Origin of the sequence: Polynucleobacter sp. UK-FUSCHL-C3 (genome assembly GCF_040409815.1) — a bacterium.
Taxonomy (GTDB): Bacteria; Pseudomonadota; Gammaproteobacteria; order Burkholderiales; family Burkholderiaceae; genus Polynucleobacter.
Genome location: NZ_CP099959.1, coordinates 1088802 through 1203533, shown reverse-complemented (window position 1 = coordinate 1203533; position 114732 = coordinate 1088802). Strand labels below are relative to the sequence as shown.

Genomic DNA, 114732 nt, shown 5'->3' with positions numbered 1-114732 from the left:
CATGGGGCGATCCCATTAATGGTAAGTTTCCAGTTATTTCCTATGATGTGATTAATACGCCTGAGCAACAAGCCAAGCAGTTTGGCATGCACCATGATGGCTGTGCATTTTTCCCAGAGCAGGGTTCATCCACAAAGGGTCTTTGGGTTGTTAATCACGAATACACCGATGACGGTCTTCTTCATCCTGATGGTATGAAAACCTGGAACGCTGATAAGGTCCGCAAGAGTCAGGCAGCACACGGAGTCACAGTTGCCCATATTCAGCGCGAGAGTAGTGGTGCTTGGCAAGTAGTATCTGGCCCAAATACAAGACGCATTACAGCCTATACTCCCTGCGCTATTTCAGGACCAGCGGCCGGAAGTATTTATATGCAAACAGTCGCAGACCCCAAAGGAAAGCTAGCGCTTGGCACTCTTAATAATTGTGCTAATGGAGTTACCCCATGGGGCACTTACTTGACCTGTGAAGAAAATATAAATGGTTATTTTGTAAAGAAGGGTAAAGCGAGCAAGGAAGAGCAGCGGATTGGTATTAATGCAAAGGGGTTTGGTTATCGCTGGGAGGAGTTTGATGAGCGCTTTAATGCTGACCTTACACCCAATGAGCCGAATCGCTTTGGTTGGGTCGTTGAAATCGATCCACGCGATCCTGATCAGGCCCCCATTAAACGAACCGCATTAGGACGGTTTAAGCATGAGGGTGCTCAAGTCACCTTGGCAAAAGATGGACGTGTAGTGGTCTACATGGGCGATGATCAACGCGGTGAATATGTTTATCGATATGTGAGTAAATTTCCTTACAAACCAAATCAGCCAGAACACAATAGGACGCTCTTAGATGAGGGCACACTTTTCGTTGCTCAATTTTCGGATAGTGGCGAAGGTCGGTGGATCCCCTTGGTCCATGGTCAAAATGGCTTGAGTAAAGAAAATGGCTTTCCAGATCAAGCGTATGTGCTCATCGAAGCGCGCTTAGCGGCTGATTACCTGAAGGCAACTCCTCTCGATCGCCCTGAATGGGTAGCTGTTCACCCTAAAACCAATGACGTCTATCTGGCGCTGACCAACAATAATCAACGCGGTAAAGAGTTCCCCGTAAATGCTGCCAACCCGCGTATCAATAATTTGATGGGGCATATTGTTCGCTGGAAACCGCGAGGCCAAGATGCCGCAAGCGATCGCTTTGATTGGGAGATTTTTGTCTTGGCGGGAGACCCAGACAATACCGATCCAAATCAGAAAGGGAATATTCAGGGGGATGTCTATGGATCACCTGACGGGTTGTGGTTTGACCAGCGCGGAATTTTATGGACTCAAACTGATATTTCTTCAGGAGCTTTGGGCAAAGGCGCGTATTCACGCATTACGAACAATATGATGTTTGCTGCAGATCCAGTTAGTAGAGAATTTAGACGCTTTTTAATTGGACCTAATGGTTGCGAAGTGACCGGTGTTGACTTAACACCTGATTACAAAACCATGTTTGTCAACATTCAGCATCCTGGTGAGAGTCCGAGCGAGCGTAGTAATCCGGACAAGCCAAAAGCCTTCAGTGATTGGCCTGATCGCAAACTGTTTTCCAGACCCCGATCTGCAACCATTGCGATTTGGCGGGAGGATGGCAAACCGGTTGGTAGCTAATTAGGGTTGAATGAGGAAGGGTCGAAATGAAAAGGGGCTTTGTTTTGTTTTATCTACAGTAATTTCGACCGCTTCAATTTGTTGATCCCCCATGACTTGCAAACGGTAAGCTCGATCAAGAGTACGCTTACTAATTGGATCACTAAAGGGTTGATCAATGATTAAGCGATGACTATCGCCATGAATAATAAGAGCAGGTTTGGCAAAGTCCGCCAGTTTTTGATTCAGTAGAGCAATCGTATCGCGTAAGCCACTTGTGAGGGATGTCGCTTGCTCAGGGGAATAAAAAAGATCTGCTTGAAGAGCAATGACGAGGTGATCGATGCCTTGGGATTTAGTAATTGTAAATACATGTTCAAGCCAGGCTAAATTGGCTTGATTACGTCGGGTATATTCTGTGAACTGACTAAAGTTATTGTTTGAACCAACAACGTGGACCGTAACAAATAGCGTGGACTCGTGGAGCCAGTAGGCATTCTCGACAAACTCTTTAAACCTTGGATGAATGTCCGCCTGACGATTTAAGCGAATCGGGTTTTTGCCAAGACTCTTGGTATCGGAAAAATAGAGTTGACGAATAAATTGCAGTCGCTCGCTTGGTTCAAATGCTCCGGCGCTTGGGCGATGACAATCAGTCCATTCATTATCACCGGGTGTATAAACCAGCGGCTGATTAAAAGTATTAAATAGCCGATGAATTTTCTGTAAATATTCATTGGAGCAGGGCGAACTACCGTTTTTGGTGTCACCCACAAAAATGCTCAATGTCGGCTGTGACCGATTAATTGATTGGATTAATTGCTCAAACCGGATCTCGTCCCCATCGCGATAGGGCATATCACCCAGAGCGATAAACCGAAATGCCTGCGCCCAGAGTGGAATCATGCAGCACAGAGAAGCGACTACTATCTGCTGGAGGAGAGTCTTAATGGGATTCATCACAGTGAAATATTATCCATTCAGAATGGGAATATGTTTATTCAACAATCAACCTTAACCTGCCCTCATTGTTTTGTTCGTGAATGTGTTGAAATTCATTCGGCGTATCCAAACCAATTTCATCAATGCCCATCGTGCCTTCGACCCTATCAAGCCAATAAAAACGATTGTTGTATTTTCTGTAGTTACGGAGATACGCCATGCAATCAAATCGATCGAAACTTAGCTCTATAAAAAAACCGCCCTAGCAGGGCGGAAAATTCAACACGAAGGGAGTTTCTTTAATTTTATACAATCCTAACGTGACAGCTTGATGGCAGTTTTGTGTCAGCATCTAATTGATGCAATGCAACAATTCTTTGTCATATTCCTTTGCTAGACTGATTTTTCATTAATTGACATGAGGTGTGTGTAATGAAAAAGCCGTCAGAAGCAGCAAAGAAAGCGAAGGCAAAAGAGCTCTTTACTCTGTCTCATAAATTGCTTGATGCAGCGAAGCAGCTAAGCGAGCACCATGCAGCAGAACTTCGCTACAACATGCAGCAGGCGCTGGATGCCGCTAAAACAGCGGCTCAAAAAGATATGAAGCAACTCAATGCAATGCAAAAGAAGGCAGCCGATGAGGCTGCTAAGCGCATGAGTGTTTATCAGAAGAAGGTCAAAGTGATCTTGAAAGATATTGGTAGTGAGGCTGCAGATGGTGCCGAGAAGCACTTTGATCGGGCTCGAGACGCCATTAGTGATTGGATTAAAGAGGCTGATAAGAAAATCCCCATGGGCGGAGAAAAACTCGCAAAAGTCGTGCGTGAGGTTTCCGATGCTGGTGCCAAAGTATTTAAAGAAGGCCGCAAGGCAGTTAATGATGCCATTGAGTTAGCCGAGAAGAATATTCAGACGGTTGCTAAAAAGGTGAGCAAAGCCACGGCTAGCAAAAAGGCCAGGAAGCCCGCTCAAAAGAAACTGGTACCCCGCAAATCGACGGCTGTGAAGAAGAAGACCGCCCCCAGGAAAAAGCCCACAACAGCCCCAAGCCAGGCTTCACAAAGCTCTGTTTTAGGAAATGGCAGCGCCGCAGTACCTAACTGAGTTGCTAAATTAGGGAATTCACCCTAAATATTTAGGGTGAATCATAAATTTTGGCTACAGAGCAGCGGCACTAATTAATTAACCTATTGATTTATATAATTTATTTAGATCAACTCCTACGTCATTTCAGCTGTCACTAAAGCGTCATATTCCCCCCGTATTGTTCTTCTATCGCGTTGTGCGAGACCTTATTGAGGATTAAAAATGACGATTACTTTGAAAAAAGCCCTAACTGTTGCGGCTCTTTCCATTGCTACTGCAAGTTTTGCTCCTGCCGCCCTTGCTGCAGACATAACCGGCGCTGGCGCTACATTCCCATACCCAATCTACGCTAAGTGGGCTGAAGCCTATAAAGCCAAAACAGGTAATGGTTTGAACTATCAATCCATTGGCTCATCCGGTGGTATTAAGCAAATCAAAGCCAAGACTGTTGACTTTGGTGCAACCGATAACCCTGTGAAATTTGATGATTTACAAGCTGACGGCTTGGTTCAGTTTCCTGCCATTATTGGCGGTGTAGTACCTATTATTAACGTTGATGGTATCAAGCCTGGTCAAATCCGTTTGGATGGTCAAACTCTGGCAGATATTTTTCAAGGTAAGATTTCTAACTGGAATGACAAGCGTATTACTGATCTCAATCCAGGCGTGAAGATCCCTTCTGGTGATATCACGATCGTTCACCGCGCGGATGGCTCGGGAACGACCGCGATTTTCACCGACTATTTAGCTAAAGTTAGCGCCGATTGGAAGTCCGTAGTTGGTGCTGGTGCCGCTGTTAAATGGCCAGCTGCTTCCTCAGTAGGCGGTAAGGGTAACGAGGGTGTTGCAGCAAACGTAGGTCGTGTTAAGAATTCGATTGGCTATGTTGAGTATGCATACGCCAAGAAAAACAACATGACCCATGTGCAATTAAGAAACCCAGCCGGTCAATTCGTCCAACCTGATGACGAGACCTTTGCGGCCGCAGCGGCAGGTACTGATTGGGCAAAGGTTCCAGGAATGGGAACATTTATTACCAATGCTGCAGGTGCTAAATCTTGGCCAATTACTGGTGCATCCTTTATCTTGATGTACAAGACCCCAGTTAATAAAGCAAATTCTGCTGAAGTATTGAAGTTTCTTGACTTCGCCTTCAAAGAGGGTAAGAAAATGGCTTCTGACCTTGATTATGTGCCAATGCCAGATGTCACCACGGACTTTATTCGTAAAAATGTTTGGAATCAAATTAATACTAAGTAATCTTTTAGCTTAATTTAGTATCAAATCAGCTCTAGGTTACTAGGGCTGATTTTGTCTACAAAGGTAGGTATTCGAATGGATGCTGTATTTCAAGGTGGCGCCCTTAGTTCTCAAGCAGTTGGTATTGCTAAACGTCAGCGCTTAATGGATGTTGGCTTTAAATTCCTTACCCAATTCTTTGCCTTAAGCGTTCTCTTTGCTCTCTTGGGAATTATTGCTTCCCTTATCTTTAATGCAGCACCTGCCCTTAGTAAATTTGGTTTTGGTTTCTTCACTACCGTAGAGTGGGACATCATTAATGGCGAGTTTGGCGGCTTAATTGCGATCTACGGCACGGTGATTACTTCGGTCATTGCTCTTTTAATTGCTGTACCACTTAGCTTTGGTATTGCAGTTTTTCTCACTGAGATTTGTCCGGCAAGCTTAAGAAGACCCTTGGGAACTGCAATTGAGATCTTAGCTGCAGTACCTTCCATCATTTATGGAATGTTTGGCTTATTTATTTTTGCCCCGCTATTTGCGCAGTACATACAACCAGCGCTTGCAGGGACATTGGGTCAAATCCCTGGTCTTGGCATTCTGTTCTCAGGCGCCTTTAATGGTATTGGTATCTTGTGCGCCGGACTAATTTTGGCCATGATGATTCTGCCATTTATTGCATCGGTTATGCGCGATGTGTTTGAAATTGTCCCGCCTGTTTTAAAAGAATCTGCCTATGGCATTGGTTGCACCACTTGGGAAGTAGTCAGAAATGTTGTTTTACCCTATACCAAGACTGGCGTGATTGGCGGAATCATGTTGGGACTAGGCCGCGCTTTGGGTGAGACCATGGCCGTGACCTTTGTGATTGGTAATGCACACAAATTAACTGCCTCTTTATTTGCACCAGGCAATTCGATAGCATCTACCTTAGCGAATGAGTTTGGCGAAGCTGAAGTAGGCGCACATTACTCCTCATTATTTGCGCTGGGACTTGCTCTTTTTGCAATCACATTTATAGTGCTTGCCATTGCTAAGATCATGTTGATGCGTATGGAGAAAAATCAGGGAGTAAAAACATAATGTCACGCGACGCATCTTTATTTAGTAAGCGCAAAAGGTCTAACGCGATCGGCCTCACCTTTTCAATGCTTGCAATGGCTATTGGTATGTTGTTTTTATTCTGGATCTTATCAATCCTGTTGTACAAAGGATTTTCAGCGATTAGCCCAGCCTTATTTTTGGCAAACACGCCCGCTCCGGGAACAGAGGGTGGTGGATTAGCCAACCCGATCGTTGGTAGCTTAATGATCGTATCTTTTTGTACGCTGATTAGCACCCCGATTGGAATCTTGGCTGGTATTTATCTCTCCGAGTATGGTCAAAACAGCAAGATTGCCGAGGTAACTCGTTTTGTGACCGATATCATGTTGTCAGCCCCATCGATTGTGATCGGCCTTTTTGTCTATGCCATTATTGTTTATCAGGTAAAGCACTTCTCCGGGTGGGCTGGTACCGTAGCGCTTTCCTTGATTGCGATCCCAGTGGTTGTTAGAACAACCGAGAATATGTTAAAGCTCGTACCGACCACCTTACGCGAAGCTGCGTTTGCACTCGGTGCGCCTAAGTGGAAGGTCTCGTTAACGGTTGTCTTGCGCGCGGCAAAGAGTGGAGTTATCACTGGGGTTTTATTAGCCCTTGCGCGCGTGAGCGGAGAGACAGCGCCATTATTGTTTACCGCACTTAATAACCAGTTCTTCTCCACTAATATGAACGCGCCTATGGCTAATTTGCCAGTAGTTATTTTCCAGTTTGCGATGAGCCCCTATGACAATTGGGTTAACCTTGCATGGGGCGGCGCTCTAATCATTACATTTGCAGTATTGGGTCTCAATATTTTGGCCCGCGTAGTACTTCGTGAAAAGGTAAGCGTATGACAACCACCATGAAACCGATGTTTCATTCTGATATTAATCAAGGCAATGCCGAGTCAGAGCAGGGTGCCAATGTTAGTTCAAACGCCCAGGCTATAAATGCGATTGAAATTAAAAATCTTAATTTCTTCTATGGTAGCTTTCAGGGTTTAAAGAATATCAATCTAAACATTCTTGAGCGTAAGGTCACTGCGTTTATTGGACCCTCGGGTTGCGGTAAATCCACCTTATTGCGTACCCTCAATCGCATGTATGACCTCTACCCAGGTCAACGTGCTGAGGGTGAGATTAACTTCTACAATGAGAACATTTTGGAGCCTGGCAATGATGTGAATTTGCTCCGCTCGCGTATTGGTATGGTGTTCCAGAAACCAACCCCATTCCCAATGTCGATTTATGAGAACATTGCCTTTGGTGTCAGACTCTATGAGCGCCTCTCTAAAGCCGAAATGGACGAAAGGGTCGAGTGGGCCTTAAATAAGGCTGCATTGTGGAACGAATCAAAAGATAAGCTAAATCAGAGTGGTCTTTCGCTCTCCGGAGGTCAGCAACAGCGTTTGTGTATCGCCCGTGGGGTTGCTGTTAAACCATCGGTTCTTCTTCTTGATGAGCCTACTTCTGCGTTAGATCCTATTTCAACCGCCAAGATCGAAGAGTTGATCAACGAGCTCAAGAAAGATTACACCATTGCAATTGTGACCCATAATATGCAACAAGCTGCCCGTGTTTCTGACTTTACCGCCTACATGTACCTCGGTGAGTTAGTCGAATACGGCAAAACCGATCAAATATTTATTAAGCCAGCCAAGAAAGAGACCGAAGACTATATTACCGGTCGCTTTGGTTAACAGGAGACAGCATGAACGATCGCCACTTATCGTCACAATTTGATGAAGACCTGAATTCTCTCTGTAGCAAATTGCTACAAATGGGTGGAATGGTGGAGTCGCAAATTGAAATTGCCATGCGTGGATTCTCAGAGGCCAACATTGATCTGTGCGAGCAAGTCATTGAGCGAGAAAAGTCAGTGAACTCATTAGAGGTAGAAATTGACTCCGCTTGTGCCGAAATCATCGCTCGTCGCCAACCGACTGCGCGCGATTTGCGCTTAGTGATGGCGATTTCAAAAGCGATTACTAATTTAGAGCGCGCGGGTGACGAGGCTGAGCGGGTCGCTAAGCGTTCTAAGCGAATCATCGAGCAAGCCCCAAATTACAAAATTAACGCAGCAGAAATCAAGTTATCTGGACAAATGGCAATCGATCTACTACGCCAGTCCTTGGATTGCTTCGCCCGCCTTGATGCAGTAGCAGCTGCCAAGGTTGTGGAGGATGATAAGCAAATTGATGAAGAGTTTAGAGGTTTTGTACGTAAGTTAATTACCTATATGGCCGAAGATCCTAAGATGATTTCAACGGGTCTTGATCTACTATTTATCGCTAAAGCGATCGAGCGCGTTGGAGATCATGCTAAGAATATTGCTGAGTTCGTTATTTATATTGTTAAGGGCGCGGATGTTCGTCATATATCCCACGATGATTTAGTACGAGAAGCTACAAAATAAGAATATGCCGCGCATTCTGGTTGTTGAAGATGAACCATCGATTGCAGAACTAATTGCTGTTAACTTGACCCATTCTGGGTTCACTGTGGAACGCGCTCTGCAGGCGGATGAGGCAATGCGGATGATTCGGGTAAATAAACCCGATCTCTTGATTTTGGATTGGATGATGCCTGGAAAGTCGGGTGTGCAGTTCACCAAAGAGTTAAGAGCTAGCGCAGAGTTACAGCATTTACCTATTTTGATGCTTACCGCCAAGGGCGCTGAAGCAGATAAAATTCAGGGGCTAGATTCTGGAGCGGATGACTATGTCACCAAGCCATTCTCGCCAAAGGAGCTTATTTCAAGGGTTAAAGCATTATTAAGACGTAACTCTTCATTGGGCTTGGGGGATGAGGTTCTAAGAATTGGCCCTATGCAATTGGATCCAATCACCCATCGAGTTACCGTATCTCGCCAAAATCAAAGCGATCAGTTTGTTAATTTGGGGCCAACCGAATTTCGCTTATTGCAATTCTTCATGAGTAATCCTGAGCGTGTCCATTCGCGCTCTCATCTCTTAGATCGAGTGTGGGGCGATCAAGTGTATATCGAAGAGCGTACGGTGGATGTGCACATCAAGCGCTTAAGAGCGGCATTGGCTGAAGCGGAATGCGATCCCTATATTGAGACTGTTCGTGGCAGTGGGTATCGGATTACTAAGACTCCTAGTTAAGTAAGCTGCCTAAATTTTGAGCATCGTTCTCCGATGCTCTAAGATGTCGCCATGTTCTATGCTATTTTTCGTCTCATCACCATGTTTTTGGTTGCCGGCATTGCTGGTGTTATTGGGCGATCTTTGCTGGGTGAGATAGCAGGGTGGTTGATTGCCTTTTCCATCTTGGCTTATAGCCTTTTATCGGCATACATCAACCAAGAGCGTCTTGATGTGTTTGCCAAAGGGGCGGGGGTTTCAAGCTTGTCTGGCTTTGGACCTGCCTGGTCAGAAATTTTCTTTCGTTTACAACGCATCATTACAGGTCTGCGCAAGGATATTGAACAGATAGAGCGCCAACATAAACGATTTATTGAGGCATTTCAGGCATCCCCCAATGGCATTGTGATGCTGGATGATCAAGATCAAATCGAGTGGTGTAATGCGATTGCTGAACAGTTTTTGGGGCTTCAGTTCAAGCGCGATGCTCTCCAACGAATTCATTACATCGTGCGTAAGCCCGAATTTGTCCAGTATATGATGAGCCGTCAGTACGAGGAACCCGTTGTTCTTGAAAAAATGGGCAGTGCCTCAAGCCTCATTTTGCGACTGCAAGTGTTCCCATTCTCTGAAAATCGACGCCTAATTCTTATTCAGGATATTACCGATCTCAGTAAGGCAGAAGCCATGCGCCGTGATTTCGTAGCGAATGTGTCGCATGAGATGCGCACGCCATTAACAGTCATGATGGGTTTTCTAGAAACAGTTCAAACCCTAGAGTTACCTCCTGAGCAGAAAGCTCAATACCTTGAGATGATGATGGATCAGGGTAAAAGGATGAAAAACTTAGTGGAGGATTTATTGACCCTAGCTAATTTAGAGGCCAATACACAACCTGCGCCCATAAATAGCATTTCAATGAGTTACTTGATGTCGTTGATCAAAAACGATGCCTATGCGCTATCTCAAGGAAAGCACTCCCTTAACTTTGATCTTAAGACTCCCTGTAATTTATTAGGAGAGGAACGCGAGGTCTTGTCGGCTTTTAGTAATTTGGTCTCCAATGCCATTCGTTACACACCGAATGTTGGTTCTGTGAGTGCGACGTGGTCGGTCAATGCTGCTGGCGAAGGTGAATTTTCTGTCACGGATACTGGCCCTGGCATATCACCTGAGCATATTCCGCGCTTAACTGAGCGCTTTTATCGAATCGATCGCAGTCGGTCGCGAGAAACTGGCGGCACTGGTTTGGGACTGGCCATTGTGAAGCATGTCGCCAATCGCCATCAAGCCAATTTGGTGATTGAGAGTACCCCCGGTCGGGGTAGCACTTTTACCTTGCGCTTTCCACCCGCGAGAACTTCTTAAGTAATTCAATCTGTCCGATAAGCGGTTCTTGATTGAGTCGGGTTTTGCTCATGACATAACTGCCATCGGCTTTCATCAGCCAAGCAGAGGCATTGTCTTTGAGCAAAATCATTAAACCTTCTTGGATAACCCGTTGTTTGAGTTTGATATCTTTTACCGGAAAGGCAACTTCAACTCGGCGCAATAGATTGCGCTCCATCCAATCGGCGCTGGAGAGGTATAAGACCTCGTCGCCACCGGCATAGAAATAATAAATACGATGGTGCTCTAAAAAGCGACCCACAATGGAGCGCACTTTAATATTCTCAGAAAGACCTTTGACTCCAGGGCGCAAGGCGCAGACGCCACGCACAATGAGATCAATTTGCACGCCTGCCCGGGAGGCTTTATATAACTCTTCTATGATGGTGGGCTCAAGGAGGGCATTCATTTTTCCAATGATGCGCGCCTTTTTACCTTGTTTTGCAGCCTTGGTCTCAATACGAATATGATGAATAAGTTGCTCAAGCATCGTAAAGGGCGCCTCCCAAATCTCTCGGGTTTCCAGTTGCATCCCAGTGCCTGTTAGCTGCTGAAAGACGTGATGGATATCTTTTGTGAGGTGGGGATCGCAGGTCATTAAGCCAAAGTCCGTATAGAGCTTGGCAGTACGGGGGTGGTAGTTACCGGTACCCAAATGAGCATAACGCACCAAACTGGTCTTACCCGATTTATTGATTTTCTCTTTACGAACAATTAACAGCATCTTGGCGTGGCATTTATGACCCACCACACCATAGACAACGTGCGCACCAACTTCCTCTAGCTTGGCTGCCCAGTTAATATTGGTTTGCTCATCAAAGCGGGCTAAAAGTTCAAGAACAACAGTAACCTCTTTACCATTTTGTGCAGCCTCGATGAGCGCCTCCATGACGGGGGATTTATCTCCCGTGCGATAGACTGTTTGTTTAATCGCTAAGACATCCGGATCTTTGGCTGCTTCACGCAAGAGCTCTAGAACGGGCTCAAAACTCTCATACGGGTGATGCAACAAGATATCAGCGCGCTTAATTCGCTCAAAATAAGAATTTGCAGACGTATTGTGATGGTGTTTGAAGGGGAACGCGGGCACATAGGGTGTAAAGATTAATTTGGGCTTATCGACTAGATCGGGTAACTGGGCTAAGCGCACCAAGTTCACCGGACCATTGACCCGGTAGCAGTCTCGCAAATCAAGATTGTTTTCTTTGCATAGCCGTTGCAATAGATCATCCGGAATATTTATATTGGCTTCCAAACGAACAGCATCGCCCAAATGACGCGAAGGTAGCTCACCTTGTAAAGCCTTACGGAGGTCGGTAACCTCATCATCTGACACAAACAAATCTGAGTTTCGGGTGACCCGGAACTGATAACAACCAAGCACTTCCATTCCCGGAAATAATTGATAAACGAAGGCCTGAATGAATGAGGATAAAAATACGAATGCCTCGGTATCGCCACATAAGCGTTTGGGCATTTTTACAAGACGAGGTAGGGCGCGCGGAGCTTGGACTACCGCTAGGTTTGCCTTGCGTCCAAAGGCATCATTTCCATGCAGCTGCACCACAAAGTTCAAACTCTTATTGATTACTCGGGGGAACGGGTGAACTGGGTCTAGAGCAATCGGGGTTAGTAGGGGTAATAATTCTTCTTTGAAGAAATCTTCCGCCCACGATCGTTGGGCACTAGACCAATGTTCCGTTAACAAAAATTCAATACCAGCCTTCTTCAGATTCGGTAGCAGTACCTGTTGGTAGAGTTTGTATTGCCGGTCTACTAGTGCATGGGCTTGTTGCGATACAAGATCGTAACTCTGCGCAATGGTTCTGCCATCGGAACCTACTTTAACGGGGTTATCGATCAGTTGCTCTTTAATACCTGCCATGCGGATTTCAAAGAACTCATCGAGATTACTCGAGACAATACTGAGAAAGCGGATACGCTCTAGAAGCGGAATCTTTAGATCCTCGGCTTGCGATAAAACCCGAGAGTTGAACTCCAAGATACCGATTTCGCGGTTTAGTAATAAAAGTGACATAAGACTTTATATTTCATAAATATGTCACTTTTATTTCATACAATAATAGGGTTATTAAGATGCTAACACTCTCCTACCTTGTCTAAACCTATATCCCCCAACAAACCTGGCCTAGACCTTGTTGCTGCAGTCGATTTGGGGTCGAACAGCTTTCGCTTATTGATTTCACAGGCCTATATCACCCCCTCAGGGATGCAACTGCGGACCATTGATACGCTGAGAGAGCCAGTTCGACTAGCGGCTGGCCTAACCCCCGGGAAGGTCTTGGATGATGAGGCGATCAAACGGGGTTTAGAGGCCATCTTGCGCTTTGGTGAACGCTTGCGGGGATTTCGTCCTGAGCAGGTAAGAGCGGTTGCTACAAATACGCTGCGGGTCGCCAGAAATGCCCAAAAGTTTGTGCAAGAAGCGCAAATTGCGCTGGGATTTCCAATCGAGGTAATCGCTGGCGTTGAAGAGGCTCGCCTCATTTATATTGGCACCTCGCATGAGGCACCTGCAGTCTCCGGTAATCGTTTAGTGATTGATGTGGGTGGTGGATCAAGTGAGTTCATCATCGGCAAAGGATATGAACCGAAGCTCCTGGAAAGTCTTTATATTGGCTGTGTATCGCACAGCATTCGCTTCTTTCCGAATGGTGCGATTGATTCGCATGCCTTTAAGGAAGCCGAGCTGGCTGCCCGCCGCGAGGTGCAAGTCATTAAAGGACGCTTTCATAAATCGGGCTGGAATCAAGTGATTGGCTCTTCTGGAACGGCCAGAGCCTTAGCTGATTTGATTGCCGATAACAAGCTAAATGGCCCCGAGGAAAAGAATGGTCAAGATTCGACTAGTTCTGGATTAGACGGGGTCATTACCCTGCAGGGTCTAAAGGGTCTCAAGCACCGCCTGCTCGATTTTGATCATATTGACCGGGTCACCCTGATTAATTTAAAAGAGGATCGACGTCCCGTATTACCAGGGGGGCTTTCGATTATGTTGGCCATCTTTGATGAGCTGGGGATTGAACGTATGGAGGTCAGTGATGCGGCATTGCGCGTCGGGGTCTTATACGATTTACTAGGCAGAACCCAGCATCACGATATGCGCTTTGTGACTGTAGAGCAGTTTATGACGCGCTATGCGGTTGATCGTGAGCAGGCTCACCGCCTTGGTACCTTAGCCGCAGAATTTCTTTCTCAATTACCAAAACCTAGCCATGAGAGCAGAAGCGATAATCTTGCCTTACTGGCTTGGTCTGCTAATTTGCATGAGATTGGCCTATCGATTTCCCACAATGGTTATCACAAACACTCCGCATATATTTCGGCCAATGCGGACATGCCCGGATTTTCGAAGAACGACCAGGCTCGACTGGCGGCTCTGCTATTGGGGCACACCGGTAAGTTGGGCAAGCTCTCGAACAATGCCAACTTTAGTGACTGGCGTATGTTGTTTTGTATTCGTCTTGCACATGTTTTATGCCGTTCACGTACAGACGAGCACTTGCCTAAAGTGAAAGTGAGAAGCCCTGATTCAGAAAGCTTTGAGGTGCAGTTGGATCATGATTGGGCGCAAGCCCACCCCCTTACAGAGTTTAGCTTGCGTAAAGAAGCTGCTGAGTGGGAGCGGATTGGTTACCGCTACACACTGAAGCTAACGAACTAATCAGCTTTGTCTAAGAAGTGTTTCGCGTATCGAGGGTTCATTTCCGATAGACGCAACATGGTTAGCAAATCAGCGGTATTAAAGTCTGGATCCCAAGCTGGAGCACTACAGATCTTTGCCCCTAACTTCAGGTAGCCCTTAATCAGGGGGGGTGCATCGACCTGTAGACCACCATTTAAGCGATCGAGCGGTAGAGGTAGTTTGGGGAAGGCATGGTTCTCAACCGGAGCCATTTGCTCGGGGCCTAGCGAGTTATAAAGACTGGCTGCGTAGTGACCACCATCTGCCATCGGAATACTTGCACAACCAAGCATGATTTCATATTGATGTTGCTTCATGTATTGACCCAAGCCACTCCATAGCGCCATGATGACCGCACCCGAGCGATAGTCTTGGTGAACACAGGAACGACCGACCTCCACCATTTTGGGGCGTAAGTGATTGAGGCGAGAGAGATCAAATTCAGAATCCGAGTAAAGGCGACCAATCTCCGCAGCTTTGTGAGGCGCTAAAACGCGATACGTACCAATTACTCTGAGAGTCTCTGGGTCGCGCACTAGGAGGTGATCGCAGTAGGCATCAAATTCGTCGATATCAAGACCATCTTCATTGACGGGGAGACGAGCACCCATCTCCTCAGCGAAAACTTTATAGCGCAGACGTTGCGCTTCTTTGATCTCATCAGCATGCATTGCCCACGAGACCTTAAAAGGGACGCGCTTGGCCTTGCCGAGGAGCTCAGGCACATGCTTGTGCTCCTGCTTTTTATCAACCGCTTGCTCATCCACAGACTTTGTAGTCTCTTTATCCGCTTTTGTAGAGAAAAACTTCTTTAACGGATTCAATTTATCCGTCCAAGGTTTGAGGGGTTCAAACGACTTCGCATCGCGTTTATTAATAAATAAATGATCCAGAGCAGAGAAGGGATTTGGGATATCAGGCATTGTGTTTCCTATCGTGATAACCGTATCCTATAGCCCATATATTACAGGCATAAGACAAGTAAGGTTATTTCGTAAGTCATTGTATTTATTAAGTTAATTCTTGATAAATCACGGCAAACCAGATAATTAAGGCAATTAATAAGGCAAGCATCACTGCGGCCGAGCCAAAGTCTTTAGCCCTCTTGGAGAGGTCGTGATGCTCAAAAGAGATGCGGTCAATAGCAGCCTCCACGCTAGAGTTGAGTAACTCAATCACCAGTACCATGAACAATGACCCAATCATCAAGGCTTTCTCCACCAAGCTAACGGGCAATATGATGGCAATTGGGGTCAGCAGGACCAAGAGCACTAGCTCTTGCCGAAAGGCGCTTTCTTCCTTAAAAGCAAAGATTAGGCCATGCCATGAGTTCTTGGCTGCATGGATAGCTCGTGTGAATCCGCGGTTGCCCTTATGCGGATTTTGTTTGATGTCGTAGGGTTGAGACATTAGGCAGGCACAGTCTGTGCTGAAACCTTGACCTGAACAGGCTTTAAGTGATTAGCAAATTGCTCACTTGCTGCTCTCCATGAGAACTTCTCAGCATGGGCGCGCGCTACCTCGCGTGGGATCTTGAGCGCTTGAAGACAGGCCGTGCGTAGATCTTCATTCATGACACCAGCACTTGAATCGCCCAATACATCAATGGGACCGGTTACAGGATAGGCCGCCACTGGCAAGCCACAAGCCATCGCCTCGAGTAAGACCAAGCCAAAGGTATCGGTTTTGCTGGGGAACACAAACACATCGGCAGCCGCATAGACCTCGGCGAGTTGATATTGATTGAGTACGCCTAGATAGTTCACCAAAGGATATTTTTCTTTGATTTCTTTCATGGCTGGGCCGTCACCGACTACCCATTTGGATCCTGGTAAATCAATTTCAAGGAAGGCATTGATATTTTTCTCGACCGCGACACGACCCACATATAAAAAGATGGGGTGAGCGCTATTTAATACTTTAGAGTCCTGAGGCTTGAAGATTTCTAGATCAACACCGCGCGACCAGATCACCACATTATCAAAGCCATATTTTTCCAAATCATCTTTCACGACTTGAGTAGGTGCCATCACCGCTAAGGATGGGCCATGAAACCATTTGAGGAAACGATAGGTCCAGGCTAAGGGAATACGAGTCCGGGCATAAACATATTCTGGAAAGCGGGTGTGGTAAGCGGTAGAGAAGGGTAGATCATGGCGCAGGGCATATGAGCGTGCTGCCATACCCAATGGGCCCTCGGTCGCAATATGAATCGCATCGGGGGCAAAGTCTTTAATGCGCTTTGCCACTCCTTTACCAGGAAATAAAGACAGCGAGATATCCGGATAGGTAGGGCACGGAATCGTCTTAAATCCCGAAGGCGTAATCATCTCAATCTGATGACCCATCTTATGAAGTTCATAGGTGGTTTGCTTTAGGGTGCGGACTACGCCATTGACCTGGGGCTCCCAAGCGTCGGTCACAATCATTATTCTCATCATGCTTTCTCCACAGAAGGTATTAGTGAGGTTCGTGCCATAAACGCAGGTGATGGGGCACGCGTCGGAAATGAAATTGGTAGGGTGATTGGTTCAAAGCTAATGTCTTCTACCGAATGCTGATCACCGAGGATGTGAGGCCAATGCACAATTTTGAGCTCACCCTCGTGAGTCTCGACAAGGGCGGTGAGGCTCTCAACCCAATCCCCATCATTACAATAGAGAAGGTTATCAATCATGCGGATCTCCGCTTTATGGATATGCCCGCAGACAACGCCTTGGCAATCGCGTAAGCGCGCTTCTCTAGCCATAATCATTTCAAAGTCGGCGATATAGCTCACAGCATTTTTGACCTGATGCTTTAGGTATTGCGAGAGAGACCAGTATTGCAAGCCCATTCGTACCCGCAACATATTGAGGTAGCGATTGAAATACAGAATGAGGGAGTAGAGGTTGTCGCCAACATAGGCTAACCACTTGGCGTATTGCATGACTCCATCAAATAGATCGCCATGGGTAATCCAGAGCTTGCGACCATCGGCAGTAGTATGAATCGCCTCTGGAACAACTCGGATATCGCCAAAGGAGAGACCCAAAAACTGACGGATTGACTCATCGTGATTGCCTGGGACGTAGACCACTTCCGTACCCTTGCGTGCTTTACGCAAAATCTTTTGCACCACATCGTTATGGGATTGTGGCCAATAAATACTTTTCTTAAGGCGCCAGCCATCAATGATGTCGCCGACTAAATATAAGGTATCGGATTCGTTATGCTTTAAGAAATCGAGGAGGTATTTAGCCTGGCATCCAGGTGTCCCGAGATGCACGTCTGAGATCCAAATGGCTCTATAGTGCTCCATGGAACACCACTGTGCCACCGCATTATGAAAACATCGTGACGCTTTGGTGTCAGTTTCATGACAGCGAGATGGTTCATCCCTTTATCATCACAAGGATGCGTGCCAAATCGACATTTTTATTCATACCATTCCTAAAGATCATTGCCCATACGATCAAAGGCATATCTATCCTAATCTGTATCTTTCCATTTGCTAAAGATCAGACAAAAAAGAGACACATTCGGCATTGGTCAATACATCTACTCACTATCTTTAACTTAAAGCATCGAGTCATTAATGCCGAGCTATTGCCCAAGAGTGGGGGATATCTAATTGCCGCCAATCACATCTCCTGGATTGATATCGCTAGCATTCAATCGTTTTTGCCGTGTCGCTTTGTGGCAAAGTCAGAAGTAGCGGACTGGCCAGTATTTGGTTGGATGGCAGAACAAATTGGTACTGTATTCATTCGTAGAGAAAGTAAGAGACACGGCAAGGAGATTGCTAACCAACTTGAGACCCTCTTACCGAATGAGCCGATTTGCATATTCCCTGAGGGAACCTCAACGGCAGGAGACCGGGTCCTAGCATTCAGACCCAATTTATTTGAGTCAGCCGCCCAGACCCAAGTGCAAACCTTCCCCATGACCATTCGTTATGTGGACCAAGATAATCAATACAGCGATGCCACTGCGTTTATTGGTGAGATGACCTTAATTGACTCGATCATAAAAATGCTCAGGACTAAATCGATCACCGTCGAGCTGATATTTGGTCCTAGCCCAGCTACAGACCTAGATCGGAAAGCACTTGCTCAGTACTGTGAAGAGCAAGTGCGATCCCAGATCAAGTAACTCAGAAGTTTGCCCGCACACCGACCATGAGGCTACGTCCTGGTTGGGGAGCATATAAGCGGACTGCCATCGGAGTGGTTGCATAGCGAATGTCATCATTCAAGATGTTCTTTAGCATCATGTAGCTGGTCCAGCTAATCTTATTAACCTTCTCGGTGTAGGAGAGACCTGCATTCAAAAGGTTATAGCTGGGTGTTGGGCCTACCTCCCATGTTGCCAAACGATTTTGTTGGAAGCTATAGGTATAGCTCGCATTAGCTAACCAACCATTCTTCTGATGCGCTACTTGCAGGCCAATACGAGGTGCAGGCTGCAAGGGCAAATTACCACCCGCATCAAAGCTACCTTGTGAGGCATCGGCAAATAAGCGCGCACCGCTACCCACATTGCCCCAGTTATGCGTTATCTCTCCCTCAGCCCCCTTGATGGTGGCAGCAGCTTGTTGAGCTTGGACGACAGAAAAACCAGCACCTTCCTCGGCGCCAGCAGCAATAAACTGCCCAGTGTAGCGACCATAAATATAGTTATTAAATCTATTGATATAAATATTTACTTTACTGCGTACCTCACCCATCGTCTTTTGAACATTGAGCTCTAAATTATGCGAGGTCTCTTTGCTTAAATTAGAGTTACCGACTGCAAAGGTGGCTGTGGACTCATGAATTCCATATGAGTAGAGCTCTTGAGCGCTTGGAGCGCGTTGCGACACAGTGTATGAAAGACCAGTGCCATATCCATTTGCAAAGTTCCAAAGACCGCCTGCTGAATAGGAAAGTAAATTAAAGTTTTTATTTTGAACTTGTGGTTTTGCTGGGTTTGTAGTTGGGCTAGAAAATGGGCCTTCAGCACTCAACACCGTGGATGAATTTGGATTCTGTTTTACATTGTCGTACCGCAAACCTAGGTTACCTTGTAAAGCTCCCCAGCTGCCTTCTTCAATCCAAAATAAGGCATCGGAGTTTGTTTTGGTAGATGGCAAGATGGCATAACTTCTAGTTTTAATTTCTGTCGCCTCGACCGAGGATCGCGTTACTTGGGCTCCAAAAGTCCCTTTCCAACCCATCCATTGTTTATGGGCTAGCTCAAGTCGCATCTCATTAGCAATATTTTTCCAAAGAGCAGCTGGGGTGTATGCGCTTGTTCCAAATTCTGTATGGTTGTAATTACTGTTCGCAGCACTGAACTTAACCGATGAGAACCCCGCAAATGGATCACGGGTTTGATGTTGAAAGTCGTAGCGGTTCTGTGACTGCTTAATCATTCCGCCCTCGGGGGTCGGTATTCCGTAGTTATTGTTTAACCGCTCTACCGAGATACCCGTATAACTTGACTTACCTATATAAGATGCTCCAACACCTAAATTATTTTGATTGTTAAACGAATTTGGCAGCTTTCCTGAATACGGGATATTTTGAGCCTGTCCATTAGGATTAATCTTCCAGTTTGCATTTGGCCCGCCTTGCTCGGCGTATCCCGGAATACGGTAGTTCTGATTGTTATTAATGGCTGTATCCACATGAACAGCCACTGATCCCACGGAGCCTTCAATCACACCCGATGCGGCACGACCATTACTGACCGTGTCATAACTAGTGTTAAGAGCGCCTGTTGGTTTATCAGGTAGGTTCGTAAGGATGCGATCATTGATCACATTCACTAAGCCTCCGCTAGAGCCTGAGCCATAGAGTAGGGCTGCAGCACCTCGTAAGATCTCAATTTGTCTGGCATTAGCAACAGGACTTGCTACTGCATGGTCGGCAGAGATGGCAGAGACATCACCCACTGATAAACCATTTTGTAAGATCTGCACTCGCGCGCCTTCCAGACCGCGCATCACGGGGCGGGATGCTCCAGTACCATAGCCAGTTTGGGACACTCCAAGTTCATTGCCAATGGTGGCACCTAAGGTGGTGCCTAACTTATCTTGCAGTTCATTACCTTGCAAAATCTTGGTCGGGGTCAGGATACTGGTTGTTGATTCTCTCGCACCCGTCACATCAATTTGCATTGGGTTTTGTTGAGCAAAAACAGCGCTTGTAAATGCGGCAGAGGCCACAAGCCACAGGGCCGACCGCTTTGTCGGCAAATAGTTTGTATTGATATTCATGATGACTCATCCAATAAATAACTTTATCTAGTAAAACTAGATAAAAGAATTAATAAACACCACCTAGTGCACACGCACTAGGACACCGAGGGTTTAAAGGATGAGGAAGGGAGGGGCACGAGATTGATAGGGCCGATACGATACCGATTGAATCGGTGTAGAGGTAATGCTAAAAAGACTTTGATGAAAAAGATTGGGAACTGAGTAAGTAACAAGACCGCCTGTAATGATTCCGGCGAGGGTCAGGGCATCAAAGAGCTGGCAGTCAATGGAGCTCTCATCATGACCCAAAAGCGCAAAGAATGAATGCGATTGATCGTTACACCGATCGTGTGTATTTTCTGCTTTTAATTGAACAGCATGCCCACTCGCGGGGTGATCAACGCTATGTTGTAGCCCAAGCCATTGGGTGGTAACCAGGCTTAGTAGCAAAAAGCCAAGCCAGACCCAGAGCCTTAGTGGGCGAAGGGTTGCGCGGGAGTTAGCAATGAACGACATAAGCCTTATGGTACAGGAGCTGTCAAGCCCCCTATTGTGGAGGGAGCTTCTATACGCTATTCAGGCTATAATAAGGGTCCGTCGGAGTGTAGCGCAGCCTGGTAGCGCACCTGCTTTGGGAGCAGGGGGTCCAAGGTTCGAATCCTTGTACTCCGACCACTTTTGATATACCAAGGTCTTGATCAATCAGAATCTAGATCTATTTAGATCTTCTCACCCGGTTTAGTAGTAGCAGTCCCAAAATGGGCCCGGGTAACAGCACCCAACTAATATAGTGATTGAGATACGGCATTAATACCGTACACAGCTGTATTGAGATCATGGTGATACCAAAGCCAATCGCATTCTGAATGGTTAGGGCAGTACCCACGAACTCAGGTGGACAGGACTTTGCAGAGATCGCAGATAGTTGTGGGGAGTCAGCAGCTGCACTCATACCCCAGATTGCCCAGAACATGAGTTGCAACAAAAGAGGCACATCCTTGACCCATGGATAGAGTAAGCAGCACAAACCAGATAGCCCTAGTGCATAACTAGCTACACGCGAGCTGCTAATGGACTTACTCAGTTGCCCGCCGATTAGACAGCCAACTGTGCCCATTGCGATCACCAAGAATGCAAAACCTGATAACTCTATTGGATTACTAATGTGATGGGTGGTTGCGACTAAGACTGGTACCAAGGCCCAAAATGCATAGACCTCCCACATGTGACCAAAATAGCCTAGGGCTGAACTCCGATAGGCCGGGATTGCAAAAATTGTACGAATGCTAATGGGTTTGATCTTGGATTGAGCACTTATTTTTAAATGAGGACCATCGCCTAGCCAAAAGATAAGGACCATGGCAAGCACCGCCAGTAAGGATGAAAACAAAATGACAGATTGCCAAGGCCAATCAACCCCGAAGTAACGCGTTGCATGAGGAAGGGCAGTACCCAATATGAGCATGCCCACAAGTTGGGCTAAGCGCTGAGAGGCTTTCTCGGGGTCCCAGGTAATGATGAGTTTCATGCCAACGGGATAAATACCTGCTAAACATACTCCCACTAAAAACCGGAGCAGCGAACCCATCAGAATGCTATCGGCATATAGCGCAAAGAGAGCGTTAAATAAGGCACCCAATAGGGCGCACAAGGAAAATATACGACTGGGCCTAAAGCGATCTGCAATACCGCTAAATGCAAATAGCAAAGTGCCTGCCACAAAGCCGAGTTGCACTGCATTGGTTAATAATCCAATGCCGGCTAAGTTAATTTCCCAGGCCGCCATCAGATCATCGGCAACGCTATTCATCGAGAACCACAGGGATGTACCCAGGAGTTCGGCAAAGACGATTAAGAGAGAAGCACTACCAGGACTTACTGAGCTACGAGATGGATGGGGAGAATCGTATGAGGTGTTCATCAATAACAATGGCGGCATTTAATAACCACCTCCGAGATTAACAGATCGTGGTGTTGAGGCTTAAATGCTGACCTTACTCAAAATCTCCAGGTAACACCAATTTCGCTGCGATCAGACGTGATACCTTTGCCACTCACTGCATTGCTTGGGGTTGTGCCACTCTGTAAATACGATAGACCGATATCGATATTCTTGTTAATGGAGAATATTGCCGCCACCATCCCGTAGTCATTGACAGCCCCTGAATTTGGCGAAGTATCAATCGAGCTACCAATATCCAAGGCTAATTTGAGCCAGGTGCTCACAATCCACACTGGTGCAATCGAGCCAGAGACTAGATTAGTTTGATAGGGTGCGTAGCTACCACTGATGGATAGTTTTTGTTGTAAGGATTACGGGCATAACTAATATTGGTATGCACCTGAAATGAGTCCCAGTAATAGGAGAGGATGTAATTCAGTTCATAGTTTGTTTTGGCTAAGCCCAAACCTTGCACTTGCTGTGAGGTACTGGCTGGTAATGTAATCATAGGCTTGATGGCCATTCCAAGACCTGAGCCACCATCTCCCATGAATCGCCATTTGAGGCCCAGGATGTTATTTGCAAAGGGGGCGTAAGAGCCACGCGGAGTAGAGTAATACGTTGTGGCGAGAGACATCTCAGTACTCTCACTCAAGCCATAGGTATAAGTAAGCGGAAATGCCTTTGCATTCCCAATACCTCTAAATTCTTCACCAGGGGTTGCTGCCCCGCCTGGATTTCCTGCCACATTGTTATGCAAGAAATAAAAGTATTGCTCGATCTGATTAACGTTCTTCCCAATTGTGCCGGCATCATCGGTATTGAGAGGCTCAAATGCCATAGTCGGCAGTGATACGCAGCTAAGCGCCACGAGTATCACCAATAGCTTCAAGGGACGAATAAGATAAACCATAGACATCGAGTAAAGCCCTAGTGTACTGAGCAAGATGTCAGTTTAATGACCTAGGACACTTTACGAAGTCGAAGAATAAGAAGAGCAATAAGGCCGGCGATCATCACATAGAGGGAGATCGCAGCTGCACCTTTGCTATGGGCGTAGGTAATGCTCGAGTAAGCAAGATAAGCGCAGGATGCACAAAAGATGAGAGGGGTAATGGGGTAGAGTGGTACGCTGAATGGGCGTAAAGTACGATCTTTGAACCGTAGGATAAATAAGCCGACCCCAACCAAGAACAAAAAGATCCAGAACACGGGAGCAGTAAATTCCACCATGGCTTCAAACCCATCGCTCTGCAAAGCTCCAAAACCAACTAATGCAAGACTAATCACACCTTGGACTAAAAACGCAAAGCTTGGTGAACCGCGCGAGGATTCCCAACGACCCATTTTGCTCAGACCCTTCCAATCTTCACCCATAGCGAAATTGGTTCTAGCCCCCACAATCATCGTGGCGTTAATGCTAGTAAGAGCAGCTACTGCCACAAAGAGGCCGAGTAATTTCTCGCCCAGCGGACCAAAGGCAAGACCCAATAAATCGGCAGGCGCTGCTTTGCTACTCGCTAAAGCTTTTAATCCTAAGCCATTAATCAGTGCTAGATTGACCAGAAGGTAGATGACGGTAATTACAAGGAGACTAATCACAATCACACTCACGATGGTCTTGCTAGTACCTTTGAGCTCCGCCGAGATATAGGCAGACTCATTCCAACCCCCAAAGGTGAGTAAGACAAATACCATTCCCAATCCCAACATACCAAGTTGCGGGTTGCTAGAGAACAGAGGCGGGTTATTAACTGCAGGAAGTGGATTACCAAAAATACCAAAGCCTGCAATGATGATGGCAAGAAGACCGCATACCTCCAGAATGGTTAAGATTGTTTGTATCCCTGCCGATGCATGTATCCCAATCAGATTGATGAGAGTGAGCGTAATGACAATAAGAAATGCCCAATAAATGGTGGAGTTGGCACCTAGTGGCAAGACCTTACTCATGTAGTCGCCAAACACGAATGCCAAGAGAGCAATCGAGCCAGTATTAATCACCATTGCCTTAGCCCAACCATATAAGAACGACACATTCTTGCCATAGGCTCGAGTTAAGAAATGGTAATCACCGCCTGCATGAGGGTAGAGAGTTGCAAGCTCGGCATAGCAAAGCGCACCCATTAATGAGATGAGTGCACCAGCAACCCAAATCGTGATGGCCCAACCAACGTCACCGGTAATGCCGGCCACCATGGCAGGGGTCTTGAAGATACCAGCACCAATAACGATGCCAACAATAATGGCAACAGCCCCTAAGGGGCTGAGCAAACGAAGAGGAGAGGCGCTAGAGCTAGCGCCCTGAGAACTCGACATCCAATATTAGCGACGGTTACCGGTGATGCTATTGGTGAGGTAGCCGCCTTTGCCTTCCCCTTTTAATTGGGAACCATTGACAGTCAATTTGACATTATGCAAATTGTTATTGCGATCAATGTAGCCAAAACTGAGTTTGTCACCCTCAAGACTTGGATTGAGAATAGGTTGAGCCTTGCCACCTACCGTTAGGCTGCCACCAATGCGTTGATAGCGCTGCACTAAGTTAAGGACAACCTTGTTTTGGGTCTCAATACCGTCGATAACCCAGTCACCCGCAACATTGGCAGGAACAATCCAGAAATAACCTCTCTGACCAGCCTCAATTTCTTGATCGGCTTCCCAGTCACCCATAGTGAACGCATGAGAAACCACGCGAGTACCTGGTTTCATCTTTAAAAGAATAGGGCGTAATTTCAGATTAAGGTCGGGGAGAAGATAAAGAGTAACAACGGTTGCCTTACTAAAATCTTCTTTAAAGATATCGCCATTAATAATCTTGACACGATCGCCTACGCCAGCACGAACCGCATTGCGCTGAGCAAACGCCGCCATATCGGGGTTGAACTCAATACCAATCGAACGGGCACCAAATTCTTTAGCAGCCGCGATGGCAATCTTGCCATCGCCAGCACCAAGGTCGTAGACCAGATCATTAGGAGCAACCTTGGCGGTCTTGAGCATTAGGGTGACCAACTCACCACCTGTAGGCATCCAGATCACATCCTTACCTTCTTGGCCCAATCTGGGCTGGTATTTATCATCACCCCCAGCAGCAGGGTATTGGGCAAAGGCATTAAGGGAAAAGGCTAACCCAAGGACAGCTAACCAGGCTTTGAGCATCTTCATACGGTCTCCAGAAAATCATTAAACGTTATAAACAGTGTATTTATAACAGGAGTTTAAAGACCTATCCCAAACTCCCAAGGCTCTAGCATTCCGTTAAAATCCAAGAAGTCCATCTGCCCATAGCTCAGCTGGATAGAGCAACGCCCTTCTAAGGCGTAGGTCGCACGTTCGAATCGTGCTGGGCAGGCCAAATTCAGTAGTTCATTTAAAAGTAGGCTGGAGGATTGTGATCGATTGATCTGATCATGGCTCAAGCTTAAGTAACGTGAGGGTGGCCTTGGTCTAGCGTAGGGTGATCCTGGTTGACTATGGGCAACTGGGTGGTAAGTAGTTTTGTCGGGTAAACCGACATTATTGGGTGAGCTAGATAGAATTTTGAACCTGAAGATCTAGTGTCGGTTTGACCCGACTATTGAATGTTAGGGCTGAGGGTAAACTAAGATTTAGCTACATTTATTTGACGAGGCATGCAAATCCTTTACATCAATCGAATACCTACGTGTTGCATCAGTAGCGCAAATAGCCAGAACAGGACTGCCGTCATCATTGCACACACGCCAAGCGTTACCCAAAAACCTAATTTAGGAAGTAAGTATGGAAATAACAGGAACATCGGTAGCGTTGGAATCACATACCAAAATGTGTAATAGGCATGATTTGCAATCTTCTCATCAGACTGTTTTTCAACATAAAGCCATATCAAAGTCAGCAAAGTAATGAGGGGTAGGGCTGCAATAAAGCCGCCCAACTTATCGCTACGTTTAGCCATTTCCGTGATAAAGACCACTAAACCCGCAGTAATTAAGTACTTTGTAATGATCCAGGCCATCTTATTAATTCTCCTATATTAGGTACACAACAGCAATTCCAAGAAAAAAGTAATATAGTTAGATTATGTTGAAAAAACTGATCCTTATGGCCCTAATCGTATTTGTTCCAGTTCAGTCTTGGGCAATTACGAGTATGGGTTTACAGTTAGAGCAATCTGCAAATCAGCATTCGCAATCGTTAGTTAGTGTGCCTATGCATGCTTGTCACCAAAATGTCGAACAGCATTCCGAGCATGAGCAGGCACAGAACTCAAAAGATGACTCGGGTTGCAGTTCTTGTACCCTGTGCATGGCAATTGGCCTTATTCAAATACCAACTGAATTGGATTTGAGTGACCACCTGCACCAAGTTCCGTCATCCGCTGATAAAACCTGGATCAGCGCTAATTTTTCTAGCTTAATTAAGCCACCCATTCTTTAGTTCCCCTAGCATAAGTCCGCCCACATTTTGGGTTTGATTTTGATTGGAGAATTAAATGAAACATATTTTTCTTGTACTACTTGCTGTGGCAGCGTTTCAAGCCAATGCGGATCCCGTTTGGATTGAGCAAAATAAACTGGTTGGCGATATTGGAGGATGGCGTAAATACGCCAAAGAGAAGGCCGTCCCTGGCTCGCCTGCGCCAAAGGTAAATTTGACCTTAAAACAGGCAGTGGATCGTGCATGGCGTAATCAGCTGGATTGGACCAATTACCTGCCTGGATCAGAGTCCATATCTAATTTCTCGATTTTGAGTTCAGCCCAACGATCGGCTCTGCAACAACGCTACACCATTGCATACGAAATAACGAAAGCCTATTACGAGCTTGTATTGCTTAAAGAGAAGCTGGCCTACATGGAAAATGTATTGGATGCTGTGGCTGCAGCCTCAGAATTAACAAACCGAATGTTTAAGGTTGGCAATACCAATCAATTAAATCAACTGAAACAGCAAAATGAGCTGTATAAGAAACAGCTTGAATTCAAAGCCCTGCAGACAAAATACGACGAGACTCGGGAGCGCTTCTTACAACGCATGAATTTTGATGTGAGTGAAAGCCAGTTTGAAGTTGAGGAGCGATTGTCAAATCCACCCAATGTTTCTAGGCAATTGACGGACAGAGAGCGTAAAGCGATCGATTTAGGCACCATCAATAATCCTGCTTCGGTGCAGGTTCGCTCAAACGCCCGTATTGCATACCAAGCCTATCTCAATCGTCACCAAGCAGCTTTGAAATATAAGAACGAGATATTACCCAATCAAAAGAAAATTTCTGAAGAAAAACTGTTGCGATACAACGCCATGCTGATTGATGTGTTTCATTTATTAGAAGACGCAGAAGATCAAAGCAAAGCAGTCATGCACTACATCGATGCCAATGCAGCCTTATTGATTCAATCGGCACGCCTCGAAAAAGCGCTGATTGATGCGCAGATGGACTTTTCAAATATTAATGCGAGATAAATCATGAATACACGTAGAGCTTTTTTAGCTGGAGCGGCAGTGACAATGGCATCTGCCAGCGTAAGCCGTCACGCACTAGCTGGCCTGCCTGAGCCAGTCATTCAGGCAAGCCCCAATACCCAAGATCCACTTTTTCCAAAAAATGGTCGCAATTACAACCCTGTTGTCACGCTCAATGGCTGGACATTGCCTTGGCGTATGAATAACGGAGTGAAAGAGTTTCATCTAATTGCTGAGCCGGTGGTCCGAGAAATGGCCCCGGGGTTCAAGGCCCACCTCTGGGGGTATAACGGACAGTCGCCTGGACCTACAATCGAGGTCGTTGAGGGTGATAAGGTACGCATTTTTGTGACCAATAAATTACCAGAGCACACCTCCATTCATTGGCATGGGCAGCGATTACCGAATGGCATGGATGGGGTAGCAGGGCTTAATCAACCTGCTATTCCGGCAGGCAAAACCTTTGTTTACGAATTTACGGCCCGCCGACCAGGCACCTTTATGTACCATCCGCATGCCGATGAAATGACACAAATGGCAATGGGTATGATGGGTTTTTGGGTAACGCATCCCAAGGAGAAAAATCCCAATATTGATGTGGCGAATCGGGATTTTTGCTTTTTACTGAGCTCATACGATATTGATCCGGGTAGTTTCACGCCAAACCCCATGACCATGCTGGACTTTAATATTTGGTCTTGGAATAGCCGTGTATTTCCTGGAATTGATACCTTGAATGTACGTTACAACGATAAAGTACGCATCCGGGTTGGTAATCTGACCATGACTAACCACCCGATTCATTTGCATGGCCATGAATTTCAGATTACTGGAACCGATGGTGGGCCAACACCAAAGGCTAACCGGTGGTACGAAGTGACAGCTGATGTTGCCGTAGGCCAAATGCGCCAGATTGAATTTTTGGCAGACGAAGAAGGGGATTGGGCCTTTCATTGCCATAAAAGCCATCACACCATGAATGCCATGGGTCACGATATGGCTAATTTGATTGGGGTAGATCACCGCGGCATGGCTGGGAAGATAAAAAAACTGATACCTGATTACATGGTGATGGGGGAGCGCGGTATGGCGGACATGACTGAGATGGAAATGCCACTTCCAGACAACACAATTCCAATGATGACGGGTGACGGCCCTTATGGATCAGTTGAAATGGGTGGAATGTTCAGTGTCGTAAAAGTGCGTAAAAATCAGCCGCACAACGACTACAAAAATAGCGGGTGGTTTAAGCAGCCACCTGGAACCCAGGCATTCGAATGGAAGGGTAATAAGCCAGCAGAAAACCGAAGTAATTCAGCAGGTAATTCTTCCATGAATCGGGTACATCCGCAGCCTGAAATAGAGGTTCAAGTAAAAAAACCAGCCTCAAATTCACAACATAAACACTAGAGGAAATCCCATATGAAAACCAAAATAATACTAGCTGCTATAGGCCTAACATTAGCCCAATTCAGCTTTGCTCATAGTGAGCAGCATGCTAAAAAGCCGAACCAACCAGCCAACTTTATTCAGGAAGAGTGGGGCATCGGCGCCAATAAAAAAGAAGTAAGCAGAACCATTGTTATCAAGATGACAGATAAGATGCGGTTTTCGCCCGAAAAACTCGATGTACGCCTGGGAGAGACCATTCGCTTCGAGGTAAAGAACGATGGAAAAGTGATGCATGAGATGGTTATCGGGACGAAGCCCATACTGGATAAACATGCTGAGCTCATGTTAAAAAACCCCAATATGGAGCATGATGAACCCTATATGGCACACGTATCCCCAGGTAAAACAGGAGAAATTATTTGGAAATTTAATCGCAAAGGCAATTTTGATTTTGCGTGCCTTATGGCAGGACACTACCAGGCAGGGATGATCGGAAAAATTGAGGTGAAATAATGAAGAACCTTTTATTAAGTCTTATTTTGGGATTGAGCTTTTCAGCAGGTGCTGCGGAATGGACAAAGGGCGAGATTCGCCGTATTGATATCAATGCCAAAAAAGTAACCATCCGCCATCAAGAGATTAAAAGCTTGGATATGCCTGAAATGTCGATGGTATTTCAGGTAGATAATCCAGCTCAATTACAAGATTTCAGCGTGAATGAAAAAATCGAGTTTATTGCTGAGATACGCGATAAAAAGTATTTTGCAAAAGAGATACGCAAGAGTAATTAATGGCGACCTTAATGAGGACTTTAAAAGTGAAAAATAGGCAGTCGATAAGTATCCCTCGCAGGTTATTGCTGCTTGGATTGGCCTTGCTTCCGGTCGCCGGATATGCATCTAGTGAAAAGCTTCAAATTACGATGTGGCGCGGCCCCAAATGCGGTTGTTGTAAAGATTGGGCGGCTTATTTAGAAAAAAATGGTTTTGTTGTAAAGGTTGTTGAAAGTGGCAATACTGAAATGCGCCAAAAGTTGGGGATGCCAGTTCAGTTTGGCTCATGCCATACCGCTCAAATCAATGGTTACGTAATTGAGGGACATGTTCCTGCCCGTGAAATTAAGCGTTTACTGGCAGAAAAACCAAAAGTATTAGGGTTAACTGTTCCAGCAATGCCTTTGGGATCTCCTGGCATGGATGGACCAGAATACAAAGGGAAGAAAGATCCGTATGATGTTTTGGTAATTAGCCTAAACGGCGCGTCATCTGTTTATCAGGCCTACAGGTAATCGCATTGATTTTTAATGCTTTGTGGTTCGTTCAAAAAAAGGACGCAGAGAAATACGATTGCTGCCACTATGATGTGTTGCTGATAAAGCAAAGTATGGATATCCCAACAAAACCCATTGCACAGTTCGTTACACAGTCGATGTTTTTTGACCTAAGCTATTGAAATTGTTAGCCTTTTGAGCAGCCACGAATTCTTCTAAGGCGTAGGTCGCACGTTCGAATCGTGCTGGGCAGGCCAAAATTCTCAAGTATTACAAGCGGATGCAGTGGCAGTGGGGCTGCTTTAGTCCATTGCACAATTATGCTAGTAGGCTGTACGAAGATTAGAAGTAAGTTTGCTCATAGTTTGATCATTTCCTATGACGACTATTCCTGATCTCAAACTCCACTGCCTCTTCAAACTGCTTACGCAACTTTTCCTTGTCGTTGATGCGTTGAACCACGTCCCGACCTGTGACGACTGACTTGTCATTGAGTAGCTCGGTCAGAGTCTTTTTAGGAGGTCTGACTTTATTCTGCAGTCTCTCAGTCATATATCGTCACACCACCACCAGTCTTTCTCGTCCCGTTCGTATTCAAGGTCAGGGTCTGTTGGTCTTTTCTTTGATTCTTTACGAGTAGCTTGATTCTGTTCCTTCTCTTCTTGGAGCTTACGTGAACGGTATTGGGGTCTACCGAGGATTTCTATATTTGTCATAAATATTCCTATAAGGCTAGGTTAGCACTTTTTATATGGATTCAGAATGTCACGTCATTGTCATAGATTACCAGCATGATGTTTTATTTAAGCGAGTAAGTATCATGAAATTAAAAATCTGGCTATTAAAGCTGGTATCAGCAATAAGAAATATTCCTGTTTGCCCAAGTTTGCAAACTTACTTAAGCATGAGTCATCCGCTGTCCTCGATGAGATTTGTTTCTAATGTCTAACTTTGAATAGAAAATGTAATTTGGCTTGCGAGAGTTTCTATATCTGAATTCAATGAAATTGCATAAAGAAGAGTTTTAATTCCTATGATGAAGAGTATCAAAAATGCTCTCTTCTGGGGTGGTACTAAAAATCAGGTAAGTTCAAAATATCATCCACGATCTCAGAATTATGCTCACCCAAACGCGGCGGTCTGCGCTTGATCGGCGCGGTTGCACCATTAAATTTAATTGGATTAATTACAGTTTTAGTCGTTTGTCCATTGGCCATCACCATGGGCTGAACCCATCCCATCGCAATAGTTTGCGGATCATTTAAAACTACGGAGTATTGATTAATAGGGCAACATGGCACACCGGCTTGACTAAACCGGATAATCCAATATGCGGCTGGATCGGTTTGTAAAATGGCTTCAATCAAATCTTTTAGAACGAGTTGATTTTTTGCACGCAACGCCGTACTCGCAAAACGTATGTCATTAAGAAGTTCAGGACTTTTTAGGATTTGACAAACGCTTTCCCATAAGGCTTGCGTACCGGCTGCCATCACCAAATAATCGTCTTTTGCTTTAAAGGCTTGATATGGCGCATTACGAGGGTGGGCAGAACCCAGCTTGACAGGATCTTTACCAATGCCAAAGTATTCAGAAGTTTGCAAGGCGGCAATTGCTAATGAGGTGCCCATCATGGGTACGTCAATATGAACACCTTTACCAGTCTGAGCAACAGTGCGCAATTGTGCACAAATGCTCATCGCACCATATAATCCTGCTGTAAAGTCTGCAACAGGCACACCACATTTCACGGGAGCCCCGTCAGGTACCCCGGTCACACTCATAATGCCACTCATGGCCTGAATTGTGACGTCAAATCCACCTTCATTGGCGCGTGGGCCGCTTTGTCCATACGCAGAGATAGAGCAATAAATTAATCTTGGGTTAAGAAGGTTCGTAGATTCAAAGTCTAGACCGAGTCGTTTCATGACCCCAGGTCGATTGTTTTCGATTAAGACATCAGCACTCTTAATTAATGCTTTTGCCTTTGCGTTATCGACTGGGTTTTTTAAATCCAAAGTAATAGAGCGTTTATTACGATTTAAGGAAGCAAAGTTTTCGCTTAAGCGATCATCTTCAGGTCCTGTGTGGGGCGGCCAAGCTCGCAAGGTATCGCCAGAACCTGGATTTTCTATTTTGATGACATCCGCACCAAGATCGGCTAATAGTAATGAGCAATAAGGTCCTGCTGCGACGTTGCAGATCTCAATCACACGAATTCCGTCTAGAGGGATAAATTCATACTGATGACTAGTCATAATTTGCACACTTATAATTCAGACTCAATCTGTAAACTATCATTAAATCTATTGAAAAACCCACACAAACATATCCTTAAGGTCAGTTCGACAATTTGAGATTCAGTAAAGTGTATTTTTAATTCATTAAAAAGTGTATCTTTTATTTTTTGAGGGGCATTAGTAACGCCAATAGAGTATTCAATAACAAGTTTATCCACATCTGTGAGTTCAGGATGATTCTTGTAGTCAAGAATACTATCGATACCTGAGGATGATAGACCTTCAACAGACAGGAGAGGCTTATGATGGCCTATACAATATTGACATTCATTTAATTTTGAAACGGTAACAATTGCTAATTCAACGTAGCGAAAGGGTATATTTTGAGTTTCTCTAAGTTCCAGCAGCATAGAAGGAATATGATTTAAAGCCGATGGAACGTGCGCCAAAACCCCAATTTGATTTCTAAACGAGCTGTAACCATCAGAAAATTTACTATAAATTTCCTGCAGGTCGAGTGGAACCTCATTTTTAGTGATTGTCCTAACTCTACTCATGTGACTCTCCCAATATTTATAAAGTTATCAATAAAAAGTGAACTGCTTTCAATTTAGGTCTACGACCAAAGAATTACTTCGAGAGTGCAACAGCATGATGTAGGAAATGCCTCCCAATAAAACTGGCTATAAAGTAATAGCTATGGTCATAAGCAGAGTGAATCTTTAACTCAATCGGAAAATCTATCGCATTGCAGACTGCGGTCAATAGCTCTGGCCTTAACTGCTCAGCCAGAAACTCATCAGCTCCTCCCTGATCAATCAATAAAGGCAATCTCTCAGCGGCTTTTCCGACTAATTCAACAGCATCCCACTCTTTCCAGGACTCAGAGTCCATGCCAAGATAAGCATAAAAGGCTTTTTTACCCCAAGGCACTTGAGTGGGCGCCACTATTGGCGAGAATGCAGAGACACTTTTATATCTTCCTGGATTACGTAACGCCGTTATAAGCGCCCCATGTCCGCCCATGGAGTGTCCAAATACACTTCTTCTGTTACTTGCTGGAAAAAAACTCTCAATTAATGCTGGCAACTCCACTGAGACATAATCTTGCATTTGAAAATGCTCAGCCCACGGAGAGGCAGTTGAGTTTATATAAAAACTTGCACCCTGCCCAAGACAGTAGATATCCTCGTCAGGAACAGTGTCTCCCCTAGGGCTAGTATCAAGGGATACAACTATTAATTGATGTTTAGCTGCAAATTTCTGAGCTCCAGCCTTTGTAATAAAGTTTTGCTCTGTGCAAGTTAAGCCGGAAAGCCAATACAGCACAGGACGACGCTCTCCACGAAGCACATACTCAGGAAGGTAGATCCCGAATCGCATTTCGCATTTGAGCGTTTCCGCATAATGTTTCCATACCTCTTGTCTTCCTCCACATGAGGCATGTGACTCTATAATTTGCATTTAAGAATCTTTGTAAGTACCTTTTGCTTTTGCTGCATGCGTTGCCAAGAGATCCATTAGTACTGGGCTTAAGCAATCATAAACCTCAAGACCTTTATCCTTCAGCGATTTACGAACATCATCCATTTTAGATGGGGGAGTGCCGCTTTCAATGATAGAAGATACAAATGCAGCAAATAGCGGGCTATGCCAACCCTCTTCCTTGGATAACTCCGTATGAATAAAGTCTAAGCCATAGAATGCATGCTCTTTATTCTCAATGCGTCCGTATAAATGGGTTCCGCACGTGCTGCAAGCATGGCGCTGTATTAAGGCTCTATCATCTATTACTTGTAGCTTCTCAGGGTGGGCAGTAATACTAACCTTTTCTTTTGGTACAACACCAACTACAGAAAATAAGGCACCGGATGGCTTCCAGCATTTAGTACATCCACAGGCATGATTAAATGCAACCTGACTTTCAATTTTGACCTCAACAGGACTTGAAGAACATTTGCATCGTAATGTTCCGCCTGAAAAACTATCAGGTCCTTTTTTTTCCCCAGCATCAACTACTGGATGGATATTGATATTCATATATATCTCCTTTAATTAGTTTAGAAATTAACAGCGGAACGAATTGATTTACTAATACCAATGCCTTTGGCATTAAACGAAAGCTTAGGGGGCGGTAGTCTTAGTATTAAGCTAAGATCGCTCAACGAGATATACTAAATACATTCTATACATCTTTAATCACACTGGGTGATTAATTAATGGTGCAAAGCAGGTAGCGTTTCCCTTGGTGACTAAAATAAATCCTTAAAATAGCCCATTAGCAATTTGTACAAACTCTAAAATCTATAAATTTTTTTTTAATTGCTAATGAGGCGTCATTTCAGGATTTTTTACTTTTCAGATTAAGCCGCTTTAATTGATGATTGCTTTTCTTCCCTGATCATTTGGGAAATAATTTGCCGAGCCCTTCTCAATCCAGTATCTGAGTGTAGGAAAAGTTCTGTATATCCTTCATCTGGGAGATCAATCATTTTCTGCTGACGCTCTAAGGCCCATTTGTCTTCATCCACTACACTAGGAAACATTTCGGCGATTCGGTCAACGGTTCGCTTAGTCGGATCTCCTAATGATTTATGGTCGGCAGGGCAGCAAACATACCACCGCCAATCACTTTGTACGTTGTCAATTGGAGTGTGAGTGTGGAATAGAATATAACCACGGTCCTTGCCGCCACCTCCAAGCCCCGAACCAAACTGACCAGTTGGACCAATTTTAAGCTCTACTCGAGTAAGTGCTGGAGTGACCATACAATGCGTATGGCTTCTATCTACATTATCAAAATGAAACCAATCGATAAAGAAAGGAGGTTGCTTGTAGTTTTTAGCATTTCTAACGGTTCTTACATATTGGTATCCACCTTCCTCACCTTCTTCAATATCAATCGGCAGTAGGCTGTTGGCATAATCACCAATATTGCCTTCATGCAGTGGGTAGAAATGTGTGATGTCTAATAAGTTTTCAATGATTAGCAGGAAATTTGCAGGCACCCTTATTACTTCTGAATGGACAGTAGCCCACTCTTTATCAGCAATTTCTGGTGTCCTAGGGGGCATAAATAAGTGCGCTCTTTCAGGATTTCCCACCCAAACCCAAACCAAATTATCTTGTTCAATTACTTTAACGGGGCGAAGTTTTGCTCTTTCAGGAATGGGCTTATCTGGTACCGATGGAATCTTTACGCACTTACCAGAATCATCATAGCAAAGTCCATGATATGCGCATTCAAGAAAGCCATTATCTAATAGCCTACCTTCAGAGAGTGGGAAACGTTTATGACAGCAGCGATTATCAAAGGCAACTACCTTACCGTCCTTTGTTCGCCAAACTACAATACTGCTACCTGCAATAACACGATTTTTAAGCTCCTCTTTTTCAAATTCATCGGACATTCCAGCTACATACCAACAATCTTTTGGATATTTTTGTGTTTCAATTGTTATTATTTTTGTTTCCATTGTTATAGCCTTTCAGAAAATAAAATTACTAAAGATCTAGAACTAATTCTGGTGAATTAGATCGGGAGCAACAAATTAAGATAAAGTCTTTTTTATCCTTCTCATTTAATACAGTGTCTCTATGGTCTGGTTCGCCACCTAGATAGCGAGTTAAACATGTTCCGCAATAACCTTCTTCGCACGAGGACTCAATGAAAAAATTATTTTTTCTTAATGAATCAATAATTGACTCATTTGCCTCAACTTTAAATTTTAATTTACTGCGATTAAGACTTATAAGAAATTCTGTGTTTAAATTTTTTCCTAAATTTTGTTCTTGAGATACTGCAGAAAAATGTTCGTAATGAATATGGTCTAGAGGCCAATCTTTTATTTCATTTTTAATAGCCGCCATAAATCCAGTCGGCCCACAAAAATATAAATGCCTACCTTCCTCATAATTTCTTATAGTTTTTTTTAGGTCAATACCATTTGATGGGTCGCCATTGTCATGATAGATAGTTGCCTTTCCATAGTTTATGAGTTCCATTAATTCATTGGATTGAATAGTTTTATTTTGATTTCTGGCGCAATAATGTAGATGAAAATCTGCCCCTCTCATTTTTAATTCCGAGGCCATTGCAAGAAGTGGGGTAATGCCAATTCCGCCAGCAATTAACAAATGTTTTTTCGCGTCTAGATTTAAGGGAAAATGGTTACGCGGAGCGCTAATTTCATAGATTTGATTAATCTTCGCGTCCTGATAAAGTGTTTTTGACCCCCCTTTGCCATTTGCTTCAATTTGAACGGTGATTTGATAAAACTCAGTTTCGAGAGAATTATTACACAGTGAATATTGCCTAATTAGTTCAGCATTTATGTGGAGATCAATATGGGAGCCACTTGTAAAGGTGGGTAGCTTAACATTGCCTAGAGGATGAAACGTGAAGCTATATATATCATCACCAACCTTGGTGATGGCCGTTAGTTTGACCTTAAGCTTATGGCTTCTCTCTTCCGTGTTAATACTGCCCCCTCTTTTTCAATGTATGGTTTTAAGAATTTGGGTGGTATGGATGGCTAGATACCGTAATTTGAATTTTATCTCTTACAACCGCTAAATAAAAACGAATTTAATTGACTCTATTACTTAAGAAAACTTGATTTGAATCCAAATAAACTTTTATATGATGGCAACCAATTTCTTGATGTAAGGATAAAAAGTCAAATCATGTTGCAATGCAGCAGGTAAATTAATTTACTTAAGATCAAAAAAACCGATATATTGAGTTCCATAGGGGCAGAAATGAATATTAAGCAGCTAGAAACTTTCTATTGGATTGAACGGCTTGGGAGCTTTAGCGCTGCAGCCGATAAGGTTTTTGCTACCCAATCTACTGTATCGATGCGTATTCATGAATTAGAAGAGTCCTTAGGGGTTAAACTTTTTGATCGAACTCAAAGAACTGCAAAACTAACTTCAAAAGGTAAGGAATTAGTACCTTATGTTAGGCAATTAATTGAATTAACCTCTGAAATGCAAGAAATATTGATGCCAAAGGCGGCCCTAAGTGGACTAATTCGCGTAGGCGTCATCGAAGTAGTTGCCTTAACTTGGCTGCCTGAATTTATTAAGCATTTACGGGTTAAATTCCCCTTGATTCGGTTGGAGCTATCAGTTGGATTGGCAAATGAGTTAAATCAAAAAATGGCAAATGGTGAACTAGATTTAATCTTCACCATAGGTCGTGCCCCAAGTTCAGTGTATGAGATGGAGAGTCTTGGTAACGTGACTTTTGATTGGGTAATAGGGCCTCAATTGAATAATAAAAAACTGACTTTAGAAATATTTAAAGATCAGCCCTTGATTATTTTGAATAAAAATTCATTTCATTTTACTTTTATGCAAAAGTGGATGCGTGAGAATAAAATACATTCAAAGTCAATTATTGAATGCAATTCAATGACCGCAATAGCAATTTTGGTTAAAGCTGGGGTTGGTATTTCATTAATTCCTATGTCATGCTATCCAGATGAATTCGCAGATGGATCCTTAGTGATAATTAAGTTAGAAAAGGAACCGCAACCTATTGAAGCATGTGCTGTATATATCGGAAATTCACCAAATCCAATAGCAAAAGCAGTTGCAGCAGTAGGAACTGAAGTAAGTAAAATTTTTAATGATAAAAAAAAGAATGTAAACAAAAAATTTGGTACTTCAAAAATTGCTTTAACCCTTTAATAATAAAACATATTAAATAAAATTTAGGATATTTCTTATGAAAACGAGAGCAGCTGTTGCCTTTGAGGCTGGCAAACCCCTAGTAATAGAAACAGTTGACTTAGAGAGTCCAAGAGCAGGAGAGGTTTTAGTTGAAATCAAAGCATCTGGTATTTGCCATACCGATCAGTACACTTTATCAGGAGCGGATTCAGAGGGAATTTTCCCTGCTATTTTAGGTCATGAAGGAGCTGGAATCGTTGTTGAGGTAGGGATTGGCGTAACTTCAGTTAAAAAAGGTGACCATGTTATTCCCTTGTACACACCTGAATGTCGTCAGTGTAAATTTTGTCTTTCTCGTAAAACAAATCTATGCCAGGCTATTAGATCAACGCAGGGCAAAGGATTGATGCCAGATAAATCCAGTCGTTTTAGCATTAATGGAAAACCTATATTTCATTACATGGGCACTTCAACTTTTAGTAATTTCACTGTAGTACCAGAAATTGCGTTAGCTAAAATCCGAGATGATGCCCCATTTGATAAGGCCTGTTACATCGGCTGCGGGGTAACCACCGGAATTGGGGCTGTGCTATTTACAGCCAAGGTTGAACCAGGGGCTAATGTAGTAGTTTTTGGTCTCGGAGGGATTGGTTTAAATGTGATTCAAGGTGCAAAAATGGTCGGCGCTAATAAGATCATTGGCGTGGATATAAATCCATTAAGAGAAAAAATGGCACGTAAATTTGGGATGACCGACTTTATTAATCCAAAAACAGTTGAGAATACTGTTGATAGCATAGTGCAATTAACAGATGGGGGCGTTGATTATAGTTTTGAGTGCATTGGGAATATTAAAGTGATGCGTGAGGCTCTCGAGTGCACCCATAAAGGCTGGGGCCGTTGCATCATTATTGGAGTAGCTGAGGCAGGTGCGGAAATTAGCACAAGACCATTTCAGTTGGTAACAGGGCGAAAGTGGGAGGGCTCAGCTTTTGGGGGGGCAAGAGGGAGAACAGATGTTCCAAAAATTGTAGATTGGTATATGGAGGGCAAGCTTAATATTGATGACTTAATAACCCATACAATGCCTCTGGAAAAAATTAATGAAGGATTTGATTTAATGCTTGCTGGGCAATCTATTCGCTCAGTAATAATTTTCTAGTAAACTCAGAATGAATTAATTAAGCATTAGTAAAGGCTTGACTTTTGTAAGTCCCCTAAGAAATTTTAAGTTACGGGCTAGAGCAAAAATTGCTAATTACAGAGGGTAGTACTAGGGTTAATCCTAATAAAACAATAATTCTTCTCTAAATAAAAAAATAGATGAATAAATTTGATAGCTAATCATTGAAAAAATCCATTTTCTTTTCTGATCAATGATAGATACTGATTAAATTAAATAATCAGAAATAATTGGAAAAAAATTGCTTGAGATTAAAGGAATCACAAAAAAATTTGGAGAGTTTTATGCTCTTAGTAATTGCAATCTTTCAATCTTAGCCAATCAAATTACAGGGATCATTGGACCAAATGGGGCAGGAAAATCAACACTATTTAATATTCTTGGAGGACTAATTAAACCAGATGGTGGTCATGTTAATTTTAACAATACTAAAATAACGGGACTTAGACCAGACCAGCTTGTTATGAACGGAGTCATTCGCACCTTCCAAATCTCAAGAGAGCTAGGGGAGTTAACTGTTTTAGAAAATATGTTATTAGCAGACTTAAATAATCCTGGAGATACATTATGGAAAAATTTTCTTAAACCTGCTGAAGTAAAAATATTTCAGAATAAATCAATATCCAAGGCCAAAGAACTAATAAATAGTATTGGCTTATCCGATCACATAAACTTGAGTGCAAAAAACTTATCAGGAGGGCAAAAAAAATTATTAGAAATTGCTAGAGCTTTAATGACTAATCCAAAGTTGATTTTGCTTGATGAGCCCACTGCCGGCGTAAGCCCTCCAATGTGTAGCATTCTTATAGAGGTTATTGAAAATTTAAGACAAAATGGTATTACTTTTGTGATTATTGAACATGACATGGAAATGATCGCAAAACTATGTCAAAGAATTTATGTTCTTGCAGAGGGAAAAAACCTAACCTCAGGAACATATAAAGAGGTTATTGCCAATGAAGAGGTAATGAAGGCATACCTTGGAAAGGCTTCGATTCATTGAATTCTTTCTTTTCATCTAATAATCTAAAAGCAGGATATGGCTCAGGTGATATCTTGAAGGGTATAAGTTTTGATCTAGAAAAAGGGAAGGTTATGACTGTAATCGGCCCAAATGGTTCTGGTAAATCGACACTGATAAAAACACTTGCTGGACTTTTGAAGCCATCATCTGGTGAAATATACATAAACGGGAAATCAATTGCAAGCTACACAAGTCCTCAAAGGATTAAATTAGGTGTGTCATATGTACCTCAGGAATATAACGTTTTTAGAAATATGACAGTCAAAGAAAACCTCCAGTTAGCAAATGAATTCATGGGGCGTACAAAAAAAAAGAAAAAACAGATTATTGATAATGAATTATTGCAATTATTTCCAGAATTGACTTCTAAATTTGATGTCTTGGCTGGAAATCTATCTGGAGGTCAAAGACAGATGGTTGCGTTCGCTTGTGCTCTTGCATATAAACCAGAAATTTTACTTCTAGATGAGCCCTCCGCAGGTCTATCTCCAAAATATATGGGCGATATTTTTTTAGCCGTAAAGAAAGTTAATGAGTTAGGAGTAACCATCTTCATGGTTGAACAAAATGCAATTGAGGCTTTGCAAATATCTGATAAATGCATCGTAATGACTAATGGTAATGTTAAATTTATTTCTGATCCAAAAAGCCTGCTGCAATCAGGTGATCTCAATTCACTTTATTTAGGAAATGTGTAACTTGTTACAAATAATTTTCAATGGTTTTATAACTGGTATTGTTATTACTCTTCCAGCACTAGCAATTACATTGTTATTTGGGGTATTAAGATTTCCTAATTTTGCAGTAGGCTCAATGCTGACTCTTGCAGCCTATATTGTTTTTACATTCAATGTTTTATTTGGCATTCCTCTTGTCATTTCATCAATTATTACAGCAATAATTTTTGGTTTTCTTTTAATTTTAATTGATCAATTGACATTTGCAAAACTCAGAGGAAGTAGCTCAATTACTTTAATGGTTTGTTCTTTAGGATTGAGTTTTGTTTTAGAAAACATTGCACGTTTGATGTATGGTAATAATGCAAAAAGTTTTGCAATTGAACTCGCTAGGCCATTCTTTTTTATGGATATTAGAATGAACCGCGAGCAAATTATTACAATAATTGTTTCCACGATTGCCATGATTTTTATGTATATTTTATTGAAACATATGCCAATAGGTAGGGCAATGCGGGCAGTTTCAGATAATCAATCATTATCATTGGTAAGAGGAATTGATACCCCAATGATTATTAAATGGACCTGGTTTATATCTGGCATCCTTCTTACTACTGGTGGTGTGTTGATTGGTATGGATAGGGCAATAGAACCACCAATGGGTTCGAGTTACTTGATTGCAATTTTTGCTGCAGCTATTTTGGGTGGTCTTGGAAGTCCATTAGGTGCTTTTTTTGGTTCGATAATTATTGGAGTTGTTGGCGAATTATCAACTTTAGTCATACCGCCAAATTATCGTACTGGAATTCCTTTAGCGGTAATAGCATTAATCCTGATATTTAGACCACAAGGCATTTTTGGTAAACCTAATATAAAAAAATGAAATAGAAACAATGCTATCTTTTATAATATTAATGAGTTCAGTAATTTGTTTTTCTGCAATCTTAGCCCTTGCACTTAATTTTCAGTGGGGATTGGGTGGGATGATTAATTTTGGATTAGCAGGGCTTTATGCCTTAGGTGCCTACGCATGCGCAATATTCATTTTAAGATTAAATTTTAACTTTTTTGAAAGTACTATCCTCTCGATGTTGATAGTCTCCCTAGTATGTGCATGCATATCGATAGTCACATTAAAAGTTTCAGAAGAGGATTATTTTGCAATTGTGACACTTGGCGTTGGGGAAATGTTTCGTCTTATTGCGTTAAATGAAGACTGGTTGACTGGAGGGGCGCTTGGATTAAGTGGCATTCCAAGACCACTTGCAAATATCATTCCTTCCGATATTTATATTTATGTATTTTTGGCAGCATATATTCTAATTTTATTCACATGTATTTTTCTCTTAAATATTCTTGCAAAGTCAGCATTTGGAAGAACAATGCGCGCCATTCGTGAGGATGACGTTGTTGCAGTTACATTGGGTAAAAATTTATTATGGAATAGAGCAAGAATTTTTGCTATCGGTGGTCTTCTGATAGGTCTAGCAGGTTCAATGCATTCCTTTTACTATCAATATATTGACCCAACTCAATTTTCAAATATTGTTATCGCATATGCAATTATGGCCGTAATAGCTGGCGGCAAGGGATCGCATTTTGGCGTTGTTTTTGGTTCAATCCTTATTATGATTTTGTTAGAAGGTTCTCGCTTCCTTAAAGAAATTATTCCTGGTTTGGGTTCTGATCAATTATCAGCAGTAAGAATAATCATAATTGGCGTGGGGCTTATCTTAGTTTTGATTTATAGACCAAATGGATTCATGAAGGAGTATCAATTGAAGGTGTAGAAATTTAACTGCTTAAAGGAGATAGGTATGATCAATTTAAAAAACCGTAGAAAAACTATTAAAACAATTGGGGCTGTTGCAGCCACTCCAATATTTATGCCTTACTTAAATTTAGTGCATGCTCAAAGCGCTGCTGTTCCTATAGGTGTGGCTTTACCTATGACTGGAAATGCAGGTGCTTATGGTCCAGATATGGCTGAAGCTGCAAAACGGACAGCAGAACTAATTAATCGATCTGGTGGAATTTTAGGTGGTAGGAAGTTGCAACTCTTTATAGAAGATTCTGAATCTAGCGCCTCTGTTGCTGCAAATCTTACTCAGAAATTTATTAATGTTCACAAGTGTCAATCCTTGGTAGGTTATTGGGGTACTCCTGAAGGACTTTCTTCGAGGCCAATCGCTATTCAAAATAAAGTAGTTTTAATGGTATCAAGCGCTGCAAATTCAATTACCGAGGGTGATACCCAGGGGTACGTTTGGAGATTTCAAATGAAAGCTACTGACTGGGGTACTGTAATAGGGCGCTCAATCCAGAAAATGGGATACAAAAGTGTTGGGGTTATGGGTCTTCAGAATGCTTTTATATTGCCCATTATGAGAAGTGTTGAAGATCAAATGAAAGGCTCTGGAAGAACTGTTACGGATTCCTTGATTTATAACCCAGAACAGCCCTCTTATAGGGCGGAAGTAGAGAGAATATTTGGAAAAAAACCTGAAGTAGTATGTTGTTTTAGTCTCTTGCCAGATTTTGTATCCATTATGAAAGAAGTTTACAGAGGTGGATTTACTAGCAAAGTTGTTTCTTTGTCGATTGCTGCTGACAGTGAAGGCAAGTTTTTACAGGCAGTCGGCGCTCAAGTAGCTGATGGCATTCGACACTTTCAACCGATGCCAGATACCAATGCCCCAGGATATAAAAGGTTTGTTAAATTAATGGGTGCTCCAGAAAGTAAATTATTTTTATTTCCTCCTAATACTCATGATCAAATTGCGGTTACTGCATTAGCTATGGAAAAAGCTAAAAGTGTCCAAGCTGCCGATTGGTCAAAGGAAATAATAAATGTATGTAACGGCCCTGGTGAAAAAGTTGATGATATTGTTGAGGCATTAAAACTTGTAAGAGCAGGAAAGCCCGTAAATTTTGAGGGTGCTGGATCTACATGTGATTTTACAAAGAGCGGGGACCAGTTGGGACGGGGAATGGGTCAGTGGATTGTGGAAAATGGAAAAAATAACTTTATCAGTTATGAAAAACCATAACAAATAAAGCTTTTTATTATGAATTAAGGCCTCTGATGAGGCCTTTTTTTCATTGAAGTACTCAATTAATCGACAAGGGAAACTTCTACCGGCAGTAGCATCAGGGAATTTCACAGCGGCTGTAAGCTAATTTGATTTTTAATACCATTTCAAAAGAGAGGATTTTTGATAATCGTCTTCTTTAGGGAACTCCAATGATGGCCAAAGGGCAATGTCTTAAATCTAAACAGTTTGCTACTTTACCTTGTTCAATTGATGCTTAAGTTTCCAGTAACAAAACATCTTCCCAACCTGCCAAATCAAGGCCTCAGTAATCTGATACCCATTGCACAGTTTATTGCACAGTTGAAGTTTTTTGACTTAAGCCATTGAAATACATAGACTTTTGAGCAGCCACGAATTCTTCTAAGGCGTAGGTCGCACGTTCGAATCGTGCTGGGCAGGCCAGTCAATGGCGATATATTGTTTCAAAAAGAAGGGTGGAAGTCACCCTCTTAATTTAAGGACATGCCAAGCTTAATTAAATAAGACTTACACGTCCGCTTGGTAAATCATAAATCGCTCCCACAATCTTCAGATTTCCTTTCTTTACTCGCTCACTCAAGATAGGATTTGACTCCTTCAGCTTTTCAACATTTAATCGAACATTCTCAACCGTAGCTGCGTTAAGTAGATCCTTGCCTTTCGCTTTTTTGCTAGCCTCTCTAACGGCAGGAGCAAGAGCTGTAGTCAGGGCTTGAATATGCCCCGGAAAAGAAGCATTTTGGGTATATGCCTTAATCGACGCATCAATTGCGCCGCAACTGGTGTGCCCCAAAACCATAATTAATGGAGCACCGAGAACAGCGGTCCCATATTCAAGACTTGCCAGAATATCCGTGTTAACAAAATTACCCGCTACTCGAGCTACAAAGAGGTCACCACGTTCTTCATTAAATGCCAGCTCAGGGCTGATGCGGGAGTCAGCACAACTGAGGATACAAGCATAAGGATTTTGACCGCGTGCAAGAGCCCCTCTTGTTTCATCCACATTGATTTGCAATGTTTTACTTTTGATATACGTAGCATTTCCAGCCATTAGGCGAGTAAGGGCTTGTTCTGGATTGAGAATATTTTCAGATTTAGGAGGATTTGCAGACTGGGCAATTACAGTACCTGCCGATGATATGAATCCGCCAACCGAAAGAAGTCCAACTGACTTTAGCAGTGTTCGCCGAAGAGAATTATTAGGCAACTGGGATACTGAATTAATTTTTTTATCGATGCATAGAATGCACATAAGAGACCTTTGTGATGATAATTTTTTATTTCATTAGAGATAAGTGCACTTGTATATATGAATCGTAAAAAAACTTTCACTTGATCACATCAAAAATGATGATTACTAAAGATCTTATGCTAATCGCTTGAGATAGCAACTTTTTTTACCTAGCTATTTAATTGACAGATTAATCAAGGGGTTACGATTTCTTTCAAGGCCCAGGTCGCACGTTCGAATCGTGCTGGGCAGGCCAGATATCAATAAATGATTGGAACCACCCGGCACGATTGTGATCCTATGGGCTAGATCATGACTCGAGCTTGAGCAGCGAAGGGCTGACCCTTTAAGCCAGTGTAGAGGGTTCTCAGGCGCTATGGGCAAGTGGGTTGTGAGTAAATTTGTCGGGTAAACCGACAAACTATGTATGGCTTGTAAATTGATATTTGCATACAAGCCTTCAGCACTCCAAATCCAAGTACCCAACTCATTTAGAATCAACCCATGTCGCCGCAATGATTTACTAGAGAAAACTCTTTTTAGACGTGGACCTAAATTGACGGCTGTTTAGAGGCTATAGTAAATTGACCAAACATAACAAGGTGGAGCTTAAATGCCATTTATAAGTACTAATAATGAAATTGCACTGATCCTACTCATTATTTTTGTATTTACTATTATTGCGGTGATCATTACTCGCATTTTTCTCTCCCAAAAAACCCGGCCATTGATGCTGCAATATGAAGGGGTTGTAGCCCCCTATTTTGGCTTGCCAGCAGTATTGTTTTCATTATCTGCTGCCTTGATGGCTACCTCAATTTGGGAAAACTATAACATCGCAGCAAAAGCAATAAAGGCTGAAAGTCAGGGACTCATTGAGATCATTAGTCTTGCCAGTACGATTCCGGAGCTAAAAAATAGTAATCTGGCCAATACGACTCGAACGTACGCAAAATCTATTCTTGATGAAGAATGGCAAACACTATCATCAGCCAGCAATGATTCCCCAAAGACGATAGAAAAATTTATAGCTATGCGTTCTGATTTTTTTAAGGCCGCTAATCAACTAAATAATAATGCTGAATCAAAGATACTAATTCATGCTTTTCAGACTGTTGATAACGCACGTGGTACCCGTTTGGCCTATGTATCATTTGACGTTCACCCATTGCGGATGACTGGAATTTTATTATTAGCAATACTTGTTCAAATCACAGTTGCATTTGTTCATGTAGCAAAACCAAAAGCTTTGATAGTGGCGATATCAATCGCAACAGCTACAGTCCTTATTCCAATTTGTGTGATTGCTTTAACATTTAGTAGCCCATACCATGGAATAATTTCTATATCTAATGAGCCATATCTACAGATTAGGTAATTTGAGCAGCTATGAGATATTAATTTGAGCACTTATTTTTGTCAGCCATTCTAAGGCCCAGGTCGCACGTTCGAATCGTGCTGGGCAGGCCAAAGGCCTGACTGGCCGAACTAATCTAGTCAAAAAACCCAATTCTATAGTGTTCAGTAGACCAAATATTGACCAAGCTTGGCTATCTTATGGAACGCCGAAGTAGGGCGTAGGTTGATTCTGGATGACTGCTTTCGGCCAATAGCAGTCTTAACAGGGCGCAGATGATTGGGAGCGCTTTCAAGGTGTAAGAAGCCTTATTGCCTTAAAATCGAAAGCAATTATGAATTCCCGCAAAAACCGCATCGTTCACTGGATTGCTGCTTTAGCAGTTGCAATGAGCTCGCTTGCGCCAGCAGTTTCTCAAGCGGTATCGCTAGCGAAGCATGGCCAAGGTTTTGCAATGGAAATTTGTGCGGCAGATGGCACTAAATCGCAGATCAATATTCAAAGTGAAGATCAAGCTGAGTTGACAGAGTCTATTCAGCCATGTCCATATTGCATCGCAAATACAGCCATCACACCAGCATTAAATACCAATCTCACATTTCAAGCGCCGCAAACACTGGCTTTGCTGCCACAGCTTTTCTATCAATCACCCAAGCCACTTGCTGTTTGGGTTACGCCTCCCTCAGCAGCACCTCCTACACAAGCCTAAATCTTTTTAGGGCATAGCAAAGCTATGCGATAGGCAACAGCAAGTTGCCGCAATCTTGTGTGGAGTAGTAATGGCTTCAATTCAGAAATATAGATCCTCTTTTGGGCATTTTGCGCTGGCATTTGTGGCCGCTACATGCCTATTCTCGAACGCAATAGCTCATCCCCAAACGGAGGAAGAGTCTCGAGCGCGAATCCAGAAGCTCATTTCAACAACTTTTGACCGGCCTGATCTAAAAGTACAAACCGATCCAATCGTGATTGAAGGAAAGGTTGCAATTGCAGATTGGACTCAAGGTCAAAAGGGTGGCCGAGCACTTCTCAGAAGAAAGCATGCTGATTGGGAAATTATTGCTTGTGGTGGTGCAGGGTTTAAAGATCCTAGTGCTATTGCATCGGCTGGGATTTCCAAGGGAATTGCTCAAAAGATTACTGCAAAACTCAGGACTGCAGAAGCATCGCTATCTGCACAAAAAATTAAACAACTGGATTCATTTGATGGTGTCGTGACTATGGGTCACGGTATGCAACATGGATCTGATTCAAAACATTAACCCGAGGTTAAAAAATGAAACTATATAAAACAAAATTAGCACTTGTCGCTTCACTCATAGTGGCTGGAAATGTTTATGCGCAAAACCTACCAAATGTAATTGTTACAGCTAAGCCAGACGTGGCGGAAATTGAGATTGATAAGTTTTCAAGTGTATCTGCTGTTATTACTGATGACACAATCCGTGATTTACATGCCGCGGATTTAGCTTCTGCGTTGCGCAATACTCCTGGAACACAAATTTCAAGATACAACCCAGTTGGCTCGTTTGGTGGTGATGAGGGGGGCTCCATTTTTATTCGAGGTATGGGGTTGAGTCGCCCGGGTAGTGAGATTAAAACTTATATTGATAATGTTCCGATGTATATGCCAATCTGGAATCATGCTGTCCTAGATTTGTTGCCGGTAAATGGTATGAAAAATATTACTATATTCAAAAGCCCACAACCACAGGTTACCGGTAATAACTTTGCATCTATTAATCTGACCACAAAAACTGCTGGGCCAGAAAATGGCGTTTCAGGTAATGCTCGTATTTCTTATGGTTCATACAACACAGTTATTGAGCAAGTTGATATGGTTGGTCGTAGCGATGATATTGACTACTCTCTTGCGCAAGGTTACTCAAAATCAGATGGTCATAGAACGAATGCTAGCGGTCAATTAGCCAATATTATGGGCGGCCTAGGTATGAAGATTAATCAAAATTGGTCGGCTAGTGTAAGTGGAATGGCATTAAATAACTCAGTAAAAGATCCCGGAAGTAATCTTTCGGCATCGCCAGCTGTAGCGCCAACTTACGATACTGCGGCGCAAATGGTTACAGCTGTTCTCAAGCATTCATATGATCTTGTAGAGGGTGAGTTTCGCATTTACTCCAATACAGGAAAAGGCAACCTTAATAATTCTGCCGACTGGGGAACAGAAGATCAGCCTTTTACAATGCAAGGTTTCCGATGGAAAGAGAGTGTTACTCCTTGGCAAAATGGAACATTATTACTGGGGCTTGACTATGACTCTTCCTATGGAAGTATCACTCAAACTAACGTAGCCAAGACAAGCACGGCAAAAACAACGCTGCCTACATTTAAGATGACTTCGCCATATGTTGGATTAAGTCATAACTTACTATTAAATAGTGCTTGGTCGCTAGTCCCATCTGCTGGCATTCGAACATACCAAAATAATTACTATGCTTCTAAGGCGGCACCATATGGCGGCGTTTCTTTGGTCTCGGACAAGGTTACCGTATTTGCAAATGCCTCAAAGGGTATAAATTACTCTGGAATGGAGGGGCCTGCATTAACGGCAGCTGTTTTAACAAACACTGGGGGGTTTGTAAATTTTTCCGATACTTGGAAACAGCTATCTCCGGAAGAAAATAATCATCTAGAAGTTGGCACGAAAATTTTCCCAGATAAAAAATCACGTATTGATTTGAGTTTTTTTCAAGATACCATTTCAAATAGGTATGGATTTTCATTTGCGAATGCTTCATGGTTTAACTATGGCAAGTACACCATGCAAGGTGTTGAGTTATCTGGCCAGCGTGAAATTATTCCTGAGTTGACAGTATTTGGTGGCTGGACTTATTTGAATAATGACAGCACTACGAATCTACCCTATGCACCACAAAATGCGTTTAATGCTGCTATCACTGGTTACGTAGGGAAATTCAGGTTGTCTGTAGATTGTCAATACCAAACAGCATTCTATGGTCAAAATTTAAATCGCAATGGCAGTTCAAATACCCAAAGAATGGATGGTTATACGGTTGCTAACGCTCGCGTGTCATATCCCATCCCAGAGTTGGGTAAGAAGGGGGAAGTCTTTGTGATGGTTGAGAATTTATTTAATCAACCATATAGCTATCGCCAAGGTTATCCAATGCCAGGGACTTGGGGATCAATTGGCTTATCCACTAGCTTCAACTGATTAGAGATCTATGTTGAAATAATTCATCATGGTTTGCTGGGGTATTGCCTCTCGCGGCAGCTCCAGCCCTTTTGGCGCTAAATGTATTCACGCTAATGACAGCTATGGGTCTATAGCTGCCTCTCATCTCAGATCATGTTTTGTCGGTTTACCCGACAAATCCCACTTCAAAACACTCAGCCACCTGCCAATGCCATACTAGCTCCACCCAATTCCACTCCGAACCAAGGTTCTCGGTGCGTACTGAACACCTTTTTTAGCTAGGCTTATGCTATTGTTTAATTTATTGTTTTAGCTCATTTTTAAAGCTTCTAAGGCGTAGGTCGCACGTTCGAATCGTGCTGGGCAGGCCAATAGTTAAAACGCAGCTATACGTCCTAGGCGATTAAGAGTTACCAAAACCACCTTTGGGTGGTTTTATTTTGTCGGTTTACCCGACAAATTTAGGGGGGGTTGTAGAATTTTGACCCTGGCCAATGGATATCTGTTTGACCCTACTATAGAAAGTTGTGGGGGGCTAAACCGTTAATTGATTAAACCTATCTTTTCTTAATACTGTAATAATTGAGTGACATATTGTGGTAATGAACTCAAAAATCGCACCTGTTATTGATCTTTATGAACTAAAAGGTCAGCTTCAGTACCAAGGTGAAGCCGTAACTCAAATTGAGCATGCGTGGCAATGCGGCCAACTTGCAAAAAGTCAGGGTGCATCTCAGCATCTTCAATTAGCAGCATGGTTGCACGACATTGGTCATTTACTTTCTAAATTAGAGGGTTCGCCAACTATTTCTGGTAAAGACGATCGACACGAAATCATTGGGAGTAAGTACCTCAGTTCTATATTCCCAGAGACTGTGTACAAATCTATTGAGCTTCATGTTGATGCTAAAAGGTTTTTAGTTTCAACAGAACCTGAGTACAGAGATCAATTATCGGTTGATTCGATTAGAAGTCTTCAATTGCAGGGTGGAATTATGACAATGGACGAATGCCATAATTTTCTTTCAAAACCATATGCAGCTGAATCAATACAGCTCCGACGATGGGATGATTTGGGTAAAAAATCCGATTGCAAAATGCCTGAGTTGGACGAAGTAATCTATGAATTAGAAGAGTTGGCCTTAGGTAGCGCATGAACGAAAAAATTTTATCAATCGCAGATGCCAGAAAAACATTTGTATCTAAGAATAGAAAAACAATTGCCCTTAACGGGATTTCCTTTGAGGTAAAGGCTGGTGAGCGCGTTGCCTTATTGGGTGCCTCAGGGTCTGGTAAGTCAACTCTCATACGAGCCATTTCTGGACTAGAGATGCTTGATTCCACCAGTGGTGCAATTACTGTTTGCGGTTCAGAAATTCAAGCCAATGGAAAAATAAATCCTGATGTGAGAAAAATTCGCTCCTCTATTGGTGTTATTTTTCAACAATTTAATCTTGTGAATCAGTTAGATGTCATAACTAACGTATTGATTGGTATTGGCTCGCAAAAAAATATAGTTCAATTGGTATTTAAAAAATTCACTTTAGAAGAAAAAGCTCTTGCCATGGATGTTTTAGAAAATGTGGGGATGGCTGATTTTGCTTATCAAAGAGCTTCTACTCTGTCTGGTGGTCAACAACAACGTGTGGCTGTCGCAAGGGCCTTAATTAAAGGCTCGAAAATTTTATTGGCCGATGAGCCAGTGGCATCCTTAGATCCCGAGTCTTCAAGAAAAGTCATGGACCTGATTGTTTCTGTAAGTGATCAGTATGGCTTAACGCTCATAACCAGCTTACATCAAATTCATATTTCTCGTAAATGTTGTGATCGCACCATTGCTTTAAATAATGGTGAATTGGTTTTCGATGGCCCCACCAGTCGGCTTGATAAAAATGCTTTAGCCAAACTTTATGGCTCAAATTTAGGCGATATTCAGATGGAAGACGAATTGAGCTCAAGTATTAGCCAGCAAGATAGCACTCAATTAGCTTTAGTTCACTAACCAACCCCTAGAAAAGGAAATTTATGTTTAAGAAAATTATTGTGGCAGGCATGTTGGCAATCAGTGTATTGCCAGCTATTGCAAAAGAAATCAGTTTTGGAATTATTGCTACTGATTCCGCATCAGCTCAAAGAGATCGTTGGGAGCCATTCTTTAAAGATATGGAAAAAGCAACAGGTTTGACGGTTAAATCTTTCTATGCACCAGACTACGCTGGTGTTATTGAAGCGATGCGTTTTAACAAGGTTCAAGTTGCTTGGTACGGTAACAAAGCAGCTATGGAAGCAGTTGATCGTGCTAATGGTGAAGTATTTGCTCAGGTTGGTTATGCCGACGGCACTTGGGGTTACCATGCACTATTGATTACACATAAAGATTCGCCATATAAGAATGTTGATGATGTTATTAAGAATGGTAAGAATATTAATTTTGGTATTGGTGATCCAAATTCAACATCTGGTTTTTTAGTGCCGACTTATTACATCTTCGCCCAAAGAAATATTGAGCCACGTAACACTTTCAAGACAGTTAGAAACGCAAGCCATGGCGCTAATATTCAGGCTGTTTTAGCCAAACAACTTGATGTTGCAACTAACAACACAGAAGACTATGGCAGGTTAGAAGCCACAAAACCTGAGCTTGCAAGCCAAATTCGAGTCATTTGGAAGAGCCCTTTGATTCCAAGTGATCCTTTTGTTTGGAGAAAAGACCTTGATCAGCAAACAAAAGACAAGATTAGAAAATTCGTTTTGGAATATGCTAAAAATAATCCTGCTGAAAAGGAAGTCCTCAAAAATATTTATAACTACGCTGGATTCAGAGCTTCTACAGATGCACAGCTAAATCCAATTAGACAGTTAGAGCTTTTTAAAGATCGTCAAAAAGTTGAAGCTGATGCTTCTTTAACAGATGCTGATAAAAAGAAAAAATTAGCTGATATTGATGCAGCTCTTGCAAAAGTAAAATAATCAATGCTTAGCAGTCCCAGTATCCACTCCTTACAGTCTGTTCATGCTAGAGCTTTGGCTGAAAGACATGGATTAATTTATTACTTAGGGTGGGCACTGGTTTTTGTTGTCTTGGCGTGGGCATGGAATGGGGCTGAAATACGCCCCCTGGGCCTCATCAATGATTCCCAAAACATGGCAACTTATGCCAAAGATTTTTTTCCTCCAGATTTCAAGGACTGGAAGCTATATGTAAAAGAGATGTTGGTGACGATACAAATTGCCATTTGGGGTACTTTGCTGGCAATTGTTTTTGCCGTTCCATTTGGTTTGTTGAGCTCATCAAACATTGTGAAGCCATGGGTATATCAACCCGTTAGAAGGCTCATGGATGCGTTTCGTGCAATCAATGAGATGGTTTTTGCTCTATTATTTATTGTTGCGGTTGGTCTCGGACCTTTTGCCGGAGTTATGGCGTTATTCGTTCACACAACAGGCACACTTGCAAAATTATTTTCTGAAGCAGTTGAGGCAGTTGACCGCAGACCAGTTGAGGGGATTCGAGTCACTGGAAGCCATCCAATAGCTGAGATTATTTTTGGAATTATTCCGCAAGTTTTGCCCTTGTGGGTTTCCTACATACTATATCGTTTTGAATCAAATGTTCGATCTGCCTCAGTTGTTGGAATGGTCGGTGCTGGCGGTATAGGCGTTGTCTTGTTTGAAGTCATTCGCGGATTTGAATATCAGCAAACTTGTGCGGTATTAATCATTCTTGTCGTTTCCGTTTCAATTATTGATGTCATTTCATCCTATTTGAGGCGTTTAGTAAGTTAGAGATGAATCCTTCTATTTCATTGGGCGTAAATTCAATTAATGAACTCAACAACTTATACCCCCATAAAAAATTCAGCATTTGGCATATACCTGAAATTAATAAAGAAATCCTTTTTAAAATCAAAAGTCAATTAGGCGGTCGAATTGTTTCTCAGCATATTTATGAAATGGGAATGCCTGATTTAGATGCCGTTTCTGCAGCTCAACATGAGAACGCACGCAATAATCAGGTCAAAGATTGTGTCATTTTGGGGATTGGCGGTGGAAGTTTGATGGACTTTCTTAAGGTATTGCGATTTTCCTCTTTGAACCCAAATTGGTTAAAAGAAAATCTGAATATTGCCTTAGACAAAGTGACTGAAGACTGTAAACGTCACCCTTTGATTTTGATGCCAACAACAGCTGGCACTGGTAGTGAAATTACTGGAACAGCGACCATTTGGGATTTTAAGCATAAAACCAAGCATTCTTTATTCGGTAATCAAGTTTATGCAGATTTTGCCATCGTAGATCCTCAACTTTGTTATGGAGCCCCTTGGATTTTAACGCGTGATTCAGCGTTGGATGCACTATCTCATGCGCTTGAATCAATATGGAATATCCACGCAAATGATGATACTCGGCGTTTAGCAATAGATGCATGTCAAAAGATATGTCCTCAGCTTTCAGTGATAAAAAACAATTTAAACAGCCGTATTGCACGTCTTGCCTTAAGCGAAGGTGCCTTATTAGCTGGAATGGCAATGTCACAGACTCAGACGGCTTTAGCTCATAGTCTTTCCTATGAGGACACCCTTGGCAAACAAGTTTCGCATGGTTATGCATGTGCAAGTTGGCTGCCAGTTGTCTGGCAGCTTGTATTGGATACTCCAAATAATCGTCTGGTTTGTGATTTTATTCATCAAGCGATTGGGGATTTTTTTGATTCGCCGATAGATATGGTTAGATGGTTAGATAATCTTGGCATTAAGTCTTATGATCCATTAAATATGACGTCTGAAATACATCACAGAATTAGCATGGCTAAATCTTCGCCGCGAGGAAGAAACTTTGTAGGTTTTACACAATCACATGAAAACATATGATTTATTAGTTGTTGGAGCAGGTATTGTGGGATTGGCTCATGCATACGAAGCCTCTAAACGAGGTTTAAAAGTTGCAGTTGTTGAGAAAAATTCTCGTTGTGTTGGCGCATCTATAAGAAACTTTGGATTTATTACAGTATCTGGACAGTCAAGTCGAGATACATGGCGGCGCGCCATGTATTCTCGACATGTTTGGCATGAAATTACTCAAAAGGCAGGTATCCCAATTATTCATAATGGCTCTTGGGTAGTTTGTAATAGGTCTGAAGCATTTGATGTTGCGCAGGCATTTTTAAAAACCGAGATGGGAGAGGGTTGTGCGCTTTTTAGCTCAGATGACTTTTCGGCGCTGCCCAGACTGGGCTTTAAAAATATTGGTTCTCTGAGGCTTAATCAAGCTGCAGGACTTTTCTATAGCCCCTATGAATTTAGGGTGGAATCCAAAGAGGCCATCCCTCAGTTAGCGAATTATTTGCAAAACACAATAGGTGTAGATTTTTATTGGGAGACCGAAGTCTTATTCATTGATGGCTCATTTGTTCACACCTCAAATAATCAATTTGATGCTCAAAAAATTGTGGTTTGTCCCGGCGCTGAGTTAACGGGGATAGCCAAACCTTATATTGAGAAACATGATTTGAAGCTCTGTACGCTCCAAATGCTCAGAATCAAGGTTCAGGAAGGCTTCAAACTGCCTGGAAGTGTCATGACCGATAACAGCTTGGCTAGATACTTAGGTTGGTCAGAGTTGCCTGAAGCTAAAACTCTTAAAGAGCGCATTGCAATAGAGATGCCTGAATATGTCAAAGAGGGTATTCATTTGATTGTCGTACAAAGTGCGGATGGTAGTCTCGTGGTTGGAGATTCCCATCATTATGGATCTTCTGAAAATGTATTTGCAAGTGACAAAATTGAACGACTGATTATTAAACTAATGTACCAAGTTTTAAGTATTACAGAGCATATGGTGATTGAACGTTGGACTGGGGTCTATCCAGTCTCCAATGCATTCGATGCATTGATTGAAAAAGTATCTCCAACAATGAGAGTCGTAATAGTAAGTAGTGGAACAGGGGCAAGTACAGCTTTTGGACTTGCAAAAGATAATTTTGATGAATGGTTAGGGTGATTATGAATACTTCGGTGAAAGCAGTTATTTTTGATTGGGCTGGAACGACGGTCGATTATGGTAGCAGAGCTCCTATGGGTGCTTTCGTCAAATTATTCGAGTCTGAAGGAATTGAGATGACTATTGCTCAAGCCCGTATCCCGATGGGAGTATCTAAATGGGAGCATATCAATTTTCTTTTGAATCTTCCTGAAGTTCAAAGTCAATGGCTTAAGATTCATAAAATATCCCATACCGATGCTGATGTTGATCGGCTTTTAGATATTTTTGTACCGATGAATAAGATAAGTATTCTGGAATGTGGTCAATTAATTCCAGGAGTAGCTACACTAGCAAAAGCATTGCGTGAGCGTGACATTAAAATTGGCTCAACAACTGGATATACCAGAGAGCTCTTAGATTTATTGCTGCCAATAGCTAAAAAGCAAGGGTATGAAGTTGATGTCTTCTCTTATTCAGGAGATACCCCATTGGGTCGACCATCCGCTCAAATGATGATTAAATGCGCCAGACAACTAGGTTTGGATAATCCGCTTTCATTCATTAAGGTAGATGATACGCAGCCAGGGATTGAAGAGGGTAAGTCATTTGGCTGCTGGACTGTTGGCGTCGCAGTTAGTGGAAATATGCTTGGACTATCTCTTGAGGAGTTAGAGGCATTGCCAGTCGTTGAAGCTGATCGCCTTAAAAATGTAGCTAGAATGAATATGCAAGAAATGAAACCTGATTTCGTGATAGATTCCGTTGCAGATTTATTGCCCATTATTGATGAAATTAATGAGCTGATTTCAAGAGGTGAATTTCCAAAAAATTAAACTTGAATACAACAATTTTTTTAGTTGTTCTATTTGGTGCTTTATTGCATGCATTCTGGAATACGCAGATTAAATTATCCCCAGATAAGCCATTAGAGACATCTCTGATGAATTTAACCGGAAGTATTTTGGTACTCCCGGCCTTAATAATTTTTGGAATTCCTGATCAATCTGTATGGCCATACATAGCCGTCTCCTTAGCCTTACATATTATTTATTACTATTCCTTGGCTAACGCATATCAATGGGGTGAGATGTCCCTCACTTACCCAATCATGCGGGGAGTTGCGCCTCTTATTTTGCTGGTCTTGTCTATTATCTTGAATGAAGATAGCTTTACCTTGTATCAAACTACCGCAATTTTTTTCATCGGATTTGGTTTAATTTTTTTAAGTACCGTATCCCAAAAAAATCAAAATTTAATTAAAGCAATATCTTTTTCGCTTCTAAATGCCTTGGTCATAGCACTCTATACAATTGTCGATGGTCTTGGGGTGCGAGCCTCTCAAAACCCTTTTTCATATATTGCTATGCTGTTATTTATAGATGGATTTTTATATTCAATCATTATTTTTAATCAGCGCTTACGGTCAATAAAAGCGATTAGACAGTATTCAATCAAGCGCTGGCCATTCTTTTTAAGTAGCGCGATTGCAACTATCAGTTCATACGGTATAGCACTATGGGCAATGACTGTCGCTCCTATTGGAGTTGTTGCTGCATTAAGAGAATTATCAGTCTTATTCGTTTTTTTAATTGCCATCTTTTTTCTCAAAGAACAGTTCGGAAAATATAAGTGGATTGGAGTTTTATTGATATTCGCAGGAGTGATTTTGATTAAACTTGAAAGCTAAAGAGACGGCGAATTACTATTTCTACTGAACTGTCCTTATTTCTAGTGCCGCTCTAGTGTAAATATCCCACTTGGACTGAATGACGTCACTTTGACCTTAAAAGGATGCTTGAGAATGTCGGTTTACCCGACAATCGCCTGCTGATGATGGATATAAGACTTCATCGTCGCTGTATTTACTAAATTAACCACCTTTTTTTAGAACAAAGGGTATTCCTTAGTTATTTTTATAATGTAAGGGAGCAATATGAATTAACTGAGCATTTTGCTTTGTTAATTGATAAGGAAAGATATGTCTAAACATGACCACCATCACCACGCTGCTAAACATCATGAGGCGGCCGCCCACCATCATAAAGAGGCCCATAAAGCCCATGAATCAGGTGATCATCATAAAGCGGCTCATCATCATAAAATGGCGCATGGCCATGCCCTTCATGCTCATGATCATCATGAGCATGCTACTAAGCATCATACAAAGACTCATTGTGCCTTGCATCCCGAGCACCCAGATCACAAGAAGCATTAATTTTAATAAGACTCCAAAACCACCCGAATGTACTTAGTTAATTCGGGTGGGTTTTTTTGGTTTACCCGACAAAACCTATTGCACAGTTTATTACACAGTGACATTTTTAAGCTGTAAGCTATTGAAATATAAAGATATTCCAGCAGCCACGAATTCTTCTAAGGCCGAGTTCGCACGTTCGAATCGTGCTGGGCAGGCCAAAAATCTTAAGTAATAAAAGCGGATGCAGTAGATATGGTGCTGCTTTAGTCCATTGCACAGTGATTGCACAGTTTGTTAATAGGTTGCTCGCTTAAAGTACTAAGAAATTCACACCAGTGCCAGTCATGTGGCGATACAAGCAACGCTGATTTACTGCCCTTCATTTCTTACAGCGATCCGTCCATGGCTATCTAGATCAGATTCATCTACTTCTAAAGAGTCATATTCGATGACGGTCGTCCTTTCTAGTTCTTCAATATATTCTCGTGTCGCATAGTGAGGTGGAATATGAGCTAAGTCATCATGCTGGCGGTCATAAACTTTGTAACGATAGACAGTCATTTTCATTGAGCATCGCCTTTTAATCATCACCCCAGTCTGCATAGTCCTCATCAGGAATATGGTTCATTTCATTAATTTTTCGCCTAGTCAGGTGTTGCCAAATAAGGCGTTCTTGCACTAATTCGTTGTTTTGAAGTTCCAAGAGTTTCTCTGGAAGACTATCTTCCTCTATCTCTAGTTGGCGAGGATGCATGGCCCACTCCTTTAATAAAATAAAAATGGTTGCCAATGAATTGAGAAATGTATGCTGTATCGAAACAAGAACGTGGACATACTCAGCCAATCCATTGACATGTATTTATCCTGAACCTAGCAGACTCGTTTGTCCAATTAATTTGAAGGTTTCTTAGCAGATGAAATTATATTGCGAAGCATCAAAATAGCAATCGATATAAGTAAGCACCCACTAAAAATCCGAAATGATGCTTTAGCGGAAAAATAAAAGCATGACGGAGTTACCGTCATGCTTTACTACTCTTATAAAGTAGCTTTTTAAGAAGTTGAAAGTTAGATGTTTCAACCCTTTTGAATGCCTATATAGATATAGGCATGGTAGTTGGCATTAAAGCCAGCGCAGGGCATACGATCTCTGTACACTGCAATTCCATCCTATGCTTGCTTTTTGGATGCGTCAAGACTAATTAATCAACTATTAATAATAAATGTGCGTCTTTTGTAATTCAATTCGTGCTTGTGCTATTACTGATGAAGTAACTGCGTTACCTCGGGAAACCTGTCAACATAAATTCCACCTTCGGGTAGTTTTAACGATATAAGGGGTTAAAAGATCGCCAAAAGTCTGAGAAGTAGCCATTAAAGAAAGTGTATGCCCCAAAAATAACAATGCTGCCAATGGCCCATTGCCATAAAGGAGCTGACGTAAGGAAGTCCTTCAATCCCTGTTTGAGATCGAATAACCATTCTTTGGCTTTATCTAAGCGAGACTTTGGTAGGCGAATAATTTTATGGGTTATTGACTCTATTTTTTTGGGATATATGTACATAAACCCTCCTTTTGCTTTTAGCAAAGTTAACTACTATAGCTACCTTACACCTAATCTATTGAGCGCGTACTAAAAGATTTGTATTTGCAACATCAAGCTTTTAATCAAATGCGGAGTTATAAACCAAGTCCTAAAACTAGTGAGGTTGAGATGTTGCTTTGCAACATGTTGCAAGGCTTTGTAATAAGGATTACATTTAAACGGCAGATTACTCGAGTCACCATGGGGGCATGATGAAAATTAAAACGGCCAAGAATTCTCCGTATCCAATTGAAGTGGTTAAGGATAAGACTTATTATTGGTGTAGTTGTGGCTTAAGCGAGATTCAACCTTTTTGTGACGGATCGCATCAAAGTACAGAGATGACCCCTTTGGAATTTGTTGCATCAGAAAGTAAAACAGTTTATTTCTGTGGCTGCAAACAATCGGCTAATGCGCCGCTATGTGATGGAATGCACAAAACTCTGTGAAGGACTTAAGGTCGAGGTCGCACGTTCGAATCGTGCTGGGCAGGCCAAATATCATATCGGTGTATATAAAACTAGGCTGGAGGATTGTGTTCTATTGACTTGATCATGCGTGGGCTTGGCCGGCGTTGGGAAGACCTTGGGTCTAGCGTGAAGGATCCTAGGAACTATGTGCGACTCAGAAGAACTTTTGACCCTGACCTTTTGGTGTCGGTTTTAACCGACTGCTGTTAAGCAAATTAACACGCCTCTTTCTTTTTTCTTGCAGGCGTAGTGCATGGCTTAACGCCACAGCAGTTATCTAATAAAAAATTATTGAGCTTGTCTATTTGATCTGCAGCGGGTCGATAAATCAAATTACGACCGTGTCGCTCAACCAAAATCAGTTTTGCATGAAGCAGCTCTTTCAAATGAAAACTTAATGTCCCATTGGGAATGCCTAACTTTTCACTAATTTCACTGGGAGTTAAGCCCACGTCGCCGCGCTGCACAATGAGGCGAAAGGTATTTACACGGGTTTCTTGTCCGAGGGCTAAAAAGACATTGATTGCATCAGTGTTATTCATCTATTCCTTAAATGCATTTCCTTAATTATGTCATCCCTGAAAATTCAACGACTTAATACGCTAGGTAAAAATTTTAGTGCCTTTTAAACACTAATAAGTCAATGGTTAACCCTATCAATATATATACCTATAGTTTTAAGATCATCAAAATATTAAAACAAAGTTGCTACTGCACTTTCCGCTAATTAAAAAAGGAGTTTGTATGTCCATCAAAAAACAGCAACAAGAAGAAACCAAGTTAGTACAAGAGGCCTTAAAGATTGGTCCACAAGCCGATCGCCGTCGCTTCTTTGTGTCTGCTGCAGCAATTGGCGCGGCTACTGCGGTTGCTCCCTTATTCGCTGGCGCACAATCTGCACCAGGAGCGGCTCCAGCAGGTGCTGCACCCGCAGCGCGCAAGGCACTTCTTAAAAATGATTCGCGTTTATTAAATATTGGCGCAACGGTACGCAGCGGAAATTATTGGGACTTCACAACGTATATGACTCCAGTAGAGGAGTTTTATGTTCGCAATCATTACCCCACGCCAATGGTGGAGCAAAAGCCCATCTTAGATCCTAAGAACTGGAAGATGAAAGTACATGGCAACGCCGTTGATCGGTCGATTGATATTACATACGATGACCTCATTAAAATGCCATCCAGAACCATCATTGCAACCATGGAATGCCACGGTAATGGGCGCAGTCTCTTTTGGGAGCAGCAAGATCAGATGAAGGTTGCAGGCGGCAACTGGGTGCTCGGCGCGGTCGGACAGGCTGAGTGGCAGTATGTTTCCCTCAGCCATATCTTTGGCTTAGTGGGATTAAAGAAAGATGCCAAGTCAGCCCTGTTTTGGTCAGGAGTAGACGGCAGCGACATGGGAAGACCTATGCCCATGTCTGATATTTTGTCCCGTCCGAACGACATTGGTATTTGCTACAAAATGAACGGTAATGACCTGACTGCAGATCATGGAGCGCCAGTACGACTGGTCGTTCCAGGTTGGGGTGGTACTGCGTCAATTAAGTGGTTGACTGATATTAAGATTGATAATTTCAACCACTGGGTCCGGCTCAACACGAGAGGTGAGGCCTACATCGGCCCAGATTACCAAGCACCTGTCATTGCATCTACCGATGAGTTCATTGGCGTGACCCCTGAGGATGTGAAGGGCCCTATGGTGGCTTGGATGCCAATCAAATCCATCATTACTGTACCGTTGGTATTGGAAAAGTCCCCATCCATTCCCGCAAACTACCCATTAAAGCGGGGTGAGCTACCTAAACTAAATGCCGGCCCTCAATTAATCAAAGGCTATGCCTGGGCCCCTCAATACGGCATCCGGCACGTTGAGTACCGCATTGATAATGGCTCTTGGCAGCGCGCTGCCATCATGCAACCCAACCTTGGCCGCTATACCTGGGTTCGGTTTGATTTCCCGTGGAATGCAACCGCTGGTAATCACGTCATTGAGACACGTGGTATTGATATGCGTGGCAATATTCAACCCGAAACAGTACCGTTTAATCAGCTCGGTATGGCAAACAATGCAATTGTGAAATTCAAGATACAAGTAGTTTGATTTATTTTTTTTCGATGATGGGGCCTTGGGTTAATAGCCCAAGGCCTTTTAATTAAGAACAGTAACCATGTCTAAATTATTCTTAAGCGTTTTAGCGTTGAGTTTTTCTACCCTGGTTCATGCTCAGTCTGGACCGGGCGCTCCTGCTGGAGCCAGTGCGCAGATTGCTGAAGGAGCAAAGCTGTACCAACAAAACTGCGCCATGTGCCATGGTGAAAATGGCAGAGATGCAGCTGCGTTCCCAAGACCGATTTGGGGGCAGGGACAAGATATCAAGAAATTTCAAACTGCAAAGGGATTGTTTGACTACTTGCAAATGCTAATGCCCTTTGATGATCCAAACAAAATTAACAACCAGCAAAAGACTTCGATTGCTGCCTTTATGCTGTTCAAAAATGGCGATTTAGCGGCTAACAAATCAATGCCAGTCGGCGGAGATTCAACACAAATCAAGTGATGGATCAAAGGCTCGTTTTGATACAAAAGCGAGCCTTATAAAACATACCTTTTTTTCAGGGCGTCTATTACCCCTATAGCAACTTTAAGTGGGCGTTCCCCAATGCCAGTACGTTTTAATTGATGCGATGGATCCACTTCAATAATCTTTTGATTCATCCTTACGTGCGCTGTGTCTCTGCTTATACCCCGAAGAGTTCCACTCGCGGGCGCTCGAATCGGCTCTGCATCCAGATAGCCAATAACATCGCCTTTACTTACTGTGTCACCCACATTCAATGCAGTATGCCAAACCCCAGCGCTGGGCGAATACACAATGCGCTCACGACTTAAGCCATGAACGGTCAATGGATCGCCATCCAGTACTTTTGTGGATCCAAGTACTTCGGCCCCTAGAAATTCACCGCGTGCCGTTTCGATAGCAAAATCACAATTCTGCGCTATCGTAAATCCAGGACCCAATCCAATTAGAAGCGGTTTCGCTCCAAATGACCACCAGGCAGGCGGAGTTGCAATCAATCGTTTGCTCATACGCGCATCAATTACAACTTTGGGTTTAGCAATACTCATTATGTGCATTACGTCTATGCTGCAGGTGAGTACGGCAGCATTTCTTTGAAATTGGGGCGCGTCAACGTAAGTGGCTTTTATGCCATCCAAAATACAGGCGTCATCATAAAAAGCGTTTACAAATCCCATTTCGCAGCGTGCATGGGCAGGAAAACGGTTATCGCTAATTATTACTTGGCAGCCATTAGTTTTAAGCTGGTGCGCTACTGCCGAGCCAATGTCCCCACACCCAAGAACTAGAATGTAATCCATCAAAAAATTATAAGAAAAAGACCTAATTATTTGTAAGCAATAAAAGAGCCCGCTGCTCAGGATTTCCTTTTATTAATCATTGCACAGTTTATTACACAGTGCCATTTTTACGCTGTAATTCATTGAATTATATAGATATTCTAGCAGCCACGAATTCTTCTAAGGCGTAGGTCGCACGTTCGAATCGTGCTGGGCAGGCCAAGTAATAGAATTACCTAAATTTATAGCGCCGTTCTGTAAAAGACCATAACTACTCAAAAACAAAGTTAACCCATTGAGCAGATGCCATAACCAATGCGAACCACCAATTAAGTCACATAAGGGCATATCAAGTTGACGACTCAGTAGTGAAAATGGAAAAACAATGACCGCCAGCCATAAAAATCGCGCTGCTAGCGTGTTTGAAGATTGAGTTATCAAAGCATAACCAAGCAGCGCCAACCAAGCCCCAAGGTACATGCCGGGGGGTAACCAGGGTAGAGCAGTCTTTAGGGGACTAATTAGTAATTGAGCTAAAACAATGCTGACGATGAGCAGGATAACTGACCCCAGCTGAATCAATATCGAGGTTTTCGACCATTGCTTGGGGATCAGAAATGCAAAGGCCACTAAATACAAAGCTATTGCTAAGACATCAAATAGGCCGGTAAGACGATTTGCAAAGGTATGAAAGCTAAAACTTCCTAGACCAATAAGGATCATCAGAATTGCCATCAGATTTGAGCGGGGAGTTCTTAGGCGCCAAATGAACAATCCTGCCACGATGAATGAGAGATTAGTAAAAGCATTAATAGGCTCAGCCCAAAAACTCGCATCTAAGCGCTCACAGTAGATATCCACAGAATTGAACCACGTGCTCATTTTGGTATCTTCAAGGAACGATTAATGATTCTGCTTTGTTTTGGCCATTGACTAGTATTGATTAGGCTTGCTTTTAAGCTTCTTAGACCTAGATTGTTATCTAGACAGGTCATGTGTCGATGGAGGAAACTCGAACTGATGGCAGCTGCTTGTATGTCATTCAAAACGATAATTCTTACAACATGGAAAGTCGACCAGTAATTTTGGCGCCTTTTTCAATTTCGATCTCTTTGTAGTAAATAGTTCCGGAGATGATTGAGCCTGCTCTAATAATTAGCAATTCATTCACCCGTAGATCATCTTTCACATGACCAGCGATATCTGCTATCTGGCAAATTACCTTACCCTCAATTTTGCCTGTTATCCCTACCGCTAATGAAAGGACTTTTAAGTCCCCATTAACTGCGCCTGATACTATTGCTTTATTTGGCACTTCAAGTGTGCCGTTTAGGACTACCCCCTCTCCAACGATTAATTCTCCGGCATTAATGTCATTGTTGTTTTGGGGGGTTGGAATAGTAGCCATAGGGGTAATTTGCAATTGATCTGCTTCTGTCTTGCTTGTTTGATTGGGTGTGGAGCTTTTAAAAAACATAAACTTGACTCCCAAGTAATAAAAAAAACATATTTGTAACATACCATAAAATTCTTACATTTTTAGCTTCAAATATTGCTTAGTAAAAAAATGAAAGCTGACCAACGAATCATCAAAGAGATATTAAGCGCCGCTCGCGAGGAGCAGGGTTTGAGCCACGAAGTGCTTGCTAAAGCTGTTTGTTTGAGTAAGTGGTATATTAAGGAGCTTGAAGAAGCAGATACTTTTTTGACCTTCTACACCATGACCATTAAGATACAGGCGGCAAAAAGAGTTGGTGATTACTTAGGTTTATCTAAAGACCAATATCTAAAATAGATTGGTTAATAAAGTAAGCCTTTCTCATATAAAGAGTATGAGCAAAAGAATACCCCCATTATTACAATCTCAAAAAATTACCTTTAATAGTACTTTGGGTTCTAAATGCGTTATTCAAGGAAAGTTAGTGACGAGAGATAATTTTCATGTAGTGGGGCAAGTCTTGGGCGATATTGTCGAGCTTGAAAATGGTAAATGTATTCTATGGATTGATAAGTATGCTAGCGTTAAGGGTAATATTACTTGTAGCAATATAGTTATCGCTGGTAAGGTAGAAGGCAATGTTGTGGCTAACGGAACAGTGGAGGTTTGCTCTGGTGCGACTGTTAGCGGGGATATTAAATTTGAGCGCTTGCATGTGGATCCTAATGCCAGGATTAATGGCAGATTGAGTTGTTCGAATGGAGATTAAGTAGAGGAAGCAATGGGCATGGCGCCTAAGGTTTAATTTTCCAAGGGCTTCCAAGAAATCTGGAAATCTTCTTTAGTACTACATCACTGAGTGTCGTACAAAATTAATTATGTGAATGAACAAAAAATTTAAAGACCACTAAAGCCTAAGCCTTCAAATCCTCGCTGCTGTCATCCGCCTGATATTCAACTTTAATTTTTCTCAAGACTGGATGCAAAACATTTTTATCTTGAGAAGATGAATCCTTGAAGTGATAATAGCCGTAAAAAGGAATTGGTTCTTTCTCAGCCTTTTCTCGATCTTCAGTAGTAAAGGTAGTGATGGATGCTCTTTCTAAATTTTTCAGTTTTAGCTACCCATGGGCTGTTGGACCAAATTAATCACAACTAGTAACAATCAGAATGGATCCATATATTCCAAAGGTAGATATCATTCTTGGTGATTAAATATGACATGTCCATCATAGAATGAAATAACCATGAAAATATTTTGAGAGGTGAAATTGTCATATTTGAGTTTAATATGTCAGTTTCATATATTGGTCAGGCGGCTCTCTAGTTGGCCATATTATAAAATTTAGAGACTATTTTTAATCAAAATCACATTCATCTTCTGAAAAATAATATTCCAAATAAATTGCCTTACGTGCTTGATGTTGCCAATGTAGCCGATCTTTTAATAGATCATATTTGATCGTATCTGCATACTCATTAAAGTAATCATCATCTTCATTTAGGAAGTGGTACTTCTTCATCATGACCCCCAGTGCTATGTCAGGTTTTTGACCCAAAAAACTGAAGAGAAATTTGATAGCTAACTTCGATAGATTATGATTTACTCTTCAGACTGTTTGCTTAAGCAAATTCTGATGTGTTTGTGATGACATGTCTATGTATGACTTAAAAATTGATGATTGAAAACAACAATCTTATAAGTAAAATTTACAAAAAAATTGTAAATATAAAACTTTTTCTACATCTAAATGAATCTAACAATTTATAACGTCATGGTTGCTCAACGTCATCAATTTATGGATAGCTTATTCAGCTGGTGGATAAAGGGCATCAGCAGATTTATAAAGATGCCAGTCAGATATAAAAAGTTGTCAGGACAGTGGAAGTTTCTATGGGATGTAGCGATAACTTAAACTTCATCTTAGACAGCGATTCGTCCATCAGTATCCAGGTCAGATTCATCTACTTCTATGTAATCATCTTCAATTACTGTTGCGCCTTCTAAGTGCTCAATAAATTCTCGAATAGCATAATAAGGAGCGATATGAACATGATTATCGTCTTGATGATCCCAGACTTTGTAACGAAAGACAGTTAACTTCATTTAGTCTTGTCCTAAATTAAGCTTGTGAACCCAAGCGGTGATTGATATAGCGACGGGAATTGGCTTTACGAGCCTCAGCCCAAGCTAGAGCGGCTTTAATAATCAAGCGTTTTAGTTTTGTCATGATTTAGAGTATCCTTGAAGTGGTAACGTGATGAAGGTAGTTGCGAGTTAGTTGCTCTACCTGCCGATGACTATTAGGGTTGCGGCTATTGATGTAATTCTCTAAATCATTGCCACTAGTCAAGTTGCCAAAGACTCGATCCAAGAGACTCATTAATTGCGTCATTTAAGGCCCATTGTAAGAAAACTAGATTAACTAAAATGTTAGTTTGTGCCTTAATGATGAATATTGCATGACAGTAAAATAAATTTTTTGATTAAAAGTCTTTAAGTTTATGACTAAAAGTACTGTTTGTCGTAAGTAATATAACCCAAAATAGACCAACACCGGCTTAGCAAAAGTAGAGATTTACCTTCCCTAGGCAAGGCGTAGGTAGCACATTCGAACACGAAGTATCGGCGAAGCCAATCGTGCTGGGCAGGCCAATAGTTAAAATATAGCGATTTGTACCAGGCCACTAAGAGTTACCAAAACCACCTTCGGGTGGTTTTTTCATTTCAATTTGATATAAACAATCTAATTTACGAATCGAGACATTAAATGCAAAAAAGCTCCCAATTTATTCGTTATGGATTTTGGTTTTTGTTGGTACTTCATATTCTTGGGGCGTTGTTTACGCTTTCAGTTTTTTTCCCAATCATTGGTTCAAACGCGAAGCAAAAACACAGCTCTCGCTGGTCTAAATGGTTATTAAAAATTGCTGGTCTCAGGCTTCGAGTTGAAGCTCCTCAAGGGCTCCCGGACAAGCCTTGCTTGTTTGTTTCTAATCATATTTCTTGGATTGACACCCATGTAATCAACAGCTTTATTCCGGTGAGCTTTGTGGCTAAGTCTGAAATTGCCTCATGGCCAGTTTTTGGTTGGATTTCAAAAAAAATAGGAACTATTTTTATTAGGAGAGATAGTGCTCGCCATGCAAGACAAATCGTGGATCAAATGGCGCAGGATTTAAGTCATCAATCGTTTTGTATTTTTCCTGAAGGCACCACTACTGAAGGGTCTGGCCTTTTGCCATTTAAGGCAAGTTTATTTGAGTCGGCCGTGATGTCAAATGCGCCAGTCTGGTCTTTGGCGATTCAATATCGCTCAAGGGGGACTGGCGAACGAAGTACTGTTCCAGCATTTGTTGGTGATATGGGTATCTTGGAATCAATGAAAAAAATCATGAATGATCGACAGCTTGAAGTTAGGGTGGCTGTATTACCCACGTTTGATCCTGAAAAAGACTCACCGCCAACCCGGTCACATTTGGCTCAAAAGAGTTATGAATTGGTTTCTAGAGCAATTTAAGGCCTTAGAAATGGATCTTTTAGCCTCAGTGCCAGTTGATTCCGCTTTGGGCCAACAAGAATCATAACTATTGCCACCCCAAGTTGCTATTACCAAAGTCTTAAGTTGCTGTCATGCAACATTAATAATTGAAATGTATAGTTTAATCAGGGTTAACCCTCAAAAAGGGTAAAAATCCCCCGATAAATCGATGCACTCTATAAGGAATGGTCATGCGCAAACTTATCAATCTATTTTGGAAATTCTTAATGACATGGGCTGAAGCACGGCATGCATATTTAAGCCGCAACCAAAAAAACTATCCAATAGGATCTTAGGACATGACAGCGTATACCTACTTTATGCCAAATACTCAAATGCGACGTATTTGCGCTTGGCTAAAAAGTTTGGATGCTGAGACCTTGCGTAGTTATTTTGGATTTAGTCTAAACCCAAAGGGTATTGATCATCTCATTAATAAGTGGAAACGCGAACCTGCGAATCACCACTTTTTAATTTACCATCAGGATGATCAATGGGCGGGGGTCTTACACATCGCTATTTCAAACAACGTCATCGAGTTTGGCGTTATTGTTAAAAAAGAATTTCGTCGCCAAGGGGTTGCGGATAGGTTATTGGGTGAAGCAATTGTATGGGCACAAAATCGTGGTTATCAAAATTTATTGATGCATTGTGTTGTTGAAAATCATGCAATTCGACGTTTATGTGATAGGCATCAATTGACTATCAGGAATATCTACGGTGATGTGGAGGCAGAAATGTCATTACCAAGAGCTAATTGGCGCTCAGTAGTAAAGGAAAGTATTCAACGTCAAACTAATTGGTATTACCTCTTATGCGAAAAATTCACATAATTTAAATTTAACCAAAAAATTCTATGAAACAATCAAGGATTATTAGAATGAAAAATTTTATGTATTCACTGTTCAAATTTGGACAGATTTGGATGAGCTCTTTTCAAGAATATAGAATCAACTATCTCAAAAGTAAGTACATTCGCCACGAATCATTTTGAGATATATATGATCAGAAGTAATGAATGTAGAAAAGCATTAAAAGTAGTGCCTTTACTACAATGGGATAGCCATACAAAGATTGCATGCGTACCTAAAACTTAAAGCCAACCCGCCCGTCGAAAGCGCCAAAATAAAAATAAACACGATATAACAATAAACCCAACTGCGAGAGGATAGCCATAACTCCACTTGAGCTCAGGCATTTGTTCAAAATTCATGCCCCAAATACCAGCAAAAGCGGTCGCTACGGCAAAAATAGCAGCCCATGCTGCTAGACGCTTTTGAACATTATTCTGGTCCAAAGCAATTTGAGATAAGCTTACCTGAATAGCAGTAGCAATGGCTTCGCGCATTCCTTCAATAATAGAATTAATACGCGATAGGTGATCGTATAAATCTCTAAAATACTCCATACTGTTAACGCACACTGGCGGCACTCTTCCACCAGAAAATTTACCAACAGCCTCCATTAAAGGCGTGACAGCATGTTTAACGAACATCACCTTTTTTTTTAATTCAAATAAACGTTCAATATTCTCTTGAGTAAGATTAGGCTCAAATAATTTATCCTCAATTTCTTCAAGTTCTGTTTCAAGATGATCAACAATCGGAAAATAGCGATCAACCACAGCATCAATCAAGGCGTACATTACAAATCCAGGGCCTTGTTTTAATAAATCAGGCTCCTGTTCACAACGCTCGCGGACTCCAAGAAAACCTACATTTGATCTATTTCGAACAGAATAAACATAATCTTCTCCAACAAATATATCCAATTCGCCAACTTCGATCTCTTGCTTTAGGGTAAGAATCTGAATCACAGCAAATAAACTTCTGCCGTATTCCTCAATTTTGGGTCGTTGATGACCATTTAAAGCATCTTCAACGGCTAATGGATGAAGATCAAAGGTATTCCTCATTTGGTTTACCTCATCGAGAGTTGGATCTAACGAAGCAACCCAAATGAATTCGTTAGTTCTCTTTAAATGATAGTCGATTGATTCAGGATCTAGATCAGCAACTTTTTTACCATTTTTGTAGGATGCACAATTAATTAACATAAAAAAATGAGCTTTATGGGAAATGGAGTGGTATAACTACTACAAACTAAATACGGCTTTATTAATAGAGATAAATATACTTTAGCAAAATACTTGACCTTAGAAAAAAATACGACAAATTGATATTAAAGATTAATAATAAGAGCACTATTTGTTTGCAATTTTTCCGACTGCAAAAAAAGCGGGGTCATCTTTTTCATATAGACACCAATACTGGATTTTATTAAATAAAAACTCTCGCTCTTTATACTTTAAAGTTCTAAATTCGTCCAAACTTATTCATTCACCTTCTTGTAATTTCTTCAAAATAAGATCCACTTGACTTCTCCTTTTGGCAGTTAAGTATGTTGGGGAGGAGCTTTTAAACTCTTATAGATTTATTTTAATAAAAATCGTGGAATGTAACTCTCCACGGGCATTGGATTATTATTTATTGTCGAAAAAATTAAATCCTGACAAAGAGTATTAACATCAACATTTAATGCATGAGCATAAACATAAGAGAAGCCTATCATCCTTTCGAGATTTCTCTCAAATGCGAATAGATTACCACTCTCAAGATGAACTAATTGAGCCACACTTAAACCACATTGCAAAGATAAATGTTTAATGTTAGCGCATTGCGCCTCCCTCGAGCTTTTTAATAGCTTACCAATTTGTTTTGCCGTACGAATGTCATTGGACAACATAATTTTGGAGTTGTAAGTATGAGAATTGGTAGCAGAAATCTCATTAAACCGGTACATGATTACACTTTAGTTACATTTTTGTTACAGATCAAAATTACTCTAAAAATAAAATTTCAATATAAAACTTTGTAAATCTTTTTACTTGAAAAGAACTTTATGGCTTTTTGGTAAAAAGACCTTGCATCCGAAACAAAACAACCAATGATAAATGTGACTTTTTCATTAGAAGTTAGGCGTGAGAATAGCGATCTGCATAATAATGTCGTTTTAAACGACATGAATTATTAATTCTAAAATACAGGAATGAAATGGATTTTTTCTCTAATGCTAGTTTTGCTCATGACCCAGGGCTATGCTCAAGAGAACATAAATCCATTTGACGTTGAGGTTAGCGTAGTTCAAATTGAGGGCCGTTATCATATTCAAGCAAGTTATGCTATACCCATGAATATCTGCAATGCTTTTTCCTTTATTACAGACTATGAGGGTGCAAAAAATATTCCAGGCATTTTGGAAATTAAGATTATTTCTAGGGTGGGCAATAAAGTTCGGGTTTATCGATTGATTGAAGAGCAGTCACTCTTTTTCCGTATTGAGATGAGATCGGTCATGGAATTTATTGAGACCCCAAATAGAACTTTAGCTTTTAAGCAAATTAGTGGAGATATGAAATCTTATATGGGTAGTTGGAGATTGACATCAGAAAATGGAAAAACTAACTTTAAGTATGAGGCATGGATTGAGCCCGACTCAATTATTCCATCGGCAGTGATTGAATATTTTATGAAAAATAATACTCGCAGACGATTTGATTTAATGGCCCAAAGAGCATCTCAACATAAAACTGTTGAAGCATTGGCTTGTAAATAGTTCTCTTTCTCTGCGTCAATCTAGACTAGATAGCAATATTTTTTTAGCAATATTCTAGGTTTAGAGTCGGGCATGTGCCTTAGTTGGTACTTCACAGCATTACAAAAAGTCTTAACAGTCCAAATGAGGGTTTTCAATATCTTAGATCTTAGATTGTCTAAGCAAGAACTATTTTCCCCAGAACTTCTGGTCGCCCACACCTTGACAGAAAGTGTCTTTAACAAGAAATTTATAAATCAAGGGGTTCGTTATCGTGTCGTTATCAGCATCCATTTAAGCGTTTGTGATTCCATTTTTTTGAATTGAAATATTTTATGATGTGAAAAAAATTCATTTATGACAATACAAAGGATCAGAATGATAAAAAACATCTATCCCGTTGTTATACGTAGCTAAATTCATATAACCCTTGTGTAAAAAAATTTGATATATAAATTCAATCGGCATAAATCGGTTGAAAGCATTGACTGTAATATGACTTTCCATGATGCGAGAAAAATGGACAGAAAAAATTTGTTATTGAAAGTTCTTAAAAAATAGTTAAATTAGTCATTAGTACTTTTGTATTGGTCTCACAGATTTATTTTTTATGGGAGTGACATATGATCAACTGTAATGACATGGTGATGCTTGAAAATAATTTTGGCAGGAAACTGTATACACAGAAGGTTTTAAAGGACCGAATGATTTGGCAATATCTTCATAGAGATAAAAGTAAAGATAAGTTCAACAATATCGAGATAGATGAGTATCGCGAGGACAACTTTTTACTAATGGGAAAGATTATTCATGGATAAAGACATTTTTTTTCACACCCCCGGTATAGGTACGTATTTACTACTAGGGTTATTTGCAATCTTGGCTGCTACAGTAATAATTAGCATAATAAATTAATATATAACTGTATATAAGATAAGCCATCGTATGATGGCTTTTTTCTTGATCGTTTAGTTAAATTTATGATTAAAAGAAATTGTTACCAATGAACTTAAAAAATTACATTAATAAAGGCACAATTGGATGCTTATTAATTTGCATTTCAATTAGTATGCCAACTTATTCGCAAGAATTGCAGTACGGCGTGCGTCCTCAATACTTAATTAGTTTAATGGCCGATAGTGAATTGAAAACCAAATTATTAAGCTGTGCCAAAAATACGCCACGTCAATCTCGCTTTTCTATTGCGCATCGAGGAGCGCCACTGCAGTTTCCCGAGCATACTGTTGAGTCTAATATAGCTGCCGCAACTATGGGGGCAGGGATTTTTGAATGTGATGTTACGTTTACAAGAGACAAACAACTTGTTTGTCGACATGCGCAAAATGATCTACATACCACTACTAATATTTTATTAACTCCGCTTGCCAAAAATTGCCACAAACCATTCACTCCTGCACAAGGAGAAATACCTGCAATCAGTGAATGTAGAACTTCGGATATTACATTTGAGCAATTTAAATCCTTAAAAGGAAAAATGGATGGTGTTAATCGAAATGCAAAAGATATTAAAACGTATCTAGCTGGTACTCCATACTGGCGTACTGATCTTTATTCAAGCATGGGTGGAACATTGTTAAGCCACAAAGAATCTATTGCTCTTTTTAAAAAGTATGGCGGTAAATTTACTCCTGAGCTCAAAGAAGCAGTGGTACCAATCCCTTATTTAGGATTCACACAAGAGCAATATGCGCAAGCGCTAATTAATGACTATAAGGAAGCAGGAATTTCACCTTCAGATGTATTCCCACAATCCTTCAATTTGCAGGATGTTATGTATTGGATAAAAAATGAGCCAGAATTTGGTAAGCAGGCAATCTATCTAGATGGGCGCTACACCATATCGTCTTTTAATCCTGCAACACCAAATAATCTGAAGCCCACTATGGATGAGCTATATGCCATGGGGGTTCGTTATATAGCGCCACCTATCTGGGTGCTCCTGACTGTAGATACTAAAAATCAGATCGTACCCTCGGCATACGCTAAAGCGGCACGCAACGCTAAACTAAATATAATTACATGGACTTTAGAGCGGGATGGCCCTCTAACTGAAGGAGGATCGTGGTATCACCAATCCATTAAGTCCGCAATTAAATCAGATGGGCAAATTTATGAGGTTTTAGATGTGCTGGCTAAGCAAGTTGGTGTTAAGGGTGTATTTTCAGACTGGCCTGCAACGGTCACGTATTACGCAAATTGTATGGGACTTAAGTAGTGAGTAAATGAATAAACCCCTATTAAGGTATTGCACAGTTTATTACACAGTAGCATTTTTATGCTGTAAGCCATTGAAATATATAGACCTATAAACAGCCACGATTTCTTCTAAGGCGTAGGTCGCACGTTCGAATCGTGCTGGGCAGGCCAGTTTATTCTAATAGTTTAAATAATATTGAACATAAAAAGCCCGCAAGTGTTGACAATCCTACAAGATTCGAATTGGCTAAATGAGCAGCTTCAGGAAGCATAGCGGCACAAATCATTGTAAGCATTGCCCCAGCTGCGATACCCTCAATAAAAATTAATGTTCCATGATTAACATGTTCGCTAATAGCAGCACCAAGAGCTGCCCCCAAACCTGTTAGAACAACTAATGATCCCCATAGCAACAGTATTTTGAGAGAAGACATTCCTTGCAATTTCATTTGTTGGGAACTTGATAGAGCTTCTGGCATATTTGAAAGAAATAAGCCGGCTATTAATGTATAGGGCAGAATAGACCAAAATGACGGCTCATTACCAGCCATGGTAGCGGCTAAAACGGCAGCAATTATTGTGGATCCAATGATGAAACTTTCAGGTATTCCATCGAGCATAATGCCGAGCCAGATTGCGAATGCAGCATTTTTATGTTCGGCATGCCTAGAACTCATTTCTTCACGCGAGGGAATTGTTGTGCCATGGTGGATGGCATCAATAGCAAGTGAAGTCCAACGTTGTTTTTCCATATTTTCTTGTTCAGAAAACTTTTTATTTTCATCCAATCGTTCTGCTGCAAGGTCTTTTAGTCGTTGTTCAAATTCTGGGACTTGTTTTTGTATACTTTCTAATTCATGAGTTGTTAAAAGCATTAATTCAACATTTGTTTTAGCAACGCAATCTGTACTATATGGACGACCAGCAATAAATGAGATTTCACCAATAATTTCACCATGCCCTAGTTGAATAGGTTGCGGATGATCCTTTTGGTAAATCTCTACAGTACCTTTGCGAACCATATAAATCCCATGAGATTTATCACCTTGTACAAAGATTGATTCTCCTGCATTAAAAAAGCGTGGACGAAAATGATCTATTACAAGTGATATTTTTTCATATGGAAGATTTACGAATACGCGAGATTTAATCAACTCATTCAGTGCTTTGTGATGAAATGACTTCCTTTCAATTGCCACCTTTGAAAATATATATGCAGTTTTTCGAAGATAGCCACCTTTTGCATTAACTAGTTGATCGAGTAATACAAAAATCACACCGCCAAAAGCGCAACCAATGACAAGAACTAGGAAATGATGTGATTCGCGTAGTCGATCGACTTCGTTTGTTGCTGATGTAAACGCAGTAATGGTAGGCGCAATTAATTCAATAGCAAGAGCAGACAGAAGTGCACCAGCTCCGAATGCTGCAAATAACCCAATATAAGTTTTAGGAAGTTTGAAACTAACACCAATAACTGAGCCAATTAATAGAGATATTGCACTGAATGCACCGACAATACCCGCCCAAAATACATATTTGTCCATTAGATATACCCCTTATTGTTGATTTAAGATTGACTTTTAAATGGTAATAACTTCATAGTTCAGTTAAACAACTACCCACATCAAATAGAAAATTTATCAATAAATGCCCATAATTAATTTTAGAAAATTGCTCATGGTGGTGATGCTGTATTTTTCTATATGTAGTGCTTATGCAGCCCATCCCTTAGTTAGTGAAGATAATACTACCCAAGGCAGCGGTAGAAATCAAATTGAATTGAATTCTGATTTTGCTTCAATGTCGAATGTTGATACAAATACCGCAGCATTTACTTACACATATGGTATTTCAAATGAAGTTGATATTTTTTTTAACGTACCGTATACATGGGGTAATACAAGCGGTCAAAGTGCTGGATTAAATGATGGTAGCGTTGGATTAAAGTGGCGTTTGTTTGAAAATCAAGGTGTATCTTTTGGCGTAAAGCCTGAATTAATTGTTGCTAGTGGAAATGAAAATAAAGGTTTAGGTAACGGAAAAAATAGTTATGCATACACTTTAATGCTTGAATATGACCTAAAACCTTTTACTTTTTTAGTAAATTTTGGGAAAACTTATAATCATTTTTCACGCCAAATTGATTTAGACGAAAAACGATCATCTATTACTCGCTCCTCTTTTGCTATCCTTGCTCAGCTTAATGAAGGAATTACTCTCGTAGCAGATTTTGGAATAGCGGATTCTCAGGATCGAGCGCAACTAGAAAAACCGCGATTTGCTATTGTTGGAGCAATTTTTTCAATCAGCGATAATTTTGAATTTGACGTTGGTTATAAGAAGGGGCTTAATAGTGCAGAAATAGATAGACAAATTGGTTTTGGCATCACGTGGCGTTTTGAATAGAAGTTTGAATAATTTTGCAACACAGTTTGTTACACAGTGCCAGTTTTATGCTGTAAGTTATTGAAATATAAAACCTTTTGAATAGCCACGATTTCTTCTAAGGCGTAGGTCGCACGTTCGAATCGTGCTGGGCAGGCCAACTATCGATACGGCGTTATTTTGTCTGCTGTCAAAACATAGGTGCTGGTGCCAACTTCAGAGCTCGTTTTACCCTCGGTCAGAATTCCTTCAATCCAAATCGCATCCATGGTGCGAAAGCGCGATCCTTTTGGGGGCTTAATCAAAATGATTTGATTGGCAGGCGGAGGAGGCGAATGAACGCATGCGCCGAAGTAGGGTACCAACAGGAAATCACTACTTTGCATTCGTTCGGCATCCAAAGGAACCACATAACCAGCAATTCGGATTGGCTTGCCAATATATGTTTTGGTTGGGGGCGCAGCATCCCAGGTTCTTTTGAGCCTTGCATATGCCTCATCTGCCCGTGGATCGCCATCTGTCAGACTTCCATACCGACGCATACGCGTGAGCTCCAATATTACTTTTTTTCGCCACCCCTCGGGCATGAGCTCATCCCATTCCACTTCTTTATAGGCGCTTCCAATCGCAGGGATGGCCAAGGAACTGAGTGCGGAACCAGCAAGTACCTGGATTAAGTGTCGTAGAAAAATGCGTCTCATTAGGATGGTGGGTTTAAACCGTCATTCAAAGCCATGCGATAGGCTTTTATCGCCGGGATACCTGCAAATAATAGAACAATTATCACTAAATATAGCAAAGACAGTAAATCGTCTGGGGTGGGTAGTCCTAGTTCACTCACGACCCCCCATTCCTTCCGTAAGTAATCAGCCGATGCGTAGATTAATCCTTGTAATACAAACCAACCCAGGATAATTCCGCTTAGGCAAACTAAGAATGCTTCGATCAAAATCAGACTCAATAGCTGATAGGGCTTAACACCAAGCGCCCGAAAGATAGCGAGTTCACGGCGACGACTTTGCAGTGAGACTAATAGTGTTGCTGTGATGCCCAGAATAGTGGTTATTAAAACACCAAGAGCCATTAATAGCAGGGCATTTTCTGCGACCTCCATGGTCGACCACAGATCGTCTAAGGCAACCCCTGGCATGACTGCCATGAGATTTGCATCTGGTAGGGCATCAATTTGCCGTCGTACAGAAAATACACTACTGCGTTCTTTCAGACCAATAAAGAAAGCGCTAACCTGAGATTCTGGATTTAACTTAGCAAATTGGAGACCCCCATCTTGAATGTCATGCAAGGCATCAAAGGCATTGGTTGAGATCAAGATAGTCTGATCAATAGGCGTACCAGTGGCTTCTAAGATGCCAACAATCTTAAAAGGTGAATTACTGTGATCTTGTTTAGGGCCGCTACCAGATCCATGAGTAATAGCAATTTGTTCACCAATACGATGGTTGGTCTTCTTAGCAATTGCGCTACCTAAAACCACCTCAAATAAACGCGGGTCACTTAGTGCTCTACCTTGAGTAAAGCGTAATGACTGTCCTTGTGCTCGAATATGCTGAAAGAACTCAATACTCGTTCCTACTACCGGGTAGCTACGATAACTATCTCCAAGTTGAATGGGAACCATCCAAGCAACTTGCTTCATAGTGCGAACTTTTGTTTCTAGTTGGGCTGAGATCGTATTGGTTGCTCTGCCAATATGAAACACGCTATATAGAATTAATTCCGTAGGACTACCTTTGGCGCCAAGTACTAAGTCAACTCCGCTAATTGCATTAGAGAAGCTCGTTTTGGTGTCATCACGGATCTTAAAAACTCCCAGCAAAATTGCGACTGATATGGTGGTGGAGAGCACCATAATTACTATCGACCCCTTGCGGGCAATCGCACTTTGAATCGCAATACGAAGCCAAGCGATCATGACCCCACCAGTTCAGCAAAACTACGTTTTTGATCAAAGCGTGTGCTGAGACGTTTGTCATGGCTTACCATCATTAATGCAGTTTGGTGTTCGTTTGCAAGCCCCAAAAACAAATCCATTAAAAGCGCTTGATTATTCCAGTCCAATGCAGATGTGGGCTCATCCGCAATCACAATAGATGGGCTACCAATAAAAGCACGCGCAGCTGCAATTCTTTGTTGTTGGCCAATGGAGAGTCGATGAGCGGGTTGGTCTATTACGGATGCAGGCAAACCGAGCATTTTCAGAAGCGAGTCTACAGCTGCAGCAGTAGAGCCATACTGCTTCATTGCAGCGAGCTTACGTTTTGGATACAAGTAGGTTGGTAGCAAAATATTATCTGCTGCACTAAGGTATGGAATGAGATTGAATTGCTGGAAGATGAATCCCATCTCTTCACCGCGGAGCTGATCTTTTGCTGAATTACCAAGCTCATGAAGCGGGCGATTATGAATCCAAATCTCTCCACGATCGGGTTTGATGACACCCGATAAGAGATTTAATAAGGTACTTTTACCGCAGCCACTAGGCCCTGAAATAAAAATTTTCTCACCCGCCTTGAGTTCAAACGATAAGTTCGGAATCAAGGGAGGGTGATTAGGCCAGCCAAATTGCAAATGGCTTACTTTAACTACACTTGGTTTTGAGGGAACTGTCAATTTAACAAGATGATGTTTGACTGAGGTTTAGCGGTTGTAGACTTTTGGCCTGCTGGACCCACTGACTCAACTTTAATTTCTTTGAGGCGCTTGTAACTTGCAAATAGAGTAATGCTCATTTGCTTGAGATTGGCTGGTTTTGAGCAATTGAGGTCAAACAGGTAATGTAAATCAGCATGCTTACCGGCAGTATCGCGAACAATGGTGTTCTCAAGAACTTTTGGACTGCACTCAGCCTCTTTATTCATCACAAAAAAAGTTGCTGGGTTTGCGAGTTTTTGGTTCAGGTCGTTGATTGCATTATTTTCAACTTCGGTCTTGGGTAAGCGCTCAAAGCCAACTAGAGCTTCGAGTGGTATTTTGAGTTTACCCACCATACGACTTTTGTCTAAGGTAATCTCTAAGTTACCTTTGCCATGTTCATGGGCATGGCCATGTTTTTGTTGAGCCATCACCATGGGGCTTAGGATTAGAGCGATTGGTATGAGTAAATAACGCATGGGTTTAACAGATCCTTTTTAAAAACTAAGTGTAGAACGAACTCAAATTATTCTAAATGATTTGTATTAATTTGTAAGATTTAGTATGTAGTTATTCTTTGGAAATTACAGATTCGATTTCTGCTGGGCAGGCCAAATACTTAAGCCTTAAGTAAGCAAAACTTCGGCTTGCGGGCACAAAAGCTAAAAAACACTTAAAATATTTGTTATGAAAGAGACCATCCACTACATCCCCATTCAATTTTCTGATCGAGTTGCTCTATTTTTTACTAAAGGCATGCGTTTCTTTGCCGATACTTTTTTTAAGAAACGCTATGGGCACCGAGCTGTTATCTTGGAAACTGTCGCAGGAGTTCCAGGAATGGTTGCTGGTATGTGGACTCATTTAACCAGCCTACGTAGTATGAAAGTTGGTTATGGACCAAAGATTCGTACGCTTTTAGCCGAGGCTGAGAATGAAAGAATGCATTTAATGACCTTTATCGATATTGCAAAGCCCAATTTGTTTGAGCGCTATTTAGTCTTGATTACACAAGCCATTTTCTGGAATTTCTTTTTCATAATCTATGTGTTTTTCCCAAGAACAGCACATCGCATAGTTGGCTATTTTGAGGAAGAGGCCGTCTACTCCTATACCGAGTATTTAAAAGAAATTGATGAGGGACGCATACCCAATGTTTCGGCGCCTAAGATCGCTATCGATTATTGGAAACTTGACTCTACTGCAACCTTGCGTGATGTTGTGATTGCTGTCCGAAATGACGAGGCTCATCATCGAGATACAAATCACCAATTTGCTAGTGACTATGATCGATAATCTAATTGGCCTCGAGTCGGAAAATTAATAACAATTTAGAATCGCTGAGATTCAGAGTCCTTTTTTGTGCAAAGACCATAACTACTCAAAAACAAAGTTAACCCATTGAGCAGATGCCATAACCAATGCGAACCACCAATTAAGTCACATAAGGGCATATCAAGTTGACGACTCAGTAGTGAAAATGGAAAAACAATGACCGCCAGCCATAAAAATCGCGCTGCTAGCGTGTTTGAAGATTGAGTTATCAAAGCATAACCAAGCAGCGCCAACCAAGCCCCAAGGTACATGCCGGGGGGTAACCAGGGTAGAGCAGTCTTTAGGGGACTAATTAGTAATTGAGCTAAAACAATGCTGACGATGAGCAGGATAACTGACCCCAGCTGAATCAATATCGAGGTTTTCGACCATTGCTTGGGGATCAGAAATGCAAAGGCCACTAAATACAAAGCTATTGCTAAGACATCAAATAGGCCGGTAAGACGATTTGCAAAGGTATGAAAGCTAAAACTTCCTAGACCAATAAGGATCATCAGAATTGCCATCAGATTTGAGCGGGGAGTTCTTAGGCGCCAAACGAACAATCCTGCCACGATGAATGAGAGATTAGTAAAAGCATTAATAGGCTCAGCCCAAAAACTCGCATCTAAGCGCTCACAGTAGATATCCACAGAATTGAACCACGTGCTCATTTTGGTATCTTCAAGGAACGATTAATAATTCTGCTATTTTTAAAGTTGATAAGACATTGGTCGCACATTCGAACATGAAGTATCGGCGAAGCCATTCGTGCTAGGCAGGCCAATAGTTAAAATGTAACTATTTGTACCAGGCCACCAAGAGTAACCAAAACCATCTTCGGGTGGTTTTTTTGTATGTGGGGCATTAAGATATATGAATGATTGATCATTTGGACCATCTCGTTCTTACTACAGCCAAGGAAGCTGAATGTATCGATTTTTATACTCGCGTTTTAGGGATGAAGCTTGAGTCGTTTGTGGGCGGAACGCCACCGGTGGAGCGAAAAGCGTTCAAGTTTGGTAATCAAAAGATTAATCTACATATCAAGGGAAAAGAATTTGAGCCCAAGGCGGATATTCCTACGCCTGGATCATTAGACCTATGTTTTATTGCTGACAGACCAATAATTGCAGTCATAGAAAGCTTACAGAAAGAAAATTGGCCCATTATTGAGGGTCCGATTATCCGTACTGGCGCCACCTCAAAAATTAACTCGGTATATGTTCGAGATCCAGATCAGAACCTAATTGAAATCAGCGAAATTTTACCTATTAAGGGTTAGAAGTCATGAGCCCCGGTCAATTCAGGGCCGGTAAGAATCCCCAAAACCACCTTCTGGCGGTTTTTTCTTTTCCAAGCAATAGGTCGATTAATCTCATACTTAATATCAGTGTCATCGGATAATTCATCCATGTTGCCAATTTTGTACTCTTATCGTAGATGCCCTTATGCAATGAGGGCTCGCATGGCTTTGCAATACTCAGGTATTAAGGTTGAGCACAGAGAGATTGAATTACGCAATAAGCCACAATCGATGTTGCTAGCATCCCCAAAAGGGACTGTACCCGTCCTAATCGTTGATGATCTCATCCTAGACCAGAGTTTAGAGATCATTCATTGGGCATTACAGAAATCTGACCCAGATAACTGGAGTGAGATTGATAAAGATGCCGCTCAAATTTGGATTGAAAAGAATGATGGCCCATTTAAGGTATTGCTTGATCAATACAAGTATCCCAATCGGCATCCCAATCTGAATCAAAATGATGTGCTAAACACTGCAATTGAACTGCTGCTAAAGCCAATGGATGATGCTCTTAAGTCCAGCCAATTTTTGTTGGGTGATAAGCAAAGTTGGTTAGATGTTGCGATCTTTCCCTTTATTCGTCAGTTTTCAATGGTTAACCTTGAGCGGTTTGATCAATTACTACTCCCAGCTCTAAAAAAATGGTTAGCTCAATTTCTCCAATCAGAACTCTTCAATGCGGTCATGTATAAATATCCAACTTGGAAAGACTGACCCCATCGAGAAGTTTTGTACTACCCAAGTTAGCTTAGATCAACCCCGGATCACCAAGAATCACAATAACTCGCTTTTAGGCTATTTTTCTTTTAGGCCCAGTAGGGTTAGTCAGCATTGATCTATGATATTGCCTCTAAATTTGGCAGCTATATGATTTAGTTGATAATTACCCAAAATTAATTTTTTGGATAAAAAGATGTTGAATAAGAATCTATTTGCTATAACTATTTTTATATCGAGCTTTCTGCTCTTTTTAGTACAACCAATCATAGCAAAGCAAATACTCCCATGGTTTGGAGGAACATCTGCGGTATGGACTACCTGCCTTACTTTCTTTCAGGTAGCCTTATTACTGGGTTACATGTACTCGGATTGGATACAAAGGTTTTCACCAAAAAAACAAGGTATTTTTCACTGCATTGTTATTTGCGTCAGCCTCATTTTTTTACCAATCATCGCCAATCCAGATTGGAAGCCAATCAATAGCGAAGAGCCAATTATTCATATATTAGGCTTACTCTTTTTTACCATTGGATTGCCATATTTTGTTCTATCAACAACGGGACCACTGTTGCAATCTTGGTTTGCACGTGAGAATAAATTTAGTGAAGAATCAAAAAAGACATATCGATTATTTGCATTATCAAATTTAGCATCCATTATTGGCTTATTGATGTACCCATTCGCTATTGAGACATGGATTACTTTAAGCGCTCAAGCAATTACTTGGAGCATTTTTTATTTTTTGTTTGCTGTTTTTGCAATACTTACCGCAATCAGAGTAGTGAGAAGTAATACTCTTAGTCAGTCATCATCAACCTTAATATCTGAAGCGATTGAGGAAAAATTAGATCGTGTAGTTATCGGTAGGCAAGATAAATTTTTATGGATTTTCTTGCCATTTATAGCCACTAGTTTGTTGTTAGCAATCTCGAATCATATAACCCAGAATATTGCATCTATCCCATTTTTATGGGTTTTCCCTCTCACCTTGTATTTACTGACCTTTGTTGTTGTTTTTGAGGGTCGTGGCGGACGTGGCTGGTACGAGAGACCCTTGGTCCTTATTGTTGTGTTGGTATTTACAGCCATGATGGCCTGGGGACTAATTGCGGAGAACGGTGTTTTATCCGTTAAATATGCCGCACCGCTTTACATATTTGGATTATTTTTCATTTGCCTATTTTGTCATGGCGAAGTAGCGCTTCGTAAACCACCAACAGAACACCTTACACGATTTTATTTATCCATCTCTATTGGTGGAGCGCTAGGGGGATTTTTTGTATCAATTATTTCGCCGTTAATCTTCTCGTTTTATTGGGAGCTGCCCTTAATACTCCTGATATCTTGTATTACTTTTCTGTGGATGTCGCTTTATTTGCATACCAAATGGCAGAAAGTCATTTATTTGCTTCTGACCGTCGCTTGTTTATCGGTAACAGCGTATTTTTGCCAGACTTATTACTTTAATTTTAAAAATAATAGTCTTTTAAGTGATCGTAATTTTTATGGAACATTAAGAGTCTCTGAGACTAAATATCTTGATCAAGATACGATAGTGAGGCGCCTAGTGCACGGAGTTATCATGCATGGTACTCAAGATATGAGTGATTTAGGAAGAACGAAGCCAACCTCATATTACATACCATCCTCAGGTGTTGGCATTACCTTACTTAAAAAGGCTGAGGAGAAAAAGAATCTTAAAGTTGGAATTGTAGGATTAGGTACCGGAACTCTTCTTACCTATGGAAGGTCGGGTGATGAATATAGGATTTATGAAATAAATCCGGAAGTGATTCAAGTTGCTAAAAATTCGTTTACCTATATTAAAGATTCTGCAGCATCGATTTCATATGCGCTTGGTGATGCTCGTCTAGTTCTGGAAAGAGAATTACCAAATCTATTTGATGTATTAATTATTGATGCATTTTCAAGTGATTCGATTCCAATCCATTTAATTACACAGGAAGCTTTCAATTTATATACCAAGCATATCAAAGCAGATGGGTTCATTGTTTTTCATGTTTCAAATAGATATCTAAATCTCCCCCCGGTGTTGAATCAACTTGTATCAAATTCCCCGTATCACGCTATTTTGGTAAGAAATGAAGAGCCAGACCCAAATCCATTTGATCTCTCATCAAGCTCAGAGTGGATCATTATTTCTAAAAATAATGCCTTTCTTAATTCAAAGGAATTCCTAAATATTAAGCAGGAAATAGAACCAATTCCATCATTGCGCTTATGGACTGATAATTTTAGTAATCTTTTTCAAATTCTCAAATAATGTTCAAAAGAAGGAATTAGTTGCTGGATGGCCCAGGATTAATTTTAGGGGCCCAGACAAGCAAAAATTCTAATGAGGCGAGATAATGGTAGCAACCATAGATCTGATAACTAATAAATTTAGATGCCCTCAAAAGACCCCATTTATGCCTTTGTGGACATTGAAACAACCGGGTCTAGGGCTAATTTAGACCGCATCACTGAGGTTGGGGTTCTCACTTTGGAGAATCAGGAGTCATCGGAGTGGTCAAGACTAATTAATCCTGGCGTTCATATACCTAATAACATTCAGAGACTCACAGGTATTACGCCAGCAATGGTTAGTACGAAACCAAGTTTTGATGAAATTGCAGCAGAGCTTTATCTTGAGTTGAAAGATAAGATCTTTATTGCCCATAATGCTCGTTTTGATTACAGTTTTTTGAAGGCAGAATTTAAACGAGTTGGTATCGATTTTTCACCAAAGGTTGTTTGTACCGTCAAACTGTCACGCCGTTTATTTTCCTCGCAAGGACGACATAATCTTGATACCTTAATTTCGGTTCATGGCTTGGTAGTACAAAGTCGGCATCGGGCATTAGATGACGCAAAGCTTTTGTACCAGTTTTGGCAACGATGTGAGACCTTATTTGGTCAAGACAAGCTGTTAACTGAAATAGAGTACCTGCTTGGCCGACCGAGCCTGCCGCCGCACATTGATCGCGAGTTGATTGATGAGTTGCCCAATCGTCCTGGTGTATACCTCTTTTATGCAGAAAATAAGCAGCCTTTATATATTGGTAAGAGTAATGACCTTCGTTCCCGGGTCATGGGCCATTTTCAATCCGCGCTATCTAATCGAAAAGAAATGAAGCTGTCCTTGCAAGTGCGCGGTATTGATTGGATTGAAACTGGCGGAGAGTTGGGAGCCTTGCTATTGGAGTCTAGACTCATTAAAGAGAAGTTACCTAGTTTTAATATTAAGCTTCGCCGCTCCAAGGATTTGTGTGCCTGGCAATTGCTAGAAAGCCCCGATTGTCTTGAGGTACACCTTGTCAATCACCATGAATTAAAACCTGGCAAGCAAAATAATTTATATGGCTTGTTTTATAGTAAACGCGAGGCACTTCAAACTCTTCAATCTATTGCTAAACGTAATGAATTATGTGAAGGCTTACTAGGTTTTGAGAAACTACAACCCGGTAGCCCCTGTTTTGGTTTTCATGTGAAGCAATGCAAAGGGGCATGTATTGGGGTAGAGCCTCGCCGCTTGCATGATTTGCGGATCCAGACGGCATTGCAGAAGTTAAAAGTATCTGTTTGGCCTTATCCCGCAGCCATTGGAATCAAGGAGGGCGATGATCTGCATGTTTTTGATCATTGGTGTTACTTAGGAAGTGCAGTTAATCAAGATGAGGTTGAGGAGTTATTGCGCGATGGGACTCCAGAGTTTGATTTAGATATCTATAAATTGATCAAAAAGGCACTTAAATCAACGCTTCCTATTAATATTTTGGATTTAAAACACTATCACGCATATTCTGATGTCAACTAGATCCCATAGAAGATGAATCCTCTAATTAAAAAACGCGTTGCCATTATTGGTGCTGGAATAGCAGGGCTTTCTTGTGCTAGTGAGCTAGTCAAGGCAGGCTTTGAGGTCCATGTATTTGATAAAAGCAAGGGCGTGGGTGGTCGAATGAGTCACCGATACTATGAAGCCTGGGAGGCAGATCATGGTGCCCAGTACTTCACGGTTAAAGACCCATTATTTGGTACCCAAGTTACAGAGTGGATGAACGCAAAGGTGATTGCGCCTTGGGGCGGTAAGATTGTGACGCTGGATCGCAGCACCATACGTACACTTGAGTCGACAACGCAACGCTTCGTTGGAGTGCCCGCTATGACTGCTCCAGCAAAATATTTAGCAAGCTCACTAAATGTTCATACTCAACATACTGTTATTGGTCTCAAGCGTATTAATAATTTATGGCGCATTAATACAAAGGAGCAGGGTCCATTTGATCTTGCATTTGAATATCTGATATGTGCCATACCATCGGTTCAGGCTAGAGCATTAATTGGTCCATATTCAGAAAGCTTGGACACAAGCTGTAAAGATGTGGTGATGTTGCCCTGTTGGACTCTTATTGCTTACTTTAAGAAACCTCTAGATTTAGACTTTGATGGCGCCTTTGTTGAAGGCAGTCCTTTTTCTTGGATTGCTAGAGATAATACAAAGCCTGGTCGGTCAAGCTATGAGACTTGGGTAGCCCAAGCTAGCAATACGTGGTCGCAAGAGTACATTGACTTCAATCAATATGAAATAGAGCCTATTTTATTGAAGGCATTTAAAGATCTCACAGATCAGGATTGCGATTTATATCAAAGTCATTTATGGCGTTATGCCAAACTGGAAACGCCTAGTGAATTGACTTATGTTTATGATAAGAATATCAAGGTTGGACTTTGTGGGGATTGGCTAAAAAATTCAACTGTAGAAGGTGCTTGGTTAAGCGGCTATCGGATGGCGCAATTCTTAAGTAGTAAGACCTAAGTGCCTACCAAGGAATGTCCTCTCCACGATAAGACTTGAACGAGCCAGTATCGGATGCTTGAAGATTTCCCAATATAGAAAGAATTTCACTAGCAGCCTCGCTAGGATCTCGACCAATCTCATCCCCACGAAAGGGCCTCGAAAGATTGGATTTCACGGTACCGGGGTGTATTGCCACCAACATTAAATGTGGCTGAGTTCGATGTAGCTCAATTGAGGCAGTTTTGATCAACATATTTAGGGCTGCTTTGGAGGCACGATAGCTGTACCAGCCGCCTAGCCGGTTGTCAGTAATGCTGCCTACTTTGGCAGAAAGGGTAGCAAAAACGCCACCTGCAGGATTCATGAGCTTAGAAAAATGCTTAATTGTCAGCGCAGGACCAACTGCATTACTTAAGAACTGCTGTTGAAGTTGGTTTGCTTGTAAGTCAGCCAATCGTTTTTCTGGAGTCCATTGCTGGGTATGCAAAACCCCAATAGTATTGATAATTAGATCAAAGGGTCTAAGCTTCTCAAGTGTTTCATAGGCGGTTTGTATTGATTCTAGGTGATCATAATCAATCACAGGATCTGAGTTGCGATGCAACCCAATGACTTCGTGGCAACTTGGATGGCTTTCTAGTGCAGATACCAAGGCGGAGCCAATGGTCCCAGAGGATCCAATAATCAGAGCGCGAAAGGGTTTATTGAATAAGGGCATTAATAGGCGACTGTACTTGATTTGTCAATTTCGTGTTTAATTAGGCTGATGATTACTATTCAAGAATCTGATTTATCCCGAATTGTGGAAATGGCCTGGGAGGATCGCACTCCATTTGAGGCAATTGAGGCTCAGTTTAAGTTGTCTGAAGCTCAAGTTAAAGCGCTCATGCGTAAGAGTCTAAAACGTAGTTCATATGAACTATGGCGAAAACGAGTTTATGGACGTCAAACCAAGCATCGCGAACTACGTGATCCTTCTGTTCAGCGCGCATATTGCCCGACTCAATACAAATCAAAGTAAGCCTTAGAGCCTATGGTTTTGCTTTCCTCGGCCTAAGAGGATTTAAGTGTTTTTAGTTGGATCGCAAAGCTTCCTACTTGGTTATTAGAAATCAGAATGCCAAAATCAATCACATCAGAAAAGGATAGGGTTGGGGCATTAACATCTCGTCCACGGAAGGTCGATTTAAATTGACTTAGATTAAATCGATACGTTTGCCAAGTAGGCAGGGCGATGAAATCCGCTACATATGTAACCCGAGGTGCTAGCTCGGTACGTAAGACCAGCTTATAACGCTTGCCATCACCTTTCGCTATAAGCTCAATCAGTTGAGTTCCTTGGGGAAATCGTACCGATGAACGCATGGAGGCAAAGCCACCATTATTTTCAAGCGAAACCACGCCTTCAAAAAACATACCATCTACATCTTGGCGAAGACTAGATTGAGACACGCCACCCATCACACCATCATTCACAATCCAGCTATCGCGCAAGGTATTAGGGTTACTGAAATCCATATGTACTCCTTGTGCGCGAGATGGTCCTGCCAAACATAATAAGTGAACACTGCAGGTACAAATAAAGTTTCTTCTTGAGTTCAATTTAGTTAGTGATCATGGCCATATTCTGTTGAGTAGGGTTGGTTACGGTATCAGACGGCGGCTTTGGTCTGGGCGTCCTACTTAAAACTATTGATCACAATTTGTAGGATTTGCAAAACGAGTAAGAGGATGAGCGGCGATAGATCCAGGGCTCCCAGCTTCGGAATCATTCGTTGAATGGGCCTAAGCAGTGGCCCTATCAAAAGAGAAACAATGTATTGGGTTTGTGAGCCAGCGCTAAGCCACGACAGAATCACATAGACAAATACCAAACCAATTAAACCTGAGAGTGTGAGATCAATCAGGTCGAAGAGGGTGGTGAGCAAGGAAAATACATTAATCGATCCCGCAAGAAGGAAGGATAGGATCGCGACCTTGCCAAAAACCAGTAAATAAGCCGCTAAGAGACTAGCTGTATCCAAGAGGCCGATACTGGGTATCACGCGCCGCAGGGGAATGACGATCCAGTTTGTGAGTGGAAACAAATACACTCCAATTAACTTACGTTGCTCTGCCCCAAGCTGAGAGCCAAACCATTGCATATAGCAACGCAAGAGACAGGCCCCCGCCACAATTCCCACAACAACGGAAAGTATCAGATTAATGATTTGTATGAACATGATTGGATTGTAGAGGCTGGGCTAGAACATATCCTTTTACGAGCAATCTAGACCTCTCCGTCATCATTCAGTCTTTTGACCCTAAATCATTGAATTAAATGACTAATCGAGCTGTCATAATTACTTCGAAGGCGATGACTGAACTGTTAAATCGTGCTGGTTGGCTGAGGGGCTCTAGGTGCATAAAGACAATTAACAGTTTTATTGCAGTGGGTATTAGCGCCAGTATTTATTTTAAATAAGTAAAAGATATCATTTGAAGTATCACCTGACAGTAGAAGATACATCCAAACCATTACTTTCCGATCGGAGCCTTTATGAATCCCAATGAAAAAGAGATGTTAGAGAATTTTCTGAAGCAATTAAAAGCAACACAAACTGTTCAGAAGGATAGTGAGGCAAATGAGTTAATAGTGGAGAGCACAAAACATCAAGCTGATGCTGCCTACCTGCTGGTGCAGCGTGCTATGGGTCTTGAGCTCGCCTTGCAGGTTGCCCAAAAACAAATAGCCGAGCTTCAAGCCCAAGTAGCTGGTAAATCCAATGCAAGTTTTCTTGGGGATAATAATTCCTGGGGAAGGGCGGCAAGTCCCGCAACCAGCAATAATGCAATTTCACCAGCAAGACCGAGTGGCGCACCCGCTGCGCAACCCAGTGCATGGGGATCTGGGATGCTAGGTACCATTGCGACTACGGCAGTAGGTGTGGTCGCTGGTTCCATGCTTTATCAAGGCATTCAGAGCATGTTAGGTCATCAACAAAGTCCGGCGCATAGTGACTCGCTTAGTTCAATAGGCAACAATGACATGCACACAGCGAGTTATGACCAAAATCAAGATTTAGCCGATTTTGATAGCGATTTTGGTGGCGATGGCTTTGCGTAAGCATGACTGTTTGCGCCTCGGTTGATTACGAGCCAGACAGCGTAATTCAAGTAATGCCCTGCTTTATGCGGGGCATTTTCTTTGGTAGCGCAAGATGACAGGCCCTTGCAGATTAATGTTATGGTTTTGGAATGAATTGTAAAGAATGTAAATTTTTCTACATTACCTGGGATAAGAAGTTTCCCTATGGCTGTAAGGTATATGAAATTAAATCTAAGCTAAGCCCAGACTCTCAAGTTTTGGCAAATACCGGATCAGCCTGCCTAGGCTATCAACCCAAAACTACCAAGACTCGCTAGTATTGGGCGCTGTATGCTGCCGTAACCCTCGGATATCCTTGTACCTTGATCAAACCTTTTTTCAGCGATACTCATTAACTTGAAACCAAATAAAATAAGACCATGCAATGCATTGAAGAACTCCATCGACTTGCGTGTGAACAAGGACTAGATACCTATATTGACCCTGCGTCAGGATATCAAGTACTTACAAGTCAGGCACACTTAAAGCGGGGCATCTGTTGTGGCAATGATTGCCGCCATTGCCCATATGGGCATATCAATGTGCCCAAAAGTGGCCCTCATAGATGAGGCTAGGTTTGACTCCTTGGTGATTCCGGTTCAGGTTATTCCACTGAATAAGACAAGGACGTCTTAGAGCAAGGCCCCGCGTGCCGAAATGGGCCAAACAGCTTCCACTCGATCCCCTCGAACACATATCAATTCATCATATAAATTGACCGTGGGATCGCAATGACCGGGGACTAGCATTACATAGTCGCCTAGCTTTAATGTTGAGTCTGCAGTCAACTCCAATACACCATGTTCATCCGATGCTTTCAGGTATTTCGCATCCGTGCGTTGCCAGATGGCTGGCATACCTGAATCCACACTCGACGCTTTCAAGCCGGCATCGACTACTGCGCGGCCTTGTATGGGATGACTCAGTATCGCCGTTTTAACAAACAATGCATGTTCAAATGGCAAATCATGAGTATCTCGCTGGTTGGCAGCGTAGTCGCGATCCATAAAAATATAGGAACCCGCCTGTACTTCATTAAATAGCTTGGAATCGCGCTCCAGCATGACCGAGCCCGTACCAGCTCCCGTAATGCGTTCAACCTTAATCCCCAATTTTTCAATGGCTTCTTTGGTGGCAGCAGCTTTCTCGCATACCGCTGTGATCGCGTTTTGTCTTTCTTGGGGTAGGCGATAGTGCTGTGCGCTGCCATGGTAGCACTGTAGTCCCATAAAGTTTAAGTAGGGCGCTTGATCAATTTGCCGAGCAATGGATACTGTCCGTTCAGTCGATGCAACACCGCAACGCCCCATTCCAACATCTATTTCTATATACACATCAATTTTAATTTGACGTTCGTTGCTGGAGAGTGCGAAGGCGGATACCTGATCTTCGTGATCAACCAAAATGCCAATTCGGGCACGCTTAGCCAAATCAAGCGCATGCGCTACTTTTTTGTCACCGACCACCTGATTCGTGATCAAAATATCCTGCACACCTGCCTCTACAAAGACTGCTGCCTCACTCACTTTCTGACAACAGATACCAACTGCACCCACTTGGATTTGACGTAATGCAATATCAGGGCACTTATGGCTTTTGGCATGAGGACGTAAGCGCACGCCTGTGCCAGATAATGCGGCTTGCAAGCGCTGCATATTGCGCTCAAAGGCATCCAAGTTAAGAATTAAGGCAGGCGTATCGATTTGATCAAGGTGATCGCCGGGGAGGGCTGCTTTCCAAGGTGACATGGTAGGTTTCGCTCTAAATAAACACACATGAATTAATACATCATGAATATGAGATTCTAGGATACTGCATGATGAGATGCTTATTTATTGGTCAGTAAATTGAAGCTTGGCCAAACGGGAATAGAGACCACTTCGTTGAATTAAATCGGCATGAGTGCCGGTTTCTATAATCTTCCCGTTTTCAAGTACCAGAATTTTATCGGCTTGTTTTACTGTAGACAGGCGGTGGGCAATCACCAGAGTTGTCCGACTATCCATTGCTGCCTCAAGGGCTCGCTGAACGAGTAGTTCAGACTCAGCATCCAAAGCGCTGGTAGCTTCATCTAAGAGTAATAAGGCAGGATTCTTTAATAAGACTCTTGCAATGGCAATCCGCTGTTTTTGTCCTCCCGATAAGCGAATACCACGATCCCCTAAGAAGCTTTGGTAGCCATCCGGAAGCTTAGAAATAAACTCATCAGCGATTGCGAGCCGTGCTGCAGATAGTACTTCCTCATCCGTTGCATCCATTTTTCCAAAACGAATATTTTCCATGGCGTTATCTGAAAAAATCACAATATCCTGAGGCACAACACCAATCATTTTTCTGAGTGCTTCGAGCAGAATGTTTTGAATATTGATGTCACTAAAAAGAATTGTTCCACTCGTTGGGTCATAAAAGCGTTGCAATAATTGGAAAAGGGTAGTCTTGCCAGCGCCTGATGGACCAACAATTGCGACTCTTTCGCCTGGTTTAATCTCGAGAGATATATTCGATAAAACACTATTTGGATTGGATGGGTAGCGAAAGCTGAGATTTTGTATTTGCACACCAATGCCAGCCGCATTGACTTTGGGAATCGATTTGACGCTCGTAAAATCTTGAATAGTAGACTGTACGTTTAGGAGTTCTAGAAGACGGTCACTTGCTCCAATTGCTCTTTGGGTGTCGCCAATTACTTCTGAGATGCCAGCTATGGCACCTGCAACAATCACAGCATACAAAATGAATTGAGATAACTCTCCAGCGGTAATTTGATTGTCCATGACTGCATAAGCGCCTAGCCAGAGAACCAAAATAATGCTGGTAAAGCCAAATAAAATAGCAACAAATGTGAGTAAGGATCTTGCTCGCGTCCGAGTAATAGCTGCATCTAGGGCAGTTTGAATCGATTGATTAAACCGATTAATTTCTACTTTTTCATTGGTAAATGATTGAATCGTAGGTATCGCATTTAATTTCTCTCCCGCTAAAGCAGAGGCATCAGCGATCTTATCTTGTGAAGCCCGGGAGAGCTTTCTCACGCGCCTGCCCATAATCATGGTTGGGATGATGGTCAGTAGTAGCGTAGCAAAAATCAGCACTGATAATTTTGGGCTGGTAATAAACATCATGACCAAGCCCCCTGCAAGCAAAAGAATATTTCTGATCGCCATTGAGACGCTAGTGCCAATTAATGTCTGGATTAGAACCGTATCTGTATTAAGGCGCGATAGTATTTCACCGCTATGAGTAGATTCAAAAAACTCTGGACTTTGTTTAATGACATGACTATAGACAGCCGCACGAATATCTGTCGTAATCTTTTCGCCTAACCATGAGACCATATAAAAACGAAGAGATGTTCCTAATGCCACTATGCAGGCAACAATAAATAAGATTAAAAAAGTTTGATTGATTTGGTTGTCACTATTAGCGTTAAAACCTAAATCGATGATCTGCCTAAAGGACCAAGGGACGGCTAAGGTTGCGCTAGCAGCGAGTATTAAGCTAAAGATTGCCAATACAAATTGCTTTTTATAGGGCCTCAAAAAAGGGAGGAGTGCCGCTAAGGTCCGAAACCCACGGGGATTAGTCTGGTTGCTCTGCTTAGTCATTCAATAATCCCAAGTTATGGCCTATGATAGTCCACTTAAGTCTGTCTAATGCGCACCAAACCCCTTTGTTTAGATGAATCTTTAATATCCCTTGCGTCGACATTTGATCTCATTATGATAGACATCTTTCAATAAGTAAGATCACCATTTATTAATGCCATGCTCATAAATCGCTTATTCACCATTTGCCTTATTGGCTTTGTTCTCGCAAGTATCGGTGCCTGTTCTTCTACTAACTACGGCGATGACCAGTTTCAGCTTCGCATGGCAACACATGGCAAAGACATTATGTGGATCCCAACCAAGGTGGAAACCACCCATGAGATGCTGACCCTGGCTGGAGTGAAGTCGACCGATATTCTTTATGATCTTGGCTCGGGTGATGGCGTCATTCCAATCGAGGCTGCTAAGCTGTATGGTGTTCGTGCTTATGGCATTGAGTACAACCCAGATCTTGTAGCGCTTTCGATTCGTAATGCACAGCGCGCTAAGGTACAAAACTTAGTCAGTTTTAAACAGGGTGATATCTTTGTTGAAGACTTCTCGCAGGCAACGGTTCTGACCTTGTTTTTAGGAGAGAGTCTCAATACTCGATTAATGCCCACGATCTTAAAGATGAAGCCTGGGACGAGGGTAGTTTCTAACACCTTTCGGATCGAGTCATGGATCCCCGATCGTGAGATTAAAACGCGTCCGGGCGAAATGGCTTATTTATGGATAGTCCCGGCTACTATTGATGGTCCTTGGGTTATGAGTGGCTTACCGAAAGGAGATAAAGCCAATTTAGTAATCCGACAAAAGAAGCAATTTTTTGACGGTTCCATTAACACGATTAATCGAAGAGCGATTTATTTTGAAGATGGACGGATTACCGGTAATCAAATCGAGTTTGAATTTAAGGATGGTGCTAGCTCATATACTTTTAAGGGACAGATAAGCGCAGGGCAGCTGATTGGCATTTTAAATAACGACCCTAAGTTACAAATCGTTGCTAATCGTCCAGGGAAAGTCTCTCAATAAACTGTTGCAACACGATTGTGGTTCTATAAGCACTGACCAAGAAGTTTCTTAATGGAGCGCTTCTCAAACTCGGGTTGGACTAATTTACGTCGTTGGCGAACGGATTTCTCAAGAGACTTGTAAAAGGCAGGATTTGTTTCTGCTTGCAGTATGAGAACTGCTAGAGTCTTTTCATCGCCAACGGGGTAATAGCCTGGATAGTCATCTCCCAGTAAGCCACGATTACCAGAGATATTCGATGCAATCACCGGAACCCCAATGGCAATTGCCTCCGTAACAACATGCGCCCCACCTTCCATCAAGCTCGTGATTACCATCAGATGGCTCCGAGATAAAACCTGCATCGTCTTCGCATGGGTTTGCTCGTCAAGCCATTGATAGCGGGCTAGATGAGCGCTGTACTGTTTTGCCAGTGTTCGCATTTCAGGACTCATCGCCTTACCCAAGTGCTTAATCTTAACTGTGCTTGAGGCCGGTAAAAAGGGAAGGGCACGCGCAAGACAAAAAGGATCTTTTTCAGGTCGCAGATGACCAATAAGACTAATCAAGAAATTACGTTTTGGAGAAGTTTTTCTAGCAACTCCTTTAGTGGACTGATAAATCACTCTCGTCTTTGTCAAAAACTCCTTCGGAATTTGATCTAAAGAGGCTGATTGCAAGACAACAATATGGGAGGCGAGCCGCATCGATTGTTGCACCTCATCATGAGAGGCCATATCGCGATAAATATCGGTACCGGTCATTACCAAAATGACTGGTTTATCAGGAAATTGCTGCTTAAAATTCAATATAGATGAATGACTACGATATGCATGAAGGGCAATGAGTAAGTCTGTATTTTTCCTTGACCAGGATTGTGTCAATCTTGATTGATAACCCAAGCTCTTAAGAAATCCTTGCCAGCGAAGCGCAGTAATACGATTGCCATGAAGACTCCCAAGGGGAGCGGGGGTGACGATCTCTATGGATGGCTTAGAAGAATGCATATGCTTACTAAGGAGTCTGCCATAGTTGGCAGCAATGTGCCCAGTTTTATAAAAGATGGCATAGCCTGAATGCCCAAATGCTCTTCCAATAAACGTTAAGTAATGCTTAGGCCCCTAAACTTTTCAAATAGTAATACCAGTTCACCTGTCTTTGGATTAGCTCATGATAGACAGAAAGCCAATTTGATTTTGGTAAGTTCATCGTAGCTTCTACATCACCATAAACGTTTTGAGCAATCAGTCCATGCTTTTGGCATAGCTTACGAATAGGGTAGTTCTCGACAATGCAATGCATGATCAGTTTTTTGTATTGACGATTTTGTGCCCACATAAGTGCTTCGCCTAGCATTTGATCGGCTATGCCCATTCGGCGATATTCTTTTTGAATGATGACCCCAAACTCAACCGTATCCTCATAACTAGCAATATGAATGACGCCCACCCACTTGTTATCAATTTGCGCCACCAAGAAATGATGATGGGCAAGATCTTTCTTAAACTTACGTATCAGACCATCAATACCTTGAGGGCCAAGACCAATGCCAAAGTAGGCTCTTAAGGTAACAGGGTCGAGGCTTTTGAGCCAAGACCCATACTTACCAATATGTGACTGAGATAAAAAGCGGGTGTAGACGGTCACGTCTTATGACCCAATTGGGTAATTTTTCTTATTTCTGAGAAAGTAAGCTAGACGTGCCTCAGACCAGGCTTCTAGGACACTTTTGATAAAGATAAATACTTTTTTCATACGATTTCCTTTTGTAAAGGGTTGATTAAATTAGGATTTAAACTCTTTTTGAGGGTTAACCCTAAATAGATAGTACGCCTTATTTATAAATGCTGCATGACAGCAATTCCTTTACATTTACTGGGGGCTTGTGCGCTCACGGTATTTATGGGGTCTGAAGCTTCATGGTGCAGGGGTAATATGGCGTTATGGATGATCCGGTTTACAAGCGCCCCCCAGCAAAGGCTCAGAATCCCATTCGGTATGAGCTGCCTAGTCTTGAGCAAGTGAAAATCAATCAAGAAAAAGAGTTATTGGATTTGGCGCAGGTGCGTTATGGGATTCGCGGGACCGAGGTCACCCTAAGTTTTCAGCCCCTTGGTATTTCAGCGGATATGAATGAGAACGCGATCTTTCGTAGATTAATGGCGATCCCCGAACACGAGCGGGCTGATCAGGTGCTTTATGCATTGGCTACCGGACAAACACATGCTGCGATCGCAAATCGTGTTTTAGCAAGCCTCTCATTAATTGCGCGAATGAGAGCTGAATAAATTTCCTACTTCGTACTTAATTAGAAAGCGTTCTAATGACCATACCAAGCAATTATCAGGAACTCCCCGCTGATCTCCCCATTCCAGTCGATGACGGAGCTACTCGTCACTTAATTGGAATGAGGCTCCCTGATCTTGCTCTACAAGCCACCAATGGAAAAACGATCAATCTTGGCGAGATCAAAAAGAAATTGGTGATCTATTGCTACCCCATGACAGGTCAACCTAATGTGCCACTACCTGAGGGCTGGGATCAAATACCTGGGGCAAGGGGATGTACACCGCAAAGCTGCTCTTTTAGGGATCATTATCAAGAGTTAGGTGATCTAGGTGCAGAGGTCATTGGATTGAGTGTTCAAACGACCCAGTATCAAAAAGAGATGGCAGACCGTCTTCACCTTCCTTTTCCAGTGGTGAGCGATGTGCAGTATGCGTTTCAGAAAGCTCTGAATCTACCAACCTTTGAAGCGGCTGGCATGACTCTTTTAAAGCGCGTTACGCTGATTGCAAATCAAGGTGTGATTGAAGCAGTGCACTATCCCATCTTCCCAAGTGATAGCGATGCTCCCTGGGTAGTTCAGTACTTGAAGACGCATGCCTAGAGCGGAATTAAGGAAAAAGGAGCATCGATCCCAAAGGGGGATACAATAATCACGGTTATTGTCCGTTGCCCTAAAAAGGAGACCCATATGTTACTAAATGACTCAATGAGTAATCTTGATAAAGCTATGAAAATCGCCGGTTTTGCTGGCATGGTGATTAGTATTACCGTGGCACTGTTTCTAATCTTTTCAGCAAGCGCTCCACAATCTAAAACAGCTGTTTTGCTATTTTCATTCGGTGCAGCAGTTGCCCTTAGTTATTTGTCGTTTGCAATCAAACCAAAGTCCAGAAAATAAATCATTAAACCTAATGCTTGAATGGCTCCGCAGTGGGGCCATTTTCTTTTCTAGAGACCAATTACCCCCGTGAAAACTGAAACAAGAGGAATGCTTATTGGCTTTATTGGTATTTTTATCTTTAGCCTAACCTTGCCGGTTACCAAAATAGCAGTCCAAAGTTTTAATCCTTACTTTATTGCATTTGCCCGTGCTGTTCTTGCAGGGCTCTTGGCGGCGATCTATCTATTCAGTATCAAAGCAAAATTACCTAGCGTGCGTGAGCTACGCCAATTTGTGATTGTGGCCATTGGCGTGGTATTTATCTTCCCACTCTTTATTAATTTAGCAATGACCGAGGGCGAGGCCTCGCATGCGGGGGTCATTCTGGGTATCATGCCCTTAGCAACCGTGATAGCGGGGGTGCTCCTATTTAAAGAGCGCCCATCCTTAGGGTTTTGGGTAAGCGCCCTGGTTGGCTGCTCCTTAGTCGTTATCTACGCCTTTATCAACAGTCAGGGGGGGATTCAGTACACCGATTTCTTACTCTTAATTGCTTGTCTAGCCAATGGGATTTCATATGCAGTTGGGGGTAATTTATCGCGCATCATCAATGCTAAAGAGGTGATCTCTTGGGCCCTGGTGATTGCGCTACCAATTAATGCCTTGTTTAGTATGCTGACGTTCGAGCCAAGTTACTTACAGGCAGACCTCATGGCGTGGTCTAGCTTTCTATACTTGAGTATCTTCTCAATGTTTATTGGATTCTTCTTTTGGTATGGTGGTATGGCAATTGGTGGAATAGCACGCGTTAGTCAAGTGCAGTTATTACAACCATTTTGTACTCTTCTTGCCTCTGCTATTTTGGTCTCTGAACCGATTACTTCGATCAATATTATTTTTGCAAGTCTGGTGATTGCAACCGTTATGATTGGCAGAAAGATGCTTGTAAGGCGCGGATCAATTGTCAAGTAAAAGCGCTTAATTTAGAACCAGATTATGAAATTACCCGCAAATTCAAGCCAGCAAAGGCTCAGATTGGGATAAAAGTACAGTAAAAATGAGGGATTATCCTTAGGGTTAGCCCCTTGTGTTCAGAAGAGTGATGTAGCAAACTTACTGCATTATTAATTGCGGCCTTATAGTAATTGGTAATCATTGCTGGTATGACTCGGATTTTTGGGCTGTCATGACAACTCTTTTTGTAGCAGATTTTTAATTGTTTGTTTAAAGGAAAAATATGAATAAAGCTGAACTAGTAGAAAAAATTGCTGATGAAGCAGAACTTTCAAAAGCAAGTGCAGAGCGTGCCTTAAATTCTGCAATTGATAACATTATTAAATCAATAACAAAAGGTGACTCCGTTCAGTTAGTTGGTTTTGGAACATTTAGCCAAGGAAAGCGTTCTGCTCGCGTAGGTCGTAATCCAAAAACTGGAGAGGCAATTAAGATTGCAGCTTCAAAGACTGCTAAGTTCTCTGCAGGTAAAGCATTTAAAGACTCAGTAAACAAACGTAAGTAATCAGTTACCCCTGATTCCTAAAAAGCCGCCTACCTGGCGGCTTTTTTATTGCCTCATAGTCTGATTAACTAGCGAACTATACTGTCTAAATTCAGTTCATTCGTTTAGACAGTGGTTCATACAAATAATATTGCGATTGTAGGCGATGGCTTTGCAGCTGCAGTCATGGTGGTTCATCTCTTGCGCCAAGGCATTCCTGCAGCCTCTCTTAGTGTCTTTGGAACGGGTGAGTTGGGGCGGGGTAATGCTTATCAGACAAGTAGTCCCGCCTATCGACTAAACGTTCGCGAGGATCTGCCTACTATTTTTACAGACGATCCATTGCACTTTGCCCGCTGGGCAGAGCGAACTATTAAGGATAGTCAGGCCAAGAATGAAGCCGGATTTTTCTATCGACGCAATGACTTCGGCCTCTACATGCAAGCTCTCCTTGTTGCTGAGCTAGGTCCTCAAAAGCTCCAACAAATTCATGCGAGGGTTGATCGACTCAGACGCCACAAGGAATATTGGGTTCTTGAATATGGCCATGAAAGCTTTAATGCCAAGAATGTCATTTTGGCTACCGGTAATGCCTCACCCAGATGGCCTTGCCCCGTAGATATCGAAGGCGCATCCCCGGGTGACATCAGCGCACGCTTGATCGAAAATCCCTGGCCAGGCGATCACTTAAAGCATATTGCACCAGATGAAGACATTATTTTGCTCGGGGGAGGTCTCACGGCTTTAGATGCGATTAATGCGTTAGCCGAGCAAGGTCATCGAGCTCGGATTGATGCGATTAGCCCTCGCGCTATTTTTCCTCCGGCGCAAGCACCATGGCAAAGACGAACGCAACCTAATTGACCTGATCAGCTCACGCCCGCTCGCTTAGTTCGGTTCATGCGACATTACTTACCCTCCGCACCTCCCCAGAGCTCGGAGTGGCAATGCGCATGGGAAGAGTTGCGACCAGATCTCAATCAGATCTGGCGAGGCTTTACAGATCATCAGCGCAGGATTTTGATGAAACGCTTTGGGTGGCTATGGAATCTCTATCGTTTTCGGGCTGGACCGCAGACCATAGTTGCGTTTGAGGCTTTCAAAGCGACTGGACAAATTCAATTCGTTCTGGGTCGTGCGAAGCGGGTGATCGCTATGAGCTCCAAGGTGAAGGTGGTCTTAAATACTGGTCTTGAGATACTTGGCGACCGAGTGATAAATTGCACGGGCGTTGGCTCTGATCGATTGTTAAATCGATTGATTGCCGATCACTGTGCGATACCAGACGCTCTTGCTAAAGCTATTGCAGTCGATACTCAGTTCAGAGTTCTAAAATCGGATCAACAGCCATGGAATGATGTCTGGATGATTGGGCCTGCGACCATGGGGAGTTTGGGGGACGTGGTAGCTGCAAGCGCAATCGCCAAACAAGCAGAGCAATTAGCGGGGCAGATTAAAGTAAAACTCAGCTCTTAAAGCAAATATGATCTTTATACATAGCTTAGAAGACCTCTTTTTCAGCCTCTAAATAGGCAAGGCTCGTGTACTTACCGATGTTGTTGTCAAAGCCCTGCATGGTCTTGGCCCGTTTGCTAACCCGCGGGTCCTTTAGAACGAGCGACTTAGCAACACTAAGATCTTGCCCGTCTTTAACCGCTTTGACACAGGTTTCATAAATACCAGCCAAGAACTCACCGTATTCCTTGAGGAGCTGTTTGCTTGGCTCACCGTGACCGGGTATCCATATCTGATCGCCCTCAGAACTTTGCAGGTTTTTATAGGTTTTAAAAGTACCAACATACGAACCATCATCGATATTGGCGATGCGATTGCCCATGGCGATATCACCTACATAGGTCATCTTATCTTCGATAACCTGCATAGAGATATCACCGGGTGTATGAGCGACACCATGATGATGGACCTTGATCCTGACATCACCATAATGAAATACATTGCCATGATTGGCTGAATGCGTTGGGGCAATCACTTTTGTACCGGCAGTAGCTTGGTTGGTCCAGCGTTCCATCAGATTACGCCAGGCATTACCTTCGATCCCTTTGATTTGAGCGATGGAATAGGGGTGGGCGTAAATGGGTACATCTTTACCATACGCCTCAACAAATGCTTGATTGCCCAAGAAATGATCGCCGTGATAGTGGGAGTTAAAGATCGCAATCACTGGTTTATTGGTGACCCGCTTGATCATGCGTATCGCCATCTCACCAATTTGCACAGAGGCACCAGTATCCAAGAGAATGACACCTTTGCTACTCACTACAAAGGTAATGTTAGCCATCATTCCTTGGTTCTCAGGAGTTGGAAAACCGTCAGGGGAGTAAACGAGCCAAACATGCGGACCAATTTGCTTTGCCGGAATATCTTTAACGGGAGGGCCCTTTAAAAAATCATCAGCGGCTCGCGCAAAATGCATCATTTGTGGGGTAAGAGCAATAGCACTTCCCCCCGCAACCCATTTCAATACCTGACGACGCTTGTTTAGAACCATGAGACCCTTTGTATATTTATTCATTTGATAGGGCGCAGGATCACACTTAGGAACTGAGGTATCTAAGACCCTAAGGCCCATTTGGCGATTAGGGCGTAGAGCGGGATGCCAATAATGATATTGAGAGGGAAAGTAATGCCGAGCGACATCCCCATATACAGAGCAGGACTGACCTCCGGTAGGGCATGACGCAGTACAGCAGGTACCGCAATATAAGAAGCGCTAGCAGCAAGTACCATGAGTAGGATCGTATTGCCAAGCTCAACCTGAAAGAGAAGGCAAAGACTGAGTGCGAGTAAGGAGTGGCACAAGGGTGCAATGAATGCATATAAAAAGAGTACGCGCGGCTTTCCTTTTAAGTCTGCAAAACTCTTTGCACTCATTAAGCCCATATCAAGTAAGAAGAAGGCCAACATTCCTTTAAAGAGATCAACCGAGAACGGCGCCATCACCTTTTGACCATCGGGCCCCGATAAAATTCCAATGAGCATGGCACCCAAAAGAAGAAGCTGTGCACCATCCGTAAAGGACTCATGCAATAACTTACCGACTTTAAGAGACTGCTTCGTTTGTGATACCGAAGACTTGGCACGATTGGCTAAAAAGATTGCTAAGATAATGGCAGGCGATTCCATTAATGCCATGGCAGCTGCCATATGACCGCCATACTCGATTTGCACATGATTTAAATACTGAGTGGCGGTAATAAAGGTAACCGCGCTCACTGAACCATAGGTGGCCGCAATCGCAGCAGAGTCAAGTGCACCCAGTTTAGTTTTTAGAAAGAAGTAGCTCACCAGCGGCACAACGCACGCCAAGAAGATGGCAATGCCTAAGCTAGTAGTAATTGCTAAGGTCAACCCAGATTGGTGCAGAGCAAAACCACCTTTTAGGCCCAAGGCCATTAAAAGGTAAAGGGATAGAAAGCGTGTAATAGGTTGGGGGATCTCTAGATTGGACTTCACCAATCCTGCAAATACACCAAAGATAAAGAAGAGGATGGCTGGGTCAATAATGGTGCTCATAAGCGCATTTTCTCATTTTTAGCCTTAGTCAAATTGAATCTCGTCAAGCTCTAACGATCAGGGAATAGAACGTTGTTGGATCACCTGACCCTGTTTGTTCACCTTCACCAAGAGCATTTGTCCTGAGCCGACCGAGACACCAGTCAAGGCGCGGATATTAACCTGATGACTAACCAAGATCAACGGGGCCTTATTGCTGCTTGATAATTGTTTTTGTATAAAAGCCTCAAGCTCTCTTGTTTGTTTATCCCCCCGACTCATTTCTTCGAAGAAAGATCCTAACGAAGACTCTGGAACAGCCTTACCTTTATTAAGGAGGGTAGCCGTATCCATACAGCGACACCAAGGACTACTAAAGACCCGGGCTTCTTTAATTCCTTGGGCTGCAAGCCACTGACCAATCTCTGATGCTTGTTTGCGCCCGTAATCACCGAGATTACGTTGGCTAGAGCAATCATTGAGACGATAACCTTGCGGGTCACTAAATCCTGGGGCATCAGCATGACGCATGATGATGAGGCTAGAGCCGGAACGCAGATCCTCCACCAAGTTTGCATTAGCCGTTCCAGAAAGAAATAGCGTCAGGATAAAAAGTAAGCGAAGCATTATTCGGAGATTACTTTGCCAGGGTTTAGGATGTTGTTAGGATCGAGAGCATGTTTCAGACTACGCATCAGTTGAAGGGCAACAGAGCCTCGATGAGCCTCTAAATCAGGAAGTTTGAGCTGGCCAATACCATGTTCAGCAGAGATAGAGCCGTGGTGTTTCTCAACTTGCGTATAGACCACATCATGAATTACTTGCTCATGACTGCTGTTAAATTCTTTGGGGTTTGTTCCAACGGGGGGAGCAACGTTGTAATGCAAATTACCATCCCCAAGATGCCCGAAGTTAATAAGGCGCACGCCACTGAAATGTTGTCGCAAGATACCATCGGTTTCCTCAATAAAAGCATGCAGGGAAGAGATTGGTAAAGAGATATCGTGCTTGAGGTTAGCGCCTTCTTGTGCTTGGGCCATCGTAATATGCTCGCGCATGGTCCAAAATGATTGAGCCTGAGAGAGGTTGCTAGCAATCACAGCATCAGTCGCTAGACCACTCTCAAAAGCACTTTCTAGAACACTCTCCATTAGATTGCGAGCGTGCTCTTCACTTTCGTGATCGGATAACTCGACCAAAACGGTATACGCTGGATCGTTAGACAGAGGGTTCTTCATCTGCGGAAAGTGTTTTGCAGTCAGGTCTAAAGAATCTTTAGACATCATCTCAAAGCCGGTGAGTAAAGCAGCCGTACGTTTCTGAAAGAGGTTGAGGAGCTGGATGGTCGATGGAATATCAGGCACTGCTACCAATGCTGTCCACTGTGCTGTTGGAAGCGGATATAGCTTAAACACCGCCGCAGTGATGATGCCCAAGCAACCCTCGGATCCAATATAGAGATCGCGTAAGTCAAAGCCGGTGTTGTCTTTTCGCAAACTGCGAAGACCCTGCATGATCTCGCCCTGTGCAGTGACCACCTCAAGACCTAAACACAGCTCACGCGCATTGCCGTAGCGCAAGACATTGGTGCCACCCGCATTGGTTGCTAAATTACCACCAATCTGACAGCTACCTTGCGCGCCTAAGCTCAGAGGAAATAAAAATCCTTGTGCTTTAGCTGCTTCCTGAACAGTTTGCAAAATACAGCCAGCCTCAACCACGATCGTTTGATTGCTCGCATCAATTCCGCGAATGGTCTGCATGCGCTTGAGGTTCATAACTACCTGTTGCCCGCTGTCATTGGGAGTAGCAGCGCCACACATACTCGTGTTGCCCCCTTGCGGCACGATAGAGATCTTGGCCTGATTACATGCCTTCACAATCTCAGCCACTTGTGTAGTGGTATTGGGCAAAAGGATGGCAAGAGCCTTGCCTTGGTAACGATTACGCCAATCGCTTAAGTAGGGCGCTTTGTCCTGATCGTCAAGCAGAACATATGCCTGCCCCAGAAGTTTTTGGCAATGTGAAATGAATGCAGAAGGGCTCATGCCAACATTCTATTGCTTGGGGGTAGTGTTTGCTTTGGGATCCGCTTTGGCCTTTGCCTTTGCTTCTGCCTTGATGGGCTTTAAATATAGGAGAAGGCATACAAAGACGATGATCGAGAACACTAGCTCTAGCAGTGCCATCCAAAAGTTCCAACCCGATTCGGAGAGCCGAACCAAAGCCTCCGTGGTGTAAACCAGAATGAGCATCGTACCCCATTGCATAGTGTAGATATTGGCTCGCCATAGGCCGGGCAAGAGGATGATTAGTGGCAGGGCTTTTAGAATCAACCAAGAGCCGCCCGGACGTAGCGGAGAGATAAACCATTCCCAAGCGATGCACAAAAGGATGAGGTCTAGCGTCGCAGCACTCGCAATTAATACGTATTTATCCTTATCAAGGATTTTGGTGAGCATATTACCCATCAGTTTGTTGCTCGCAGGCGTAGCGCAATCTCTGCAAGACGCTTTCCTTGCGCAATGGCTAAACGACTTTCTTCTGGACTAATCGGGGCACTACCGTCTGCATGCGCTAGATGTGAAACACCATACGGGGTGCCACCCGTTGTTGTATTCATGAGCTCAGAATTACTATAGGGTAGCCCCAACAAAACCATGCCATGGTGCATCAAGGGGAGCATCATCGAGAGTAGAGTAGTTTCTTGCCCACCATGCAAGCTACCGGTACTGGTAAAGACACACGCCGGTTTACCCTGGAGCGCACCACTCAACCATTGAGCCGAGCTGCCATCTAAAAAGTATTTCAGGGGCGCGGCCATATTGCCAAAGCGAGTGGGTGAGCCCATAGCAAGACCAATACATTCTTCTAGATCAGAGTATTCCGCATAGGGTGCCCCTTCGGTGGGTACTGTGGGTTCTGTAGCCTCACAGACCGCTGAGATGGCTGGCACGGTACGCAAACGAGCGCTAACTCCCGAGACACTCTCAATACCTTCGGCTATTAAGCGCGCTAATTTCTGGGTAGCACCAGAGCGGGAGTAATACAAGACCAAGATTTCTGGGGAGTTCATATGAAACGCTTCCTTTGGAATTCAGTATAGATTCCCATATGATACGGGCATGCAATTAACGTATTCAATCCAGCGTTGGCTTTCTCTCGGTAAAGAGTTGTGGGAGCGTAATCGGCACCTAAAGCTCAATCAAGTATCTGCCAGCTTGGCATTTACCACCATCCTCTCGCTGGTGCCAATCCTTACCATCGGATCCTATTTGGTATCGAACTTACCGGGCGTGGTGGCGTTACGAGCCACTTTTCAGACCTGGGTACTGAAAAACTATTTCCCGGGTGGCATTAATCAGCAAATATCAAACTATCTCAGCCAGTTTTCTACAAAGGCTAAAGAGTTAACTCTGGTTGGATCTGTTGGCTTATTGCTCACGACCATCGTGACCATGATCGTCATTGAGCGTGCCTTTAATGAGATCTGGCAAGTGAAAGAGCGCCGACCATTTCTGAAGAAGATGCTAATTTATCTTGCTGCTACAGTAATGGGACCGCTCTTACTGGGTTTTGGTATATATCTAAGTGGCGTCTTGTTTGCATCAGCGAGTGGCTGGTTCCCAGCACTTTCAGCAGGCTTTAAGTTCATGAGCACGATCGTATCGAGTCTTTTGGCTTTCATTGTTTTTGCTCTGGCCTACCGTGTCTTGCCGTTTACGAAAGTTGAGTGGAGAGACGCATTGACCGGGGCTATGTTTGCAGGCCTCGCCTATGAGCTCACAAAATTTGGCTTTGCCTTTTTTGTCACCCAAGCTGCTTTCTACAAAACGGTATATGGGACGTTTGCGATTGTGCCTCTGATGCTGATCTGGATTTATATCACCTGGTGGGTAACCTTAGCGGGCGCGGTGATCGTGGCTAATATGCCAACTATTCGGCAACGCTTGGTTCAGGAGCATTGATCCGCCTAGTGCCATAATGGAGCTATGTCCGGAAATACCTTAGGCCTTCTGTTCACTGTCACCACTTTTGGTGAGTCTCACGGTCCTGCCATTGGGGCAGTGGTGGATGGGTGCCCGCCCGGTATGACCCTTTCTGAAGCAGATATCCAAGGTGATCTGGATCGTCGCAAGCCTGGTACCTCTCGTCATGTGACCCAACGTAAAGAAGAAGATCGGGTTGAGATCTTATCGGGGGTCTTTGAAGGTAAAACTACTGGTACGCCCATTTGCTTACTGATTCGCAATACCGATCAGCGCAGTCAAGATTATGGCGACATCATGCAGACCTTCCGTCCGGGTCATGCGGATTACACCTATCACCATAAATATGGCTTTCGGGATCCACGCGGAGGCGGTCGTTCATCGGCGCGCCTAACGGCACCGGTTGTTGCAGCAGCAGCGATTGCAAAAAAATGGTTGCGCGAGCAGCATGGCACCGAGATTGTGGCGCATATGAGTCAGCTTGGTGAGATAGCGATCCCGTTTGAAGATGCCAAACAGATTCCGCAAAATCCATTCTTTGCGGCAAACCAAACAATCATTCCTCAACTTGAGGAGTACATGGATCAGTTGCGTAAAGCAGGAGACTCCTGCGGGGCAAAGATTGAGGTGCGCGCCAGTAAAGTACCGATTGGCCTAGGCGAACCACTGTTTGATAAATTGGATGCAGACATCGCCCATGTGATGATGGGGATCAATGCCGTGAAGGGTGTTGAGATCGGCGCTGGTTTTGCGGTAGTTGCCCAAAAGGGAAGTGAGCACGGTGATGAGATGCACCCAGATGGTTTTGCGAGCAATAACTCTGGTGGAACACTCGGGGGTATCAGCACTGGGCAAGATCTACGCGTCTCGATTGCGATTAAACCTACTTCAAGCATCATGAGCCCCAAAGAGACTATTGATATTGAGGGCAAATCAAGTGTCATTCAAACTAAAGGTCGTCACGATCCTTGCGTAGGTATACGTGCGGCACCCATCGCAGAAGCGATGTTGGCCTTAGTATTGATGGATCACGCCTTGCGTCATCGAGCGCAATGTGCCGATGTCAAAGTAAGCTCTAGCGCGATCCCAGCGACCCGCACTCGTTAATTTACTGAGAATGACAGTTTCCTCCCGCTGGGCCTTTGGGGCCTTTTTCTTTTTGTACTTCGCCTACATTGGTTTGATGTCGCCCTATGCCAGCCTGTATTTTGCAGAGCTCGGCTTTGGTGCTATCGAGATCGCAGCCTTAATGTCGATGTTGCAGGTAACTCGAATTTTGGGGCCATTTTCATGGGGCTGGCTCTCGGATTACTTATCAAATCGCGTTGGGATCATGCGTTTTTGTGCAGTCCTTGCCTGCATTACCTTTGTAGCAATTTTTTATTTGCAGGAATACATCCCTCTATTAATTTGGATGTTTGTCTTACACACTATTTTGAGTAGTATGGTGCCATTGGGTGAGGCGGCGACCGTACATGCTTTATACAAAGACGAGTCTTTCTATCATCGCTATGGGCGCATACGCTTATGGGGATCAATTGGATTTATCACCATGGTTTTAATTGCTGGAGAGATTTTTCAGTGGCAAGGCATTGTGATTTTTCCGTGGCTAGGAGTGGCAGTTCTCATTCTTCTTGTGATCAATACGTTTTTCTTGCGAGAGCCAAAGATTGAGCGCCAACCCTTAGTGCGTGGTGAGTTACGTTCGGTCCTTCGCAGGTCCGAAGTGCGCTGGTTCTTGCTATCTGCCTTTGCGATGATCTTCGGACACGCTGCCTTGTATGTGTTTTATTCACTTTATCTTGCAGACCTTGGATACAACAAGTTTGAGATTGGTCTCTTTTGGACTCTGGGTGTATTTGCTGAAGTGGTCTTCTTTTATTTGCAGAGTAAGGTGATGGCCCGCTTCTCACCGACAGCCATATTGCAGGTGACCTTTTTATTTGGTGTGATCCGGTTTGTGTTGATTGGTTATTTTGCAAGCACCAGTCTTTTAATCCTGGCACAGCTCATGCATGCAGCCAGCTTTGCAGCGCATCACAGCGCTAGTACTCGATTAATACAGACCTGGTTTGCAGGACCGATGCAGGCACGTGGTCAAGCTTTATTTACCACCATAGCGTATGGATTTGGGGGCACCTTGGGGGGATTATGTGCCGGCTGGATTTGGGATCAACTAGGACCCAATCAGGTTTTTGGGATGGCCGCACTTGCTTGCGCACTCGGCTGGCTAGCGATTTATCAAGTCCAGTCTAGTCCGAGTAAGACTTAATTACATCCCCGAGTAGTTGGGGCCACCACCACCTTCGGGCGTAATCCAGACAATGTTCTGAGTTGGATCTTTGATATCACAGGTTTTGCAATGCACACAGTTTTGGGCATTGATTTGTAGCTTTGGTCTGCCTTCGAATTCAACATATTCATAAACACCAGCAGGGCAGTAACGTTGCTCAGGACCTGCATACACATCTAAGTTAATGGCGACCGGCACATCCTGATCTTTCAGGGTGAGGTGCGAAGGTTGATTCTCTTCATGATTGGCATTGGAGATGAACACCGAAGAAAGACGATCAAACGAGATCGTACCATCCGGTTTTGGGTAATCAATCACTTGATGTAGTTTTGCAGGCTCAAGATATTCATAATCAGCCTTGCGTTGATGAATCGTCCATGGCACATTACCGCCCAATAGTTTTTGCTCAACACCGACCATCAGCGTACCCAGATACAAACCCTTTGACATCCACGGTTTGAAGTTGCGGGCTTGCTTTAGTTCTTGGTAAAGCCAACTGTTCTTAAATGCACTGGGGTAAGCGGTCAGAATATCGTTAGCTCGATTTTCTGAGAGAGCAGATAACACTGCCTCGGCAGCCAGCATGCCGGATTTAATTGCGGCATGACTACCTTTGATGCGTGAGGCATTGAGATAGCCTGCATCGCAACCAATGAGAGCGCCACCCGGAAAAACGGTTTGGGGCAAACTATTTAAACCGCCCGCAGTAATTGCACGTGCACCATAAGAAATACGCTTACCACCCTCAAAGGTCGAACGAATCGCAGGATGCAATTTATAACGCTGGAACTCCTCAAAGGGGCTCAAATAGGGATTGCGATAAGAGAGACCAACCACCATGCCGACCGCTACCTTGTTTTCACCAAAGTGATACAAGAACGAGCCGCCATAGGTCTTGCTGTCTAAGGGCCATCCTGCAGTATGAATAACCAAGCCTGGCTGATGTTTGTCAGGAGCAATTTCCCAAAGTTCTTTAATACCAATGCCATAACTTTGGGGATCGGCACTCCGGTCTAATTGGAACTGACTAATGAGTTGTTTGCCAAGATGACCGCGTGATCCCTCAGCAAAGAGGGTGTACTTGGCGCGCAACTCCATACCAAGCTGAAATTGTTCTGTTGGCTCACCATCTTTGCTCACACCTAGATTACCAGTTGCTACACCACAAACAGCGCCTTGCGCGTTATACAAAATCTCTGCGGCGGCAAAGCCTGGGAAGATCTCAACCCCGAGATTTTCTGCTTGCACTCCTAACCAGCGCGTGAAATTGCTTAAGCTAAGGATGTAATTACCTTGATTGCTAAAACAGCGAGGTAAAAGTAGATGGGGAACTGTGAAGGAACCAGTCTCTGATAAGAAAGTGAACTGATCCTTGCTAACCGGTGTTTCGAGAGGGGCGCCTAGTTCTTGCCAATTGGGGATGAGCTCATCGAGCGCTCTGGGATCCATGATGGCCCCAGATAAAATATGAGCCCCGACCTCAGAACCTTTCTCGAGGACGCAGACGCTAAGCTCTCGGCCCTCATGCTGTGCTAATTGTTTAGCCCGAATGGCAGTCGATAGACCGGCGGGGCCTCCACCCACAATGACCAGATCGTATTCCATGGCTTCGCGCGGGCCATATTGGGTAAGCAGATCGTGGGAGTTCATGGCTCTAGTTTAGTGCTTTTGATAAACAATTTCGTAATCTAGAGCGGTTATCATTGAGGCTAACGCATCCTATTAAAAGAGAAAGTCTGACGTATGAACAAAATTTTCCCTAGCGCCCGTGCTGCCCTTGAGGATATTCTCAAAGATGGGCAAACCCTGGCCGTTGGTGGTTTCGGCTTATGCGGTATACCAGAAGCTTTGATTGCTGCTGTAAAAGATTTGGGCGCTAAGAATCTCACGGCAATTTCTAATAATGCTGGAGTTGATGATTTTGGCTTAGGCATTCTCTTGGCAACCCGTCAAGTAAAAAAAATGATTTCGTCGTACGTGGGCGAGAACAAAGAGTTCGAGCGTCAATACTTAGCTGGTGAACTGGAGTTGGAGTTCACGCCTCAAGGAACCCTTGCTGAGAAATTACGTGCTGGTGGTGCAGGCATTCCAGCATTCTTTACAAAAACTGGGGTTGGTACGATTGTTGCTGAAGGTAAAGATGTGCGTGAGTTTGATGGTCAGAAATACATCATGGAGCGTTCTTTGGTATCCGATATCTCTTTAGTAAAAGCGTGGAAAGCGGATCGGGCTGGTAATTTGGTATATCGCCTCACTGCGCAGAACTTTAATCCGGTCGTTGCAATGGCAGGCAAGATTACTGTTGCAGAAGTGGAAGAGATTGTCGAAAACGGTGAGTTAGTTCCTGACCAAATTCATACACCGAGCATCTACGTCCATCGAATTGTGCTTAACCCCAACCCTGAGAAACGGATTGAGCAACGCACGATAACGCACGCAGCCTAATAAATACGAATTAATTAGAGGAACGAATCATGCCTTGGAGTAGAGATGAAATGGCAGCCCGAGCTGCTAAAGAGTTGCAAGATGGCTTTTATGTCAATCTCGGTATTGGTATGCCCACCTTAGTGGCCAATCATGTACCCGCTGGTATGGAAGTATGGTTGCAATCTGAAAACGGTTTATTGGGCATTGGTCAATTCCCCACCGAAGCCCAAGTCGATCCTGACATGATTAATGCGGGTAAACAAACAGTAACCACCTTACCTGGCTCGGCGATATTTTCATCCGCCGATTCCTTTGGCATGATCCGCGGTGGCAAGATCAATATTGCCATCCTCGGAGCAATGCAAGTGAGTGAGCATGGTGATCTAGCGAACTGGATGATCCCCGGCAAGATGGTCAAAGGCATGGGTGGCGCGATGGATCTGGTAGCGGGCGTTAAGCATGTCGTGGTATTAATGGAACACGTTGCCAAGAAAAAAGATGGCAGTGAAGAGATCAAAATTTTGCCCAAATGTACCTTGCCATTAACTGGTTTGGGTGTGATTAATCGTATCATCACCGATCTCGGTGTGCTTGACGTAACTCCTAAGGGGCTAAAGTTACTGGAGTTGGCGCCCGGCGTTACCAAAGAAGAGATTGTGGCAAAGACTGGTGCGCCGATCGATCTTAGCGCGGTGCATTGAACGCCGAGCACTTACATGCACATAAACGTGGGGATGCTGAGCATGCCCACGCAGTAATAGGACGTGCCCAGCGCTGGCTGTGGATTGCTTTATGTCTAACGCTTGGCTTCTCGGGCGTTGAGTTCTTTGCAGGTTTATGGTCAAGCTCCCTTGCTTTGATCTCCGATGCCGGTCATATGGTGACCGATGCAGCGGCTTTGGGCCTCGCCTTACTCGCACAGTACATTGCCAAACGGCCGCCGTCGGCTAAGCACTCCTTTGGCTTTGGCCGCGCAGAAGCGCTCGCTGCTTTTGTGAACTGCATGGTCATGCTGGGTCTAGTGGCCTGGATCATCATCGAAGCAATTAGTCGGATACAAGATCCCCATCCAGTGGCAGGTTTAACTGTAACCATCGTGGCTTTGATTGGCTTGAGCGTTAACTTACTGGTGGCTTGGGTACTATCGCGAGATAAGAAGAGCGTTAATGCCCGCGCTGCACTCGTCCATGTGATGGGCGATCTCTTGGGATCCATTGCAGCATTGGTATCGGGTGTGGTGATCCAGATGACTGGCTGGATGCAAATTGATCCATTACTCTCTATTTTTGTTTCTCTACTTATTCTTAAATCAACTCTATCCATCCTAAAAGAGTCGTATCACTTTCTGATGGAGGGTGTGCCCCTGCATATTGATTATGTAAAGGTTGGTCAAGATCTAACAGCAATCGATGGTGTGGTCACAGTTCATGATCTACACGTGTGGGAAATGAGTCCAGGTCATCCTGCTTTGATTGGTCACGTCGAAGTGAGGCAAATGAAACAGTGGCCACGCATCCTCGAAAAGATCTCAGCCATGTTGCGCGAGACCCATGGTATTGACCACATCACCTTGCAGCCCGAAGAGGCTGGTAAACAAGAGCTCGATACCATACCGGTCAGTGTTGAGAAGGCTCGTCATACGGCCTTATTAAACAAAGATCATCATGGACATACTGATTATGTGGAATGCACCAGTCCAGCAGGACAGCATCGTATGGCCTATCACGCATGGGGTGATCCACGTAACCCCAATGTCTTGTATTGCGTTCACGGATTATCGCGACGCGGCAGTGATTTTAGGGTGATGGCCGAGGCCTTGTGCGATCGTTATTACGTGGTGTGTCCGGATATCGTTGGGCGCGGTGACTCCGATTACTTAAGTAATCCCATGTTCTATACGGTACCTCAATACCTCAGTGATATGGTGAGCTTGAGTAGTAAATTAAGTATTGAGCAGGTCAATTGGTTTGGAACCTCGATGGGTGGATTAATTGGGATGGTGTACGCCGCCATGCCCGGGCATCGAGTAAGGCGCTTAATCCTCAATGATGTTGGTCCTCGCATTGAAGCCGCCGCGCTGATCCGTCTTGCTAGCTATGTGGGCAAGCCATTTGCCTATGTGAATCGCCATATCGCCCTAGAGAAGTTAAATTCCATCTGCGCACCGTTTGGTAAACATACTGACAGTGAGTGGGAGTTGCTAAATGGCCCGATGCTTCTTGAAAAAAATGCTCAGTGGATCTTGCATTACGATCCCGCGATTTCAGTACCATTCTCAGCGGTAACGCCTGCGATCGCTAAAGCAGGTGAGTTAGCAATGTGGCAAAGTTTTCAGAGCATTGATTGCCCCATTCTGATTGTGCGAGGTGCCGAGTCTGATCTGCTCTCTAAGCAAACGGTGGCTGAGATGTGTGCATTAAATCCGCGTGCGACTAGTATCGAGATCGAAA

121 protein-coding genes, 2 tRNA genes and 1 pseudogene (2 of these 124 running past the window's edge) are annotated in these 114732 nt (G+C 42.7%); 73 read left to right on the top strand and 51 right to left on the bottom strand.

The window, feature by feature from the left end; translation table 11 throughout:
* Positions 1 to 1643, top strand: the 3' portion of a protein-coding gene (locus tag NKE59_RS06125) for a PhoX family phosphatase (RefSeq protein WP_353438100.1). Its footprint begins 256 nt before the window's first position; only the last 1643 of its 1899 coding nucleotides appear in the window; the start codon falls outside the window, past its left edge; it ends in the stop codon at positions 1641 to 1643.
* On the opposite strand, the gene NKE59_RS06120 is transcribed toward NKE59_RS06125, so the two are convergent.
* Positions 1644 to 2528, bottom strand: coding sequence for a metallophosphoesterase (locus tag NKE59_RS06120; protein ID WP_353438099.1), 885 nt, complete (start codon positions 2526 to 2528; stop codon positions 1644 to 1646).
* A gap of 87 nt (positions 2529 to 2615) precedes the next feature.
* Between NKE59_RS06120 and NKE59_RS06115 the strand changes: the two genes are divergently transcribed.
* The 9 genes from NKE59_RS06115 to phoR all read left to right on the top strand — a co-directional run bounded on the left by NKE59_RS06115 (position 2616) and on the right by phoR (position 10446).
* Positions 2616 to 2816, top strand: coding sequence for a GDCCVxC domain-containing (seleno)protein (locus tag NKE59_RS06115; RefSeq protein WP_353438098.1), 201 nt, complete (start codon positions 2616 to 2618; stop codon positions 2814 to 2816).
* A gap of 180 nt (positions 2817 to 2996) precedes the next feature.
* Entirely contained in the window at positions 2997 to 3668 is a 672-nt protein-coding gene (locus tag NKE59_RS06110) for a hypothetical protein (protein ID WP_353438097.1), read from the top strand.
* A gap of 204 nt (positions 3669 to 3872) precedes the next feature.
* Positions 3873 to 4910, top strand: coding sequence for a phosphate ABC transporter substrate-binding protein PstS (gene pstS / locus NKE59_RS06105; protein WP_353438096.1), 1038 nt, complete (start codon positions 3873 to 3875; stop codon positions 4908 to 4910).
* 75 nt (positions 4911 to 4985) lie between these two features.
* On the top strand, positions 4986 to 5972 hold the full coding sequence (gene pstC / locus NKE59_RS06100; protein WP_353439923.1) for a phosphate ABC transporter permease subunit PstC: 987 nt from the start codon (positions 4986 to 4988) through the stop codon (positions 5970 to 5972).
* Positions 5972 to 6826 (top strand): phosphate ABC transporter permease PstA, encoded by an 855-nt coding sequence (gene pstA, locus NKE59_RS06095; protein WP_353438095.1) that lies wholly within the window; start codon positions 5972 to 5974, stop codon positions 6824 to 6826. The genes pstC and pstA overlap by 1 nt, the downstream gene beginning before the upstream one ends.
* Positions 6823 to 7671, top strand: a complete 849-nt coding sequence (pstB, locus tag NKE59_RS06090) for a phosphate ABC transporter ATP-binding protein PstB (protein ID WP_353438094.1) — start codon at positions 6823 to 6825, stop codon at positions 7669 to 7671. Before pstA ends, pstB begins: the two co-directional genes overlap by 4 nt.
* A gap of 11 nt (positions 7672 to 7682) precedes the next feature.
* Complete coding sequence (gene phoU / locus NKE59_RS06085; protein ID WP_353438093.1) at positions 7683 to 8387, top strand: phosphate signaling complex protein PhoU; 705 nt, start codon at positions 7683 to 7685, stop codon at positions 8385 to 8387.
* 4 nt (positions 8388 to 8391) lie between these two features.
* Positions 8392 to 9099: a phosphate regulon transcriptional regulator PhoB gene (gene phoB / locus NKE59_RS06080; protein WP_353438092.1), complete on the top strand. Its 708-nt coding sequence runs from the start codon at positions 8392 to 8394 to the stop codon at positions 9097 to 9099.
* A 51-nt stretch (positions 9100 to 9150) separates the two neighbouring features.
* On the top strand, positions 9151 to 10446 hold the full coding sequence (gene phoR / locus NKE59_RS06075) for a phosphate regulon sensor histidine kinase PhoR (RefSeq protein WP_353438091.1): 1296 nt from the start codon (positions 9151 to 9153) through the stop codon (positions 10444 to 10446).
* On the opposite strand, the gene ppk1 is transcribed toward phoR, so the two are convergent.
* A complete protein-coding gene (gene ppk1, locus NKE59_RS06070; RefSeq protein WP_353438090.1) occupies positions 10412 to 12505 on the bottom strand; it encodes a polyphosphate kinase 1 in 2094 nt (697 codons plus the stop codon). The genes phoR and ppk1 overlap by 35 nt on opposite strands.
* Before the next feature lie 192 nt (positions 12506 to 12697).
* On the opposite strand from ppk1, the gene NKE59_RS06065 reads away from it, so the two are divergent.
* Positions 12698 to 14152 carry a Ppx/GppA phosphatase family protein gene (locus NKE59_RS06065; protein ID WP_353439922.1) on the top strand — a complete coding sequence of 485 codons (1455 nt, stop codon included), beginning with the start codon at positions 12698 to 12700 and terminating at the stop codon, positions 14150 to 14152.
* Here NKE59_RS06065 and NKE59_RS06060 read toward each other — a convergent pair.
* The 4 genes from NKE59_RS06060 to NKE59_RS06045 all read right to left on the bottom strand — a co-directional run bounded on the left by NKE59_RS06060 (position 14149) and on the right by NKE59_RS06045 (position 17474).
* Positions 14149 to 15096: a GNAT family N-acyltransferase gene (locus NKE59_RS06060; protein WP_353438089.1), complete on the bottom strand. Its 948-nt coding sequence runs from the start codon at positions 15094 to 15096 to the stop codon at positions 14149 to 14151. The two genes, NKE59_RS06065 and NKE59_RS06060, sit on opposite strands and share 4 nt — an antisense overlap.
* 88 nt (positions 15097 to 15184) lie before the next feature.
* The gene (locus NKE59_RS06055) at positions 15185 to 15583 is read right to left on the bottom strand and encodes a diacylglycerol kinase (RefSeq protein WP_353438088.1); all 399 of its coding nucleotides are present in this window, start codon (positions 15581 to 15583) and stop codon (positions 15185 to 15187) included.
* A complete protein-coding gene (locus NKE59_RS06050) occupies positions 15583 to 16611 on the bottom strand; it encodes a glycosyltransferase family 1 protein (protein WP_353439921.1) in 1029 nt (342 codons plus the stop codon). The genes NKE59_RS06055 and NKE59_RS06050 overlap by 1 nt, the downstream gene beginning before the upstream one ends.
* A complete protein-coding gene (locus NKE59_RS06045; protein ID WP_353438087.1) occupies positions 16611 to 17474 on the bottom strand; it encodes a UDP-2,3-diacylglucosamine diphosphatase in 864 nt (287 codons plus the stop codon). Before NKE59_RS06045 ends, NKE59_RS06050 begins: the two co-directional genes overlap by 1 nt.
* Before the next feature lie 11 nt (positions 17475 to 17485).
* Between NKE59_RS06045 and NKE59_RS06040 the strand changes: the two genes are divergently transcribed.
* Positions 17486 to 18307: a lysophospholipid acyltransferase family protein gene (locus NKE59_RS06040; protein ID WP_353438085.1), complete on the top strand. Its 822-nt coding sequence runs from the start codon at positions 17486 to 17488 to the stop codon at positions 18305 to 18307.
* 1 nt (position 18308) lies between these two features.
* Here NKE59_RS06040 and NKE59_RS06035 read toward each other — a convergent pair whose 3' ends face one another.
* Positions 18309 to 20414, bottom strand: coding sequence for a TonB-dependent receptor (locus NKE59_RS06035; protein WP_353438084.1), 2106 nt, complete (start codon positions 20412 to 20414; stop codon positions 18309 to 18311).
* Positions 20415 to 20507: 93 nt separating this feature from the next.
* Positions 20508 to 20912, bottom strand: a complete 405-nt coding sequence (locus NKE59_RS06030; protein ID WP_353438083.1) for a hypothetical protein — start codon at positions 20910 to 20912, stop codon at positions 20508 to 20510.
* 82 nt (positions 20913 to 20994) lie between these two features.
* On the opposite strand from NKE59_RS06030, the gene NKE59_RS06025 reads away from it, so the two are divergent.
* Positions 20995 to 21071: transfer RNA gene (locus NKE59_RS06025), tRNA-Pro, on the top strand.
* Between the two features lie 40 nt (positions 21072 to 21111).
* Here NKE59_RS06025 and NKE59_RS06020 read toward each other — a convergent pair.
* The 5 genes from NKE59_RS06020 to NKE59_RS06000 form a co-directional block, all read right to left on the bottom strand.
* Positions 21112 to 22335 (bottom strand): MFS transporter, encoded by a 1224-nt coding sequence (locus tag NKE59_RS06020; RefSeq protein ID WP_353438081.1) that lies wholly within the window; start codon positions 22333 to 22335, stop codon positions 21112 to 21114.
* A 59-nt stretch (positions 22336 to 22394) separates the two neighbouring features.
* Positions 22395 to 22622 (bottom strand): hypothetical protein, encoded by a 228-nt coding sequence (locus NKE59_RS06015; RefSeq protein ID WP_353438079.1) that lies wholly within the window; start codon positions 22620 to 22622, stop codon positions 22395 to 22397.
* A 29-nt stretch (positions 22623 to 22651) separates the two neighbouring features.
* The gene (locus NKE59_RS06010) at positions 22652 to 23179 is read right to left on the bottom strand and encodes a hypothetical protein (RefSeq protein WP_353438077.1); all 528 of its coding nucleotides are present in this window, start codon (positions 23177 to 23179) and stop codon (positions 22652 to 22654) included.
* 122 nt (positions 23180 to 23301) lie between these two features.
* Positions 23302 to 24657 carry an amino acid permease gene (locus tag NKE59_RS06005; protein ID WP_353438076.1) on the bottom strand — a complete coding sequence of 452 codons (1356 nt, stop codon included), beginning with the start codon at positions 24655 to 24657 and terminating at the stop codon, positions 23302 to 23304.
* Positions 24658 to 24663: 6 nt separating this feature from the next.
* Positions 24664 to 25506 (bottom strand): class I SAM-dependent methyltransferase, encoded by an 843-nt coding sequence (locus NKE59_RS06000; RefSeq protein ID WP_353438074.1) that lies wholly within the window; start codon positions 25504 to 25506, stop codon positions 24664 to 24666.
* Between the two features lie 113 nt (positions 25507 to 25619).
* Between NKE59_RS06000 and NKE59_RS05995 the strand changes: the two genes are divergently transcribed.
* Positions 25620 to 25696 (top strand) — tRNA-Arg (locus tag NKE59_RS05995).
* A 288-nt stretch (positions 25697 to 25984) separates the two neighbouring features.
* Here the strand turns inward: NKE59_RS05995 and NKE59_RS05990 are convergent.
* A complete protein-coding gene (locus tag NKE59_RS05990) occupies positions 25985 to 26335 on the bottom strand; it encodes a DUF3147 family protein (protein WP_353438072.1) in 351 nt (116 codons plus the stop codon).
* 65 nt (positions 26336 to 26400) lie between these two features.
* On the opposite strand from NKE59_RS05990, the gene NKE59_RS05985 reads away from it, so the two are divergent.
* The 6 genes from NKE59_RS05985 to NKE59_RS05960 are packed head-to-tail and all read left to right on the top strand — an operon-like array spanning position 26401 to position 30461.
* Positions 26401 to 26757 (top strand): hypothetical protein, encoded by a 357-nt coding sequence (locus tag NKE59_RS05985; protein ID WP_353438071.1) that lies wholly within the window; start codon positions 26401 to 26403, stop codon positions 26755 to 26757.
* Between the two features lie 55 nt (positions 26758 to 26812).
* Positions 26813 to 27781 carry a TolC family protein gene (locus NKE59_RS05980; protein ID WP_353438070.1) on the top strand — a complete coding sequence of 323 codons (969 nt, stop codon included), beginning with the start codon at positions 26813 to 26815 and terminating at the stop codon, positions 27779 to 27781.
* Between the two features lie 3 nt (positions 27782 to 27784).
* Positions 27785 to 29191 carry a copper oxidase gene (locus NKE59_RS05975; RefSeq protein WP_353438068.1) on the top strand — a complete coding sequence of 469 codons (1407 nt, stop codon included), beginning with the start codon at positions 27785 to 27787 and terminating at the stop codon, positions 29189 to 29191.
* Between the two features lie 12 nt (positions 29192 to 29203).
* Positions 29204 to 29686: a cupredoxin family protein gene (locus tag NKE59_RS05970; RefSeq protein ID WP_353438066.1), complete on the top strand. Its 483-nt coding sequence runs from the start codon at positions 29204 to 29206 to the stop codon at positions 29684 to 29686.
* Positions 29686 to 29964, top strand: a complete 279-nt coding sequence (locus tag NKE59_RS05965; protein WP_353438065.1) for a copper-binding protein — start codon at positions 29686 to 29688, stop codon at positions 29962 to 29964. Before NKE59_RS05970 ends, NKE59_RS05965 begins: the two co-directional genes overlap by 1 nt.
* 11 nt (positions 29965 to 29975) lie before the next feature.
* Entirely contained in the window at positions 29976 to 30461 is a 486-nt protein-coding gene (locus NKE59_RS05960; protein ID WP_353438063.1) for a DUF411 domain-containing protein, read from the top strand.
* A 1055-nt stretch (positions 30462 to 31516) separates the two neighbouring features.
* Here the strand turns inward: NKE59_RS05960 and NKE59_RS05955 are convergent.
* From NKE59_RS05955 to NKE59_RS05925, 7 genes and pseudogenes are all read right to left on the bottom strand, one after another.
* On the bottom strand, positions 31517 to 32701 hold the full coding sequence (locus NKE59_RS05955) for a CoA transferase (protein WP_353438062.1): 1185 nt from the start codon (positions 32699 to 32701) through the stop codon (positions 31517 to 31519).
* Between the two features lie 11 nt (positions 32702 to 32712).
* A complete protein-coding gene (locus tag NKE59_RS05950; RefSeq protein ID WP_353438061.1) occupies positions 32713 to 33240 on the bottom strand; it encodes a carboxymuconolactone decarboxylase family protein in 528 nt (175 codons plus the stop codon).
* Between the two features lie 73 nt (positions 33241 to 33313).
* Positions 33314 to 34147 (bottom strand): S-formylglutathione hydrolase, encoded by an 834-nt coding sequence (gene fghA / locus NKE59_RS05945; protein WP_353438059.1) that lies wholly within the window; start codon positions 34145 to 34147, stop codon positions 33314 to 33316.
* Positions 34148 to 34723 carry an S-(hydroxymethyl)glutathione synthase gene (gene gfa / locus NKE59_RS05940; protein ID WP_353438058.1) on the bottom strand — a complete coding sequence of 192 codons (576 nt, stop codon included), beginning with the start codon at positions 34721 to 34723 and terminating at the stop codon, positions 34148 to 34150.
* A 323-nt stretch (positions 34724 to 35046) separates the two neighbouring features.
* Positions 35047 to 36159 carry an aromatic ring-hydroxylating dioxygenase subunit alpha gene (locus tag NKE59_RS05935; RefSeq protein WP_353438056.1) on the bottom strand — a complete coding sequence of 371 codons (1113 nt, stop codon included), beginning with the start codon at positions 36157 to 36159 and terminating at the stop codon, positions 35047 to 35049.
* A gap of 28 nt (positions 36160 to 36187) precedes the next feature.
* A complete protein-coding gene (locus tag NKE59_RS05930; protein WP_353438055.1) occupies positions 36188 to 36820 on the bottom strand; it encodes an iron-sulfur cluster-binding domain-containing protein in 633 nt (210 codons plus the stop codon).
* A gap of 39 nt (positions 36821 to 36859) precedes the next feature.
* A pseudogene (locus NKE59_RS05925) lies at positions 36860 to 37165 on the bottom strand (FAD-binding oxidoreductase); the annotation flags it as partial.
* Between the two features lie 279 nt (positions 37166 to 37444).
* On the opposite strand from NKE59_RS05925, the gene NKE59_RS05920 reads away from it, so the two are divergent.
* The 7 genes from NKE59_RS05920 to NKE59_RS05890 all read left to right on the top strand — a co-directional run bounded on the left by NKE59_RS05920 (position 37445) and on the right by NKE59_RS05890 (position 44296).
* Positions 37445 to 38380, top strand: coding sequence for a LysR family transcriptional regulator (locus tag NKE59_RS05920; RefSeq protein ID WP_353438053.1), 936 nt, complete (start codon positions 37445 to 37447; stop codon positions 38378 to 38380).
* A gap of 37 nt (positions 38381 to 38417) precedes the next feature.
* Positions 38418 to 39524: an S-(hydroxymethyl)glutathione dehydrogenase/class III alcohol dehydrogenase gene (locus tag NKE59_RS05915; RefSeq protein ID WP_353438052.1), complete on the top strand. Its 1107-nt coding sequence runs from the start codon at positions 38418 to 38420 to the stop codon at positions 39522 to 39524.
* 262 nt (positions 39525 to 39786) lie between these two features.
* Positions 39787 to 40548 (top strand): ABC transporter ATP-binding protein, encoded by a 762-nt coding sequence (locus NKE59_RS05910; protein WP_353438050.1) that lies wholly within the window; start codon positions 39787 to 39789, stop codon positions 40546 to 40548.
* The gene (locus NKE59_RS05905) at positions 40545 to 41267 is read left to right on the top strand and encodes an ABC transporter ATP-binding protein (RefSeq protein WP_353438048.1); all 723 of its coding nucleotides are present in this window, start codon (positions 40545 to 40547) and stop codon (positions 41265 to 41267) included. Before NKE59_RS05910 ends, NKE59_RS05905 begins: the two co-directional genes overlap by 4 nt.
* 1 nt (position 41268) lies before the next feature.
* Complete coding sequence (locus NKE59_RS05900) at positions 41269 to 42129, top strand: branched-chain amino acid ABC transporter permease (protein ID WP_353438046.1); 861 nt, start codon at positions 41269 to 41271, stop codon at positions 42127 to 42129.
* A 31-nt stretch (positions 42130 to 42160) separates the two neighbouring features.
* Positions 42161 to 43036 carry a branched-chain amino acid ABC transporter permease gene (locus tag NKE59_RS05895; RefSeq protein WP_353438044.1) on the top strand — a complete coding sequence of 292 codons (876 nt, stop codon included), beginning with the start codon at positions 42161 to 42163 and terminating at the stop codon, positions 43034 to 43036.
* A 27-nt stretch (positions 43037 to 43063) separates the two neighbouring features.
* Positions 43064 to 44296, top strand: a complete 1233-nt coding sequence (locus tag NKE59_RS05890; protein ID WP_353438042.1) for an ABC transporter substrate-binding protein — start codon at positions 43064 to 43066, stop codon at positions 44294 to 44296.
* Positions 44297 to 44816: 520 nt separating this feature from the next.
* Here NKE59_RS05890 and NKE59_RS05885 read toward each other — a convergent pair.
* Entirely contained in the window at positions 44817 to 45575 is a 759-nt protein-coding gene (locus NKE59_RS05885) for a carbonic anhydrase (RefSeq protein ID WP_353438040.1), read from the bottom strand.
* 592 nt (positions 45576 to 46167) lie between these two features.
* Here NKE59_RS05885 and NKE59_RS05880 point away from each other — a divergent pair.
* The 13 genes from NKE59_RS05880 to NKE59_RS05820 all read left to right on the top strand — a co-directional run bounded on the left by NKE59_RS05880 (position 46168) and on the right by NKE59_RS05820 (position 58286).
* On the top strand, positions 46168 to 46932 hold the full coding sequence (locus NKE59_RS05880; RefSeq protein WP_353438038.1) for a hypothetical protein: 765 nt from the start codon (positions 46168 to 46170) through the stop codon (positions 46930 to 46932).
* A 313-nt stretch (positions 46933 to 47245) separates the two neighbouring features.
* On the top strand, positions 47246 to 47620 hold the full coding sequence (locus tag NKE59_RS05875; protein ID WP_353438037.1) for a DUF2946 family protein: 375 nt from the start codon (positions 47246 to 47248) through the stop codon (positions 47618 to 47620).
* A 70-nt stretch (positions 47621 to 47690) separates the two neighbouring features.
* On the top strand, positions 47691 to 48173 hold the full coding sequence (locus tag NKE59_RS05870; RefSeq protein ID WP_353438035.1) for a copper uptake system-associated protein: 483 nt from the start codon (positions 47691 to 47693) through the stop codon (positions 48171 to 48173).
* Positions 48174 to 48187: 14 nt separating this feature from the next.
* Positions 48188 to 50107 carry a TonB-dependent receptor gene (locus NKE59_RS05865; protein WP_353438033.1) on the top strand — a complete coding sequence of 640 codons (1920 nt, stop codon included), beginning with the start codon at positions 48188 to 48190 and terminating at the stop codon, positions 50105 to 50107.
* A 584-nt stretch (positions 50108 to 50691) separates the two neighbouring features.
* Positions 50692 to 51246, top strand: a complete 555-nt coding sequence (locus tag NKE59_RS05860) for a phosphonate degradation HD-domain oxygenase (RefSeq protein WP_353438032.1) — start codon at positions 50692 to 50694, stop codon at positions 51244 to 51246.
* Entirely contained in the window at positions 51243 to 52091 is an 849-nt protein-coding gene (locus NKE59_RS05855; protein ID WP_353438031.1) for a phosphonate ABC transporter ATP-binding protein, read from the top strand. Before NKE59_RS05860 ends, NKE59_RS05855 begins: the two co-directional genes overlap by 4 nt.
* 23 nt (positions 52092 to 52114) lie before the next feature.
* The gene (phnD, locus tag NKE59_RS05850) at positions 52115 to 53059 is read left to right on the top strand and encodes a phosphonate ABC transporter substrate-binding protein (protein WP_353438030.1); all 945 of its coding nucleotides are present in this window, start codon (positions 52115 to 52117) and stop codon (positions 53057 to 53059) included.
* A 54-nt stretch (positions 53060 to 53113) separates the two neighbouring features.
* Entirely contained in the window at positions 53114 to 53875 is a 762-nt protein-coding gene (gene phnE, locus NKE59_RS05845) for a phosphonate ABC transporter, permease protein PhnE (RefSeq protein ID WP_353438028.1), read from the top strand.
* Between the two features lie 2 nt (positions 53876 to 53877).
* Entirely contained in the window at positions 53878 to 54960 is a 1083-nt protein-coding gene (locus NKE59_RS05840) for an iron-containing alcohol dehydrogenase (RefSeq protein WP_353438027.1), read from the top strand.
* Complete coding sequence (locus NKE59_RS05835; RefSeq protein WP_353438026.1) at positions 54947 to 56089, top strand: TIGR03364 family FAD-dependent oxidoreductase; 1143 nt, start codon at positions 54947 to 54949, stop codon at positions 56087 to 56089. The genes NKE59_RS05840 and NKE59_RS05835 overlap by 14 nt, the downstream gene beginning before the upstream one ends.
* 2 nt (positions 56090 to 56091) lie before the next feature.
* Positions 56092 to 56904: a phosphonoacetaldehyde hydrolase gene (gene phnX, locus NKE59_RS05830; protein ID WP_353438024.1), complete on the top strand. Its 813-nt coding sequence runs from the start codon at positions 56092 to 56094 to the stop codon at positions 56902 to 56904.
* 2 nt (positions 56905 to 56906) lie between these two features.
* Positions 56907 to 57758, top strand: coding sequence for an EamA family transporter (locus NKE59_RS05825; protein ID WP_353438023.1), 852 nt, complete (start codon positions 56907 to 56909; stop codon positions 57756 to 57758).
* A gap of 291 nt (positions 57759 to 58049) precedes the next feature.
* On the top strand, positions 58050 to 58286 hold the full coding sequence (locus NKE59_RS05820; RefSeq protein ID WP_353438022.1) for a hypothetical protein: 237 nt from the start codon (positions 58050 to 58052) through the stop codon (positions 58284 to 58286).
* A 351-nt stretch (positions 58287 to 58637) separates the two neighbouring features.
* On the opposite strand, the gene NKE59_RS05815 is transcribed toward NKE59_RS05820, so the two are convergent.
* Positions 58638 to 58835, bottom strand: coding sequence for a hypothetical protein (locus NKE59_RS05815; RefSeq protein ID WP_353438021.1), 198 nt, complete (start codon positions 58833 to 58835; stop codon positions 58638 to 58640).
* Positions 58836 to 58848: 13 nt separating this feature from the next.
* Positions 58849 to 59022 (bottom strand): hypothetical protein, encoded by a 174-nt coding sequence (locus tag NKE59_RS05810; protein WP_353438020.1) that lies wholly within the window; start codon positions 59020 to 59022, stop codon positions 58849 to 58851.
* 1041 nt (positions 59023 to 60063) lie between these two features.
* Between NKE59_RS05810 and NKE59_RS05805 the strand changes: the two genes are divergently transcribed.
* Positions 60064 to 60303, top strand: a complete 240-nt coding sequence (locus NKE59_RS05805; RefSeq protein WP_353438019.1) for a CDGSH iron-sulfur domain-containing protein — start codon at positions 60064 to 60066, stop codon at positions 60301 to 60303.
* A 236-nt stretch (positions 60304 to 60539) separates the two neighbouring features.
* On the opposite strand, the gene NKE59_RS05800 is transcribed toward NKE59_RS05805, so the two are convergent.
* A complete protein-coding gene (locus NKE59_RS05800; protein WP_353438018.1) occupies positions 60540 to 60866 on the bottom strand; it encodes a helix-turn-helix domain-containing protein in 327 nt (108 codons plus the stop codon).
* Positions 60867 to 61068: 202 nt separating this feature from the next.
* On the opposite strand from NKE59_RS05800, the gene NKE59_RS05795 reads away from it, so the two are divergent.
* Together NKE59_RS05795 and NKE59_RS05790 are read left to right on the top strand one after the other, a co-directional pair.
* Positions 61069 to 62430: a molybdopterin-dependent oxidoreductase gene (locus tag NKE59_RS05795; protein ID WP_353438017.1), complete on the top strand. Its 1362-nt coding sequence runs from the start codon at positions 61069 to 61071 to the stop codon at positions 62428 to 62430.
* 67 nt (positions 62431 to 62497) lie between these two features.
* Positions 62498 to 62887: a cytochrome c gene (locus tag NKE59_RS05790; protein WP_353438016.1), complete on the top strand. Its 390-nt coding sequence runs from the start codon at positions 62498 to 62500 to the stop codon at positions 62885 to 62887.
* A gap of 35 nt (positions 62888 to 62922) precedes the next feature.
* On the opposite strand, the gene NKE59_RS05785 is transcribed toward NKE59_RS05790, so the two are convergent.
* The 3 genes from NKE59_RS05785 to NKE59_RS05775 all read right to left on the bottom strand — a co-directional run bounded on the left by NKE59_RS05785 (position 62923) and on the right by NKE59_RS05775 (position 65164).
* Positions 62923 to 63708: a hypothetical protein gene (locus NKE59_RS05785; RefSeq protein ID WP_353438015.1), complete on the bottom strand. Its 786-nt coding sequence runs from the start codon at positions 63706 to 63708 to the stop codon at positions 62923 to 62925.
* A gap of 159 nt (positions 63709 to 63867) precedes the next feature.
* Positions 63868 to 64569, bottom strand: coding sequence for a ceramidase domain-containing protein (locus tag NKE59_RS05780; RefSeq protein ID WP_353438014.1), 702 nt, complete (start codon positions 64567 to 64569; stop codon positions 63868 to 63870).
* Positions 64570 to 64744: 175 nt separating this feature from the next.
* Positions 64745 to 65164: a polymer-forming cytoskeletal protein gene (locus NKE59_RS05775; RefSeq protein ID WP_353438013.1), complete on the bottom strand. Its 420-nt coding sequence runs from the start codon at positions 65162 to 65164 to the stop codon at positions 64745 to 64747.
* A 90-nt stretch (positions 65165 to 65254) separates the two neighbouring features.
* Between NKE59_RS05775 and NKE59_RS05770 the strand changes: the two genes are divergently transcribed.
* Entirely contained in the window at positions 65255 to 65482 is a 228-nt protein-coding gene (locus tag NKE59_RS05770) for a helix-turn-helix domain-containing protein (protein ID WP_353438012.1), read from the top strand.
* 37 nt (positions 65483 to 65519) lie between these two features.
* On the top strand, positions 65520 to 65894 hold the full coding sequence (locus NKE59_RS05765; RefSeq protein WP_353438011.1) for a polymer-forming cytoskeletal protein: 375 nt from the start codon (positions 65520 to 65522) through the stop codon (positions 65892 to 65894).
* Positions 65895 to 67049: 1155 nt separating this feature from the next.
* Here the strand turns inward: NKE59_RS05765 and NKE59_RS05760 are convergent.
* Positions 67050 to 67232: a hypothetical protein gene (locus tag NKE59_RS05760; protein ID WP_353438010.1), complete on the bottom strand. Its 183-nt coding sequence runs from the start codon at positions 67230 to 67232 to the stop codon at positions 67050 to 67052.
* 664 nt (positions 67233 to 67896) lie between these two features.
* Here NKE59_RS05760 and NKE59_RS05755 point away from each other — a divergent pair.
* Positions 67897 to 68646 carry a lysophospholipid acyltransferase family protein gene (locus tag NKE59_RS05755; protein WP_353438009.1) on the top strand — a complete coding sequence of 250 codons (750 nt, stop codon included), beginning with the start codon at positions 67897 to 67899 and terminating at the stop codon, positions 68644 to 68646.
* Positions 68647 to 68987: 341 nt separating this feature from the next.
* Positions 68988 to 69500 (top strand): GNAT family N-acetyltransferase, encoded by a 513-nt coding sequence (locus NKE59_RS05750; protein WP_353438008.1) that lies wholly within the window; start codon positions 68988 to 68990, stop codon positions 69498 to 69500.
* Between the two features lie 260 nt (positions 69501 to 69760).
* Here NKE59_RS05750 and corA read toward each other — a convergent pair whose 3' ends face one another.
* The gene (gene corA / locus NKE59_RS05745) at positions 69761 to 70723 is read right to left on the bottom strand and encodes a magnesium/cobalt transporter CorA (RefSeq protein WP_353438007.1); all 963 of its coding nucleotides are present in this window, start codon (positions 70721 to 70723) and stop codon (positions 69761 to 69763) included.
* 992 nt (positions 70724 to 71715) lie between these two features.
* Between corA and NKE59_RS05740 the strand changes: the two genes are divergently transcribed.
* Both NKE59_RS05740 and NKE59_RS05735 read left to right on the top strand, forming a co-directional pair.
* Positions 71716 to 72282, top strand: a complete 567-nt coding sequence (locus tag NKE59_RS05740; RefSeq protein ID WP_353438006.1) for an SRPBCC family protein — start codon at positions 71716 to 71718, stop codon at positions 72280 to 72282.
* Positions 72283 to 73264: 982 nt separating this feature from the next.
* Positions 73265 to 74497: a glycerophosphodiester phosphodiesterase family protein gene (locus tag NKE59_RS05735; protein WP_353438005.1), complete on the top strand. Its 1233-nt coding sequence runs from the start codon at positions 73265 to 73267 to the stop codon at positions 74495 to 74497.
* Positions 74498 to 74651: 154 nt separating this feature from the next.
* Here the strand turns inward: NKE59_RS05735 and NKE59_RS05730 are convergent, their stop codons facing one another.
* Positions 74652 to 76025, bottom strand: coding sequence for a cyclic nucleotide-binding domain-containing protein (locus tag NKE59_RS05730; protein ID WP_353438004.1), 1374 nt, complete (start codon positions 76023 to 76025; stop codon positions 74652 to 74654).
* 133 nt (positions 76026 to 76158) lie between these two features.
* On the opposite strand from NKE59_RS05730, the gene NKE59_RS05725 reads away from it, so the two are divergent.
* Positions 76159 to 76887 (top strand): transporter, encoded by a 729-nt coding sequence (locus NKE59_RS05725; protein ID WP_353438003.1) that lies wholly within the window; start codon positions 76159 to 76161, stop codon positions 76885 to 76887.
* A gap of 140 nt (positions 76888 to 77027) precedes the next feature.
* Here NKE59_RS05725 and NKE59_RS05720 read toward each other — a convergent pair whose 3' ends face one another.
* Genes NKE59_RS05720 through NKE59_RS05705 form a run of 4 tightly spaced genes read right to left on the bottom strand, consistent with a single transcriptional unit; the run spans position 77028 to position 79997 of the window.
* Complete coding sequence (locus tag NKE59_RS05720) at positions 77028 to 77567, bottom strand: DUF3299 domain-containing protein (protein WP_353438002.1); 540 nt, start codon at positions 77565 to 77567, stop codon at positions 77028 to 77030.
* Positions 77567 to 78799 (bottom strand): ABC transporter permease, encoded by a 1233-nt coding sequence (locus NKE59_RS05715; RefSeq protein WP_353438001.1) that lies wholly within the window; start codon positions 78797 to 78799, stop codon positions 77567 to 77569. Before NKE59_RS05715 ends, NKE59_RS05720 begins: the two co-directional genes overlap by 1 nt.
* Positions 78796 to 79497, bottom strand: coding sequence for an ABC transporter ATP-binding protein (locus NKE59_RS05710; protein WP_353438000.1), 702 nt, complete (start codon positions 79495 to 79497; stop codon positions 78796 to 78798). Before NKE59_RS05710 ends, NKE59_RS05715 begins: the two co-directional genes overlap by 4 nt.
* Positions 79494 to 79997 (bottom strand): DUF2796 domain-containing protein, encoded by a 504-nt coding sequence (locus tag NKE59_RS05705; protein WP_353437999.1) that lies wholly within the window; start codon positions 79995 to 79997, stop codon positions 79494 to 79496. Before NKE59_RS05705 ends, NKE59_RS05710 begins: the two co-directional genes overlap by 4 nt.
* A 208-nt stretch (positions 79998 to 80205) precedes the next feature.
* On the opposite strand from NKE59_RS05705, the gene NKE59_RS05700 reads away from it, so the two are divergent.
* Positions 80206 to 80814, top strand: a complete 609-nt coding sequence (locus NKE59_RS05700; protein WP_353437998.1) for an alternative oxidase — start codon at positions 80206 to 80208, stop codon at positions 80812 to 80814.
* A gap of 35 nt (positions 80815 to 80849) precedes the next feature.
* Here the strand turns inward: NKE59_RS05700 and NKE59_RS05695 are convergent, their stop codons facing one another.
* Positions 80850 to 81506 (bottom strand): ceramidase domain-containing protein, encoded by a 657-nt coding sequence (locus tag NKE59_RS05695; RefSeq protein ID WP_353437997.1) that lies wholly within the window; start codon positions 81504 to 81506, stop codon positions 80850 to 80852.
* Positions 81507 to 81712: 206 nt separating this feature from the next.
* Here NKE59_RS05695 and NKE59_RS05690 point away from each other — a divergent pair, with 206 nt between their 5' ends.
* Positions 81713 to 82117: a VOC family protein gene (locus NKE59_RS05690; protein ID WP_353437996.1), complete on the top strand. Its 405-nt coding sequence runs from the start codon at positions 81713 to 81715 to the stop codon at positions 82115 to 82117.
* On the opposite strand, the gene NKE59_RS05685 is transcribed toward NKE59_RS05690, so the two are convergent.
* On the bottom strand, positions 82114 to 82248 hold the full coding sequence (locus tag NKE59_RS05685; protein ID WP_353437995.1) for a hypothetical protein: 135 nt from the start codon (positions 82246 to 82248) through the stop codon (positions 82114 to 82116). The two genes, NKE59_RS05690 and NKE59_RS05685, sit on opposite strands and share 4 nt — an antisense overlap.
* On the opposite strand from NKE59_RS05685, the gene NKE59_RS05680 reads away from it, so the two are divergent.
* From NKE59_RS05680 to NKE59_RS05665, 4 genes are all read left to right on the top strand, one after another.
* Positions 82247 to 82855 carry a glutathione S-transferase gene (locus tag NKE59_RS05680; protein ID WP_353437994.1) on the top strand — a complete coding sequence of 203 codons (609 nt, stop codon included), beginning with the start codon at positions 82247 to 82249 and terminating at the stop codon, positions 82853 to 82855. The genes NKE59_RS05685 and NKE59_RS05680 overlap by 2 nt on opposite strands.
* Before the next feature lie 199 nt (positions 82856 to 83054).
* Positions 83055 to 85145, top strand: a complete 2091-nt coding sequence (locus tag NKE59_RS05675) for a fused MFS/spermidine synthase (RefSeq protein ID WP_353437993.1) — start codon at positions 83055 to 83057, stop codon at positions 85143 to 85145.
* Positions 85146 to 85268: 123 nt separating this feature from the next.
* Positions 85269 to 86678 carry an exonuclease domain-containing protein gene (locus NKE59_RS05670; protein WP_353437992.1) on the top strand — a complete coding sequence of 470 codons (1410 nt, stop codon included), beginning with the start codon at positions 85269 to 85271 and terminating at the stop codon, positions 86676 to 86678.
* Between the two features lie 12 nt (positions 86679 to 86690).
* Positions 86691 to 87680, top strand: a complete 990-nt coding sequence (locus NKE59_RS05665) for an FAD-dependent oxidoreductase (RefSeq protein WP_353437991.1) — start codon at positions 86691 to 86693, stop codon at positions 87678 to 87680.
* Positions 87681 to 87684: 4 nt separating this feature from the next.
* Here the strand turns inward: NKE59_RS05665 and NKE59_RS05660 are convergent, their stop codons facing one another.
* Entirely contained in the window at positions 87685 to 88380 is a 696-nt protein-coding gene (locus tag NKE59_RS05660; RefSeq protein ID WP_353437990.1) for an SDR family NAD(P)-dependent oxidoreductase, read from the bottom strand.
* A 48-nt stretch (positions 88381 to 88428) separates the two neighbouring features.
* On the opposite strand from NKE59_RS05660, the gene NKE59_RS05655 reads away from it, so the two are divergent.
* Positions 88429 to 88683, top strand: coding sequence for a TIGR03643 family protein (locus tag NKE59_RS05655; protein WP_353437989.1), 255 nt, complete (start codon positions 88429 to 88431; stop codon positions 88681 to 88683).
* Positions 88684 to 88715: 32 nt separating this feature from the next.
* Here NKE59_RS05655 and NKE59_RS05650 read toward each other — a convergent pair whose 3' ends face one another.
* Entirely contained in the window at positions 88716 to 89180 is a 465-nt protein-coding gene (locus tag NKE59_RS05650) for a CIA30 family protein (RefSeq protein ID WP_353437988.1), read from the bottom strand.
* A 161-nt stretch (positions 89181 to 89341) separates the two neighbouring features.
* Positions 89342 to 89884, bottom strand: a complete 543-nt coding sequence (locus NKE59_RS05645; RefSeq protein WP_353437987.1) for a YggT family protein — start codon at positions 89882 to 89884, stop codon at positions 89342 to 89344.
* Positions 89885 to 90201: 317 nt separating this feature from the next.
* On the opposite strand from NKE59_RS05645, the gene NKE59_RS05640 reads away from it, so the two are divergent.
* Both NKE59_RS05640 and NKE59_RS05635 read left to right on the top strand, forming a co-directional pair.
* On the top strand, positions 90202 to 90768 hold the full coding sequence (locus NKE59_RS05640) for a DUF2076 family protein (protein WP_353437986.1): 567 nt from the start codon (positions 90202 to 90204) through the stop codon (positions 90766 to 90768).
* A 401-nt stretch (positions 90769 to 91169) separates the two neighbouring features.
* Positions 91170 to 91358 carry a DUF5522 domain-containing protein gene (locus tag NKE59_RS05635; RefSeq protein ID WP_353437985.1) on the top strand — a complete coding sequence of 63 codons (189 nt, stop codon included), beginning with the start codon at positions 91170 to 91172 and terminating at the stop codon, positions 91356 to 91358.
* 63 nt (positions 91359 to 91421) lie between these two features.
* Here NKE59_RS05635 and NKE59_RS05630 read toward each other — a convergent pair whose 3' ends face one another.
* Positions 91422 to 92537 (bottom strand): DSD1 family PLP-dependent enzyme, encoded by a 1116-nt coding sequence (locus NKE59_RS05630; RefSeq protein WP_353437984.1) that lies wholly within the window; start codon positions 92535 to 92537, stop codon positions 91422 to 91424.
* A gap of 84 nt (positions 92538 to 92621) precedes the next feature.
* The gene (locus tag NKE59_RS05625; protein WP_353437983.1) at positions 92622 to 94394 is read right to left on the bottom strand and encodes an ABC transporter transmembrane domain-containing protein; all 1773 of its coding nucleotides are present in this window, start codon (positions 94392 to 94394) and stop codon (positions 92622 to 92624) included.
* Between the two features lie 159 nt (positions 94395 to 94553).
* Between NKE59_RS05625 and NKE59_RS05620 the strand changes: the two genes are divergently transcribed.
* Entirely contained in the window at positions 94554 to 95414 is an 861-nt protein-coding gene (locus tag NKE59_RS05620) for a methyltransferase domain-containing protein (protein ID WP_353437981.1), read from the top strand.
* 23 nt (positions 95415 to 95437) lie between these two features.
* Here the strand turns inward: NKE59_RS05620 and senB are convergent, their stop codons facing one another.
* Positions 95438 to 96400 (bottom strand): selenoneine biosynthesis selenosugar synthase SenB, encoded by a 963-nt coding sequence (gene senB, locus NKE59_RS05615; RefSeq protein WP_353437980.1) that lies wholly within the window; start codon positions 96398 to 96400, stop codon positions 95438 to 95440.
* 106 nt (positions 96401 to 96506) lie between these two features.
* Entirely contained in the window at positions 96507 to 97040 is a 534-nt protein-coding gene (locus NKE59_RS05610; protein WP_353437979.1) for a GNAT family N-acetyltransferase, read from the bottom strand.
* 296 nt (positions 97041 to 97336) lie between these two features.
* Here NKE59_RS05610 and NKE59_RS05605 point away from each other — a divergent pair, with 296 nt between their 5' ends.
* The 7 genes from NKE59_RS05605 (at position 97337) to NKE59_RS05575 (ending at position 101536) form a co-directional block, all read left to right on the top strand.
* Positions 97337 to 97681: a hypothetical protein gene (locus NKE59_RS05605; RefSeq protein WP_353437978.1), complete on the top strand. Its 345-nt coding sequence runs from the start codon at positions 97337 to 97339 to the stop codon at positions 97679 to 97681.
* 35 nt (positions 97682 to 97716) lie between these two features.
* Positions 97717 to 98283: a peroxiredoxin gene (locus tag NKE59_RS05600; RefSeq protein WP_353437977.1), complete on the top strand. Its 567-nt coding sequence runs from the start codon at positions 97717 to 97719 to the stop codon at positions 98281 to 98283.
* A gap of 87 nt (positions 98284 to 98370) precedes the next feature.
* A complete protein-coding gene (locus NKE59_RS05595) occupies positions 98371 to 98580 on the top strand; it encodes a hypothetical protein (protein ID WP_353437976.1) in 210 nt (69 codons plus the stop codon).
* Between the two features lie 69 nt (positions 98581 to 98649).
* On the top strand, positions 98650 to 99534 hold the full coding sequence (locus tag NKE59_RS05590; protein WP_353437975.1) for a DMT family transporter: 885 nt from the start codon (positions 98650 to 98652) through the stop codon (positions 99532 to 99534).
* A gap of 265 nt (positions 99535 to 99799) precedes the next feature.
* A complete protein-coding gene (locus NKE59_RS05585; protein WP_353437974.1) occupies positions 99800 to 100081 on the top strand; it encodes an HU family DNA-binding protein in 282 nt (93 codons plus the stop codon).
* A gap of 111 nt (positions 100082 to 100192) precedes the next feature.
* Positions 100193 to 100924, top strand: coding sequence for an FAD/NAD(P)-binding protein (locus tag NKE59_RS05580; protein ID WP_353437973.1), 732 nt, complete (start codon positions 100193 to 100195; stop codon positions 100922 to 100924).
* A 36-nt stretch (positions 100925 to 100960) separates the two neighbouring features.
* Positions 100961 to 101536, top strand: coding sequence for a hypothetical protein (locus NKE59_RS05575; protein ID WP_353437972.1), 576 nt, complete (start codon positions 100961 to 100963; stop codon positions 101534 to 101536).
* Positions 101537 to 101561: 25 nt separating this feature from the next.
* Here the strand turns inward: NKE59_RS05575 and NKE59_RS05570 are convergent, their stop codons facing one another.
* The 6 genes from NKE59_RS05570 to wrbA are packed head-to-tail and all read right to left on the bottom strand — an operon-like array spanning position 101562 to position 106649.
* Positions 101562 to 102593 carry an MBL fold metallo-hydrolase gene (locus tag NKE59_RS05570; protein ID WP_353437971.1) on the bottom strand — a complete coding sequence of 344 codons (1032 nt, stop codon included), beginning with the start codon at positions 102591 to 102593 and terminating at the stop codon, positions 101562 to 101564.
* 38 nt (positions 102594 to 102631) lie between these two features.
* Entirely contained in the window at positions 102632 to 103594 is a 963-nt protein-coding gene (locus tag NKE59_RS05565) for a sodium-dependent bicarbonate transport family permease (RefSeq protein WP_353437970.1), read from the bottom strand.
* A gap of 57 nt (positions 103595 to 103651) precedes the next feature.
* Positions 103652 to 104200, bottom strand: coding sequence for a histidine phosphatase family protein (locus NKE59_RS05560; RefSeq protein ID WP_353437969.1), 549 nt, complete (start codon positions 104198 to 104200; stop codon positions 103652 to 103654).
* Positions 104200 to 105621: an FAD-binding oxidoreductase gene (locus NKE59_RS05555; RefSeq protein ID WP_353437968.1), complete on the bottom strand. Its 1422-nt coding sequence runs from the start codon at positions 105619 to 105621 to the stop codon at positions 104200 to 104202. Before NKE59_RS05555 ends, NKE59_RS05560 begins: the two co-directional genes overlap by 1 nt.
* A gap of 9 nt (positions 105622 to 105630) precedes the next feature.
* Positions 105631 to 106035, bottom strand: a complete 405-nt coding sequence (locus NKE59_RS05550) for a DUF2069 domain-containing protein (RefSeq protein WP_353437967.1) — start codon at positions 106033 to 106035, stop codon at positions 105631 to 105633.
* 8 nt (positions 106036 to 106043) lie between these two features.
* Positions 106044 to 106649 carry an NAD(P)H:quinone oxidoreductase gene (wrbA, locus tag NKE59_RS05545; protein WP_353437966.1) on the bottom strand — a complete coding sequence of 202 codons (606 nt, stop codon included), beginning with the start codon at positions 106647 to 106649 and terminating at the stop codon, positions 106044 to 106046.
* Between the two features lie 49 nt (positions 106650 to 106698).
* On the opposite strand from wrbA, the gene NKE59_RS05540 reads away from it, so the two are divergent.
* Genes NKE59_RS05540 through NKE59_RS05530 form a run of 3 tightly spaced genes read left to right on the top strand, consistent with a single transcriptional unit; the run spans position 106699 to position 109834 of the window.
* Positions 106699 to 107541 carry a YihY family inner membrane protein gene (locus NKE59_RS05540; protein ID WP_353437965.1) on the top strand — a complete coding sequence of 281 codons (843 nt, stop codon included), beginning with the start codon at positions 106699 to 106701 and terminating at the stop codon, positions 107539 to 107541.
* Between the two features lie 24 nt (positions 107542 to 107565).
* Entirely contained in the window at positions 107566 to 108669 is a 1104-nt protein-coding gene (aroC, locus tag NKE59_RS05535) for a chorismate synthase (RefSeq protein ID WP_353437964.1), read from the top strand.
* 10 nt (positions 108670 to 108679) lie between these two features.
* The gene (locus NKE59_RS05530; RefSeq protein ID WP_353437963.1) at positions 108680 to 109834 is read left to right on the top strand and encodes an MFS transporter; all 1155 of its coding nucleotides are present in this window, start codon (positions 108680 to 108682) and stop codon (positions 109832 to 109834) included.
* On the opposite strand, the gene NKE59_RS05525 is transcribed toward NKE59_RS05530, so the two are convergent.
* On the bottom strand, positions 109835 to 111505 hold the full coding sequence (locus tag NKE59_RS05525) for an electron transfer flavoprotein-ubiquinone oxidoreductase (RefSeq protein ID WP_353437962.1): 1671 nt from the start codon (positions 111503 to 111505) through the stop codon (positions 109835 to 109837).
* A 93-nt stretch (positions 111506 to 111598) separates the two neighbouring features.
* Here NKE59_RS05525 and NKE59_RS05520 point away from each other — a divergent pair, with 93 nt between their 5' ends.
* The 3 genes in view from NKE59_RS05520 to NKE59_RS05510 are tightly spaced (at most 29 nt apart) and all read left to right on the top strand, a layout consistent with a single transcriptional unit that may run on beyond the window.
* Entirely contained in the window at positions 111599 to 112300 is a 702-nt protein-coding gene (locus tag NKE59_RS05520) for a CoA transferase subunit A (protein ID WP_353437961.1), read from the top strand.
* Between the two features lie 29 nt (positions 112301 to 112329).
* Positions 112330 to 112983: a CoA transferase subunit B gene (locus NKE59_RS05515; protein ID WP_353437960.1), complete on the top strand. Its 654-nt coding sequence runs from the start codon at positions 112330 to 112332 to the stop codon at positions 112981 to 112983.
* On the top strand, positions 112980 to 114732 hold the 5' portion of the coding sequence (locus NKE59_RS05510) for an alpha/beta fold hydrolase (protein ID WP_353437959.1). Its footprint extends 68 nt past the window's final position; only the first 1753 of its 1821 coding nucleotides appear in the window; its start codon is at positions 112980 to 112982; its stop codon lies beyond the right edge, outside the window. Before NKE59_RS05515 ends, NKE59_RS05510 begins: the two co-directional genes overlap by 4 nt.

Coding starts and splice junctions, on each gene's coding strand:
- NKE59_RS05605 (WP_353437978.1), top strand. CDS start 97,337: ATGGATGATCCGGTTTACAAGCGCCCCCCAGCAAAGGCTCAGAATCCC.
- NKE59_RS05645 (WP_353437987.1), bottom strand. CDS start 89,884: ATGTTCATACAAATCATTAATCTGATACTTTCCGTTGTTGTGGGAATT.
- NKE59_RS06035 (WP_353438084.1), bottom strand. CDS start 20,414: ATGAATATCAATACAAACTATTTGCCGACAAAGCGGTCGGCCCTGTGG.
- NKE59_RS05980 (WP_353438070.1), top strand. CDS start 26,813: ATGAAACATATTTTTCTTGTACTACTTGCTGTGGCAGCGTTTCAAGCC.
- NKE59_RS05880 (WP_353438038.1), top strand. CDS start 46,168: ATGCCATTTATAAGTACTAATAATGAAATTGCACTGATCCTACTCATT.
- pstC (WP_353439923.1), top strand. CDS start 4,986: ATGGATGCTGTATTTCAAGGTGGCGCCCTTAGTTCTCAAGCAGTTGGT.
- NKE59_RS05575 (WP_353437972.1), top strand. CDS start 100,961: ATGCGACATTACTTACCCTCCGCACCTCCCCAGAGCTCGGAGTGGCAA.
- NKE59_RS05625 (WP_353437983.1), bottom strand. CDS start 94,394: ATGACTAAGCAGAGCAACCAGACTAATCCCCGTGGGTTTCGGACCTTA.
- phoB (WP_353438092.1), top strand. CDS start 8,392: ATGCCGCGCATTCTGGTTGTTGAAGATGAACCATCGATTGCAGAACTA.
- NKE59_RS05760 (WP_353438010.1), bottom strand. CDS start 67,232: ATGAAGTTAACTGTCTTTCGTTACAAAGTCTGGGATCATCAAGACGAT.
- NKE59_RS05935 (WP_353438056.1), bottom strand. CDS start 36,159: ATGGAAACAAAAATAATAACAATTGAAACACAAAAATATCCAAAAGAT.
- NKE59_RS05950 (WP_353438061.1), bottom strand. CDS start 33,240: ATGAGTAGAGTTAGGACAATCACTAAAAATGAGGTTCCACTCGACCTG.
- NKE59_RS05875 (WP_353438037.1), top strand. CDS start 47,246: ATGAATTCCCGCAAAAACCGCATCGTTCACTGGATTGCTGCTTTAGCA.
- NKE59_RS05770 (WP_353438012.1), top strand. CDS start 65,255: ATGAAAGCTGACCAACGAATCATCAAAGAGATATTAAGCGCCGCTCGC.
- NKE59_RS05965 (WP_353438065.1), top strand. CDS start 29,686: ATGAAGAACCTTTTATTAAGTCTTATTTTGGGATTGAGCTTTTCAGCA.
- NKE59_RS06065 (WP_353439922.1), top strand. CDS start 12,698: ATGCAACTGCGGACCATTGATACGCTGAGAGAGCCAGTTCGACTAGCG.
- phnD (WP_353438030.1), top strand. CDS start 52,115: ATGTTTAAGAAAATTATTGTGGCAGGCATGTTGGCAATCAGTGTATTG.
- NKE59_RS05550 (WP_353437967.1), bottom strand. CDS start 106,035: ATGCTCACCAAAATCCTTGATAAGGATAAATACGTATTAATTGCGAGT.
- NKE59_RS05690 (WP_353437996.1), top strand. CDS start 81,713: ATGATTGATCATTTGGACCATCTCGTTCTTACTACAGCCAAGGAAGCT.
- NKE59_RS05570 (WP_353437971.1), bottom strand. CDS start 102,593: ATGAATAAATATACAAAGGGTCTCATGGTTCTAAACAAGCGTCGTCAG.
- NKE59_RS05620 (WP_353437981.1), top strand. CDS start 94,554: ATGCTCATAAATCGCTTATTCACCATTTGCCTTATTGGCTTTGTTCTC.
- NKE59_RS05865 (WP_353438033.1), top strand. CDS start 48,188: ATGAAACTATATAAAACAAAATTAGCACTTGTCGCTTCACTCATAGTG.
- NKE59_RS05990 (WP_353438072.1), bottom strand. CDS start 26,335: ATGGCCTGGATCATTACAAAGTACTTAATTACTGCGGGTTTAGTGGTC.
- NKE59_RS05530 (WP_353437963.1), top strand. CDS start 108,680: ATGACAGTTTCCTCCCGCTGGGCCTTTGGGGCCTTTTTCTTTTTGTAC.
- NKE59_RS05920 (WP_353438053.1), top strand. CDS start 37,445: ATGAATATTAAGCAGCTAGAAACTTTCTATTGGATTGAACGGCTTGGG.
- NKE59_RS05975 (WP_353438068.1), top strand. CDS start 27,785: ATGAATACACGTAGAGCTTTTTTAGCTGGAGCGGCAGTGACAATGGCA.
- NKE59_RS05785 (WP_353438015.1), bottom strand. CDS start 63,708: ATGGATTACATTCTAGTTCTTGGGTGTGGGGACATTGGCTCGGCAGTA.
- fghA (WP_353438059.1), bottom strand. CDS start 34,147: ATGCAAATTATAGAGTCACATGCCTCATGTGGAGGAAGACAAGAGGTA.
- NKE59_RS05515 (WP_353437960.1), top strand. CDS start 112,330: ATGCCTTGGAGTAGAGATGAAATGGCAGCCCGAGCTGCTAAAGAGTTG.
- NKE59_RS05540 (WP_353437965.1), top strand. CDS start 106,699: ATGCAATTAACGTATTCAATCCAGCGTTGGCTTTCTCTCGGTAAAGAG.
- NKE59_RS05520 (WP_353437961.1), top strand. CDS start 111,599: ATGAACAAAATTTTCCCTAGCGCCCGTGCTGCCCTTGAGGATATTCTC.
- NKE59_RS06055 (WP_353438088.1), bottom strand. CDS start 15,583: ATGTCTCAACCCTACGACATCAAACAAAATCCGCATAAGGGCAACCGC.
- NKE59_RS05565 (WP_353437970.1), bottom strand. CDS start 103,594: ATGAGCACCATTATTGACCCAGCCATCCTCTTCTTTATCTTTGGTGTA.
- NKE59_RS06120 (WP_353438099.1), bottom strand. CDS start 2,528: ATGATTCCACTCTGGGCGCAGGCATTTCGGTTTATCGCTCTGGGTGAT.
- phoU (WP_353438093.1), top strand. CDS start 7,683: ATGAACGATCGCCACTTATCGTCACAATTTGATGAAGACCTGAATTCT.
- senB (WP_353437980.1), bottom strand. CDS start 96,400: ATGCATTCTTCTAAGCCATCCATAGAGATCGTCACCCCCGCTCCCCTT.
- NKE59_RS05525 (WP_353437962.1), bottom strand. CDS start 111,505: ATGAACTCCCACGATCTGCTTACCCAATATGGCCCGCGCGAAGCCATG.
- NKE59_RS05695 (WP_353437997.1), bottom strand. CDS start 81,506: ATGAGCACGTGGTTCAATTCTGTGGATATCTACTGTGAGCGCTTAGAT.
- pstB (WP_353438094.1), top strand. CDS start 6,823: ATGACAACCACCATGAAACCGATGTTTCATTCTGATATTAATCAAGGC.
- NKE59_RS06045 (WP_353438087.1), bottom strand. CDS start 17,474: ATGGAGCACTATAGAGCCATTTGGATCTCAGACGTGCATCTCGGGACA.
- NKE59_RS05805 (WP_353438019.1), top strand. CDS start 60,064: ATGATGAAAATTAAAACGGCCAAGAATTCTCCGTATCCAATTGAAGTG.
- NKE59_RS05555 (WP_353437968.1), bottom strand. CDS start 105,621: ATGAGCCCTTCTGCATTCATTTCACATTGCCAAAAACTTCTGGGGCAG.
- NKE59_RS05700 (WP_353437998.1), top strand. CDS start 80,206: ATGAAAGAGACCATCCACTACATCCCCATTCAATTTTCTGATCGAGTT.
- NKE59_RS05870 (WP_353438035.1), top strand. CDS start 47,691: ATGGCTTCAATTCAGAAATATAGATCCTCTTTTGGGCATTTTGCGCTG.
- corA (WP_353438007.1), bottom strand. CDS start 70,723: ATGTTAATTAATTGTGCATCCTACAAAAATGGTAAAAAAGTTGCTGAT.
- NKE59_RS05630 (WP_353437984.1), bottom strand. CDS start 92,537: ATGTCACCTTGGAAAGCAGCCCTCCCCGGCGATCACCTTGATCAAATC.
- phoR (WP_353438091.1), top strand. CDS start 9,151: ATGTTCTATGCTATTTTTCGTCTCATCACCATGTTTTTGGTTGCCGGC.
- NKE59_RS05675 (WP_353437993.1), top strand. CDS start 83,055: ATGTTGAATAAGAATCTATTTGCTATAACTATTTTTATATCGAGCTTT.
- NKE59_RS05960 (WP_353438063.1), top strand. CDS start 29,976: ATGAGGACTTTAAAAGTGAAAAATAGGCAGTCGATAAGTATCCCTCGC.
- NKE59_RS06000 (WP_353438074.1), bottom strand. CDS start 25,506: ATGAAGATGCTCAAAGCCTGGTTAGCTGTCCTTGGGTTAGCCTTTTCC.
- NKE59_RS05560 (WP_353437969.1), bottom strand. CDS start 104,200: ATGCTTCGCTTACTTTTTATCCTGACGCTATTTCTTTCTGGAACGGCT.
- NKE59_RS05800 (WP_353438018.1), bottom strand. CDS start 60,866: ATGAATAACACTGATGCAATCAATGTCTTTTTAGCCCTCGGACAAGAA.
- NKE59_RS05885 (WP_353438040.1), bottom strand. CDS start 45,575: ATGTGCATTCTATGCATCGATAAAAAAATTAATTCAGTATCCCAGTTG.
- NKE59_RS05970 (WP_353438066.1), top strand. CDS start 29,204: ATGAAAACCAAAATAATACTAGCTGCTATAGGCCTAACATTAGCCCAA.
- NKE59_RS05600 (WP_353437977.1), top strand. CDS start 97,717: ATGACCATACCAAGCAATTATCAGGAACTCCCCGCTGATCTCCCCATT.
- NKE59_RS05735 (WP_353438005.1), top strand. CDS start 73,265: ATGAACTTAAAAAATTACATTAATAAAGGCACAATTGGATGCTTATTA.
- NKE59_RS05810 (WP_353438020.1), bottom strand. CDS start 59,022: ATGCATCCTCGCCAACTAGAGATAGAGGAAGATAGTCTTCCAGAGAAA.
- NKE59_RS05985 (WP_353438071.1), top strand. CDS start 26,401: ATGTTGAAAAAACTGATCCTTATGGCCCTAATCGTATTTGTTCCAGTT.
- NKE59_RS05820 (WP_353438022.1), top strand. CDS start 58,050: ATGTCTAAACATGACCACCATCACCACGCTGCTAAACATCATGAGGCG.
- NKE59_RS05640 (WP_353437986.1), top strand. CDS start 90,202: ATGAATCCCAATGAAAAAGAGATGTTAGAGAATTTTCTGAAGCAATTA.
- NKE59_RS06110 (WP_353438097.1), top strand. CDS start 2,997: ATGAAAAAGCCGTCAGAAGCAGCAAAGAAAGCGAAGGCAAAAGAGCTC.
- NKE59_RS05915 (WP_353438052.1), top strand. CDS start 38,418: ATGAAAACGAGAGCAGCTGTTGCCTTTGAGGCTGGCAAACCCCTAGTA.
- NKE59_RS05725 (WP_353438003.1), top strand. CDS start 76,159: ATGGTGGTGATGCTGTATTTTTCTATATGTAGTGCTTATGCAGCCCAT.
- NKE59_RS05895 (WP_353438044.1), top strand. CDS start 42,161: ATGAGTTCAGTAATTTGTTTTTCTGCAATCTTAGCCCTTGCACTTAAT.
- phnX (WP_353438024.1), top strand. CDS start 56,092: ATGAATACTTCGGTGAAAGCAGTTATTTTTGATTGGGCTGGAACGACG.
- NKE59_RS05720 (WP_353438002.1), bottom strand. CDS start 77,567: ATGAGACGCATTTTTCTACGACACTTAATCCAGGTACTTGCTGGTTCC.
- NKE59_RS05680 (WP_353437994.1), top strand. CDS start 82,247: ATGTTGCCAATTTTGTACTCTTATCGTAGATGCCCTTATGCAATGAGG.
- NKE59_RS06010 (WP_353438077.1), bottom strand. CDS start 23,179: ATGGCATTTGAGCCTCTCAATACCGATGATGCCGGCACAATTGGGAAG.
- NKE59_RS05730 (WP_353438004.1), bottom strand. CDS start 76,025: ATGGACAAATATGTATTTTGGGCGGGTATTGTCGGTGCATTCAGTGCA.
- NKE59_RS05595 (WP_353437976.1), top strand. CDS start 98,371: ATGTTACTAAATGACTCAATGAGTAATCTTGATAAAGCTATGAAAATC.
- NKE59_RS05840 (WP_353438027.1), top strand. CDS start 53,878: ATGAATCCTTCTATTTCATTGGGCGTAAATTCAATTAATGAACTCAAC.
- NKE59_RS05715 (WP_353438001.1), bottom strand. CDS start 78,799: ATGATCGCTTGGCTTCGTATTGCGATTCAAAGTGCGATTGCCCGCAAG.
- NKE59_RS05635 (WP_353437985.1), top strand. CDS start 91,170: ATGCAATGCATTGAAGAACTCCATCGACTTGCGTGTGAACAAGGACTA.
- NKE59_RS05765 (WP_353438011.1), top strand. CDS start 65,520: ATGAGCAAAAGAATACCCCCATTATTACAATCTCAAAAAATTACCTTT.
- NKE59_RS05855 (WP_353438031.1), top strand. CDS start 51,243: ATGAACGAAAAAATTTTATCAATCGCAGATGCCAGAAAAACATTTGTA.
- wrbA (WP_353437966.1), bottom strand. CDS start 106,649: ATGAACTCCCCAGAAATCTTGGTCTTGTATTACTCCCGCTCTGGTGCT.
- NKE59_RS05685 (WP_353437995.1), bottom strand. CDS start 82,248: ATGGATGAATTATCCGATGACACTGATATTAAGTATGAGATTAATCGA.
- NKE59_RS06005 (WP_353438076.1), bottom strand. CDS start 24,657: ATGTCGAGTTCTCAGGGCGCTAGCTCTAGCGCCTCTCCTCTTCGTTTG.
- NKE59_RS05955 (WP_353438062.1), bottom strand. CDS start 32,701: ATGACTAGTCATCAGTATGAATTTATCCCTCTAGACGGAATTCGTGTG.
- NKE59_RS05790 (WP_353438016.1), top strand. CDS start 62,498: ATGTCTAAATTATTCTTAAGCGTTTTAGCGTTGAGTTTTTCTACCCTG.
- NKE59_RS05795 (WP_353438017.1), top strand. CDS start 61,069: ATGTCCATCAAAAAACAGCAACAAGAAGAAACCAAGTTAGTACAAGAG.
- NKE59_RS06060 (WP_353438089.1), bottom strand. CDS start 15,096: ATGCCTGATATCCCAAATCCCTTCTCTGCTCTGGATCATTTATTTATT.
- aroC (WP_353437964.1), top strand. CDS start 107,566: ATGTCCGGAAATACCTTAGGCCTTCTGTTCACTGTCACCACTTTTGGT.
- NKE59_RS05650 (WP_353437988.1), bottom strand. CDS start 89,180: ATGGATTTCAGTAACCCTAATACCTTGCGCGATAGCTGGATTGTGAAT.
- NKE59_RS06020 (WP_353438081.1), bottom strand. CDS start 22,335: ATGCCGCCATTGTTATTGATGAACACCTCATACGATTCTCCCCATCCA.
- gfa (WP_353438058.1), bottom strand. CDS start 34,723: ATGAATATCAATATCCATCCAGTAGTTGATGCTGGGGAAAAAAAAGGA.
- NKE59_RS05750 (WP_353438008.1), top strand. CDS start 68,988: ATGCCAAATACTCAAATGCGACGTATTTGCGCTTGGCTAAAAAGTTTG.
- NKE59_RS05775 (WP_353438013.1), bottom strand. CDS start 65,164: ATGTTTTTTAAAAGCTCCACACCCAATCAAACAAGCAAGACAGAAGCA.
- NKE59_RS05755 (WP_353438009.1), top strand. CDS start 67,897: ATGCAAAAAAGCTCCCAATTTATTCGTTATGGATTTTGGTTTTTGTTG.
- NKE59_RS05585 (WP_353437974.1), top strand. CDS start 99,800: ATGAATAAAGCTGAACTAGTAGAAAAAATTGCTGATGAAGCAGAACTT.
- NKE59_RS06050 (WP_353439921.1), bottom strand. CDS start 16,611: ATGAGAATAATGATTGTGACCGACGCTTGGGAGCCCCAGGTCAATGGC.
- pstA (WP_353438095.1), top strand. CDS start 5,972: ATGTCACGCGACGCATCTTTATTTAGTAAGCGCAAAAGGTCTAACGCG.
- NKE59_RS05815 (WP_353438021.1), bottom strand. CDS start 58,835: ATGAAAATGACTGTCTATCGTTACAAAGTTTATGACCGCCAGCATGAT.
- NKE59_RS05835 (WP_353438026.1), top strand. CDS start 54,947: ATGAAAACATATGATTTATTAGTTGTTGGAGCAGGTATTGTGGGATTG.
- NKE59_RS05705 (WP_353437999.1), bottom strand. CDS start 79,997: ATGCGTTATTTACTCATACCAATCGCTCTAATCCTAAGCCCCATGGTG.
- NKE59_RS05860 (WP_353438032.1), top strand. CDS start 50,692: ATGAACTCAAAAATCGCACCTGTTATTGATCTTTATGAACTAAAAGGT.
- NKE59_RS05670 (WP_353437992.1), top strand. CDS start 85,269: ATGCCCTCAAAAGACCCCATTTATGCCTTTGTGGACATTGAAACAACC.
- NKE59_RS05665 (WP_353437991.1), top strand. CDS start 86,691: ATGAATCCTCTAATTAAAAAACGCGTTGCCATTATTGGTGCTGGAATA.
- pstS (WP_353438096.1), top strand. CDS start 3,873: ATGACGATTACTTTGAAAAAAGCCCTAACTGTTGCGGCTCTTTCCATT.
- NKE59_RS05740 (WP_353438006.1), top strand. CDS start 71,716: ATGAAATGGATTTTTTCTCTAATGCTAGTTTTGCTCATGACCCAGGGC.
- NKE59_RS06115 (WP_353438098.1), top strand. CDS start 2,616: ATGTTTATTCAACAATCAACCTTAACCTGCCCTCATTGTTTTGTTCGT.
- ppk1 (WP_353438090.1), bottom strand. CDS start 12,505: ATGTCACTTTTATTACTAAACCGCGAAATCGGTATCTTGGAGTTCAAC.
- NKE59_RS05660 (WP_353437990.1), bottom strand. CDS start 88,380: ATGCCCTTATTCAATAAACCCTTTCGCGCTCTGATTATTGGATCCTCT.
- NKE59_RS06030 (WP_353438083.1), bottom strand. CDS start 20,912: ATGTCGTTCATTGCTAACTCCCGCGCAACCCTTCGCCCACTAAGGCTC.
- NKE59_RS05780 (WP_353438014.1), bottom strand. CDS start 64,569: ATGAGCACGTGGTTCAATTCTGTGGATATCTACTGTGAGCGCTTAGAT.
- NKE59_RS05890 (WP_353438042.1), top strand. CDS start 43,064: ATGATCAATTTAAAAAACCGTAGAAAAACTATTAAAACAATTGGGGCT.
- NKE59_RS05655 (WP_353437989.1), top strand. CDS start 88,429: ATGATTACTATTCAAGAATCTGATTTATCCCGAATTGTGGAAATGGCC.